This is a genomic window from Pseudoduganella sp. HUAS MS19, assembly GCF_053615455.1.
Window position 1 is genome coordinate 284,106 of sequence record NZ_CM132133.1, and the last position, 109,799, is coordinate 393,904.

114 protein-coding genes and 2 riboswitches (2 of these 116 cut by a window edge) are annotated in these 109,799 nt (G+C 61.6%); of the genes, 75 read left to right on the forward strand and 39 right to left on the reverse strand.

The features are described 5' to 3' along the window. Positions 1-189 carry the beginning of a PaaI family thioesterase gene (locus ACWBU6_RS01275; protein WP_452647087.1) on the reverse strand. The gene continues 228 nt to the left of window position 1, outside the view, so the window shows 189 of its 417 coding nt (coding positions 1-189); the start codon lies at positions 187-189; the stop codon falls past the left edge of the window. A 152-nt stretch (positions 190-341) separates the two neighbouring features. Between ACWBU6_RS01275 and ACWBU6_RS01280 the strand changes: the two genes are divergently transcribed. After that, positions 342-599, forward strand: a complete 258-nt coding sequence (locus tag ACWBU6_RS01280) for a DUF6966 domain-containing protein (protein WP_452647088.1) — start codon at positions 342-344, stop codon at positions 597-599. Here the strand turns inward: ACWBU6_RS01280 and ACWBU6_RS01285 are convergent. Next, positions 596-1,258 carry a uracil-DNA glycosylase gene (locus ACWBU6_RS01285; RefSeq protein ID WP_452647089.1) on the reverse strand — a complete coding sequence of 221 codons (663 nt, stop codon included), beginning with the start codon at positions 1,256-1,258 and terminating at the stop codon, positions 596-598. The two genes, ACWBU6_RS01280 and ACWBU6_RS01285, sit on opposite strands and share 4 nt — an antisense overlap. A 41-nt stretch (positions 1,259-1,299) precedes the next feature. On the opposite strand from ACWBU6_RS01285, the gene ACWBU6_RS01290 reads away from it, so the two are divergent. Continuing rightward, complete coding sequence (locus ACWBU6_RS01290) at positions 1,300-2,112, forward strand: CHAD domain-containing protein (protein WP_452647090.1); 813 nt, start codon at positions 1,300-1,302, stop codon at positions 2,110-2,112. Here ACWBU6_RS01290 and ACWBU6_RS01295 read toward each other — a convergent pair. The 4 genes from ACWBU6_RS01295 to yfcF all read right to left on the reverse strand — a co-directional run bounded on the left by ACWBU6_RS01295 (position 2,109) and on the right by yfcF (position 5,072). After that, on the reverse strand, positions 2,109-2,660 hold the full coding sequence (locus ACWBU6_RS01295) for a YdeI/OmpD-associated family protein (RefSeq protein ID WP_452647091.1): 552 nt from the start codon (positions 2,658-2,660) through the stop codon (positions 2,109-2,111). The genes ACWBU6_RS01290 and ACWBU6_RS01295 overlap by 4 nt on opposite strands. 58 nt (positions 2,661-2,718) lie before the next feature. After that, complete coding sequence (gene lipA, locus ACWBU6_RS01300; RefSeq protein ID WP_130316564.1) at positions 2,719-3,675, reverse strand: lipoyl synthase; 957 nt, start codon at positions 3,673-3,675, stop codon at positions 2,719-2,721. Positions 3,676-3,687: 12 nt separating this feature from the next. After that, positions 3,688-4,356 (reverse strand): lipoyl(octanoyl) transferase LipB, encoded by a 669-nt coding sequence (gene lipB / locus ACWBU6_RS01305; protein WP_452647092.1) that lies wholly within the window; start codon positions 4,354-4,356, stop codon positions 3,688-3,690. Positions 4,357-4,442: 86 nt separating this feature from the next. After that, complete coding sequence (gene yfcF, locus ACWBU6_RS01310; protein WP_452647093.1) at positions 4,443-5,072, reverse strand: glutathione transferase; 630 nt, start codon at positions 5,070-5,072, stop codon at positions 4,443-4,445. A gap of 105 nt (positions 5,073-5,177) precedes the next feature. Between yfcF and gcvA the strand changes: the two genes are divergently transcribed. After that, a complete protein-coding gene (gcvA, locus tag ACWBU6_RS01315) occupies positions 5,178-6,071 on the forward strand; it encodes a transcriptional regulator GcvA (protein ID WP_452647094.1) in 894 nt (297 codons plus the stop codon). Here the strand turns inward: gcvA and ACWBU6_RS01320 are convergent. From ACWBU6_RS01320 to ACWBU6_RS01335, 4 genes are all read right to left on the reverse strand, one after another. Beyond that, complete coding sequence (locus ACWBU6_RS01320) at positions 6,055-6,330, reverse strand: HP0495 family protein (RefSeq protein ID WP_452649640.1); 276 nt, start codon at positions 6,328-6,330, stop codon at positions 6,055-6,057. The genes gcvA and ACWBU6_RS01320 overlap by 17 nt on opposite strands. Before the next feature lie 118 nt (positions 6,331-6,448). After that, complete coding sequence (locus ACWBU6_RS01325) at positions 6,449-7,222, reverse strand: hypothetical protein (protein WP_452647095.1); 774 nt, start codon at positions 7,220-7,222, stop codon at positions 6,449-6,451. 40 nt (positions 7,223-7,262) lie between these two features. Next, positions 7,263-8,054 (reverse strand): DUF2491 family protein, encoded by a 792-nt coding sequence (locus tag ACWBU6_RS01330; RefSeq protein ID WP_452647096.1) that lies wholly within the window; start codon positions 8,052-8,054, stop codon positions 7,263-7,265. 4 nt (positions 8,055-8,058) lie between these two features. Then, a complete protein-coding gene (locus ACWBU6_RS01335) occupies positions 8,059-8,403 on the reverse strand; it encodes a hypothetical protein (RefSeq protein ID WP_452647097.1) in 345 nt (114 codons plus the stop codon). A 90-nt stretch (positions 8,404-8,493) separates the two neighbouring features. Here ACWBU6_RS01335 and ACWBU6_RS01340 point away from each other — a divergent pair, with 90 nt between their 5' ends. Together ACWBU6_RS01340 and ACWBU6_RS01345 are read left to right on the forward strand one after the other, a co-directional pair. Then, complete coding sequence (locus tag ACWBU6_RS01340) at positions 8,494-8,631, forward strand: hypothetical protein (protein WP_452647098.1); 138 nt, start codon at positions 8,494-8,496, stop codon at positions 8,629-8,631. Positions 8,632-8,704: 73 nt separating this feature from the next. Continuing rightward, entirely contained in the window at positions 8,705-9,193 is a 489-nt protein-coding gene (locus ACWBU6_RS01345; RefSeq protein ID WP_452647099.1) for a phage regulatory CII family protein, read from the forward strand. Positions 9,194-9,237: 44 nt separating this feature from the next. Here the strand turns inward: ACWBU6_RS01345 and ACWBU6_RS01350 are convergent, their stop codons facing one another. The 3 genes from ACWBU6_RS01350 to ACWBU6_RS01360 form a co-directional block, all read right to left on the reverse strand. Further along, a complete protein-coding gene (locus ACWBU6_RS01350) occupies positions 9,238-11,079 on the reverse strand; it encodes a DUF6600 domain-containing protein (protein ID WP_452647100.1) in 1,842 nt (613 codons plus the stop codon). Positions 11,080-11,168: 89 nt separating this feature from the next. After that, complete coding sequence (locus ACWBU6_RS01355; RefSeq protein ID WP_452647101.1) at positions 11,169-11,360, reverse strand: DUF1653 domain-containing protein; 192 nt, start codon at positions 11,358-11,360, stop codon at positions 11,169-11,171. After that, complete coding sequence (locus tag ACWBU6_RS01360) at positions 11,357-11,998, reverse strand: LysE family transporter (RefSeq protein WP_452647102.1); 642 nt, start codon at positions 11,996-11,998, stop codon at positions 11,357-11,359. The genes ACWBU6_RS01355 and ACWBU6_RS01360 overlap by 4 nt, the downstream gene beginning before the upstream one ends. Positions 11,999-12,105: 107 nt before the next feature. Here ACWBU6_RS01360 and ACWBU6_RS01365 point away from each other — a divergent pair, with 107 nt between their 5' ends. The 13 genes from ACWBU6_RS01365 to ACWBU6_RS01425 all read left to right on the forward strand — a co-directional run bounded on the left by ACWBU6_RS01365 (position 12,106) and on the right by ACWBU6_RS01425 (position 25,327). Continuing rightward, a complete protein-coding gene (locus ACWBU6_RS01365) occupies positions 12,106-13,035 on the forward strand; it encodes a DUF808 domain-containing protein (protein WP_452647103.1) in 930 nt (309 codons plus the stop codon). Between the two features lie 44 nt (positions 13,036-13,079). Then, positions 13,080-13,487 carry an inner membrane protein YiaA gene (yiaA, locus tag ACWBU6_RS01370; RefSeq protein ID WP_452647104.1) on the forward strand — a complete coding sequence of 136 codons (408 nt, stop codon included), beginning with the start codon at positions 13,080-13,082 and terminating at the stop codon, positions 13,485-13,487. Positions 13,488-13,597: 110 nt separating this feature from the next. Further along, the gene (locus tag ACWBU6_RS01375) at positions 13,598-15,250 is read left to right on the forward strand and encodes a methyl-accepting chemotaxis protein (protein ID WP_452647105.1); all 1,653 of its coding nucleotides are present in this window, start codon (positions 13,598-13,600) and stop codon (positions 15,248-15,250) included. A 17-nt stretch (positions 15,251-15,267) separates the two neighbouring features. Continuing rightward, the gene (gene hemN / locus ACWBU6_RS01380) at positions 15,268-16,698 is read left to right on the forward strand and encodes an oxygen-independent coproporphyrinogen III oxidase (protein ID WP_452647106.1); all 1,431 of its coding nucleotides are present in this window, start codon (positions 15,268-15,270) and stop codon (positions 16,696-16,698) included. 7 nt (positions 16,699-16,705) lie between these two features. Then, positions 16,706-17,545: a sulfite exporter TauE/SafE family protein gene (locus ACWBU6_RS01385; protein ID WP_452647107.1), complete on the forward strand. Its 840-nt coding sequence runs from the start codon at positions 16,706-16,708 to the stop codon at positions 17,543-17,545. After that, on the forward strand, positions 17,542-20,031 hold the full coding sequence (locus ACWBU6_RS01390; RefSeq protein ID WP_452647108.1) for a heavy metal translocating P-type ATPase: 2,490 nt from the start codon (positions 17,542-17,544) through the stop codon (positions 20,029-20,031). Before ACWBU6_RS01385 ends, ACWBU6_RS01390 begins: the two co-directional genes overlap by 4 nt. 4 nt (positions 20,032-20,035) lie before the next feature. After that, entirely contained in the window at positions 20,036-20,182 is a 147-nt protein-coding gene (ccoS, locus tag ACWBU6_RS01395; protein ID WP_452647109.1) for a cbb3-type cytochrome oxidase assembly protein CcoS, read from the forward strand. 78 nt (positions 20,183-20,260) lie between these two features. After that, positions 20,261-21,685, forward strand: a complete 1,425-nt coding sequence (ccoN, locus tag ACWBU6_RS01400; protein WP_452647110.1) for a cytochrome-c oxidase, cbb3-type subunit I — start codon at positions 20,261-20,263, stop codon at positions 21,683-21,685. A gap of 21 nt (positions 21,686-21,706) precedes the next feature. Next, the gene (gene ccoO / locus ACWBU6_RS01405; RefSeq protein ID WP_452649641.1) at positions 21,707-22,321 is read left to right on the forward strand and encodes a cytochrome-c oxidase, cbb3-type subunit II; all 615 of its coding nucleotides are present in this window, start codon (positions 21,707-21,709) and stop codon (positions 22,319-22,321) included. 1 nt (position 22,322) lies between these two features. Further along, positions 22,323-22,469 (forward strand): cbb3-type cytochrome oxidase subunit 3, encoded by a 147-nt coding sequence (locus tag ACWBU6_RS01410; RefSeq protein ID WP_452647111.1) that lies wholly within the window; start codon positions 22,323-22,325, stop codon positions 22,467-22,469. Continuing rightward, positions 22,462-23,394: a cytochrome-c oxidase, cbb3-type subunit III gene (gene ccoP, locus ACWBU6_RS01415; RefSeq protein ID WP_452647112.1), complete on the forward strand. Its 933-nt coding sequence runs from the start codon at positions 22,462-22,464 to the stop codon at positions 23,392-23,394. Before ACWBU6_RS01410 ends, ccoP begins: the two co-directional genes overlap by 8 nt. A gap of 15 nt (positions 23,395-23,409) precedes the next feature. Beyond that, on the forward strand, positions 23,410-24,777 hold the full coding sequence (gene ccoG / locus ACWBU6_RS01420) for a cytochrome c oxidase accessory protein CcoG (protein ID WP_452647113.1): 1,368 nt from the start codon (positions 23,410-23,412) through the stop codon (positions 24,775-24,777). Positions 24,778-24,787: 10 nt separating this feature from the next. Continuing rightward, positions 24,788-25,327: a FixH family protein gene (locus ACWBU6_RS01425; protein WP_452647114.1), complete on the forward strand. Its 540-nt coding sequence runs from the start codon at positions 24,788-24,790 to the stop codon at positions 25,325-25,327. On the opposite strand, the gene ACWBU6_RS01430 is transcribed toward ACWBU6_RS01425, so the two are convergent. Further along, complete coding sequence (locus ACWBU6_RS01430; RefSeq protein ID WP_452647115.1) at positions 25,324-25,842, reverse strand: RNA polymerase sigma factor; 519 nt, start codon at positions 25,840-25,842, stop codon at positions 25,324-25,326. The two genes, ACWBU6_RS01425 and ACWBU6_RS01430, sit on opposite strands and share 4 nt — an antisense overlap. Continuing rightward, entirely contained in the window at positions 25,843-26,052 is a 210-nt protein-coding gene (locus ACWBU6_RS01435) for a YgaP family membrane protein (protein WP_452647116.1), read from the reverse strand. 126 nt (positions 26,053-26,178) lie between these two features. On the opposite strand from ACWBU6_RS01435, the gene ACWBU6_RS01440 reads away from it, so the two are divergent. Next, positions 26,179-29,295 carry a response regulator gene (locus tag ACWBU6_RS01440; RefSeq protein ID WP_452647117.1) on the forward strand — a complete coding sequence of 1,039 codons (3,117 nt, stop codon included), beginning with the start codon at positions 26,179-26,181 and terminating at the stop codon, positions 29,293-29,295. Here ACWBU6_RS01440 and ACWBU6_RS01445 read toward each other — a convergent pair. Then, a complete protein-coding gene (locus ACWBU6_RS01445) occupies positions 29,292-29,762 on the reverse strand; it encodes a hypothetical protein (RefSeq protein WP_452647118.1) in 471 nt (156 codons plus the stop codon). The two genes, ACWBU6_RS01440 and ACWBU6_RS01445, sit on opposite strands and share 4 nt — an antisense overlap. A 48-nt stretch (positions 29,763-29,810) precedes the next feature. On the opposite strand from ACWBU6_RS01445, the gene ACWBU6_RS01450 reads away from it, so the two are divergent. Continuing rightward, positions 29,811-31,166 carry an SDR family oxidoreductase gene (locus ACWBU6_RS01450; RefSeq protein WP_452647119.1) on the forward strand — a complete coding sequence of 452 codons (1,356 nt, stop codon included), beginning with the start codon at positions 29,811-29,813 and terminating at the stop codon, positions 31,164-31,166. Further along, entirely contained in the window at positions 31,154-31,624 is a 471-nt protein-coding gene (locus ACWBU6_RS01455; RefSeq protein ID WP_452647120.1) for a DUF2269 family protein, read from the forward strand. Before ACWBU6_RS01450 ends, ACWBU6_RS01455 begins: the two co-directional genes overlap by 13 nt. Here ACWBU6_RS01455 and ACWBU6_RS01460 read toward each other — a convergent pair. Next, positions 31,591-32,196 carry a YdeI/OmpD-associated family protein gene (locus ACWBU6_RS01460; RefSeq protein ID WP_452647121.1) on the reverse strand — a complete coding sequence of 202 codons (606 nt, stop codon included), beginning with the start codon at positions 32,194-32,196 and terminating at the stop codon, positions 31,591-31,593. The two genes, ACWBU6_RS01455 and ACWBU6_RS01460, sit on opposite strands and share 34 nt — an antisense overlap. Continuing rightward, positions 32,193-33,071 carry a LysR family transcriptional regulator gene (locus ACWBU6_RS01465; protein ID WP_452647122.1) on the reverse strand — a complete coding sequence of 293 codons (879 nt, stop codon included), beginning with the start codon at positions 33,069-33,071 and terminating at the stop codon, positions 32,193-32,195. The genes ACWBU6_RS01460 and ACWBU6_RS01465 overlap by 4 nt, the downstream gene beginning before the upstream one ends. A 79-nt stretch (positions 33,072-33,150) precedes the next feature. Between ACWBU6_RS01465 and ACWBU6_RS01470 the strand changes: the two genes are divergently transcribed. Then, positions 33,151-34,023 (forward strand): DMT family transporter, encoded by an 873-nt coding sequence (locus ACWBU6_RS01470; RefSeq protein ID WP_452647123.1) that lies wholly within the window; start codon positions 33,151-33,153, stop codon positions 34,021-34,023. Here the strand turns inward: ACWBU6_RS01470 and ACWBU6_RS01475 are convergent. Both ACWBU6_RS01475 and ACWBU6_RS01480 read right to left on the reverse strand, forming a co-directional pair. Further along, positions 34,020-34,637 carry a nitroreductase family protein gene (locus tag ACWBU6_RS01475; RefSeq protein WP_452647124.1) on the reverse strand — a complete coding sequence of 206 codons (618 nt, stop codon included), beginning with the start codon at positions 34,635-34,637 and terminating at the stop codon, positions 34,020-34,022. The genes ACWBU6_RS01470 and ACWBU6_RS01475 overlap by 4 nt on opposite strands. Before the next feature lies 1 nt (position 34,638). Beyond that, a complete protein-coding gene (locus ACWBU6_RS01480) occupies positions 34,639-35,502 on the reverse strand; it encodes an EamA family transporter (RefSeq protein WP_452647125.1) in 864 nt (287 codons plus the stop codon). Positions 35,503-35,651: 149 nt separating this feature from the next. On the opposite strand from ACWBU6_RS01480, the gene ACWBU6_RS01485 reads away from it, so the two are divergent. Next, positions 35,652-36,107, forward strand: a complete 456-nt coding sequence (locus ACWBU6_RS01485) for a MarR family winged helix-turn-helix transcriptional regulator (RefSeq protein ID WP_452649642.1) — start codon at positions 35,652-35,654, stop codon at positions 36,105-36,107. Here ACWBU6_RS01485 and ACWBU6_RS01490 read toward each other — a convergent pair. Further along, positions 36,079-36,516 (reverse strand): nuclear transport factor 2 family protein, encoded by a 438-nt coding sequence (locus ACWBU6_RS01490; protein WP_452647126.1) that lies wholly within the window; start codon positions 36,514-36,516, stop codon positions 36,079-36,081. The genes ACWBU6_RS01485 and ACWBU6_RS01490 overlap by 29 nt on opposite strands. Positions 36,517-36,527: 11 nt before the next feature. Further along, positions 36,528-38,549, reverse strand: coding sequence for an oxidoreductase (locus ACWBU6_RS01495; protein ID WP_452647127.1), 2,022 nt, complete (start codon positions 38,547-38,549; stop codon positions 36,528-36,530). Between the two features lie 138 nt (positions 38,550-38,687). On the opposite strand from ACWBU6_RS01495, the gene ACWBU6_RS01500 reads away from it, so the two are divergent. The 6 genes from ACWBU6_RS01500 (at position 38,688) to ACWBU6_RS01525 (ending at position 47,191) form a co-directional block, all read left to right on the forward strand. Then, positions 38,688-39,215 carry a PadR family transcriptional regulator gene (locus ACWBU6_RS01500; protein WP_452647128.1) on the forward strand — a complete coding sequence of 176 codons (528 nt, stop codon included), beginning with the start codon at positions 38,688-38,690 and terminating at the stop codon, positions 39,213-39,215. A gap of 65 nt (positions 39,216-39,280) precedes the next feature. Next, positions 39,281-39,988 carry a substrate-binding periplasmic protein gene (locus tag ACWBU6_RS01505; RefSeq protein ID WP_452647129.1) on the forward strand — a complete coding sequence of 236 codons (708 nt, stop codon included), beginning with the start codon at positions 39,281-39,283 and terminating at the stop codon, positions 39,986-39,988. A 231-nt stretch (positions 39,989-40,219) separates the two neighbouring features. Then, positions 40,220-42,112, forward strand: coding sequence for a glycosyl hydrolase family 18 protein (locus ACWBU6_RS01510; protein ID WP_452647130.1), 1,893 nt, complete (start codon positions 40,220-40,222; stop codon positions 42,110-42,112). 61 nt (positions 42,113-42,173) lie between these two features. Beyond that, positions 42,174-43,190 carry a cupin-like domain-containing protein gene (locus ACWBU6_RS01515; RefSeq protein WP_452647131.1) on the forward strand — a complete coding sequence of 339 codons (1,017 nt, stop codon included), beginning with the start codon at positions 42,174-42,176 and terminating at the stop codon, positions 43,188-43,190. A gap of 14 nt (positions 43,191-43,204) precedes the next feature. Then, complete coding sequence (locus ACWBU6_RS01520) at positions 43,205-45,766, forward strand: chitinase C-terminal domain-containing protein (RefSeq protein WP_452647132.1); 2,562 nt, start codon at positions 43,205-43,207, stop codon at positions 45,764-45,766. A gap of 15 nt (positions 45,767-45,781) precedes the next feature. Beyond that, on the forward strand, positions 45,782-47,191 hold the full coding sequence (locus ACWBU6_RS01525; RefSeq protein ID WP_452647133.1) for a glycoside hydrolase family 19 protein: 1,410 nt from the start codon (positions 45,782-45,784) through the stop codon (positions 47,189-47,191). A gap of 6 nt (positions 47,192-47,197) precedes the next feature. Here ACWBU6_RS01525 and ACWBU6_RS01530 read toward each other — a convergent pair whose 3' ends face one another. The 5 genes from ACWBU6_RS01530 to ACWBU6_RS01550 form a co-directional block, all read right to left on the reverse strand. Continuing rightward, entirely contained in the window at positions 47,198-48,919 is a 1,722-nt protein-coding gene (locus ACWBU6_RS01530; protein ID WP_452647134.1) for a vWA domain-containing protein, read from the reverse strand. An 82-nt stretch (positions 48,920-49,001) separates the two neighbouring features. Continuing rightward, positions 49,002-49,457 (reverse strand): Ohr family peroxiredoxin, encoded by a 456-nt coding sequence (locus tag ACWBU6_RS01535; protein ID WP_452647135.1) that lies wholly within the window; start codon positions 49,455-49,457, stop codon positions 49,002-49,004. Positions 49,458-49,626: 169 nt separating this feature from the next. Then, a complete protein-coding gene (locus ACWBU6_RS01540; RefSeq protein WP_452647136.1) occupies positions 49,627-50,085 on the reverse strand; it encodes a MarR family winged helix-turn-helix transcriptional regulator in 459 nt (152 codons plus the stop codon). A 68-nt stretch (positions 50,086-50,153) separates the two neighbouring features. Continuing rightward, positions 50,154-51,536, reverse strand: coding sequence for a DUF1501 domain-containing protein (locus ACWBU6_RS01545; protein ID WP_452647137.1), 1,383 nt, complete (start codon positions 51,534-51,536; stop codon positions 50,154-50,156). 11 nt (positions 51,537-51,547) lie between these two features. Next, positions 51,548-53,194 carry a DUF1800 domain-containing protein gene (locus tag ACWBU6_RS01550; protein ID WP_452647138.1) on the reverse strand — a complete coding sequence of 549 codons (1,647 nt, stop codon included), beginning with the start codon at positions 53,192-53,194 and terminating at the stop codon, positions 51,548-51,550. Between the two features lie 174 nt (positions 53,195-53,368). After that, positions 53,369-53,572: riboswitch (cobalamin riboswitch) on the forward strand. Positions 53,573-53,696: 124 nt separating this feature from the next. On the opposite strand from ACWBU6_RS01550, the gene ACWBU6_RS01555 reads away from it, so the two are divergent. The 16 genes from ACWBU6_RS01555 to ACWBU6_RS01630 all read left to right on the forward strand — a co-directional run bounded on the left by ACWBU6_RS01555 (position 53,697) and on the right by ACWBU6_RS01630 (position 67,495). Further along, the gene (locus tag ACWBU6_RS01555; RefSeq protein WP_452647139.1) at positions 53,697-54,377 is read left to right on the forward strand and encodes an energy-coupling factor ABC transporter permease; all 681 of its coding nucleotides are present in this window, start codon (positions 53,697-53,699) and stop codon (positions 54,375-54,377) included. Further along, positions 54,374-54,721 (forward strand): energy-coupling factor ABC transporter substrate-binding protein, encoded by a 348-nt coding sequence (locus tag ACWBU6_RS01560; protein WP_452647140.1) that lies wholly within the window; start codon positions 54,374-54,376, stop codon positions 54,719-54,721. Before ACWBU6_RS01555 ends, ACWBU6_RS01560 begins: the two co-directional genes overlap by 4 nt. Next, positions 54,711-55,445 (forward strand): cobalt ECF transporter T component CbiQ, encoded by a 735-nt coding sequence (gene cbiQ / locus ACWBU6_RS01565; RefSeq protein WP_452647141.1) that lies wholly within the window; start codon positions 54,711-54,713, stop codon positions 55,443-55,445. The genes ACWBU6_RS01560 and cbiQ overlap by 11 nt, the downstream gene beginning before the upstream one ends. Beyond that, positions 55,442-56,302 (forward strand): energy-coupling factor ABC transporter ATP-binding protein, encoded by an 861-nt coding sequence (locus ACWBU6_RS01570; RefSeq protein WP_452647142.1) that lies wholly within the window; start codon positions 55,442-55,444, stop codon positions 56,300-56,302. The genes cbiQ and ACWBU6_RS01570 overlap by 4 nt, the downstream gene beginning before the upstream one ends. Continuing rightward, on the forward strand, positions 56,299-57,090 hold the full coding sequence (gene cobM, locus ACWBU6_RS01575; protein ID WP_452647143.1) for a precorrin-4 C(11)-methyltransferase: 792 nt from the start codon (positions 56,299-56,301) through the stop codon (positions 57,088-57,090). The genes ACWBU6_RS01570 and cobM overlap by 4 nt, the downstream gene beginning before the upstream one ends. Continuing rightward, a complete protein-coding gene (locus ACWBU6_RS01580) occupies positions 57,087-58,001 on the forward strand; it encodes a sirohydrochlorin chelatase (protein WP_452647144.1) in 915 nt (304 codons plus the stop codon). Before cobM ends, ACWBU6_RS01580 begins: the two co-directional genes overlap by 4 nt. Next, on the forward strand, positions 57,998-58,678 hold the full coding sequence (locus tag ACWBU6_RS01585) for a precorrin-8X methylmutase (RefSeq protein ID WP_452647145.1): 681 nt from the start codon (positions 57,998-58,000) through the stop codon (positions 58,676-58,678). The genes ACWBU6_RS01580 and ACWBU6_RS01585 overlap by 4 nt, the downstream gene beginning before the upstream one ends. Next, positions 58,675-59,886, forward strand: a complete 1,212-nt coding sequence (locus ACWBU6_RS01590; protein WP_452647146.1) for a cobalt-precorrin-5B (C(1))-methyltransferase — start codon at positions 58,675-58,677, stop codon at positions 59,884-59,886. Before ACWBU6_RS01585 ends, ACWBU6_RS01590 begins: the two co-directional genes overlap by 4 nt. Positions 59,887-59,890: 4 nt before the next feature. Further along, complete coding sequence (gene cbiE, locus ACWBU6_RS01595; RefSeq protein WP_452647147.1) at positions 59,891-61,207, forward strand: precorrin-6y C5,15-methyltransferase (decarboxylating) subunit CbiE; 1,317 nt, start codon at positions 59,891-59,893, stop codon at positions 61,205-61,207. Continuing rightward, entirely contained in the window at positions 61,183-61,995 is an 813-nt protein-coding gene (gene cobI / locus ACWBU6_RS01600; RefSeq protein WP_452647148.1) for a precorrin-2 C(20)-methyltransferase, read from the forward strand. The genes cbiE and cobI overlap by 25 nt, the downstream gene beginning before the upstream one ends. Continuing rightward, complete coding sequence (locus tag ACWBU6_RS01605; RefSeq protein WP_452647149.1) at positions 61,992-62,756, forward strand: cobalamin biosynthesis central domain-containing protein; 765 nt, start codon at positions 61,992-61,994, stop codon at positions 62,754-62,756. The genes cobI and ACWBU6_RS01605 overlap by 4 nt, the downstream gene beginning before the upstream one ends. Further along, positions 62,753-63,157 carry a cobalamin biosynthesis protein gene (locus tag ACWBU6_RS01610; RefSeq protein WP_452647150.1) on the forward strand — a complete coding sequence of 135 codons (405 nt, stop codon included), beginning with the start codon at positions 62,753-62,755 and terminating at the stop codon, positions 63,155-63,157. The genes ACWBU6_RS01605 and ACWBU6_RS01610 overlap by 4 nt, the downstream gene beginning before the upstream one ends. Then, positions 63,154-64,155 (forward strand): precorrin-3B C(17)-methyltransferase, encoded by a 1,002-nt coding sequence (cobJ, locus tag ACWBU6_RS01615; protein ID WP_452647151.1) that lies wholly within the window; start codon positions 63,154-63,156, stop codon positions 64,153-64,155. The genes ACWBU6_RS01610 and cobJ overlap by 4 nt, the downstream gene beginning before the upstream one ends. Next, positions 64,152-64,484: a (2Fe-2S) ferredoxin domain-containing protein gene (locus ACWBU6_RS01620; protein ID WP_452647152.1), complete on the forward strand. Its 333-nt coding sequence runs from the start codon at positions 64,152-64,154 to the stop codon at positions 64,482-64,484. The genes cobJ and ACWBU6_RS01620 overlap by 4 nt, the downstream gene beginning before the upstream one ends. A gap of 8 nt (positions 64,485-64,492) precedes the next feature. Next, on the forward strand, positions 64,493-65,146 hold the full coding sequence (gene bluB, locus ACWBU6_RS01625) for a 5,6-dimethylbenzimidazole synthase (protein WP_452647153.1): 654 nt from the start codon (positions 64,493-64,495) through the stop codon (positions 65,144-65,146). Between the two features lie 2 nt (positions 65,147-65,148). Next, positions 65,149-65,375: riboswitch (cobalamin riboswitch) on the forward strand. Between the two features lie 74 nt (positions 65,376-65,449). After that, positions 65,450-67,495: a TonB-dependent receptor gene (locus tag ACWBU6_RS01630; protein WP_452647154.1), complete on the forward strand. Its 2,046-nt coding sequence runs from the start codon at positions 65,450-65,452 to the stop codon at positions 67,493-67,495. On the opposite strand, the gene ACWBU6_RS01635 is transcribed toward ACWBU6_RS01630, so the two are convergent. Continuing rightward, positions 67,444-68,121 (reverse strand): TetR family transcriptional regulator, encoded by a 678-nt coding sequence (locus ACWBU6_RS01635; RefSeq protein WP_452647155.1) that lies wholly within the window; start codon positions 68,119-68,121, stop codon positions 67,444-67,446. The genes ACWBU6_RS01630 and ACWBU6_RS01635 overlap by 52 nt on opposite strands. Before the next feature lie 79 nt (positions 68,122-68,200). Here ACWBU6_RS01635 and ACWBU6_RS01640 point away from each other — a divergent pair, with 79 nt between their 5' ends. The 6 genes from ACWBU6_RS01640 (at position 68,201) to ACWBU6_RS01665 (ending at position 74,091) form a co-directional block, all read left to right on the forward strand. Next, positions 68,201-68,866, forward strand: coding sequence for an O-methyltransferase (locus ACWBU6_RS01640; RefSeq protein WP_452647156.1), 666 nt, complete (start codon positions 68,201-68,203; stop codon positions 68,864-68,866). A gap of 219 nt (positions 68,867-69,085) precedes the next feature. Then, positions 69,086-69,871 (forward strand): hypothetical protein, encoded by a 786-nt coding sequence (locus ACWBU6_RS01645; protein WP_452647157.1) that lies wholly within the window; start codon positions 69,086-69,088, stop codon positions 69,869-69,871. Between the two features lie 35 nt (positions 69,872-69,906). Beyond that, positions 69,907-70,455, forward strand: a complete 549-nt coding sequence (locus ACWBU6_RS01650; RefSeq protein WP_452647158.1) for a hypothetical protein — start codon at positions 69,907-69,909, stop codon at positions 70,453-70,455. Positions 70,456-70,536: 81 nt separating this feature from the next. After that, complete coding sequence (locus ACWBU6_RS01655) at positions 70,537-71,463, forward strand: ADP-ribosylglycohydrolase family protein (RefSeq protein ID WP_452647159.1); 927 nt, start codon at positions 70,537-70,539, stop codon at positions 71,461-71,463. 62 nt (positions 71,464-71,525) lie between these two features. Then, entirely contained in the window at positions 71,526-72,533 is a 1,008-nt protein-coding gene (locus ACWBU6_RS01660) for a PIN domain-containing protein (protein ID WP_452647160.1), read from the forward strand. 308 nt (positions 72,534-72,841) lie between these two features. After that, positions 72,842-74,091 (forward strand): IS3 family transposase gene (locus ACWBU6_RS01665; RefSeq protein ID WP_452646006.1). Its coding sequence is split into 2 segments (ribosomal slippage): positions 72,842-73,127 and positions 73,127-74,091, totalling 1,251 coding nucleotides; the frame shifts between segments, so codons are not numbered across the junction. 36 nt (positions 74,092-74,127) lie between these two features. Here the strand turns inward: ACWBU6_RS01665 and ACWBU6_RS01670 are convergent. The 4 genes from ACWBU6_RS01670 to glmS form a co-directional block, all read right to left on the reverse strand. Beyond that, positions 74,128-74,496 (reverse strand): hypothetical protein, encoded by a 369-nt coding sequence (locus ACWBU6_RS01670; RefSeq protein ID WP_452647161.1) that lies wholly within the window; start codon positions 74,494-74,496, stop codon positions 74,128-74,130. Positions 74,497-74,692: 196 nt separating this feature from the next. Then, positions 74,693-75,780 (reverse strand): IS3 family transposase gene (locus ACWBU6_RS01675; RefSeq protein ID WP_452644703.1). Its coding sequence is split into 2 segments (ribosomal slippage): positions 74,693-75,528 and positions 75,528-75,780, totalling 1,089 coding nucleotides; the frame shifts between segments, so codons are not numbered across the junction. 130 nt (positions 75,781-75,910) lie between these two features. Beyond that, on the reverse strand, positions 75,911-76,348 hold the full coding sequence (locus tag ACWBU6_RS01680) for an energy transducer TonB (RefSeq protein WP_452649510.1): 438 nt from the start codon (positions 76,346-76,348) through the stop codon (positions 75,911-75,913). 395 nt (positions 76,349-76,743) lie between these two features. After that, a complete protein-coding gene (glmS, locus tag ACWBU6_RS01685; protein WP_452647162.1) occupies positions 76,744-78,573 on the reverse strand; it encodes a glutamine--fructose-6-phosphate transaminase (isomerizing) in 1,830 nt (609 codons plus the stop codon). 129 nt (positions 78,574-78,702) lie between these two features. Between glmS and ACWBU6_RS01690 the strand changes: the two genes are divergently transcribed. Then, positions 78,703-79,161: an Lrp/AsnC family transcriptional regulator gene (locus ACWBU6_RS01690; protein WP_452647163.1), complete on the forward strand. Its 459-nt coding sequence runs from the start codon at positions 78,703-78,705 to the stop codon at positions 79,159-79,161. A gap of 328 nt (positions 79,162-79,489) precedes the next feature. Beyond that, a complete protein-coding gene (locus ACWBU6_RS01695) occupies positions 79,490-80,086 on the forward strand; it encodes an acyl carrier protein phosphodiesterase (RefSeq protein ID WP_452647164.1) in 597 nt (198 codons plus the stop codon). Here ACWBU6_RS01695 and glmU read toward each other — a convergent pair. Beyond that, entirely contained in the window at positions 80,083-81,462 is a 1,380-nt protein-coding gene (gene glmU, locus ACWBU6_RS01700) for a bifunctional UDP-N-acetylglucosamine diphosphorylase/glucosamine-1-phosphate N-acetyltransferase GlmU (protein ID WP_452647165.1), read from the reverse strand. The genes ACWBU6_RS01695 and glmU overlap by 4 nt on opposite strands. Positions 81,463-81,491: 29 nt before the next feature. Between glmU and ACWBU6_RS01705 the strand changes: the two genes are divergently transcribed. The 5 genes from ACWBU6_RS01705 to ACWBU6_RS01725 are packed head-to-tail and all read left to right on the forward strand — an operon-like array spanning position 81,492 to position 84,456. Next, entirely contained in the window at positions 81,492-82,358 is an 867-nt protein-coding gene (locus tag ACWBU6_RS01705; protein WP_452647166.1) for a DUF6279 family lipoprotein, read from the forward strand. A 27-nt stretch (positions 82,359-82,385) separates the two neighbouring features. Beyond that, complete coding sequence (gene rsmD / locus ACWBU6_RS01710) at positions 82,386-82,979, forward strand: 16S rRNA (guanine(966)-N(2))-methyltransferase RsmD (protein ID WP_452647167.1); 594 nt, start codon at positions 82,386-82,388, stop codon at positions 82,977-82,979. 36 nt (positions 82,980-83,015) lie between these two features. After that, a complete protein-coding gene (coaD, locus tag ACWBU6_RS01715; RefSeq protein WP_057262219.1) occupies positions 83,016-83,507 on the forward strand; it encodes a pantetheine-phosphate adenylyltransferase in 492 nt (163 codons plus the stop codon). 12 nt (positions 83,508-83,519) lie between these two features. Then, positions 83,520-83,774, forward strand: coding sequence for a YfhL family 4Fe-4S dicluster ferredoxin (locus tag ACWBU6_RS01720; protein ID WP_452647168.1), 255 nt, complete (start codon positions 83,520-83,522; stop codon positions 83,772-83,774). A gap of 58 nt (positions 83,775-83,832) precedes the next feature. After that, positions 83,833-84,456, forward strand: a complete 624-nt coding sequence (locus ACWBU6_RS01725; protein WP_452647169.1) for a chalcone isomerase family protein — start codon at positions 83,833-83,835, stop codon at positions 84,454-84,456. Positions 84,457-84,475: 19 nt separating this feature from the next. On the opposite strand, the gene ACWBU6_RS01730 is transcribed toward ACWBU6_RS01725, so the two are convergent. Then, entirely contained in the window at positions 84,476-84,739 is a 264-nt protein-coding gene (locus ACWBU6_RS01730; protein WP_229207329.1) for a hypothetical protein, read from the reverse strand. A 102-nt stretch (positions 84,740-84,841) separates the two neighbouring features. On the opposite strand from ACWBU6_RS01730, the gene ACWBU6_RS01735 reads away from it, so the two are divergent. Then, entirely contained in the window at positions 84,842-85,810 is a 969-nt protein-coding gene (locus ACWBU6_RS01735; protein ID WP_452647170.1) for a LysR family transcriptional regulator, read from the forward strand. Between the two features lie 56 nt (positions 85,811-85,866). Here ACWBU6_RS01735 and ACWBU6_RS01740 read toward each other — a convergent pair whose 3' ends face one another. Next, positions 85,867-86,640, reverse strand: a complete 774-nt coding sequence (locus tag ACWBU6_RS01740) for an REP-associated tyrosine transposase (protein ID WP_452647171.1) — start codon at positions 86,638-86,640, stop codon at positions 85,867-85,869. Positions 86,641-86,751: 111 nt separating this feature from the next. Beyond that, on the reverse strand, positions 86,752-90,381 hold the full coding sequence (gene putA, locus ACWBU6_RS01745) for a trifunctional transcriptional regulator/proline dehydrogenase/L-glutamate gamma-semialdehyde dehydrogenase (protein WP_452647172.1): 3,630 nt from the start codon (positions 90,379-90,381) through the stop codon (positions 86,752-86,754). A 212-nt stretch (positions 90,382-90,593) separates the two neighbouring features. Here putA and ACWBU6_RS01750 point away from each other — a divergent pair, with 212 nt between their 5' ends. Next, positions 90,594-91,049 (forward strand): Lrp/AsnC ligand binding domain-containing protein, encoded by a 456-nt coding sequence (locus ACWBU6_RS01750; protein WP_028103394.1) that lies wholly within the window; start codon positions 90,594-90,596, stop codon positions 91,047-91,049. Here the strand turns inward: ACWBU6_RS01750 and ACWBU6_RS01755 are convergent. After that, on the reverse strand, positions 91,042-91,746 hold the full coding sequence (locus ACWBU6_RS01755) for a 5'-methylthioadenosine/adenosylhomocysteine nucleosidase (protein WP_452647173.1): 705 nt from the start codon (positions 91,744-91,746) through the stop codon (positions 91,042-91,044). The two genes, ACWBU6_RS01750 and ACWBU6_RS01755, sit on opposite strands and share 8 nt — an antisense overlap. A 223-nt stretch (positions 91,747-91,969) precedes the next feature. Further along, complete coding sequence (locus ACWBU6_RS01760) at positions 91,970-94,945, reverse strand: bifunctional diguanylate cyclase/phosphodiesterase (protein WP_452647174.1); 2,976 nt, start codon at positions 94,943-94,945, stop codon at positions 91,970-91,972. Positions 94,946-95,252: 307 nt separating this feature from the next. Here ACWBU6_RS01760 and ACWBU6_RS01765 point away from each other — a divergent pair, with 307 nt between their 5' ends. Genes ACWBU6_RS01765 through ACWBU6_RS01790 form a run of 6 tightly spaced genes read left to right on the forward strand, consistent with a single transcriptional unit; the run spans position 95,253 to position 101,415 of the window. After that, positions 95,253-96,854, forward strand: coding sequence for a GMC family oxidoreductase (locus ACWBU6_RS01765; protein WP_452649511.1), 1,602 nt, complete (start codon positions 95,253-95,255; stop codon positions 96,852-96,854). An 18-nt stretch (positions 96,855-96,872) separates the two neighbouring features. Then, positions 96,873-97,634 carry an ABC transporter ATP-binding protein gene (locus tag ACWBU6_RS01770; RefSeq protein ID WP_452647175.1) on the forward strand — a complete coding sequence of 254 codons (762 nt, stop codon included), beginning with the start codon at positions 96,873-96,875 and terminating at the stop codon, positions 97,632-97,634. Next, a complete protein-coding gene (locus ACWBU6_RS01775) occupies positions 97,631-98,335 on the forward strand; it encodes an ABC transporter ATP-binding protein (RefSeq protein ID WP_452647176.1) in 705 nt (234 codons plus the stop codon). Before ACWBU6_RS01770 ends, ACWBU6_RS01775 begins: the two co-directional genes overlap by 4 nt. Positions 98,336-98,362: 27 nt before the next feature. Beyond that, entirely contained in the window at positions 98,363-99,559 is a 1,197-nt protein-coding gene (locus ACWBU6_RS01780) for an ABC transporter substrate-binding protein (RefSeq protein ID WP_452647177.1), read from the forward strand. A 5-nt stretch (positions 99,560-99,564) separates the two neighbouring features. Further along, on the forward strand, positions 99,565-100,449 hold the full coding sequence (locus ACWBU6_RS01785; RefSeq protein WP_452647178.1) for a branched-chain amino acid ABC transporter permease: 885 nt from the start codon (positions 99,565-99,567) through the stop codon (positions 100,447-100,449). After that, positions 100,450-101,415: a branched-chain amino acid ABC transporter permease gene (locus tag ACWBU6_RS01790; protein WP_452647179.1), complete on the forward strand. Its 966-nt coding sequence runs from the start codon at positions 100,450-100,452 to the stop codon at positions 101,413-101,415. A 43-nt stretch (positions 101,416-101,458) separates the two neighbouring features. Here ACWBU6_RS01790 and ACWBU6_RS01795 read toward each other — a convergent pair whose 3' ends face one another. Beyond that, positions 101,459-102,232, reverse strand: coding sequence for an REP-associated tyrosine transposase (locus ACWBU6_RS01795; protein ID WP_452647180.1), 774 nt, complete (start codon positions 102,230-102,232; stop codon positions 101,459-101,461). A 255-nt stretch (positions 102,233-102,487) separates the two neighbouring features. On the opposite strand from ACWBU6_RS01795, the gene ACWBU6_RS01800 reads away from it, so the two are divergent. The 9 genes from ACWBU6_RS01800 to ACWBU6_RS01840 all read left to right on the forward strand — a co-directional run. Beyond that, positions 102,488-103,249 carry a TSUP family transporter gene (locus ACWBU6_RS01800; RefSeq protein WP_452647181.1) on the forward strand — a complete coding sequence of 254 codons (762 nt, stop codon included), beginning with the start codon at positions 102,488-102,490 and terminating at the stop codon, positions 103,247-103,249. 158 nt (positions 103,250-103,407) lie between these two features. Then, on the forward strand, positions 103,408-105,336 hold the full coding sequence (mnmG, locus tag ACWBU6_RS01805; protein WP_452647182.1) for a tRNA uridine-5-carboxymethylaminomethyl(34) synthesis enzyme MnmG: 1,929 nt from the start codon (positions 103,408-103,410) through the stop codon (positions 105,334-105,336). Further along, entirely contained in the window at positions 105,336-105,980 is a 645-nt protein-coding gene (rsmG, locus tag ACWBU6_RS01810) for a 16S rRNA (guanine(527)-N(7))-methyltransferase RsmG (protein ID WP_452647183.1), read from the forward strand. Before mnmG ends, rsmG begins: the two co-directional genes overlap by 1 nt. Positions 105,981-106,078: 98 nt before the next feature. Further along, positions 106,079-106,849 (forward strand): ParA family protein, encoded by a 771-nt coding sequence (locus tag ACWBU6_RS01815; protein WP_452647184.1) that lies wholly within the window; start codon positions 106,079-106,081, stop codon positions 106,847-106,849. A gap of 15 nt (positions 106,850-106,864) precedes the next feature. After that, positions 106,865-107,752 (forward strand): ParB/RepB/Spo0J family partition protein, encoded by an 888-nt coding sequence (locus tag ACWBU6_RS01820; protein WP_452647185.1) that lies wholly within the window; start codon positions 106,865-106,867, stop codon positions 107,750-107,752. A gap of 235 nt (positions 107,753-107,987) precedes the next feature. Continuing rightward, on the forward strand, positions 107,988-108,356 hold the full coding sequence (locus ACWBU6_RS01825) for an ATP synthase subunit I (protein WP_452647186.1): 369 nt from the start codon (positions 107,988-107,990) through the stop codon (positions 108,354-108,356). Positions 108,357-108,376: 20 nt separating this feature from the next. Next, complete coding sequence (gene atpB, locus ACWBU6_RS01830) at positions 108,377-109,183, forward strand: F0F1 ATP synthase subunit A (RefSeq protein WP_452647187.1); 807 nt, start codon at positions 108,377-108,379, stop codon at positions 109,181-109,183. Positions 109,184-109,255: 72 nt separating this feature from the next. Next, positions 109,256-109,537: a F0F1 ATP synthase subunit C gene (gene atpE, locus ACWBU6_RS01835; RefSeq protein ID WP_130316276.1), complete on the forward strand. Its 282-nt coding sequence runs from the start codon at positions 109,256-109,258 to the stop codon at positions 109,535-109,537. A 40-nt stretch (positions 109,538-109,577) separates the two neighbouring features. Continuing rightward, positions 109,578-109,799, forward strand: the beginning of a protein-coding gene (locus ACWBU6_RS01840) for a F0F1 ATP synthase subunit B (RefSeq protein WP_452647188.1). Its footprint extends 249 nt past the window's final position; only the first 222 of its 471 coding nucleotides appear in the window; its start codon is at positions 109,578-109,580; the stop codon falls past the right edge of the window.

Consider the following 109,799-nt stretch of genomic DNA (forward strand, 5'->3'; position numbering starts at 1 on the left):
GCCGCAAGCCGTGTCGGCCAGGGTGACGACCGTGCCGGCATGCAGGTAGCCGTTGGGGGCCAGGTGGTGCTGGGCGATGTCGATTTCGGCCTGCAATTCGCCTTCCGCAGCGCCGGTGACGCGCACGCCAAGGTGGCCGGTCAGGTTGTTGTGAGTGAGCTGGTTGAGTTTTTCGAGGTCGAATTTCATCGGGCAAGTCTCCGTTTGCAGATCAAGAATCATATCAGCCGGAAACAGGGTATGCTTACGCATGCGCGACCTGCCCCACAAGGGCCCGGTCTGCAGGCAAGACCAGAAGCTCAAAAGGTGGATTCAACCGATTAACTTACGGAGAATGACCTATGAACGAACGAGAGCAACTGTCTGCCATCGTGCAGCGCATGGAGGTAAAACTGGCGCAAGGCCACCAGGACGATTGGGCTCGCCTGCTGCATCGTGCACGCACCTTGAGCGCCTTCGATTGCTCGGCCGCCAAGGGCGAAATCCTGCACTACTTCGGTGGCGCCGGCTCCATCAGCGATCTGCAGATCGATGAAGAATTCAGCGGCCTGCGCACCCAGCTCTACACGCTCTGCTACGGCAAGCGCACCACGCATTAAGCCCAATTGATGGGCACTTTGCCCTGCTGCGCCAGGTAGGCGTTGGCGCGCGAGAACGGGCGGCTGCCGAAGAAGCCTTTATGCGCCGAGAACGGCGACGGGTGGGGCGAGGTGATGACCATGTGCTTGCGCGGGTCGATCAGGGCGCGCTTGGCAATGGCGTAGCTGCCCCACAGGATGAAGACCAGCCCTTCGCGGCCGGTCGACAGGCGCCTGATCGCGCTGTCGGTGAAGTTCTCCCAGCCCTTGCCGGCATGCGAGCCGGCTTCGCGGGCGCGCACCGTCAACACGCTGTTCAACAGGAATACGCCCTGGCCGGCCCAGTCGGACAAGTCGGTGCGCTGGCGTGCCACGCCCAGGTCGGTTTGCAACTCCTGGAAGATGTTCTGCAGGCTAGGCTGCGGGCGGTTGCCTTCCGGGACCGAGAAGCAGAAGCCCATGGCGGCGCCGGGCGTGTGGTAAGGATCCTGGCCGAGGATCACGATTTTCACGTCGTCGAAGGGCGTCAGGTCGAAGGCGCGGAAGATATTGCGGCCGGCGGGGAAGCATTGGCGCTCGGCGTATTCCGCCCGCACGAAGCTGGTCAGCGATTGCCAGTAAGGCTGCGCAAATTCCTCTTCCAGTTGGGCTTTCCAGGATGGCTCGATTCGGACGGTCATGTCGAAATCTTATCATTTCATAAGCGGCTTATACTGGCCTGATGAACATCCGTCGCAAGGCCAGGTTCGGCGAAGCATTCGAGGCGATCGTCCTCGATTGCCTCAGGCAGGTGCGCGGCAATCTGGCCGGCGTGATGGCGGGCGATATCGAAAGCCTGCACCGGATGCGGGTCGGCGTGCGGCGTTTGCGCGCGCTGCTGTCGGGCGTCGAAGGCTGGCATGCCATGCCGGAAGGGACAGCGGGCAAGCTGCGCTGGCTGGGACAGGAGCTGGGCCGCGCCCGCAACTGGGATGTCTTCCTGGAGTCGACCTTGCCGGCCCTGGGCGGGGCGTCGACGCCGGTCGAGGCGATGGCGCGGGAGATGGCTGCCCAGGAACATGCGCACATCCGCCATAGCCTTGAGGGATCGCGCTTTCGCGCGCTGATGGAGGAACTGGCATTGTGGCGCGGCGAGCGCCTGTGGCGAGATCCGGCGCGCATCCAGCCCTGGGACAAGGACGCGCGCCGGGTGGCTCGAGTGCTGGTACGGCATGCGCGCGAACGCGTCGCGAAACGTGTGCGCCAGCTGGACGTACGGCGCCCATCGAGCCTGCACCGGCTGCGCATCGCGGTGAAGAAGGAGCGCTATTTGCGCGAATTTTTCGGGGTGGCGGCACGTGCGAAGGTTCTGTCCGACGCGCAGGAGCTGCTGGGCAGGCTGAATGACAGCCGCATTGCGCGCGAGTTGCTGCCGTCCTTAGGGGACCGCCTGCCCGCGCACACGGCGGAGCTGTCGTACATGGAAGGCCTGCTGGCCGGGCGGCAGGAGCATGCCCTGCCGGAAGCGGTCCGCTTCGCCCGGCGCAAACTCTAGTCGTCCAGGCCCTTGCCGGCCAGAATCTGCGGCATGCATTTCTCAACGCGCGATTCGCGGGTCTTGGACTGCTTGGCGGAGGAGAAGTGCAGCAGGTAGCCGCGCTGGCGTCCCGGGGTCAGGGCGTAGAATGCTTCCGCAAGCGCGGGATGTTCGTCGAGCTTTTGCAGGAATTCGACGGCCATCGGGAAATCTTCGGTCTTGCGGAACTCGACCCTGGCGCCCGACTTTTCCAGCTCGATGGCTTCCTCGATGTAGGACTTGATGACTTTCGCCTGCCGCTTGATTTCGGCCAGGCCAGTGAAGCGGAGCTGGCGCCCGGCTTGCACGTTGGCGGTTTGCTGCACCAGGATGTTTTCCGGGTCCTGCATCAGGGAACCCTTGAAGAACAAGAGCGCGCAGTATTCCTTGAAGCCGTGGATCAGGACGATGTTCTGATCATTGTAGGTAAAGCACGCGCAACCCCATTTCGTCTCCTCGGTCAGATGCGTGGAGAGAACGATCTTGCGCAGTGCTTCGAATTCCTCATGCCATTGATGCTCAGCCATTCCTGCCTCCTGTTGTTATTAGGTCGGCAATATACTACTTCAGAATGGCTGGTTTGGCTCAGGCCTGTTCCAGTACGTTATGCGCCTGCACGTCGGCGTGGTAGGAGGAACGCACCATGGCGCCAACCGCGGCGTGGGCGAAGCCCATTTCGTAGGCCTTTTCCTCGAACATCTTGAACACGTCGGGGTGCACGTAACGGCGCACCGGCAGGTGGCTGTTGGACGGCGCCAGGTACTGGCCGATGGTCAGCATGTCGATGTCGTGCGCACGCATGTCGCGCATCACTTCCAGGATTTCTTCGTCGGTCTCGCCCAGGCCGACCATCAGGCCGGACTTGGTCTTGACGTGCGGGTAGCGTGCCTTGAAGTCTTTCAACAAGGTCAGCGAGTGCTGGTAGTCGGCGCCTGGACGGGCTTCCTTGTACAGGCGAGGCACGGTTTCCAGGTTGTGGTTCATGACGTCCGGCAGGCCGCCGGCGAAGATGTCCAGCGCCTTTTCCAGGCGGCCGCGGAAGTCGGGCACCAGCACTTCAACCTGGGTCTTGGGCGACAGTTCCTTGGTCTTGGTGATGCACTCGACGAAGTGGCCGGCGCCGCCGTCGCGCAGGTCGTCGCGGTCCACCGAGGTGATCACCACGTAGGACAGGCGCAGCTTGGCAATGGTGTTGGCCAGGTTTTGCGGTTCGTTCACGTCCAGCGGGTCGGGACGTCCGTGGCCCACGTCGCAGAACGGGCAGCGGCGGGTGCACTTGTCACCCATGATCATGAAGGTAGCAGTACCCTTGCCGAAGCATTCGCCGATATTCGGGCAGCTTGCTTCTTCGCACACGGTCACCAGCTTGTTCTCGCGCAGGATGTCCTTGATCTCGTAGAAGCGGGAAGAGGCCGATGCCGCCTTCACGCGGATCCATTCCGGCTTCTTCAGGCGTTCGGCCTGTTCGATCGGGATGATCTTGATCGGGATGCGGGAGGTCTTGTCGGCGCCTTTTTGCTTGTCGCTTGGGTTGTAAGTCATAGCTGCTTGCTTTCAGGTTAATTCGGGTTCGGCCACCTGCAGCTGGCGAACCAGCTCATCGGCCAGGGCCTGCTGGACATCGGCCAGCGGGACATCCACGCCCATCGAACGCATGTCGATGGTTTCCAGGCCTGCGTAACCGCAGGGATTGATCCAGGTGAAAGGGGCCAGGTCCATGCCCACGTTCAGCGATACGCCGTGGTAGGTGCAGCCGTTGCCGCGCACCTTCAGGCCGAGGGCGGCGATCTTGGCGCCTTTTTTCGGGCCGTTTGCGATATAGATGCCGGGCGCACCTTCGATGCGCTCACCGGCGAGATTATACGCGGCCAGCACATTGATGATCGCTTCTTCGATCTTGTTGACGAACTGGCGGGCGTACAGCTTGCCGCCCTTCTTGTTGCGGCGCAGGTCCATCATCAGGTAGATCACGACCTGGCCGGGACCGTGGAAGGTCACTTCGCCGCCGCGGTCGGTCTGCACCGTGGGGATCGACATGGCGCCGGCCAGCAGGTGGCCGCGGTCGGCGCCCAGGCCCAGCGTATAGACGGGCGGGTGCTCGACGATCCACAGTTCGTCGGGCGTATCTTCCTGGCGCGCGTCGGTAAAGGCGCGCATCGCTGCGAAAGTTGGCTCGTATTCGGCTTGGCCGAGATGGCGGATCACCGCCGGCTGGATAGGCATAGGGATACAGGTCGGGAAAAGCCCCGCCATTATACCGGGCCAGCCCTTGCGCTGCTTAATGACTAAGCAGTTTTATGCCGATTTCCTTATGCTGGCATCAGGTTGATGTTCTTTAGCCAATCTTGCAGGGACTCCCGCTGCCATTGGTGCGCCACGTAATCCTTGAGCTTTTGCGGCACCGGATCGCCGTTCATCACCAGGCGGCTCAGCATGATGGCGAGGTCGGTATCGGCGATGCACCAGCGGCCAAACAGGCAGGGGCCGTCGATCACGCGTTCGGCCAGGTGCACCAGCTTATCCGCCGCCGCCTGGGCGGCGGGGGACAGCGGCTGTTCGGCGCGGCGGTAGAACACCGTGTAGGTGCTGCGTTCTTCCCTCAGTGCGCCCAGGTCGCTGCGCACCCACGCCTGGATCTGGCGGGCGACAGCGCGTTTCTGCGGCAGCACCGGGTACAGGGCACGGTGCTCGGGGGCTGGAAACATCTCGTCCAGGTATTCGGTAATGGCGCTGGACTCGGTCAGCATGAACTCGTTGTGCACCAGGCAGGGCACGCGGCCGGTCAGGGCCTTGCCGGTATAGGACAGTTCCTTATTCTTGCCCGCTTCCAGGTCCACGGTCTCCATCTCGAAATCCAGGCCTTTTTCGCGCAGCGCGACAAAGGCGGAAATGGCGTAGGGGCTGGTGAACTGGCTGTCCACATACAGTTTCAGGCTCATGGCAGAGGCTCCGGCTTGGTTATGTTTATTCACATGGTATGCCTTGCTTCACGCTTGCCAAAACGATATATTTTCTACGGCCTTGCTAATTTTCCTCACATCGATATGCGTTCGCCGAATTTGTCCGCCCTGCGCGCCTTCGAGGCGGCGGTACGCCACGAGAACTTCTCGCGGGCGGCGGCCGAGCTTTGCCTGACGCATGGCGCGATCAGCCACCAGGTGCGCGGGCTGGAGGAGGAACTGGGCGTGCAGTTATTCGTCCGTAACGGGCGCCAGGTGACGGCGACGCCGGAGGCGCGGCGCTATGCGGCCACGGTGGCGCGCTGCCTGACCGAGCTGGCGGATGGCGCGGCCGAGCTGCGGCCGCCGGAGGGCGTGCAGCGCCTGAGCGTGACGGCGATTCCTTCGTTTGCGGCGCGTTGGCTGGCGCCCCGGCTGGGGCAATTCATCGAGCAGCATCCAACCATCGAGGTGATCCTGCAGGCCAGCGGCGCATTGCAGGACCTGGTGCGGGAGGGCATCGATGTCGGCATCCGCTTCGGGCGCGGCAAGTATCCGGGGTTGGATGTCGAGCGGCTGATCGGGGAGATCTACTACCCTGCAGTAAGTCCTCGCTATCGCGGTGGACAGCTGCCGGCTTGCCCACAGGACTTGGCGAAGGCAACCTTGCTGCGCTCAAACGAACCCTGGGCGCCGTGGTTCCGGGTGGCCGGGCTGGACTTGCCGGAGCCATCCGGCGGCGTGATGTTCGAGGACTTGTCGATGCTGATCCGCTCCGCCGTCGACGGCGACGGGGTGGCGCTGGTGCGCCATGTGGTGGCGATGCAGGAAATTGCGTCGGGACAACTGGTGCGGCTCTTCGATATCGCCTCGCCATGCCCGGATGATTACTACCTGGTCAGTCCGCCCGCCGCCCTGCAGAAACCGCAGGTGCGGGCGTTCCGCGCGTGGCTGAAGGCGGAAATCGCCCGCAGCCAGCTCCTTAAAGCACCATCTTGACCATCGGGTGGCCGGACAGGGCGCGATAGATATTGTCGAGCTGCTCGCGGCTGGTGGCGCGCACGGTGCAGGTCAGGCTGGTGTAATTGCCCTTTGCCGACGGACGCGATTCCATTTTTCCTTCGTGGAAAGTCGGGTCGTGCGCGACCACCACTTCAATGATCGTGAGGGCGAAGGCATCGTGCGTAGCGCCCATCACCTTGATCGGGAAGTCGCTCGGGTACTCGATGAGGGACTCTTCAGGCGGGATGGGATTCATCATGATTTTTCCAATCTGGTAACAACAAAAAAAAAGACCCGGCGCGGTGCGAGTGCGCCGGGTTCCATTTTACATCCTTACCTATGTGGCCCCTGCGGGCCATATTTCAAGCGGGGGCTCAGGCCGCTGCGGCAGGCGCCTTGTGCGACAGGCGCTGCAGGCGTTCCAGGGCTGATTCGCTGCCATTCGCCGGGCCGGCGACCGATTTGCGGATTGCTTCGATTTCGGCGGCCTGGTCGTAAGGGCGCTGGCCGATGTCGGAGACGATCTTCATGCCTTCGGCTTCGTTGCTGATCTGCTGGGCGCGCCTGGTCAGCGCGTTCAGGGCGCTGGTGTTGCCGCGCATGCCCGACAGGCTGGCAAGCTGGCTCTGGCGCTCGGCGCGCACTTCCTGCAATTCGCGCCGGGCCTTGGCCTGGGCCAGCGCTTGCATCGCTTTTTTGGCTGCGGCGTCGAAGTCGGCCAGTTGCTGCGACAGGGCATCGACGATCTTCTGCAGTTCATCCATATAGGCCTGGGCATCGGCCTCTTCCTGGATTTCCTGCGGCAGGCGGCCCTTATTGGCTTCCAGCTCGTCGCAGAACAGGTTGATCGTCGCTTCGGAGATCTGGCCGGCGGCCAGGCGTTCGGCCAGGGTGCCGCTGGCTTTCTCATCGGTTTCGATCAGCTTGCGCAGGCGGACCACGTCGTCCCGTTCCTTGTTGAAGGCGGCGCGCGCCTGGGCCAGCTTCTGGGCGGCGCTGCGCAGGGTATCGGCCAGGCGGTCGCGGTCGGCCTCGGTCGCCGTTTCCGGGTCAAAACTGGCGATCGCTTCCGACACGCGGTCGCCCAGGGCGCCAAAGTGTTTGGAAATCAGCCGTGCAGTCAGGGCCCAGCCATTCGCGTTGCTCATTTTTTGCATCCTTTCTTTAAGTTCGATAGGCGGCGGTCATTTACTGGATGACCAGCCGTTCCTGCTCCACCGGAATTCCCACCACGAAGTCGACGTGAATTCCGCGTTTGCTTGCATCGCCGTTCACGCTCTGGAGGATCTCCGTCGTGACCAGCAGGTATTCCTTGCTCCCATCGCCCAGTTGGCGGGCGTAGGGCATGAAGTACAGCTCCTGCTTCAGGCCCTGCATGCCGCTGGCTTCGTCGATGCGGGTTTCGGTGCCCCTGAAGGGCGGGACGAAACCTGCATCGGGGGCGCCGGCATCGCGTTCGAAGTCCAGCGCTTGCCGGTCGCCGAAGGCGGTTGCCAGCACTGCGCCGTCGGCCCCGCTTTCCTCAAGCTGGCTGCGCCACAGGCTGAAATGCAGGTCGCCCAGGCCGCAGCCATCGGCGCCGGTAAAGGCGTCCTGGTCTGCCGCAGTGGTGGGGATGAAACGCACCAGCTGGGTGCAGTACAGGATCTCTTGCACCGCGCCGTGTTCATCCACATAGAGCTGGAGGAACTTCTCGCGCCCGTCTTCATCGCCCTTGGCCAGGTAATAGCGATACAGGCGGCCAGCCAGCGCCAGCTGGAACTGGGAAATGGCGAGGATCCGCTTGTCGTCCGCCTCCGGCAGCGCGACCAGGGAACCGCTGGCGCTGGCGCGCAGCAGGGGCGAAGCCTGCAGGTTCACCACGCTGCCGACCCGGGCTGCCAGGGGCAGGCCGCGGTCTTCCGGCTGCGGCGCGGCGCGGTCGGTTCCGCGGCGCCTGGCACCACTGCGCAAGTAGTCGATGGCGTCTTTCCAGCCCATCTTCTTAGTTCCTTTCAAAAGAGTAGTTAGCGTTCTTTTTCACATCCTGTGCCCCGGCCATCAGGCGGAAGGCCCTCCAGGCCAGCCAGACCAGGCCGCCGATCAGCAGCGCTAGCGCCAGCTTGGCCAGGGTGCTCGACTCCTGGGCAGCAGGCCTGGCGGCCGGGGCTTGCATTTGCGGCTGGCGGGCCAGCGCCACGACGGCACCTGCGATGTCGCTTGCTCCGGCTGCGTTTGCCATGGCGCCGGTGTTGCCGCTGGCATCAGCGTGGGCCGTTGCTGCCGGCACCGGTGCCGGCTGGGCCGCAGGGGCCGGTGCTGCGTGGCCGCTTGCGGCGCGGCCCAGCATGAAGCCGCCGATGCCCCACAGCCAACCATTGCTGCTGTCGCGGACGACTACCGGGGCAGGCGCGCTGGTCGAGCTGCGACTGGGGGCGCCGTGCTGGGCATAACCGCCATCGCTGCCGCTGCGGCCGCCGGGGCATCGGCCGTGCTGGCGACTACAATTGCCGCCACGATTGCCATGACGGCCGCGAAGCGAGTGCGCTGGGACATGAATTTCACCGTTGTCAGGTAGTTAAACTTTCGATGAAAATCAGAATATCTTTCAAACAATCCGACTGCATCGGTAAAAAGAGGCCCGCTTCACCATGACGAAGAAATACCTGGACATGAACCAGCACGACGCGCTCTACAAGGTGGCGCGCACCTACCCCGGCGGTATCGAGGCCATTGCGCAGCAAATGGGCATTTCCGCCAATGTGCTGCGCAACAAGCTGTCGCCGACCATCGCCTCGCATTACCCTTCCTTCGAGGAGGTTTCCACCATCGTGGACTTGTGCCACAAGGCCGGCGTGCATGAAGCCATGCTGCCGCTGCATGCGCTGCTGACGCGGCATGGCATGGCCGCCTTCATCGTCCCGATCCCGGATGAGGTGAGCAGCGACGACTTGTCGCAGACCGTGTGCAAGGTGATGGCCCAGGTGGGCGCGGTAGCGGAGGCGGTGTCGGCGGCCCTGCTCGATGGCAAGGTGACCGAGGCGGAAGCCGATTTGATCGAGCGCGAATTCCACGGCGCGCTGTCGGCGCTGGGCGAGTGGCGTGAGCGCATTCGCCAGCGCGCCAAGAACGGGAAATAAAAAAGCCAGCCTTCTCAGGGGCTGGCTTAGTGGAGTTCGCTGCCTTAGCGGCGGTTTCCTTCGTTGTCCTGGCGCTCTTGCAGGCGCTCGCGCGCTTCACGCCGCTGCTGCTGGTGCTGTTGCTGCGGTTGGGAATGCTGAGGCTGCATTTGCAGTTGCGGCTGGGCCTGTTGCGGCGGTGGCGACATTTGCGCCGGACGGGCCGGCGCCATCTGCACCTGCGGCATTTCGCGGCGGCCGCGGTCCTCGCGCTCGCCCCCGCCGAAGCGCGGCTCGTGGCGCGGCTGTTCCATGCGCTGCGGTGGCTGCTGCATTTGCGGCGGGGCCACTTGCAGCTGTGGCGGCTGCTGAGTCGCGGTGACGATGCCTGGGCGGCGCGGCTCGTCGCGCATCGTGCGGCCGCGCCAGCTGTCACGCTCGTCGTTGTCGGTCCGTGTCCAGTGCCCGCGTGGCGGCTGTGGCTGCGACGTGATCTGCTGGGGTTGCTGCGGCTGGGTCTGCAGCAACGGCTGGCGTGGCTGCTCCTGGCGGTCCGTGTTGCGGTCGCGGTTGAAGCGGTCGTAGCGATCACGGTTAAAGCGGCCGTCACGGTTCTGCTGCCACTCCTGGCGCTGGGGCGGACGCTGCAGGCTGGACGACAGCACGGGCGGCGCGGTCATGACCGGCACATTGCGTACATCCTGCGGCGTGACGCGCGCGCCGTTGTGCACCGGAATATGGCGGCCGCGGCCCCAGTGGTCGCTCGGCAGGGCGGTCACGCCGTCGCGGCGGCCATCGTGGTCGCGGTCGCGGTAACGCTCATGCCAGCGTTCGTTGGTGCGATGATGCCAGATCAGGCGGCGCTCGAAATCCGACGACACGCGGTAGGCCGGCACATAGCGGTCGCGCGGGCTCAGCGGATACCAGCCCACGGCCGGCCCCGCGTGGCCGGCACCGAAGCTCACGCTCCAGTTGCTGCCGCCGACCCAGCCCACCAGCGCCGGCGACCACACCGGACGGCCAACCACGCGGCCCGGCGTCCAGCACCAGCGCCCGCTCACGACGACCCAGCGGCCGTAGTGGAACGGTGCATAGCCCCAGGGCGAATTGTCGACCCAGGTCCAGCCCCAGGGCGCGATCCAGACCCAGCGGCCGTCGCGGTAAGGGGCCCAGCCGGCCGGCACCGCGCGCGGGAACCAGACGGTGCCGTACTCGCGGTCCTCGACCCAGTTGCCGTAATTGTCCAGGTCCTCGTAGCCGGTCATGTCGGACGGCACATAACGCGACGCGACCACACCTTCGTCGCGGCGGTCGCGGCTGGCGACCCAGTTGTCGAAATCATCACGCCTGGCCAGCGCGGTAAAGATGTCGTCGCCCCGCACTTCCACGCGTTTGCCGGCACGCGCTGTCAGCATGGTGCCGGCGCCTTCCACACGCACATTGCCGGCAGCGACATTGACCACCGTGGTCTCGGGGGCGCGCTCGGTGTCGATGCGGAAGGAACCCGGTTCGGTCAGCGTAACGCGCGCTTGCGGCGTGAGGAATGCGAATCCGTTGAGCGTGCCCGGATCGCGCACGCGCACGGCGGCGGTACCGTAATTCAGGCGCAGCACCAGGCGGTCATCATCGAGTTCCTGCACTTCCAGGTCGGAATCGCCGTCCAGGCGCACGGCAGCGGAGCCGACACGGAATTCGGCGCGGGCGCCGGGGGCAGTGGTCAGGTGGTTTTCGCTGGTGACCGGCCAGTTCATCAGGTTGCCGGATTCTTCCTCGCCATTGACAAGCATGGTGACCCGGCCTTCGGTGACGGTAACCCGTCCCACCCGGGCGGGTGGATCGGCCATGGCGACCGAGGTCGCGGCGACCAGGGCTGCCAGCATCAGGAACTGCACGATCTTGCGGCTCATTTCTATCTCTCCAAGAGAACGTTCTGGGGCGTTTTTGTTTTTATATAACGCCTGAACCCCTTTGGCGAGGACGCAAGTTACAAATAATTTCAAATGGGGGTGAAACGCTGCACCTTTTTGCCATCGACTTCGATGATTTCGAAGAACACTTCGCGCGGGCGGCACCAGATCGAGCCGTTGGCGGCCTTGTACACAATCATCGTGCTGAGGTCGGATTCCAGCGTGGCTTCGCACACCAGCTCGTAAATGCCGCCTTTGTAATGCCGGAAGCGGGTCGTCATGCCTGCGCCCCGCCACGCTTGACGAAGAACAGGGCGCCGCCCATAAACATCAGAAGACCGCCGAATACGCGATTTTGCATCTTGATGGCAGAAGATTCACGGAAAAAGCGCTGCATCGACGAGGCCAGGAAGGCGTAGCTGTGCATCACCACCAGGTCGATCACGAACATCGTGGCGGCCAGGATGGCCAGCTGCGGCACGACCGGTGCATCCTGGTTGATGAACTGCGGCAGCACGGCCACCATGAAGATGATGCCTTTCGGGTTGGTGGCATTGGTCAGGAAGCCGGTCATGAAGCGCTTGCGGAAAGAGGGCAGCGCGGCCTGCGCAGCCTGGATGCCTTCGCCGGTGGCGATCCGGGCCCGCCACTGGCTGATACCCAGCCAGATCAGGTAGAGGGCGCCGACGGTCTTCACCACGCTGAAGGCGAATTCCGAGGCGAGCAGCAGGGAACCGACACCTGCGCCGGCAATCGCCAGCACCAGCAGCAAACCCAGTTGCAAGCCGAGGATGGTGGCAGAGGTGCGCTTCACGCCGTAGGACAAGCCATGCGACATCGACAGCACTGCGCCCGAGCCGGGCGACACGGCAATGATGCAGGCCGCGATGACAAAGGTGATCCAGGTGGTGAAAATCATGGCCGATTACCGACGAATAAAGCGTTCATTGTAGCGTTGTAAGTGGCCGCTCGCAGCGCCGGCGTGTTAGATTGTCGTTCCTGTAATTTTTCTTTGGAGTTATACGAATGGCCGGTTCCAGCCTGCTTGCATTGATCGACGATATTGCCACCATCCTGGATGACGTGGCTGCCATGAGCAAGGTGGCAGTCAAGAAAACCGCGGGTGTGCTGGGCGACGACCTGGCGCTGAACGCGCAACAGGTCGCCGGCGTGCAAGCCGACCGTGAACTGCCTGTTGTCTGGGCAGTAGCGAAGGGTTCGATGATCAACAAGGCGATCCTGGTGCCTGCTGCGCTGGCAATCAGCTATTTCGCGCCGTGGGCAATCACGCCGCTGCTGATGCTGGGCGGCGCCTACCTGTGCTTCGAGGGCTTCGAGAAGATCGCCCACAAGCTGTTGCACTCGAAAGCGGAAGACGAGCAGCACCATCAGGAATTGCTTGAGGCGAACCAGAGTGTTGATGTTGTGGCAATGGAAAAGGAAAAGATCAAGGGCGCCGTGCGTACCGACTTCATCCTGTCGGCCGAAATCATCGTGATCGCCCTCGGCACCGTGGCTACCGCGACCTTCATGCAGCAGGTAACTGTGCTGGTCGGCATCGCCGCCGTGATGACGGTGGGCGTTTACGGCCTGGTGGCCGGCATCGTGAAGATGGACGATGCCGGCCTCTACCTGACCAAGCGCGCCGGCGCCGGCGTCCAGGCCCTGGGCCGTGTCTTGCTGAGCGCAGCGCCCAAGCTCATGAAATTCCTGTCGGTGGCCGGTACGGTGGCCATGTTCATGGTCGGCGGCGGCATCCTGACCCACGGCATCCCGGGCGCACATGATGTGATCCACCACGCGGCTGAAGCGGCCGGCTCGGTAGGCGGCGTCGGTCCCCTGCTGGCTGCCGTGACCCCGTCCGTGCTGGACGCCATTGGCGGCGTGATCGCCGGCGGCATCGTGCTGGCCATCGTGACCGTCGTCGGCAAACTGTTGAGCGCGCTCAAGCGCTAAGCAGCAGCCTGGCCGCACACTGTCATTTTCAACAAGGAGACCTCATGTCGACCCATAACCGCCCCTCCGGCGCCTTTGTCGGCGCTTCCTGGACCGCCCTGCTGCTGGGCGCCGGCGCCTTCCTCACCGGCCTGTGGAATGCACAAATGCCGCTGAACGAGAAGGGCTATTACCTGACCCTGCTGCTATACGGCTTGTTCGCGGCCGTATCGCTGCAAAAGTCGGTGCGCGACAAGGTCGAAGGAATCCGCGTGACGAATATGTACTTCGGCCTGTGCTGGATCTCGACGGCGTCCGCCATCTTGCTGCTGACGGTTGGCCTGTGGAATGCCACGCTGGCGCCCAGCGAAAAAGGCTTTTATGGCATGGCTTTCGCCTTGAGCCTGTTCGCTGCGGTCGCGGTACAGAAGAACGTGCGTGACAGCGCGGTCCCCCCCGAGAAAGTGGCCTGACCGGTCAACCCGGCCAGATTTGATCTACATCATTAAAAAAGCGCGCCTAAGTCCCTAGACTTATCCCTGTGATCTTGCGTTATGGCAAGAAAATCAACAGGGGGCGCGCGATGCGTAAGAATTTACCGGTAAGCAATCAGGAAGTTGAGCTGGACGAAGACCAGGCGATCGTCTCCAAGACTGACCTGGAAGGCAATATCGTCTACGTAAATCCTTACTTCGAGCATATCAGCGGCTTCTCCGCCGCCGAGCTGATTGGCCAGCCGCAAAACATCATCCGCCACCCGGACATGCCGCCGGAAGCGTTTGCCGACCTGTGGCAAACGATACGCGCCGGCATCCCGTGGACCGGCCTGGTGAAGAACCGCTGCAAGAATGGCGACTTCTACTGGGTCAAGGCGAACATCACGCCGATCAAGGAAAACGGCCGCACCACCGGCTACATGTCGGTGCGCACCAAGGCCGGGCGTCGCCAGATCGCTGCAGCAACCGAGGCGTACCGCAAGATCAGTGCCGGCGCCCGCAATATCCGCATCAAGAATGGGCAGATCGTGCGCCTGGGCCTGTCGAACGTGGCGGCGCGCCTGGGCCATGTGTCACTGGCCATGCGCATCTGGCTGGCCACCAGCGTGGTCAATGTGCTGCAGATCGCCGTCTGCCTCGCCGCGCTGTTTGCCGACGGCAGCAGCGAGCTGACGCGCTGGGGCATCTTCGGCGCCACCGCCTTCGGGTTCCTGATCAACGTCTTCCTCTGGTACACGCTGCGCACCGGCATGCTGCAGCCGCTGGGGCGCGCCCTCGATGGCGCCCGCCTGATCGCGGCCGGCGACCTGACCGGCTCCTTCGATACCGACAGCACCGACGAAGTGGGCCAGCTGCTGCGCGCCTTGCAGCAGATGAACAACAACCTGATCGCCACCATCCGCGATGTGCGCTTCAATATCGACGCCATGGCGGTAGCGACCCAGGAGATTGCCGCCGGCAATGCCGACCTGGCCGGCCGTACCGAATCGCAGGCAGCCAGCCTGGAGAAGACCGCCTCCAGTATCGAGGAATTCTCTTCGACAGTGAAGGCGAATGCAGAAAACTCGATGGAAGCGAACGAGCTGGCGGTCAGCGCGTCCGAGGTGGCGGTGCAGGGCGGCGAGATCGTGTCGGAAGTGATCGCGACGATGGACGAGATCAACGCTTCGTCCAAACGCGTGGTCGACATCATCGGCCTGATCGAAGGCATCGCTTTCCAGACCAATATCCTGGCGCTGAATGCCGCTGTCGAAGCAGCGCGCGCCGGTGAGCAGGGCCGTGGCTTCGCCGTGGTGGCGGGCGAGGTGCGCAGCCTGGCGCAGCGCTCTTCCGCGGCAGCCAAGGACATCAAGCACCTGATCGAAATCTCGGTGGCCAAAGTCAGCACCGGCATGGAGCGTGCGCAGCGCGCCGGCGCCACCATGGAGCAGGTGGTGAATTCGGTCAAGCAGGTCACCACCATCATGCACGAAATCTCCACTGCATCGCGCGAACAGAGCATCGGCGTGGACCAGGTCAACCAGGCCGTCAACCACATGGACCAGGTGACGCAGCAAAACGCCGGCCTGGTCGAGGAAGCTGCCGCCGCCGCGCTCAGCCTGGCCGACGAAGCCGGCCACCTGCGCGACGCTTTCAGCCTGTTCAAGTTTGAACGCACCCGCCACGCGCGCCTGGCGGCTGTCAGTCCGGCACGCGGCGCGCAGCAAACCCGCCAGGCGCCTAAACGCCTCGCAGCCTGATACCGAACGAGAAAATCATGAACAACTTCGCAGAACCATCCGTACAGTTTGATGCAGAGCTGATCAGCCGCATGAGCACTTCCGGCCCGCGCTACACCTCGTACCCGACGGCCGACCGCTTCAAGCCGGACTTCGGCTACTCCAGCTTCCTCGAGGCACAAGCGAACCTGCGCATGCGCGGCGCGCGTGCACCGCTGTCGCTGTATGTGCATATCCCGTTCTGCAACGTAGTCTGCTACTACTGCGCCTGCAACAAGGTGGTGACCAAGGACCGCAGCAAGGCAGTGACCTACCTCGGCTACCTGAAGCAGGAAATCGATATGCAGGGCAAGCTGTTCGCCGGCATGAACCGCGTGGAGCAGCTCCATTTCGGCGGCGGCACCCCGACCTACCTGAGCGACGAGCAGATGGGCGAGCTGCTGGCCCACATGCGCAAGCATTTCGCGTTCGCCCCGGATGAGGAGGGCGAGTACTCGATCGAGATCGATCCGCGCACCGTCGACGCGGAGCGCATTCATACCCTGCGCAAGCAGGGCTTCAACCGCGTCAGCATGGGTGTGCAGGACTTCGATCCGGAAGTGCAGAAGGCCGTCAACCGCATCCAGCCTGCTGAAGAGACGCTGGCCGTGATCCAGGCTGCGCGCGATGCCGGCTTCCGTTCGATCAGCGTCGACCTGATTTATGGCCTGCCGAAACAAAGCATGACGACCATGCAGGCCACCATGGACAAGGTGATCGAAGCCAACCCTGACCGTATTGCGCTGTACAACTACGCGCACATGCCGCACCTGTTCAAGCCGCAGCGCCGCATCGCGGAAGACGAACTGCCAACGCCGGCCGTGAAACTGGACATGCTTGCCCTGTGCATCGACCGCCTGACCAAGGCCGGCTACGTCTACATCGGCATGGACCATTTCGCCAAGCCGGATGACGACCTGGCGGTGGCGCAGCGCCAGGGCCGCCTGCACCGCAACTTCCAGGGCTACTCGACCCACGCCGAAACCGACCTGGTGGCGCTGGGCGTGTCGGCCATCAGCTCGGTGAACGGCACCTACAGCCAGAACGAGAAGACCCTGGACGGATACTATGCGCGCCTGGACGAGGGCCGCCTGCCGGTCGCACGCGGCTACGCAATGGACAACGACGACCTGCTGCGCCGCATGGTGATCCAGAACCTGATGTGCAACTTCGAGCTGTCGATTTCCGCGCTGGAACTGGGTTATCCGATCCGCTTCAAGCAGTACTTCGCCAAGGAACTGGAGAAGCTGCGCGAGTTCGAGCGCGACGGCTTGCTGGCAATCGAGGACGACTGGATCTCGGTCACGCCGAAGGGCCGCCTGCTGATCCGCAATATCTGCATGGTCTTCGACCGCCACCTGGCTGCCGACCGTGCCGCCGGAACGGCGCCGGGCCAGGTACATACGTTGCGCTTCTCGCGCACCATTTGAGGAGGCCATGAACCTGCTCCCCATCCTGATTGCCGGCCTTGCCGGCAGCGTGCATTGCGCCGGCATGTGCGGCGGCATCGTCAGCGCGTTCAGCGTTGGCGGGCCTTGCGCCGTGCCGGCACGCACGCGCGTGATCCCGATCGCGCGCGCCGGCACGGGAGAGGGGGTACCCGCAGCAGCAGGCGCTGGGGCAGGTGGCGTACCTGCCGCTGGCGCTTCCGCAATGACCGCATGGGCCGGCGCCAACGCCGCCGCGCTCGGCTACGTGCTGGCCTATAACACCGGCCGCATTGGCAGCTATATGCTGGCCGGCGCGGCCGCGGGCGGTATCGCCGGCAGCATCGCCGGCCTGGCATCGATGGCGTCGGCGCAAGCGGTTGCCTACTGGATGGCCAACCTGATGCTGGTCGCCATAGGCCTTTACCTGATGGACGCGTGGCGCGGGCTGGCCCGCCTGGAAGCGGCAGGCGGCATGCTGTGGCGCCGTGTGCAGCCGCTGGTCAAGCTGCTGCTTCCCATGGATACGCCTTTGAAGGCGCTTGCACTCGGCGGCCTGTGGGGCTGGGTACCGTGCGGCATGGTCTACAGCATGCTGCTGGCCGCCATGCTGTCCGGCTCCGCGCTGGACGGCGCGCTGGTGATGGGCGCCTTCGGCCTGGGTACGCTGCCGATGCTGCTGGCGATGGGCATGGCGGGCGCCAGGCTGCGCCAATACCTTCAGAAGCGCGCGGTGCGCATCGCCTGCGGCTTGCTGGTGCTGGCTTTCGGCGTGCTGGGACTGGCCCGCGCGGCCGGCGGCGGCCGGCATGCATGGTTCGATGCGCTTTGCCTGGCGGTGCAGCCATGATGATGAATGAGATTGCCGCCTGCTTCCATTGCGGCCAGCCGGTTGCGGCAAGCGCCAACTGGCATGTGAACATTGAAGGCGTGGAACGCGCGATGTGCTGTCCTGGCTGCGCCGCCGTCGCGCAGACCATTGTCGATATCGGCCAGACGAGCTATTACCGCGAGCGGACCGGCTTCGCTGCGCCGGCCGGGAAACCGGATGGCGCCGACGAGGCGGGTGACGCGGCAGGCACGGCGGTCCTGCTACCGGCCGCATTGGCGCTGCCTGAAGACGATCCGAACATCGTCGACGACGGCGATGCGCGTGAGACCACCCTGCTGGTGGAAGGCATCCGCTGCGCGGCCTGCGTATGGCTGATCGAGCACCGCCTGCGCCAGGTCGACGGCGTCCAGCAGGCCAACCTCAACGTTGCCACGGAAAAGCTGTTCATCCGCTGGCACAGGGGCAAAACCACGGCTGCTGCGCTGTTGGAAGCGGTGCGCAGCATCGGCTACAACGCCTGGCCCTATGACACCACCCGCCACGACGCACAGCTGCAGAAGGCCAGCCGTACGCTGGGCCGCCAGCTCTTCGTGGCGGGCCTGTCGATGATGCAGGTGATGATGTACGTGGCTCCCGAATACATGGCCGGCGATGACGGTACGCTTGACGCCGGCATGGCAAGCCTGATGCGCTGGGCCAGCCTGATGCTGACGCTGCCCGCCATTGCCTACTCCGCCCAGCCCTTCCTGAAAGGCGCCTGGGCCAGCCTGAAAGCCCGCGTGCCGGGCATGGACGTGCCGGTGGCGCTGGGCATCATGGCGGCCTTCATCGGCAGCGCGGTATCGACTTTCCGCGGCTCGGGCGAGGTGTATTACGACTCGGTCACCATGTTCATTTTCCTGCTGCTGGCCAGCCGCTACCTGGAAATGGTGGCGCGCCGCAAAGCGGCCAGCGCCCTGGCGCGCCTGCGCCATGCGGTGCCGGAGATGGCGCAGCGGCTGGCCGCATGGCCAGACCTGCGCGAAGCCACCACCGTCCCCGCCAATGCGCTTGCCGCCGGTGACCATATCATCGTCAGGGGCGGCGAGGCCGTGGCTGCCGATTGCGTCGTGGTGGAAGGCAGCACGGCCGTCGACCTGTCGCTGCTGACGGGCGAGAGCGCCCCGCAGCGCAAGGCTGTCGGCGATGCCGTTCCCGGCGGCGCAGTCAATGCGGGCAGCCCGGTGGTGCTGCGCGTGGAAAAGACCGCGCGGGAAAGCACACTGGCCGGCTTGCTCAAGCTGATCGAACGCGCCGGCGGCGCCAAGCCGCGGATCGCGCAATGGGCCGACCGCACTGCGTCCTGGTTCGTGGCGGCGCTGCTGCTGTTTGCGGCAGCCAGCTTTGGCTTCTGGACCTGGCACGACGCCGCGCGTGCATGGCCGGTAGCGATTGCGGTGCTGGTAGTGTCCTGCCCCTGCGCCTTGTCGCTGGCCACGCCGTCGGCACTGGCTGCGGCGACCGACCGCTTGCTCGGCAAAGGAGCGCTGATCGTGCAACCGCATGTCCTGGAAACCCTGCATAGAGCCACGCATATCGTGTTCGACAAGACCGGCACGCTGACCGAAGGGCGGCCAACCGTGCAGAACGTCGACGCGATCGATGGGGCAAGGATGATTGGCATCCTGCGGGTGGCCGCCGCACTCGAAGCCGGCAGTGCGCACCCGATCGCGCGGGCCATCAGCAGTGCCGCTGACGCTCATGGCGCGGGCGCGGCAGGCGCCTCGGGCTTGCAGGAGCTGGCCGGCCAGGGCATGGAAGGCATGGTCAACGGTGTCCGCTATCGCCTCGGCACCGCGGCCTATGTAGCCGGCATCGCCGGCAGCCCGGCAGCGTCAACGGGCCTGGCGCCGTTCGCCGGCGCAGGCGACGCGGCGCCAATGACGGCCGTGTGGCTGGGCATGCAAGGCCGTTGGCTGGGGCGCTTCCTGGTCGCGGATGCGCTGCGGCCGGATGCACGCCGGACGGTCGAATACTTCCAGCGGCTCGGCAAGGAAGTCGTGCTGCTGAGCGGCGACCAGCAGGCGCTGGCCGCAAGCGTCGCGCGCCAGCTGGGCATCAAGGAAGCTATCGGCGACTGCCTGCCGGACGAAAAGCTGGCGTATGTGCAGGCGCTGCAGGCGCGCGGCGGCGTGGTGGCAATGGTCGGCGACGGCATCAACGATGCCGCAGTCCTGCGCGCAGCCGATGTCTCTTTCGCAATGGGCGGCGGCGCGACCCTGGCGCAGGTACATGCCGACTGCGTGCTGCTCGATGCCCGCCTGCCGCTGCTGGCGGAAACGGCCGGCAGCGCCGGCAAAACCATGCGCGTGATCCGCCAGAACCTGGCCTGGGCCACGCTGTACAACATAGTTGCCATTCCGGCAGCAGCCTTCGGTTTGCTGAACCCATGGCTGTCCGGCGTGGGCATGGCGGCCAGCTCCGCCTTCGTCGTTCTCAATGCGCTCCGTTTGCGCAGGGGTTAGAAAAATGGAATCGCTGTACCTTCTCATACCCGTCAGCGTCGGCCTGGTGTTCGGCGCGCTGTGGCTGTTTTTCAAGGCCTCGGACGATGGCCAGTTTGACGATCTTGTAGGCCCTGCAATGCGGGTTTTACAGGACAATGACCGGATTTGATCCACGTCATGTTTTTTTGAAGTGCTCCTCGGTAACCTTTGACATATCTCATCAAAGTGTCTGCCTGGAGAATTCAAAGTGGATCAATCACTGGACTACAACTACAAGGTCGTGAAGCAATTCGCGATCGCCACCATACTGTGGGGCGTTGTAGGCATGCTGGTCGGCGTCATCATCGCCGCCCAGCTTGCCTGGCCCGCCCTCAACCTGGACATTCCCTGGCTGACCTATGGCCGCCTGCGTCCCCTGCACACCAATGCAGTGATTTTCGCCTTCGGCATCAGCGGCCTGTTCGCCACGTCCTACTACGTGGTCCAGCGCACCTGCCAGGTCCGCCTGTTCTCCGACAAGCTGGCGGCCTTCACCTTCTGGGGCTGGCAAGCCGTGATCCTGGCTGCCGTGGTCACCCTGCCGATGGGTTTCACGCGCGGCAAGGAATACGCTGAGCTGGAATGGCCGATCTCGATCCTGATCGCCCTGGTCTGGGTGAGCTACGCGGTAGTCTTCTTCGGCACCATCATCAAGCGCAAGGTCAAGCACATCTACGTCGCCAACTGGTTTTTCGGCGGCTACATCCTGGCGGTGACCCTGCTGCACGTGGTGAACTCGATGTCCATGCCTGCCTCGCTGTTCAAGTCCTATTCCATGTACACCGGCGTGCAGGATGCCATGATCCAGTGGTGGTACGGCCACAATGCGGTCGGCTTCATCCTGACCGCCGGCTACCTGGGCATGGTGTACTACTTCATCCCGAAACAGGCCGAACGTCCCGTGTACTCCTACAAGCTGTCCATCGTGCACTTCTGGGCGCTGATCTTCACCTATATGTGGGCCGGCCCGCACCACCTGCACTACACCGCGCTGCCCGACTGGGCGCAGTCGCTGGGCATGGTGTTCTCCCTGATCCTGCTGGCGCCAAGCTGGGGCGGCATGATCAACGGCATCATGACCCTCTCCGGCGCATGGCACAAGCTGCGCACCGATCCGATCCTGAAGCTGATGATCGTGTCCCTGTCCTTCTACGGCATGGCCACCTTCGAAGGCCCGATGATGTCGATCAAGACCGTCAACGCGCTGTCGCACTACACCGACTGGGGTATCGCCCACGTTCACGGCGGCGCGCTGGGCTGGGTCGGCTTCATCACCATGGGCTCGATCTATTACCTGATCCCGCGCCTGGCCGGCCAGGACAAGATGTACTCGACCAAACTGATCGACGTGCACTTCTGGGTCGCCACCATCGGCGTCGTGCTGTACATCGCCGCCCTGTGGATCGCCGGCGTGATGCAAGGCCTGATGTGGCGCGCAGTCAACGCCGACGGCACCCTGACCTACACCTTCGTGGAAAGCGTCAAGGCCAGCTACCCGTACTACGTTGTGCGCGTGGTCGGCGGCCTGCTGTACCTGGCCGGCATGTGCGTCATGGCCTACAACGCCTGGATGACCTTGAAAGGCCGCGAAACCCCGCGTGCGCGCATCCCTGAAATGAGCCTCGCGGCGTAACGGAGCATATCGGAGCAAATGATGAAATTTTCCCATGAATGGATTGAGAAGAATCCCTGGCTGCTGATCGTCCTGGTGACGCTGGTGGTCTCGGTGGGTGGCGCAGTGGAGATCATTCCGCTGTTCTTCCAGAAGTCGACCACCGAGCCGGTGGCGGGCCTGAAGCCTTACTCCGCGCTGCGCCTGACCGGCCGCGACATCTATGTGCGCGAAGGGTGCTACACCTGCCACTCGCAGATGGTGCGCCCGTTCCGCGCCGAGACCGAGCGTTACGGCCATTACTCGGTGGCGGGCGAGTTCGTCTATGACCGCCCATTCCAGTGGGGCTCCAAGCGCACCGGTCCCGACCTGGCGCGCGTGGGCGGGCGCTACTCCGACGAGTGGCACCGCACCCACCTGAACAACCCGCGCGACGTGGTGCCGGAATCGAACATGCCCAACTACCCGTGGCTGGCCAAGACCAAGCTGAAGCCGGAGGAAGTGGTGCCGAAGATGCGCGCGCTCAAACGCATGGGCGATCCGTACACGGAAGAGGAAATCGCCGCCGCGCCGGCCGAACTGGCCAACAAGACGGAAGAGGATGCACTGGTGGCTTACCTGCAAGGCCTGGGCACCCTGATCAAGACGAGGAACTGAAATGGAAAACTTTTTTGGCAATGCGAGCAATGTGATGACGGTGGTTTCCTTCATCACCTTCCTCGGCATCGTATGGTGGGCCCAGCGCGGCAACTGGGAGGAGGCGGCCAAGCTGCCTTTCGCGGACGAGGAGAAGGACCATGGCTGATTTCACCAGCGAATTCTGGAACCTGTACGTCGTCGTCCTGACCGTCATCGGCATCGTCGGCTGCGGCGTGCTGCTGTGGTCGCAGTCGTCCGTCAAGGGTTCAGCCCTCAAATCGGTGGACGGCAAGGTCGGTACCACCGGCCATATCTGGGATGAGGACCTGACCGAGCTGAATACGCCGATGCCGCGCTGGTGGATGTGGCTGTTCTACCTGACGATCGCCTTCGCCATCGGCTATCTGTGGCTGTACCCGGGCCTGGGCAGCTACCAGGGCTCGCTGGGCTGGACTTCGGCCAAGGAGCACAAGGAGGAACTGGCCAAGGCCGAGAAGGACTACGGTCCGCTGTTCGACAAGTACAAGGGCCAGGACCTGAAAGCCGTAGCGGCAGACCCGCAGGCGCATGCCATCGGCGAACGCCTGTTCCTGACCTACTGCGCGCAGTGCCACGGTTCCGATGCGCGCGGCAACAAGGGCTACCCGAACCTGGCCGACAAGGACTGGCTGCACGGCGGCGATCCCGACACCATCAAGCTGACCATCATGAAAGGCCGCCACGGCGTGATGCCTGCAATGGGTGCAGCTGTGGGTTCGGAGAAGGATATCGAGAACGTGGCGCAGTACGTCCTGAGCCTGTCGGACAGCACGCACGACCCGATCAAGTCGGTCATGGGCAAGTCGAAGTTCAGCGCCTGCATGGCCTGTCACGGCGCCGGCGGCAAAGGCAACCCGATGCTGGGGGCGCCTAACCTGAGCGACAAGACCTGGCTGTACGGCGGCAGCGCCGAGAGCATCATGGAAACCATCCGCAAGGGGCGCAACAACACCATGCCGGCCTTTGAAGACTTCCTCGGCGAAGGCAAAGTGCATGTGCTGTCCGCCTACGTGTGGGGCCTGTCCAACCCTCCAGTCACAGCGATGAAGTAGCAGTAAGGTAGTCTTATGAACGCCCCCGCACCACAAGTCATCAAGATGTACGCCAAGCGCGAGGACATTTTCCCGCGCGAGGTGAAAGGCCATTACCAGAAGCTGCGCTGGATCTGCCTGGTCCTGACGCAACTGGTCTTCTATGGAGCGCCCTGGCTGCAATGGAACGGCCGCCAGGCCATCCTGTTCGACCTGATGGCGCGCAAGTTCTACATCTTTGGCCTGGTCTTGTGGCCGCAGGATTTCATCTACCTGGCGGCCATGCTGATCGCCTGTGCCTGGGGCCTGTTCCTGGTCACGGCGGTCGCGGGCCGCGTATGGTGCGGCTTCTCATGCCCGCAAACGGTCTACACCGAGATGTTCCTGTGGATCGAGCGCAGGTTCGAAGGTCCGCGCAGCGCGCAGATGCGCCTTGCGAAAGAGCCGATGTCGTTCAACAAAGCCTGGCGCAAGGGCGGCAAGCATCTTGCCTGGGCGCTGCTGGCCTTGTGGACCGGTTTCACCTTTGTCAGCTATTTCTCGCCCCTGCACAATCTCGCCAGGGAAGCGCAGACGTTCAACTTCGGCCCATGGGAAACCTTCTGGGTGCTGTTCTACAGCCTTGCCACCTACGGCAATGCCGGCTGGCTGCGCGAACAGGTGTGCAAGTACATGTGCCCGTACGCCCGTTTCCAGAGCGCGATGTTCGACCGCGACACGCTGATCATCACCTACGATGAAAAGCGCGGCGAACCGCGCGGCCCGAAATCGGATGGCTCTTGCATCGACTGCTCGCTGTGCGTGCAGGTCTGCCCGACCGGCATCGATATCCGCAAGGGCCTGCAGTACGAATGCATCGGCTGCGCCGCCTGCATCGACGCCTGCGACATCGTGATGGACAAGATCGGGCAGCCACGCGGCCTGATCCGCTACAGCACCGACCGCGCCATGGCGCATGGCTTGAGCTCAAAAGAGATCCGCAAACGCGTGATGCGCCCGCGCGTGCTGTTGTACACCGGCGGCCTGTTGCTGTTCATCGTGGCGGTGTTCACCACCCTGGCATTGCGCACGCCGCTGAAGATGGACGTGATCCGCGACCGCGGCTCGATGGGGCGCGAAGTGGAGAACGGCATGATCGAGAACGTGTACCGCCTGCAGATCATGAACACCACCGAGCAAAGCCATACCTACCGCATCCGCGCCAGCGGCATCGATACGCTGCAGGTGGCCGTGCCGGACACCGTGGAAGTGGGCCCGACCGAGACCCGCGCTGTGCCGATCCGGCTGCGCGTGGATCACGGCAAGGGCGAAACCGGTTCCAACAAGATTGCGGTCGAGCTGACGGCATTGGATGATCCATCGCTGGCCGTCAAGGAAAAAGCGGTATTCATCGTGCCGCGTTAAGGAGAATGAAATGAATGCTGCCGCCGCCCCCACCGACGCTGCCCCCTGGTACGCCCACCGCTGGCCATGGCTGCTGATGCTCGGCCCTGCCGTTGTAGCGGTGGCAGGCATCGCCACCAGCTATGTCGCTTTCACCAGCCAAGATGCGCTGGTGGTAGGCGACTATTACAAGCAAGGCAAGGCGATCAACCAGGACCTGCGCCGCGACCGCGCTGCCGCCGCCCTCGGGCTGTCGATCGACCTGCGCTACGACGCGGCAGAAGGCCTGCTGCACGGCCATGTCGGCAGCGCCAAGCCGCTGGCGGACGAAACGCTGTCGGTGCGCCTGCAGCATGCGACCCAGCCCGATCGCGATATGGTCCTGATGGCCCGGCCGGGCGCGGATGGCAATTTCACCGTCGCCCTGCCGATGCTGGAGCGCTCGCGCTGGCAGGTGCTGGTCGAAGGCAAGCAGCGCGACTGGCGCCTGGAAGGCGCCTGGCAATGGCCGGCCGAGCGCGAAATAGCGATCCGCGCCGATGCAGCCGCGGCGCCCGGCGCGGCACGCTAAGCGACCAGGTATTCGCGCGCCAGCGCACGCGCCCGATGCAGGCGGCTCTTGGTGGCCGCCGTCGTCAGCCCCAGTTCCTGCGCAATCTCCGCAATGCTCAATTCCTCGAAATCGCGCAGCAATACGATTTGCAGGTAGTCGCGCGGCAGCGACTCCAGCGCCTGCACCAGTTCCGTGCGCAAGCTGGCGTCATCGTGCGCTGCCAGCCACTGCTCGGCGCGCACCTCGTCATACGGATCGTAGTTGAAGGCGCGGCGACCCAGACGCCGGCACTCGCGCTGCACCACCTTGAACAGCCAGCCGGAGAACGCCGCCAGCACCTTGAGCGAAGACAGCCGGCGCGACATCACCAGCAGCACCTCCTGCACCGCGTCGTCCACATCGCTGATCAGGCAGTTGCGCTGCGCATAGCGGCGGATATCCGGCTGGCATACCGCCAGCAGCTTGGCCAGCGCCTGCGGATCGCCGCCGTGGGCGGCCCGCAGCACCGGCTGGTGCTGTTCAAGAAGTGCCATTTACCGTTTCGCCTTATCCAGTTTGCGGCCAAGCATGGCGCAGGCCGGGCAGAAGCCAAACAGACCTGACAGCACGATGCCCGCCGCCGACAGCGCCACCACGGTGCCCCACAGGCCGCCCAGGGCCAGCACACTCCAGGCCACCACGGCCAGTCCGACAATCATGCGCAAGGCACGCTCCCAAGTTGGTACATTTTTAACATAGAACATTTTGCACTCCTTTTCGCAGTTGGAGGGAAATTCCTCACCTGCCAAGAGGAGTCGATTCGTCATTTGGATTCGCGGTTACAAAAATAAATTACACTAGCCAGCAGCCCCCTCGCCCAAAGGACGTCAATGAAGCCTCTCGGGATCAATGTGAAGGTCGCACTTGCCACCAGCATCACGTCCATCGTGATGATCGCGGTGGTAACCGTGTTGCAGGCGCAACGCCTGCGCGAAGACTTCACCAAGGTGCTCTTTGCGCAGCAGGATGCCCTGATCACCCGCACGGCCGAGGACCTGGACGACAAGCTGACCGCCCTGCTGGACGTGATCGTACAGTCGGCGCGCAAGCAGCCGCCCAGCCTGATGGACGATCCAGCCGCCCTGCGCAACTGGTACGAGGAGCGCGCCATGTTGTCGATGTTCGACGACGTCATCGTGATCGATGGCTCCGGCAACGTGGTGGCCGACGTGCCGCGCATCGAGGGCAGGGCAAAGGTTTCCGTGGCCGACCGCGAATACTTCAAGAAGGTGCTTGAAACCCGCAAGCCGATGATTGCGGGCCCGATCAGGAGCCGCGTCAGCGGCCAGCCCATCGTGCAGATGGTGGCGCCTATCCTGAATGACCGCGGCAAGGTGGTCGGCGTACTGGCCGGCGTGCTGCGGCTGTACAAGGACAATATGCTGGGCCACCTGCGCACCGCCAAAGTCGGCAAGACCGGCTACTACTTCGCCGTGACGCTGGACGAGCCGTCGATCTACGTGGTGCACCCCGACGCCAGCCGCATACTGCAGCCGCGGGCAGCCAATTCCAACCCCGCCACTACCAGCGCCATGAGGAATGGTTTCGAGGGCACGGTGCTGAGCACCAGTGCCGCCGGTGTGCCGGGCGTGAGCAGCTATCGGCGGCTGAAATCCACCGACTGGCTGCTTGCATCCATATTGCCGGTGCAAGAGGCGTACGAGCCTTTCGAAGGCGTGCAGGTACACTTGCTGGCCTGGGGCCTGGGCGCGTCCGTGATTTCCGCGCTGCTGATCGGCTGGATCACGCTGCACCTGCTGGCGCCTGTGGCCAGGCTGCGCAACGCGATCCAGGACCTGCGCGCGACGCCCGGCAAGTTCACCCCGATTCCCGTCACCCGGAAGGATGAAATCGGCGAGCTGACGGAAGCGTTCAATAGCCTGATGCAGGAACGGCAGGCGGCCGAGGCCCACTCGCAAACCCTGATGGCGGAGGCCGACCTGCGCGCCGCGGAACTGGAGCAGGAACGCGACCGCGCCGAAGCGGCCAATCGCGCCAAGAGCGATTTCGTGGCCAATATGAGCCATGAGATCCGCACGCCGATGAATGCGGTGCTGGGCATGGTGTATTTGCTGGGGAATACCTCCCTCAGCGCGCAGCAGCGCAAGTACCTGACCATGATCCGCACCTCGGGCCAGTCTTTGCTGGGCATCCTGAACGACGTACTGGATTTTTCCAAGATCGAGGCGCGCCGCATGGAACTGGCGCCGATCGACTTCGACCTGGACGAAGCGATGGCGACCCTGGCCACCACCATGACCATGAATGCAGGCGACAAGGAGCTGGAGCTTGCCATCGTGGTGGCACCGGACGTGCCAACCCTGCTGCATGGTGACGCACTGCGGCTGCAGCAGATCCTGACCAACCTGGCCAGCAATGCAATCAAGTTTACCGAGCAGGGCGAAGTGGTGGTGTCGGTGCGGACGGCAGTGCGGGTGGCCGACCGCGTGCTGCTGTGCTTTGAGGTGCGCGACACCGGCATCGGCATGACCGAGCAGCAGACCACGCAGTTGTTCAATGCCTTCTCACAGGGCGACGAAAGCATCACGCGCCGCTTTGGCGGCACCGGCCTGGGCCTGGCCATCACCCGCCGCCTGGTGGAGCTGATGGGCGGACAGGTGCAACTCCAGACCATTCCAGGCGATGGCAGCAACTTCTCCTTCGAACTGTGGTTCGGCGTGCTGCCGGAACGCGCCGAGGCCCGCCGCCTGCCGGCCATCGGCCCATTGAACGTACTGGTGGCGGACGACAACAGCACCAGCCGCACCATGATCGTCCAGTTGCTGCGTGCCTGGGGATGGGACGCGGACGAGGCCGGCTCGGGCGAAGCGGCGCTGCAACGCTTCCGCGAGCAACTGGCCGGTCCGCATCCATACGACGTGGTGCTGACCGACTGGCATATGCCGGGGTCGGACGGTTACGCCTCGGCGCGCGAGATACGGCGCGCAGCCGAAGGCCACCGCCAGCCCATCGTCGTCACCATCAATGCCTTCGCACGTGCCCAGGTCGACGACATCGCCAGCACGCCGGAAGCGGACGTGGTGCTGGTCAAGCCAATCACCGCATCCAGCCTGTTCGATGCCATGCACCAGGCGTTGGCGGCGACCGGGGGCGGCGAGGAAGTTTCGGCGTCCGCTTCCGCCCTCGGTAACCGCCTGCGCGGCGTGCATTTCCTGCTGGTGGAAGACAACCTGCTGAACCAGGCGGTGGCGCGCGGCATCCTGGAGCTTGCCGGCGCCACGCTTGACGTGGCCGGCGACGGCCAGCAGGCTGTGGATACCCTGCGCACCAGCGCCAGCCGCTATGACATCGTGCTGATGGATATGCAGATGCCGGTGCTCGATGGCTTCAGTGCCACGCGCATGATCCGCGATGAACTGCAACTGGACCTGCCGGTGATTGCGATGACCGCCGGCGTGCTTGCATCCGAACGCCATCGCTGCTCCGAGGCCGGCATCACCGACTTCATCGCCAAGCCGGTGGTCGTCGAGGAAATGATGGCGGTTATCGAGCGCAACCTGCGCAGGTCGCCGGAGCATGCGTCCGCCGTGAACGGTGCCGCCTGCGCACCCGCCGAGCAGGCGCCGTCGGAACAGGTGTTCAGCATGGACAGCCTGATGCGCGTGATGGGCAAGGACCAGAAGGGCCGGGCGGTAATGTTCAAGATGGTGCGCGGTGCACTGGAAGGCGGTCTGCAACCAATGGATGATGCCGAGGCCGCAGTGCGCGCGGGCCGGCCCGGCGAGGCGGCGCGTATCCTGCATGGTTTGCGCGGCGCCGTCGGCGTGCTGGGCGCGAAGCGGCTGGTGAAGGCCACGCTGGATGCGGAATCGGCAATCCGTGTCGGCAATCCGGACAGCCTGCCGTCCATGCTCGCTGCCGTGCGCTACGAGCTGGAGCAAGTCCTGGCGCACGGACGCCGCTGGCTGGAGCAGGAGGAGCGCTAGTTTTCGCGCCGGTTCAGGTAAGCGCCCGCGGCCAGGCCGACACCGAAGGCTGCGTACACCATCAACAGCGAGGGCCGCGACAGGCGCTCCTCGAAGCCCGGCCGCAGCCGGTGCGGCGTCAACTGGTAGTCCGTGAAGCAGGCGACCGCGGTGGCCGCTGCCGCCACGGTGGCGGTGGTTGCAGCTTCCTTCTTGTCGAGCGTATTGCAGCAGGACTTTTCAAACAGGGTTGCCCAGAACATCGAAGCCCCATGGTGTATCAGGTAGCCCACCAGCGTGTGCTTGAGCGAGGGCTGGTCGACGCGCGTCGCCTTGTCGCCCCAGAACCAGTGGCTGACGGCATTTACCCCCGCGAACATGCTGCCGGTCTCGCGCTTGCCGCAGGCCGCCAGCGCCGCCGTCGAGGCAAGGCTGGCCAATGCGCCGGGCAATACACTGTGCTTGAGCGCTCTGCTCCAAGTGTCCATGGCGGTTCTCCCTTTTCGTGTAATGTCCGATGACGGGAGGAGGAGCCAATGCGGGTGCTGCTGACCGGTGCTACTGGATTCATCGGGTCGCATGTTGCGGCGGCCTTGCTGGCGCGCGGTCATGAAGTCATTGCTGCCGGGCGGCATCCCGGCCGCGATCCTCGCATGGGCTTTGTTCCTGCCGACTTTGCCCACGATACCGAAAAAGCTGCGTGGGCGGCGCGCCTCAAGAGCATGGATGTCGTGGTGAACGCCGTCGGGATATTTCGCCCGCAGGGCGAGGCGTCGTTTGCGGCTGTGCATGATGCGGCGCCGCGCGCCTTGTTTGCGGCCTGCGCGGAAGCTGGCGTGCGGTATGTGGTGCAGGTCTCGGCCCTGGGCGCGGATGCCGGCGCACGGTCGGCGTTTCATGCAAGCAAGAAAGCGGCGGATGAGGCGCTGGCGTCCTTGCCGCTTGACGGATGCATCGTACTGCCATCGCTGGTCTATGGCGCGGATGGCGCCAGTGCCAGGATGTTTCGCATGATGGCGACCATGCCGTTTGCAGTGCAGCTGGGCAGCGCGCCGCAGATGGTGCAGCCGGTGCACATCGACGACGTCACGGCCGCCATCCTCGCCCTCGTCGAGCAAGGCGGGGCGGCGGCCAACCGGCGCACGGAAGGCAGCACTCCTGGCGAAGCGGGCGCGGACGATGGCGCGGACGGCGCTGGGGTGCGGCGTTTGGCGCTGGTTGGACCGGATGCGATGGCATTTGTGGACTATTTGCGCGCCCTGAGGGTGGCGATGGGGCTGGGCGACTGGCGCCTGCCGGTGCTGCGGCTGCCGGACGGGGTAGCACGTGGCCTGGCGCGGGCCGGTGGGATGCTGCCGGGCAGTCCGCTGGACCGCGACGCGCTGGACATGCTGGCGCGCGGAAATACCGCCGACGCCAGGCCGCTGGCCGCGCTGCTGGGTCGCCAGCCACGTGCGGTAGGCGACTTTGTCGCGCAGCCAGCGGCAACGCGCACCCAGGCACAACTCGGCTGGCTGCTCCCCTTGCTGCGCCTGAGCATCGCCGCCGTGTGGATCTGGACCGCCATCGTATCGGCCGGCCTGTACCCGGCCGCCGACAGCTACGCGCTGCTGACCCGCACCGGTGTGCCGCCGATGCTGGCCCCCCTGATGCTTTACGGCGCATGCGCACTCGACCTGGCCTTCGGCGTGGCAACGCTGGCGTGGCCGCGCAGGAGCCGCCGCTGGCTATGGCTCGCGCAGATCGCCCTGATCGCCTTTTACAGCATCGTCATTGCCTGGCGCCTGCCCGAATTCCTGCTCCACCCCTACGGCCCAATCAGCAAGAACCTGCCCATGCTGGCCGCCCTGTGGATGCTCTACGAACTGGAGAAGCCCTCATGGAATACCTGATCGTGAAATGGCTGCACATCCTCTCTTCGACCCTGCTGTTCGGCACCGGCATCGGCTCCGCCTGGTACCTGCTGTTCGCAGTGATCAGCAAGAACGTCCAGGCCATCGCCGTCGTCACCCGCATCCTGGTCATCGCCGACTGGCTGTTCACAGGCGTCACCATGATCGCCCAGCTGGTGACCGGTTTCTACCTGATCCACCTCGCCGGATATCCGCTGGAGACGCCGTGGATCAGGTGGTCCATCGTGCTGTACGTAGTTGCCCTGCTTTGCTGGCTGCCTGTCGTCTGGCTGCAGGTGAAGATGCGCGACATGGCCGCCGAATCGATGCGGCAAGCCGCACCGCTGCCGGCGCGGTTCTGGCGCTACTTCCGCGCCTGGGTAGTGCTTGGGATTCCGGCATTTTTCGCCTTCATCGCCGTGTTCTACTTGATGGTCGTGAAACCGGCCTGGGGATGAATCACCTCGCCCCGCTCCAGCATGGCGACGAAGTCGCTGATCCGCCTGGCCCGCGTCTCCGCGCGCTTTGCCTGGTGCGTGCGGAACAGGATCGCATAGCGGTTCTGCGAGCTGAGGGCGGCGAAGTTGGCGCGCCCCTTTGCGCTTGCATCCAGCGCCGCCTGCAAGTCGGGCGGCACTTCCGCTGCGCTCCACGAGTCATACGCCGCCTGCCAGCGGCCATCCAGCTTCGCCCGTTCAACCTCGGCCAGGCCGGCTGGCTGCATCAGCCCCTTCCCGACCAGCACAGCCACCTTGTCCCGGTTGATCTTCGACCAGATGCTGCGCTTTGCGCGCGGAGTGAATTTTTGCAGCCAGTATTGCTCGTCGATGCTCTTCTTCTGCCCGTCGATCCAGCCGAAACACAGCGCCGCATCGAGCGCTTCCGGGTACTGCACCGACGTTTCAGGCGCATCCTTCTTGGCGATCTTCATCCACACGCCGGGCGAGCTGGCGTGCTGCTTCTGCAGCCAGCTCCACCATGCCTTGCCCGTAGCGAACAGGCGCTGTTCCAGTTCAGGTTTACCGCTCATAGCTTGACCTTTCGTGCGACTTCGACAAATGCCTTTGCTGCGGGCGAGGCCTGGGCCAGGTTGCGCAGCGCCAGCCCGACCCGGCGCCGCACCGGCGGCGAGAACGGCCGCACGGCGATATTCGGGTGGGACGCCGCCAGGTCGACCGGCAGCGCCAGTTCCGCCATGCCGGACACGCCATCGCCACGCCCCACCATACCCAGCACCGTCAGCACCTGCGACATGCGGTAGCGCACTTGCGGGCACAGGCCCTGTGCCGCAAACAGCGGTTCGATCAGGGTGGAGCAGCCGGCATCGGGCATGATAAAGGGCTCGTTCGCCAGGTCGTGCGCGCTGACGGACTTCCGGGAGGCCAGCTTATGGCCGGCAGGCAGCAGCGCCACCATCTGGTCTTCCACCAGATCCACGGTGTCAAAGCGGTCGTCGGGCTGCTGGATAAAGCCGATATCGACACGGCGGTCGAGAATCCATTGCAGGGTGTCGTCATCGGTGCCCTCGTCGATGCGCACTTCGATGCCGGGGTAGCGCTGCTGGAAAACGTCGAGGATGGCGGGGATCAGCTTGAGCGATGAGGTGGGGCCGAAGGAACCGATGCGCAGCAGCCCTTGATTCAGGCCGCTGGCCGCAGCCACTTCCTGCCGCATCGATTCCGCCAGGCCCAGGATTTCCCGCGCCCGCACCAGCAGGCGCTGGCCCAGCTCCGTCACGTCCGCGCTTGCGCCCTGGCGCTCGATCAACTGCACGCCCAGCTCCTGCTCCAGCGACTTGATGGCGTGGGAGATGGCGGACTGGCTCACGCCCAGCCGCATGGCGGCGGCGGTGAACCCGCGCAATTCGGCCACCAGGGCAAATATTTCGAGCTGCGTGAATGTCATGAGCTTTTCCTCATTTCTCTATGAGTAAGGATTAGCATTAATGTATAACCTCCTTCACTGACACGCAAGGCCCATTGCCATGATCTACCTGAAACTGATCGCCTGCACCCTGATCTGGGGCGGCACCTTCATCGCCGGCCATATTGTCTCGAATGCACTGCCGCCGCTGACGGCAGCCTCCATCCGTTTCTCGATTGCGGCCGCGCTGCTGCTGCTGCTGGCCTGGAAGCGCGAAGGCGGCCTGCCGAAACTCTCGATGCAGCAGCTGGGGGCTACGGCGGCCCTGGGCCTGACCGGTATTTTGCTGTACAACTTCTGCTTCTTCTCCGCGCTGGGCAAGCTGGAAGCCAGCCGCTCGGCACTGTTCATCGCGATGAACCCGATCGTGACCGCGCTGGCCGCGGCAGCCGTGCTGCGCGAACGCCTGAACTGGCAGAAATGGGCCGGTATCGGCATCGCCTTCGTCGGCGCCGCCGTGCTGATTACGCGCGGCGAGCCGATGGCTGCGCTGCAGGACATCAGCCAGTCGATCGGCGTTGGCGAGCTGATGATGCTTGGCGCCGCCTCGTGCTGGGCGGCGTACACCCTGGTCGGCCGCTCGGCGCTGAAAGGCCTGTCGCCGATCGCCGCCACCACGTACGCCTCGCTGTGGGGCCTGGGATTTCTGCTGATTACCGCTTCGCGCGAACTGCCGGACGTGGCCTGGGCCTCGCTGGGCTGGCAGGTCTGGGCTTCTGTCACCTACCTGGGCGCCTTCGGCACCGTAGTGGCTTTCGTGTGGTGGTACGAGGGCGTGAAAGTCCTTGGCCCGGCACGCACGGCGGTATTCAACAACCTGGTGCCGGTGTTCGGGGTATCGCTCGCTGCGCTGATGCTGGGCGAGCAGGTGATGGCTTCGATGATTGCCGGCGGCCTGCTGGTAGCCACCGGCGTGACCATCACCAACCGTTAAGCGTAGCGCAGCACGTCGGTCAGCGGGCGGCGCGGCTTTTGGGGCCAGTTGCCCTGGGCCGCGTGGCCGACGGCCACCAGCATTACCGGTACTTCATTGGCGCCCAGGCCGAAGGCGGCGTGCACGGCTTGCGCATCGAAGCCGGTCATGGCGCAGCTGGACAGGCCCATGCCTTCGGCGGCGAGGATCATGGTCATCGCCGCCAAGGAGGCGGAACGCAGGGCTTCGTCGCGCTGGGCGCGCTCATCGCCATCCATCGAGCCCTGCGCCATGCGGGTCCAACTGTCGACGACGGGCTGGATAAGTATGCCTTTATCCACAGCCGGTTTCAGCGCGGCGGCTACCTGGTCCTGCGCCTTGAGGGTGCCGCTGATGATGAAGGTGACCGGCGCATCCACAACTTTCTGCTGGCCGAAGGACAGTTCGCGCAATTTTTCCCGCGCTTGCTGCGAACGCACGGCGACGAACTGCCAGTTCTGCACGTTGTAGGCGGAAGGCGCCAGCGTTGCCAGGCGCGCCAGCTCCGCCACCTGCTCGTCGCTGACCGGCGCCGACGGATCGAAATAGTTGGCGGAAACGCGGGATTCGATCAGGTCCTTGATTGGCTTATCCATTTTATTTGGCCTCCTGCAGCTTGAGTTGAAGGGTCAGTACGCTGCCCAGCACCACCGCCAGGCCGATCATTGCGGTGCCGCCGAGCTTCTGGCCGAGCAGGATCCAGCCCAGGACCACCGCAGTCGCGGGGCTCAGCAAGCCAAGCGAGGACACGGCGACCGGCGACAGGCGGCTCAGGCCACGGAACCAGAGCAGGTAAGCCACCAGCGCGCCCACGAACGTCAGGTAGGCATAGCCCAGCAGTTCGCTGGCAGCCAGCGAGGCGGGCAGCGGCGGGTCGGCCAGCAGCGCCAACGGCGCGAGCATCAGGCCGCCGAGCAGCAGCTGCCAGCCGGCCAGTTCGACCACGGGCAGCTCCGTTTTCCAGCGGCGCGCCAGCCAGGTGCCGACGGCCATGCTCAGGGCGCCGGCCAGGGCCGCGCTGACCCCCAGGGCATCCCAGCGGGCGGACGGCGACAGCAGCAGGGCGGCCATGCCCGCTACGCCCACCGCCGCCGCGCCCAGCGCGGCCCACTGCGGACGGCGCCCATCCCAGCCCCAGGCCAGGCCCATGATCACGATCGGCTGGATGGCGCCCAGCACGGCGGCCAGGCCGCCCGGCAAGCGGTAAGCGGCAACGAACAGCAAGGCCTGGAAAGCGCCGATATTCAGCGCGGCCAGTACGGCGACACGCCACCACAGGTGGCGGGCCAGCATGCGGCCGGCGAACAGCACCAGCAGCAGGCCGGCCGGCAGGGCGCGTACGGCAGCGGCGGTGAAGGGGCGCCCGGCGGGCAGGACTTCGGTGGCAACGATATAGGTCGAACCCCAGATGACGGGTGCCAGCGCGGTGATCGCGGTATCGGCTAAGGGAAATTTTTTCATGGCTGCAAAATTATCTTGAAATCGAGATAAATCGAAGTATAGCCGAAATTATCTTGATTTCGAGATAAATTGTTATAATCGCCCCGATAGCTAACCTGGAGACGGCTGTGGATAAAGTGGATTTGATCCTGGAGCAATGGGCACGCGAGATGCCCGCCCTGGATGTGGGACCGATGGGCGTGATTGGGCGCCTGAACCGCTGCGCGGCCCTGATGCGGCGCCGCCTCGATGCGACGTTCGAGCAGTTCGGGCTCAGTAACTGGGAGTTCGACGTGCTGGCGACGTTGCGCCGTTCCGGCGCGCCTCACCAGCTGGCGCCAACCGCCCTGTTTTCGCAGCTGATGGTCACCTCGGGCACGATGACGCACCGCCTGCAAAGGCTGGAGGCGCAAGGCTGGGTAAGCCGCGCGCCGAATCCGGCCGATGCGCGCAGCCTGCTGGTGCAGCTCAGCCCTGCGGGGCTGGAGCTGATCGAACGCGCCGTGGCGGCGCACGTCGACAATGAGAAGAACATCATGGCCCCGTTCGGGGCCACGGAAACGACCGCGCTGGATACGCAGCTGCGCAAGCTGCTCGCTATGCTGGAGCCTGGGCAGGAGCCTTGAAGGCGTTGACCTGGGCGCCAATCCGCGCGCCCATTGCCTCACCCAGCGCTTGCAGGCCGCTCAGCGGGCGAACCATCACCTCGAAGTCGACGATCTTGCCCGCATCGTTGAAGCGGATGAAATCGATGCCCTTGAGCTGCTTGTCCCCGACATGGGCGCTGAATTCCAGCACCACGCTCAGGCCGTCGTCAGTCGCCAGCTGGCGGTGGTAGGCGAAGTCCTCGAACACCTGGTAGGCGGTGTTCAGCACCAGCACCACCGCCTGCTGGCTCGCGTAAGGCTTGTTCGCAACCGGCGAACGGAACACCGCATCCGCATCGACGATGGAGGGCAGGGTAGACAAATCACCGCCGGCGACCATCTTGTGCCAGCGTTCGAGCGATTCCGCAACGGCCGGTTGAAGCTGCATGGGCTTACTCCTTAAATGGCGGCAGCCAGTCGGGTGCCTTGGTTGATAGCGCGTTTCGCATCCAGTTCGGCAGCAACGTCGGCGCCGCCGATCAGGTGTACTTTGCAGCCCGCATCGAGCAGGCCTTGCTGCAGTTCGCGCAGCGGCTCCTGGCCGGCGCAAACAATCACATTATCCACAGGCAGCACGTGCTGCTGGCCTTCCACGGTGACGTGCAGGCCGGCATCATCGATGCGGTCGTAGCTGACACCCGACTGCATATTGACACGCTTTGCCTTCAGGCCGGTGCGGTGGATCCAGCCGGTGGTCTTGCCCAGGCCATCGCCAACCTTGCTGGTCTTGCGCTGCAGCAGGTGAACCTGGCGCGGCGCAGCTTCCACCGCCGGGGCGCGCAGGCCGCCGCGGTCCTTGTAGCCATTGTCGATGCCCCACTCGGCGTAGAACTTCTCCGGTACCAGGCTGGCGCTCTTGCCTTCGTGAGTCAGGTATTCGGAAACGTCGAAACCGATGCCGCCGGCGCCAATTACAGCCACGTTCTTGCCGACCGGTGCGCCGTCGCGCAGCACTTGCAGGTAGCCCAGCGCCTTCGGGTGGCCGATGCCATCGATGGCCGGGGTGCGCGGGGTGACCCCGGTTGCCAGCACCACGTCGTCATAACCGCCCGCCGCCAGTCCGGCCGCGTCGACGCGGGTATTCAGGTGCAGCTTGACGCCGGTCAGCTCGATCTGGCGGCCGAAGTAGCGCAGGGTTTCGTTGAATTCTTCCTTGCCCGGCACCTTCTTCGCCACATTGAACTGGCCGCCGATTTCGCTGCCGGCGTCGAACAGGGTGACGTCATGGCCGCGCGCAGCGGCGGTGGTGGCGAAGCTCAGGCCCGCAGGTCCGGCGCCGACCACGGCAATGCGCTTGGCTTGCTGCGCCGGGGCGATCACCAGTTCGGTCTCATGGCAGGCACGCGGATTCACCAGGCAGGAAGTGATCTTGCCGGAGAAAGTGTGGTCCAGGCAGGCCTGGTTGCAGCCGATGCAGGTGTTGATTTCGTCGGCGCGGTCTTCGCGCGCTTTCTGCATGAAGAAGGCGTCGGCCAGGAAGGGGCGCGCCATCGACACCATGTTCGCCGCGCCGTCGGCCAGGATGCCTTCGGCCACTTCCGGCGTGTTGATGCGGTTGGTGGCCACCAGGGGGATGCCGACCTTGCCCATCAGGTTCTTCGTGACCCAGGCGAATCCGGCGCGCGGCACCTTGGTCGCGATGGTCGGGATGCGCGCCTCATGCCAGCCGATGCCGGTGTTGAGGATGGTGGCGCCGGCCTGTTCGACTGCCTGCGCCAGTTGCACCACTTCCTCCAGCGTGGAACCGCCTTCCACCAGGTCCAGCATGGACAGGCGGTAGATGATGATGAAGTCCTTGCCCACGCGCTCGCGCACGCGGCGCACGATTTCGACCGGGAAGCGCATGCGGTTTTCGTAGCTGCCGCCCCATTCGTCGGTACGCTGGTTGGTACGGGCCGCGATGAATTCGTTGATCAGGTAGCCTTCGGAACCCATGATCTCCACACCGTCGTAGCCGGCTTCGCGCGCCAGCACGGCGCACTGGGCGTAATCCTCGATGGTGGCCACCACTTCTTCGGTGGCCAGCTCGTGCGGGGTGAACTGGTTGATCGGCGCCTTGATTGCGCTCGGGCCCACCAGTTTCGGATGGTAGGCATAGCGCCCAAAGTGCAGGATCTGCATGGCGATCTTGCCGCCTTCCGCGTGCACGGCGGAGGTGACCTTGCGGTGCTGCGCCACTTCCTCGCTGGTGGTCAGCTTGGCGCCGGCCTTCCAGGGACGGCCCGCCTCGTTCGGGGCGATGCCGCCGGTAACGATCAGGCCCACTTCGCCGCGCGCACGCTCGGCGTAGAAGGCGGCCATGCGTTCAAAGCCGTCGGCCTCCTCTTCCAGGCCGACGTGCATGGAACCCATGATCACGCGGTTTTTCAGGGTGGTGAAGCCCAGGTCGAGCGGGGCGAGCAGGTGTGGGTAGCGGTTCATTGGCGTCCTCATTATGCAACTAGTTGCACAAATATAGCCCGGCTGGCGCGTCTATGCAACTAGTTGCAGAGACAGTGTGGCTTGTCCGCCTCTCGCTGCTCAGGCAAGATGGTGGCATCTTTTTCATTGTTTCCTGCCATGTCTTTGCCCCACGCGCTGTTGACCTCCCTGTCCGAGCGAGCCGGTTCCGGCTCGGAACTGGCCCGGCGCTTCGATAAATCGATCGGCTTTTTCTGGGCCGCCACCCACCAGCAGATTTACCGGGAACTGGCGCGCCTGGAGCAAGCCGGCTGGATCGAATCCCTGCCCGCCGAGACGGGGCGCGGCCGCAAACGCGCCTACCGCGTGCTGCCGGCCGGCACCGCGGAACTGCGGCGCTGGGTTGCCGAGGGCGAAGATCCCCGCCCCCAGCGCGACGCGCTGATGGTGCGCATCCGGGCCGAGGCAGCCATCGGTCCGGCGGGGCTGGCCGACGAAATGCGCCGCCACCTGGCGCTGCATGAGGCAAAACTGGCCTTGTACAAGAGCTTCGAGCAACGTGATATGGCCAGCGAATCGGATTCACGCGAGCGAAAGCTGCAGTACGTGCTGCTGAAGGGCGGCATCGCACAGGAGGAGCTGGCAATCAATATGGCGCGCGAAGCCCTGCGCATCCTGGAAAGCTGAGCTATCGGAACTACAGAAAGTGTAGTCAGTGATATGCTCCAGGCAGGGGATTGCCGGGAGAAGAAATGCGTCGTCGCGCAGTTTTGGGTTTCGCGCTGTCTGGCCTGCTGCCAGCCTGGGTAGCTGCGCAGGCTTTGCCCGTGATGCATGTCTCCACCCTGGTGGGTGACGATCCTGCCGCCACCATTTCGGAACTGGTGCTGCGCGAAGCCTACCGGCGCGTCGGCCGCACACTGGCGGTACACCAGTTGCCAGGCGAGCGCTCGCTGATGTACGCCAATGACGGCAAGATGGATGGCGAGCTGTATCGCAAGCTTGGCCTGGACCGCGATTACCCCAACCTCGTCATCGTTCCGGTCCCCTTGCTCACCTTTGAGCTGGTGATCTTCTCGCGCGGTACGTCCTTCATCGTCAATGGCTGGGAAAGCCTGCGGCCTTACACGCTGGGCTTTATGCGCGGGAACAAGATCGCGCAGGAGAATACCAAGGGCATGAAGGTGGAACAGGTGCCGACCATGCAGCAGGCTTTCGAGAAGATGATGATGGGGCGCACCGACCTGGTGCTGGGCCATCGGGCTTCGGGCATGGCCGTGGTGCGCGCCCAGAAACTGGAAGGGGTGACCGTGCTGGAGCCACCGCTCTCATCCTTCCCGGTCTATCACTACCTGAACAAAAAGCACGAGGCGCTGGTGCCGGAGCTGACCCGCGTTCTGAAGCAAATGCAGGCTGACCGCACCATTGAACGCATCCAGAAATCCATACCAGGCCACTGACCGGTAATACCAGTGAGTAACTTGCATGATGCCGGTATCTACCGTTTAACAGAATGTCTCATTTGAGACATCGCCCGCTCCATTCGTATTTCCCCTATTTGGACGACCTTTTTTTACGCATGCATTTTTGCAACTGGTCTTATGCTGGTGACACTAATTAAAACCACTTGACTACCAATTGTCCGAATCCCATGCTGTCCCGACAACCACAACCGAAGAAGGAGGGGGAGCATGGAACGAAAGGTTTCGAGAAGTTTGCTGGTCGCCGGTTTGACGGGCAGCATGTTGGCGGCTTGCGGTGGCGGCAGCGATAGCGGCCAGGCGACGCAACAGCCAAAGACGCTTGCGACATCTGCGGTGTCGGAATCCTGTCCGGCATGGAGCAGCAGCGCGGTCTACACCGCCGGCATGTGCGTTACCTATAACGGCACGGTATACAAGGCCAAGTGGTGGACGCAGAACAATGTGCCAGGGACCGAGCAGTACGGGCCCTGGGAGGCGCAGGCGACCACGCCGACGCCCACTCCTACGCCAACGCCGACACCAACGCCGGATTGCCCGGCATGGAGCGCCAGCGCGGTCTATACCGGCGGCATGTGCGTGACCTACAACGGCTCCGTCTACAAGGCGAAGTGGTGGACGCAGAATAATGTCCCGGGCACGGAAGCGAACGGGCCGTGGGAGCTGCAAACGACCACTCCGACGCCGACGCCGACGCCGACTCCAACGCCAACGCCTACTCCAACACCCACGCCAACGCCTACGCCAACACCAACGCCGACGCCAACCCCGACTCCTACGCCGACCCCGACTCCTACGCCGACGCCAAACGGCCGCGAGATCGGTTCCTACTTCGCGCAGTGGGGCGTATATGGCCGCGATTACGAGGTGGCGGACATTCACACCACAAAGACGCCGGTGAACGGCGTGCAGACCAGCGTGGCTGACCAGCTCACCTTCATCAACTATGCCTTCGGCAATGTGTACCAGAAGAACGGCGGCTACGAATGCGACATGGTGACGAAGGCCGAAGTCGGCAACGACAACCCTTCATCGCCGGAAGCCGGCACCGGCGGCGACTCCTACGCCGACTACCAGCGCCAGCCCCGCCGTACCGTCAACGGCCAGTCCGTACCGTGGGATGCTCCGCTGTCCGGCAACTTCCTGCAACTCAAGCTGCTCAAGCAGCAACACCCGAACCTGAGGGTCTTCATTTCGCTGGGTGGATGGTCATGGTCGAAATTCTTCTCGGCCGCAGCCAAGACCGATGCGCTGCGCAAACAGCTCGCCAAGTCCTGCGTGAAGATGTTCATTGCCGGCGACCTGCCGATCCAGGACGGACGCGGCGGTCCCGGCGCCGCCAAGGGCGTGTTCGACGGCATCGACATCGACTGGGAATACCCGGGCGGCGGCGGCCAGCCATACAACACCGTCGACACGGTCAACGACAAGCGCAACTTCACGCTCCTGATGGCGGAGTTCCGAGCCCAGCTTGATGCGCAGGGCGCGACCGATGGCAAGCGTTATGCACTGACCGCTGCTATCGGCGCCGGCGTCGACAAGATCGCCAACACGGAGCCAAGCCAGTACGCGCAGTACATGGACTGGGTCAATGTGATGACCTACGACTTCCACGGCGCGTGGGAATCGACCACCAACTTCCACTCGCCGCTGTACCGCGACCCGGCCGACCCAGCGACCGGCAACCTGGCGAAGTACAACGCCAACGACGCGATCGCCGCGCTGACCGCAGCCGGTATGCCGAAGAACAAGATCCTGCTCGGGATTCCGTTCTATGGACGCGGCTGGAAGGGTGTCACGGCGGGCCCGAACGGCAATGGCCTATACCAGGCCGCCACCGGCGGTGCCGGCGGCACTTACGAAGGCGGTATCGACGACTATAAGGTCCTGCGCAACAAGACCGGCCAGCGCTGGTACCACCCGGTGACCAAGCAGTTGTTCCTGTACACCAGCACCGGCGAGTGGTGGAGCTATGACGATCCGACCGTGATCGGCACCAAGATGCAGTATGTCCGCGACCAGGGCCTGCGCGGCGCCTTCTCGTGGGAACTGGACGGCGATGCCAGCGGTGCGCTGACCAGCGAAGTCTGGAAAGGACGTTAATCGTCCATCCCTTGCCGGCGGCGGCCCCAACGCCGCCGGCTTTTCCCATTTGGAGACGCGTATGAAACGTCGTGCGACGGTGCACTCCCTTGGCATCAGCGACGAATGGCGGCGCTGGATCGCCGAAAACCTGATGTTGGGCCATTCGCCTGCAACGCTGGCCGGCATCCTCGGCCAGTCCGGCATTCCACCGCAACTCGCGCAAGCCGAGATTACGGCTGCGATGAACAGTCCCTACCTGCACGGCGTGCAACGCCTGCATAACCGGCTGGCCAAGCGTGACTGGCTGCTTGGCATCCAGGCGCGCCTGAACCGCATGGCGCCGCAGGAGGTGCCGCGCCGCGAGCGTTTGTCGACCGAGGCCTTCCTGCACGAGCATTACCTGTGCAACCGCCCCGTCATCATCACCGGTATGCTGGACGACTGGCCGGCACGCGGGAAATGGACTTTGGATTGGCTCGCCGCGCAATTCGGCGAGCGTGAAGTGGAAGTGCAGTTCGGCCGCAATGCCGATGCCGACTATGAGATGAACAGCATCGCGCACAAGCGCCACATGCCGTTCGGCGAGTATGTGGAACGGGTGCGCAGCAGCGGCAGCACCAACGATTTCTACATGACGGCGAATAACGACGGCCGTAACCGGCAGGCGCTGGACGAGTTGTGGCAGGACATGCCGCTGTTGCCGGAATACCTGGACGGCGAACGCAAAGGCTTCTTCTGGCTTGGACCGGCGGGGACCATCACGCCTTTCCATCACGACCTGACCAACAACTTCATGATCCAGGTGATGGGGCGCAAGCGCGTGCGGCTGATCGCCCCGTGCGAAACGCCAAGGCTGCAGAACCAGCGCCATTGCTTCACTCCCGTCGATGGGCGCGACATCGATCTGCAGCGCTACCCCTCGATGGCCGGCGTGCCTGTCCTCGACGTCGAACTGGCGCCCGGGGAAATCCTGTTCCTGCCGGTCGGCTGGTGGCACTTCGTCCAGGGACTCGACATCTCACTCACCATCTCGGCGACACACTTCCGCTGGGATAACGATTTCTACAGCAGTTATCCGAATAACCACGACTTCTAATAACGGAGACATGCATGAATTTTCGACCGAATTACTTGATGCTGGCGCTGGTCGGCAGCGCCATCGCCGGTTGCGGCGGCGGCAACGACAGCGGCCAGGCTGCCGCGACGACCCGCACCCTTGCATCCGCGACGGCTTCCGAAGCCTGCCCGGCCTGGAGCGCCAGCGCGACTTATACCGCCGGCATGTGCGTGACTTACAACGGTTCCGTCTACAAGGCAAAATGGTGGACGCAGAATAATGTGCCAGGCGCCGAACAGTATGGACCCTGGGAGTTGCAGGCGACCACGCCGACGCCGACGCCCACTCCTACGCCAACCCCGACACCAACGCCGGATTGCCCGGCATGGAGCGCCAGCGCAGTCTACACCGGCGGCATGTGCGTGACCTACAACGGCTCCGTCTACAAGGCGAAGTGGTGGACACAGAATAATGTCCCGGGCACGGAAGCGAACGGCCCGTGGGAGCTGCAGACGACTACTCCAACGCCTACCCCGACTCCAACGCCGACACCCACGCCAACCCCGACACCGACTCCCACACCTACGCCAACACCTACGCCAACACCGACGCCCACGCCGACACCGACACCGACTCCAACGCCCGTGGCATGCCGCCCCGACGGCCTGACCTCGCCGGTACCGAACGTGCCATACTGCAGCGTATACGACGCCAACGGCCGCGAAAAGCTGGCAAATGGCCTGAACCGCCGCATTGTCGGCTATTTCACGAGCTGGCGCACCGGCGCCAACGGCCAGCCGTCTTACCTGGTCAACGACATTCCGTGGCAGAACATCACCCACGTCAATTATGCTTTCGCCAGCGTCGGCACGGACAACAAGGTATTGATAGGCAGTGGCGCAAACAACCCGGAGACCGGCATCACCTGGCCGAACATCCCTGCTGCGGCGATGGACCCATCCCTGCCGTACAAAGGCCACTTCAACCTGCTCGCCCAGTACAAGAGAAAGCACCCGGGGGTGAAAATCATGCTCTCGGTCGGCGGCTGGGCCGGCAGCGGCGGTTTCTACACCGCCACCACCAACCCGGACGGCAGCATCAACACGGCAGGCATCAACACCCTGGCCGATTCGATGGTCGCCTTCCTGCGCCAGTACACCTTCTTCGACGGGATGGATATCGACTACGAGCATCCCACGACCAACAACGAGGCAGGCAACCCGCTCGACTTCCCGCTCTCCAAGCCACGCCTGGCCGGCCTGATGAAGAGCTACAACGTCCTGCTGAAAACGCTGCGTGAGAAACTCGACGCCGCAGCCGTGGCGGATAACAAGTACTACCTGCTGACGATCGCCGGTTCCGCATCAGGATGGGTGCTGCGCGGCGAGGAAAACCTGTCCGGCCTGAAGTACCTCGATTACGCCAGCTTGATGAGCTACGACCTGCACGGCGGGTGGAACCAGTACGTCGGCCCCAATGCAGCCCTGTTCGACGACGGCAACGACGCCGAACTGAGAGCCGGCAACGCCTACCAGTACGGCGGCATCGGCTACCTGAACGTGGACTGGGCCTACCGCTACTATCGCGGCGCACTGCAGGCAGGGCGCATTAACATCGGCGTGCCGTATTACACGCGCGGCTGGAAAGAGGTCACCGGCGGCACCAATGGCTTGTGGGGAACCAGCCCGATTGTCAGCGACCCGGTCGTTTGCGCCGGGGTGAAGACCTGCGGCAAAGGCGCTACGGGCATCGACAACGTCTGGCATGACCTAGATACCAACGGCAAGCCGGTACCGGGCGGCGGCAACCCGCTATGGCACGCACTCAACCTGCAGAACGCCATCGTGCCATCCTACCTCGATGCCTACGGCGTGACCGAGAAGACCATCACCGGCACCTACAGCCCGCAGTACAGCGCCACGATGGCGGCACCGTGGCTGTGGAACGCAACGCGCCAGGTCTTCCTTTCCACGGAAACGGCGCAGTCCATCGCAGCCAAGACCAGCTACGTCGTGAACAACGGCATCGGCGGCATCATGATCTGGGAACTGGCCGGCGACTATGCGTGGAATGCAGCGCGCAACGGCGGGGCGGGCGAGTACTTCATGGGCTACACGCTGACCAACAATATTGCGGCAGCCTTCCGCACGGCCGCGCCATACGGTGCAACGCGCGCTGAGACAGCCATGCCAGTCAGCACTGCAAAGGTCAGCATCTCCCTCGGCGGCTGGAAGCTGGGCGACAGCAACTACCCGATCAATCCTGTGATGACGGTGACGAACAACACCGCCACCACAATTCCGGGCGGCTCGGTGGTGGAATTCGACTACCCGGTTTCGGCGCCGGCCAATATGAGCGACCAGTCGGGTTACGGCCTGACTGTCATCAAGGCTGGCTACACAGGGCCGAATAATATCGGCGGCTTCAAGGCCAGCTTCAACCGCGCCAAGTTCACGATACCGGCATGGCAATCTCTGGCGCCTGGCGCATCGGTGTCGCTGACGCTGAACTACACCTTGCCGATCAGCGGTCCTTCCGCCTACACGATTACGGTAAACGGGGTGCGCTACGCGTTGAGCGAAGAGTATCCTGACCTGCCGGTGGCGCTTCAGTAAGCGAGGGGAAACGACATGAGAACTCTCACTTATGCGGCAGTTGCTCTGGTGCTGTCCGCCTGCGGTGGCGGCGGCACGGAGGGTACGGTCCCCGCGCGCACGCTGGCGCAGGGTATCGTGGCCAATGCCACGGCATCCTGCCCGGCGTGGAGCGCGAGCCAGGTTTATACCGCAGGCATGTGCGCCATCTACCAGAGCAAGCAGTACGAGGCGAAATGGTGGACGCAGGGAAATGCGCCAAGCCAAGCCGATACCTGGGGGCCGTGGAAATACATCGGCGACGCCACCGATCCGCCCACCGATCCAGGCGACCCGCCAACGCAACCCGGCGGCGTGCCGACCAGGGCGCAGGCCGAGGCGCGCGAACTGGCGCTGACCGACAACAACTTCTTCCGCAGCGTCAAGGCGTCGATACGGACGCTCGACAACGCAACGGTGGAGGCCGTGGCGCCCGGCGCAGCCGGCAATCCGGCCAATGTTAAGCGCGTTGAACGCCTGCTATCGTCGGCGAAATGGGATTACTACTTCTCCTTGCGCGAAGCGAGCTACGAATACCGGCGCTTCCTGCAGGCGGTAGCGAAGTTCCCGGCTGTGTGCGGCGACTACAGCGACGGCCGCAATGCCGACGCCATTTGCCGCCACTCTCTGGCCACCATGTTCGCCCACTTCGCCCAGGAAACCGGCGAGCACAATGCCAGCCTGCCGTTGCCGCAATGGCGGCAAGGCCTGAAATACCTGCGCGAGCTGGGATGCACCGAAGATGGCCCGGGCTGCGGCTACAACACCGAATGCGCCGACCCGGTGTTCAACACGGTCTGGACCTGCGGGAAGAACGCGGATGGCAGCTACAAGAAGTATTTCGGACGCGGCGCGAAACAGCTCTCGTACAACTACAACTACGGGCCGTTCTCGCAGGTGATGTTCAACGGCGACCAGTCGGTGCTGCTGAAGAACCCGGACCAGGTGGCATCGACCTGGCTGAACCTGGCATCCGCTACGTTCTTCTTCGTCTACCCACAACCGCCCAAGCCATCCATGCTGCATGTGATCGACGGAAGCTGGGTTCCCAACGCCAGCGATATCGCTGCCGGCGCGGGAAACAACTTCGCCACCACGATCATGATCATCAATGCGGAATGCGGTACCGGCAGCGAGAAGCCGGCGGCGCAGAACCGCATCGATTATTACAGGCAGTTCGCCGCGGACCTTGGCTGGAATGTGGCCGGCGAGCAGCTATCGTGCGCCACGATGCAGCGCTTCGGCCCATCCAGTTCCGCTGCCTACAACATCTATTGGGAGAAGAACTGGAACAGCGGCGGCGATTACCAGTGCCAGCTTGTGAGCTACCAGACGCCGTACAACGCGCTCATCGCCGGCAATTACGTAAAGTGCGTTGAGCGCAACTGGAACGTCACGCTCAACTAGGCTGGATCAGCGTTGCGCAGTGGCGCCGACCGTACCGAGGGATTCTGCCATTCGTACCATTCTCACGAATTCGGCACGATAACCGTCACGGTCGGCGCCGCGTGCGCCTTCCGCCAGCCTGGCGATGTCGCCGTAGCTGAAGTCCGCTACCTGCTGTTCGCCGCGCAAGCGCTGGCCAAAGGCCGCCACGGCAACGGCAAAGCGCTGATCATCCGGCGCTGCGTCGAGCGAGTCGCGGGCGCTGCCGGCACGTACCGCATGCTCAACCTGCTTGCTGGCCGCCTGGCCCGGCAGCTTGTAGCGCACCTTCACGAAGCACAGCTCTTCGTTCTTGCCCGATGCCTCTGCCTTCTTCCTGCCCGGCTGCTCATAGCGCAGCGGGTCGACCAGCTTGCCAGCGTTGGCGGCTGGCGTGACTTCGTAAATGGCGGTCACGGTGTGGCCGGCGCCCATATCGCCCGCGTCCACCTTGTCGTCCTTGAAATCCTGGCGGTTCAACATGCGGGTTTCATAGCCAACCAGGCGGTAGGCTGCAACTTGCGCCGGATTGAACTCGACCTGCACCTTTACGTCGTTCGCGATCGGGAACATGGTCGAACCCAGTTCCTGCGCCAGCGCCTTGCGCGCTTCCAGCAGGGTATCGATGTAGGCGGCATTGCCATTGCCGGACTGGGTCAGGCGCTGGATCAGGGCGTCGTTCAGGTTACCCATGCCGACACCGAATACCGACAGGTAGACGCCGGATTTGCGTTTATCGACAATGAACTTTTCGAGCTGTTTGGGATCGGTGATGCCGATATTAAAGTCGCCATCGGTCGCCAGGATCACGCGGTTCACGGCTTTCGGATCGAAATTGCGCTCGGCCTGGGCATAGGCGCGCTGCAGGCCGTCGCCGCCGGCGGTGCCGCCAGCGGCGCGCAGGTTATTGATCACGTCGATGATCTTCTGCTTGTCCTTGCCGCTGGTCGGCTCGAGTGCGACAGCGGTGCCGTTGGCGTAAGTGACGATGGAGACCATATCGTCATCGCGCAACTGCTCGGCGAACAGGCGGAAGCCTTGCTGCAGCAGAGGAAGGCGGTCGCGCGGGCCCATCGAACCGGAAACGTCCACCAGCAGCACCACGTTTGCGCGAGGGCGTGCGGCCGCCTTGATGTCATACCCTTTGACGGCAATGTGGACAAGCTGGTTGCCCTGCTGCCAGGGGCTTGGCATCACCTCGGTCGTCACAGCGAACGGCTGGCTCGCACTGGCCGGGGTGGCATAGTTGTATGGGAAGTAGTTGACCATTTCCTCCACGCGCACGGCTTGCTGCGGCGGCATGCGGCCATCGGACAGGAGACGGCGCACGTAGGCGTAGGAGGCGGTGTCCACATCGACGCTGAAGGTCGAAACGGGCTGCTCGCTTACCAGGACAGACTTGTTGCCGTCCTTGTCGGGGAACTTGTCGGCCGATTCCGGCAGGCGCGCGATATGCGGCATCGGCGCCGGCATGCCGGCCGAATAGTTCATCATCGGCGCCGACTTTGCGGCCTGCTCGCGGGTCCGGCCCGCACTGGCACTGCCGCCTGCACGCATGTCGGCCGTCGGCGTTGCGGCAACCGGGGCCGGCACCGGCATCGGTGCCTCGGCTGCCTGGTAAGGCCCATGCCGCGGCGGCAGGGTGCTGCAGGCTGCAAGCGTGAGCATGCCGGCTACCGCGACCGGGGCAAATGCCATGTTCTTTTTCATAGTGGACGTCCTCTGGAGTTATTGTCTTGCTAAGATGCTCCAGAGGCACGTCCGTTGCAACAAAGGTTACATCTTGTATCCCTTATGCCGTGACGACGCTCAGCACGACGTCGATGTTGCCGCGCACCGCTTTCGAGTACGGACAGATGGCGTCGGCCAGGTGGGCCACCTCGGTCACGGCGGCGTGGTCGGCGCCAGGTGCGAACACGGTCAGGCGCGCCTGCAGGAAGTATTCACCGCGGCCCTGGCCAAGATCCACTTCGATCTCGACATGGGTGCCAGCCGGCAGCGCGACCTTCTTTTCCTTCGCCGCCAGACCGACAGCGCCCGAATAGCAAGCCGACCAAGCTCCGGCAAACAACTGTTCCGCGAGCGGGTGCGGCTGGGTCGCCTGGATATCAAGCATGCGGCCCGCCGGGTTGCCAGGCGTGGTCAGGTGGAGATCCAGCCGGCCCTCGGGATTACCGGAAAAGATGGCGGAATCGACAGGCGTGGTGCGGGTTTTGCCAGTGGCGAGGACTTTGGTGATTTTGCTCATATATAGCTCCGTAAGGTCGTTAATTTCAATCGCATACGATGCAGTCGCATGCGATGAACAGGAGTATAGCCGCAAAGCCGCTGATGTCAAGCGGATTCGATTACATCGTGTGCGATATTTATTTCGCTGGTGTGCGCTTGGCCGAAGCGGAGACCAGCCACTCCTGAAGCTATCTGTCCAGGGACTTGGCCAGGTTATTGCGCAGTTTGAGCACGGCGTCGCGCGTCTCGGCGAATTCGTCGCCCGTCAGGCCGCATGCCGCGGAGAGGTCCGCGTTGAAGGCGCGTTCGCGCAGGGCGCGGCCCTCTCCGGTCAGGTTGACCAGGACCTGGCGTTCATCGGCTGCACTGCGCTGGCGCGTAACGTAGCCCATAGCTTCGAGCTTTTTCAGGATAGGAGTTAGCGTGTTCGATTCGAGGAACAGCTTCTCGCCCAGTTCACTCACCATCTGGTCCGATTCTTCATAGAGCGCGATGATGGTGATGTACTGGGTATAGGTCAGGCCCAGCATGTCCAGGATGGGCTTGTAGGCCTTGCCGAAGGTGAGGTTGGCCGAATAGATGGCGAAGCACAGGAAATCCGCAAGTTTCAGGTCTTGCGGCTTGGGTGCCGGCTTTGCTTTGCTCATGGTAGGTAATGACGTTGGTTCAACGCCACTACTTTACCATGTGGTCCGATTCAATCGGACCGGCGGCATTACAGGAAGCCGAGATCGCGCGTGCTGTAGTTGGACAGGTTCGGCAGCAGCGTAAGCAGTTCACTGTCGCTGGCGCCCAGCCATTTGCCCATGGTGGCCGCGAACTGGTCGACCGAAGTGCTTGGCAGCAGGCGGCCCTGGCCCACGTCGTCCGGACCATTATTGGCCACGGCCGGCGCGGTGCCGTAGAAGCGCTTGCCCTTGACCGCGCCGCCCATCATGAAGTGCATGCTGCCCCAGCCATGGTCGGAACCATCGTTATTGGCCACCAGCGTGCGGCCGAAATCGGAGGCGGTGAAGGTGGTCACCTTGTCGGACACGCCCAGTTCCACCGTCGCTTGGTAGAAGGCGGACATGGCATCGCCCAGCTTGGCCATCAGGCCCGGATGGACGGTGGCCAGGTTGTCGTGGGTGTCGAAGCCGCCCATCGAAACAAAGAATACCTGGCGCTTGGCGCCCAGGCTGCCGTTGGCGGAGATCATGCGGGCGACCATTTTCAGCTGGTCGCCCAGCGAGTTCGATGCCGGGAACACCGTCTGCAGCGCGGGCGCCGTAGCCAGGGCCGAAGTCAGTGCCGCGTTGGCATCCACCGAACGGCGCGCCACGCGGTTGTATTCGTTCTCCAGCGCGTGCGTGCGCGGCTGAGTGATCAAGGTACGCAATGCCTCGGTGGCGGAGGAGGAGCCGAACAGCGGCGACTTCAGGCCATTGAACTGCATCGAGCCATTGGACGACACCTGGTATTGCACCGCCGTCTTGCCTGCCATATAGACCGCATTGCCGGAGACGTTAACACAGGTGAAAGTGGCGTTGCCGTTGCCGGACTCGAACAGGTCGCCAAGCCGGCCACCCCAGCCCGTGCGCGAGCCTTCCGGCGCGGACGATTGCCAGATCGATTGCTGGTCGTTGTGCGAGAACAGTTTTGGCGGCAGCGGCACGGATTTGGCCTGGTATTGCGCTTTGCTGGTGGGCTGGATCAGCGGGCCCACGTTCAGCATGACGCCAAGGTGGCCGGCGTTGAAGATCGGGACCAGGGGCGCCAGCGCCGGGGCGAGCGCGAACTCGCGCGCCCCGCCGGACGAGTCCTGCACCGGGACCGATGGCGCCAGCGCCGTAGCCGCCAGGGCGTCGCGGGCATAGGCAATTGTCGGGCGCAATTGCTGGTACAGCGCATAGCTGGTGCTGTCGTACGGCACAACTGTGTTGGCGTAGTCGTTGCCGCCGTACAGGAAGACGCAAACCAGCGCCTTGTAATCGCTTGCGGTGGCTGCCGCCGCCTCGGCGATCGACATCAGGTTGATTGCCCAAGGCGCCGCCACACCTGCCACGCCGAGTGCCGATGCGCGCTTGAGGAAGGCGCGGCGCGAAGCTTGATTTGTCATGGTGGGAGCCTTTATTTCTGCACAATGAATTCAGGGGATGCCATCACCAGCGTGAGCGCTGCGTACACGCGGTTGGCGCGCGCTGCGTCAGTGCCGGTCGCCATGCCGGTGACGGCGTTGCGGATCAGGGCGACGGTGTCCACACCCAGTTGGCCGGCCGCCAGAACCAGGTTGATCTCGTCGATCAGCGCCGGTACGTTGTCGGCCAGGGGGAGCAGCGTCGAATAGTCGGCCTTCACGTCGCCGATGCCTTTGCTGATAGCGGTTTGCATGTAGTTGGCATAGCCGACCACACTGGTTTCGTTCACGATCTGGAACTCCGGCGCGACCACGCCCAGCGCCGGCGGCACGTAGCCGGGACGGAAGAAGTTGAACACGCTCGGCGAGCGCAGCGGGCTTTGCCCCAGGCGGAACGCAGGTTCGCTGGTGTTGCCGATGGCCCAGGCATCGCTTGGCGAAGTAACACTGTAAGCGCGCGCCCAGGCGCTAAAGCGCAGGATCGGTTCGCGCACCTTGCCGAAACTGGACGAGGTCAGGCTCGATGCGGAACGTGCTTCCGGGTCCAGCAGGATCGCCTTGATCACTGCTTTCAGGTCGCCTTTGACGCCGCTGCCGTTGTTGTCGAAGACGGCGGCCACGCGCGCCACATAGGCTGGTGCGGGGTTGCTGGTGACCAGGCGCTGGATCAGTTGCTTCGAAACGAATGGCGCCACGTTAGGGTGCGCGAAAATCGCGTCGAGCGCCTTGTTCAGGGCCGTCGCGGCGTCGACGCCGCTGGCGATGGTGGTGCCGAGGAAGATTTTTTCGCCGGGCTCGTATTTGCTTCCGACCTGGACCATCGGCCGCTTGCGGTAGTCCGGCGTATCGTTGGTGCCGCCGGCGAGATCCGAGTCCCAGCCGGTGAAAACGCGGGCCAGGCCGGAAATGTCGGCCTGGGTGTAGGTTTCCTGCTCGGTTGCCGTGCCGTCCGGGTTCAGTTTCACCAGGCCGATGGTGAAGAGCTGCAGGATCTCGCGCGCGTAATTCTCGTCCGGCATGGAGCCGGTCTTCGGATTGGCCTTGGCGTTGCCGCGATAGGTCAGGTACTCGCCCATGGCGGTCGACAGTGTGACCTGCTGCAGCAAGGTTCGGTAATTGCCGAAGGCGTTGGCCTCGAGGAGGTCCATGTAGGCGGCGCCGGTGAAGGCGCGCCAGGCTCCGGTAAAGCCGTCCAGCGAAGCGACAACGATTTCGGACAGGGCCAGCGTCACGCGCTGGCGCAGGGTATCGGGGGACTTCAGCAGCTTGAACCAGAGCGCTGCGTCGATACCGGCCTGGTTGTTCTTGTTCTCGATGGCGTTGAAGCCCTTGGCCATCAGCCAGTCCCAGCGTGATTGCGATGCCGGCATTGCCATTTGCTCGTCCAGCCACTTGCTGTAGCCGACAGCCTGCACCTTGGCCATCTGTTCACGCGTTGCGCCCATCGACGCCTGGGCGAGGAAGCGCGCGGCCTGGGCGCTGGCAATCGATTCGCCCAAGGTCTGCGGTACCGGGGAAGTGCTGCCGCCGTCGCTTTCACTGCCTCCGCCACCGCCGCCGCAGGCGGTCAGCAGCGCCGCCGCAGCGAGCGCCGCCGGGAGCTTTGGCAGGCTCTCGTTCTGTTCGATTGTGTCGTCCATTGTTGCCCCTTGGAAATTTCCTGGAGGGAGCAGTATAGCGAGAAATGCTTGGGTAAAACCTATCGTGCGCCGGGATTGTCTGATTTCTTCAACCCTGCGGAAGCTAGTCAGGAGCGACTTTTTTTATAAAAGTTATTAGGACGGTGCGGTTTGCCACCGCCAAGTTCTTTAATGTACTATTCGGCAATTGGGTGCGCGCGTCCTGTCCTGGATGCGCGTTAAACGGGAAACCGGTGACGCTGCCATATGCAGCCATTCCGGTGCAGCCCCCGCTGCTGTAAGCCTGACGACTTCGGAAACACGCCACTGCGCTTGCGCGGGAAGGCCCGAACGAGGATGAAGGCGAGCCAGAATACCGGCCCGATACTGCCAGCACTATTCTCCGGGGTGAAGGGAAGCCGCTGTCGACCGGCTTCCTGCGTCTTGTCCGCCCGCCTTGTCGACCGTCTTTTTTGCTCTCCCCTGAAAGTGCTCCCATTGACCATTCGACGGGAGGTTTCGAATGCACATCATGGAAGGTTTCCTGCCCCCGGCGCATGCGTTGGGCTGGGCAGCCGTCTCCATTCCGTTCCTGGCCTGGGGCTTGCGCAACATGTCGCGGGACCTGCGGCTGCATCCGGAACGGCGCATGCTGCTGGGCGTGGCTGCGGCCTTTGCTTTCCTGCTGTCGGCGCTGAAGCTGCCGTCCGTGACGGGAAGCTGCTCGCATCCCACCGGCGTAGGACTGGGCGCGCTGCTGTTTGGGCCGGCTGCGATGGTACCGGTGGGCTTCATCGTGCTGCTGTTCCAGGCCTTGCTGCTGGCGCACGGCGGCGTGACGACGCTCGGCGCCAATGTGTTTTCCATGGCGGTCGTTGGGCCGTTCGTTTGCTATGGCGTGTTTCGCACGGCGGCCGCCTTGGGCCTGTCGCGTTCCATGGCAGTGTTCATGGCTGCCTGCATTGGTGACCTGGCGACCTACCTGACAACATCGGCCCAATTGGCCTGGGCCTTTCCCGATCCGGTCGGCGGCATCGGCGCTTCGTTCGCCAAGTTCGCCGGCATCTTCGGCCTGACGCAACTGCCGATCGCTATCAGCGAGGGCTTGCTGTCCGTGCTGGTGGTGAATGCAATGGCGCGCTTCAATGCGCATGAGCTGCGCACGCTCCCGGTGATGGCGCTGGCGAAAGGAAAAGCGGCATGAAGGCGAGTACCGCCTTGCTGTGGGGGACCATCGTCCTGTTGACGGTGTTGCCGCTGTGGCTTGCTGCCGTGCCGCCGGCGGAGCCGGGGGCCGCGGCGCAAGAAGCATTCGCCGGCGCGGACGCGCGCGCGCAGCAGGCAATCAGCACGATCGCACCCGCCTACCAGCCTTGGTTTGCGCCGCCGTTCGAACCTCCGAGCGGCGAGATCGCGTCGCTGCTGTTTGCGCTTCAGGCGGCGGCAGGGGCGGGCGTAATCGGTTTCTGGCTCGGCATGTCGGTTGCGCGGGAGCGCGAGCGCCGGCGCGCGCACCCAGCGTCGGGGCGGGATACTGATGCGAATTGATGGCGCGGCCTACGCCTGCCGCTGGCAGGGCGTCACGCCGGCCGCCAAGGCGCTGTTCGCGCTGGCGGGGGTGGCTGCCGCCCTGATCGCCCTTAGCCCGGGCACGCTGGCCGTGCTCGCGCTGCTGTCGACGCTCGCCACACTTGCCGGCGCGCGCGTGCCGGTGCGCAGCTATTTTGCCGTGGCGGCAGCTCCGCTCGGCTTCCTTCTATTGTCCTGTTTGACGATGTTGTTCACACCTGCTGCCGGCGGCGGCTGGCGCTGGGCGCCGGAACTGCTGCCGGCTGTCGCGCACATTGCACTGCGCTCGCTCGCCACACTGGCTGCGGTACTCGGACTGGTGCTGGCTACGCCACTGCCAGACTTGCTGTCGTTGATGCGGCGTCTGCGTATGCCCGCGTTGCTGCTGGACCTGATGGCGCTGTGCTACCGCATGCTGTTCGTCCTGCGCCAGGCATGGAGTGAAGCCGGCACTGCGCAGGCGGCGCGCCTCGGGCATCGTGGCTTGCTCCAGCGCTGGCGGTCGACAGGCTTGCTGGCCGGACAGGTGGCATTGCAGGTATGGCAGCGTGCAACGGCACTGCAAATGGCAGCCGATGCACGCGCCTTCCAGGGCGGCCTGCGTTTCCTGCCTGCGTCCTTCCCTCATGCACGGCGCCATGTCGCACTGTCGCTGGTTGCGAGCGCGCTGCTGCTGGCATTTTCCTTGCGGGACAGGCTATGACTCCCTTGATAGGACTGGAAGCAGTGGAGCATGCGTTCGCCGACGGCAATTCCGGCCTGCGCGGCTGCAACCTGACGCTGCGGCGGGGCCGCCACGCGCTGCTCGGTGCCAATGGCGCCGGCAAAACGACGCTGCTCCTGCATTTGAACGGCTTGCTGCGCCCGACCGCCGGCAACCTGCGCTGGCACGGCCAGCCCTATGACTACAGCCGTCCTGGTTTGAACGCCTTGCGAAGCCGTGTCGGCCTGGTGTTCCAGAACCCGGACCGCCAGCTGGTCTGTGCGCTGGTCGAAGAAGACGTGGCATTCGGGCCGCTCAATCTCGGACTCGACGATGCCACGGTACGCGCACGCGTGGCCGCGGCGCTCGATGCGGTGGGGCTGGCAGGCTTCGGCCGCCGGCCCGTGCACCACCTGAGCTTCGGCCAGAAGAAGCGCGCCTGCATCGCCGGCGTCCTGGCCATGGAGCCGGAAGTCCTGCTGCTGGACGAACCGATGGCGGGCCTGGACGCGCCTACGCAGGCCGAACTTGAAGCATTGCTCAACCGCCTGGCAGCACGCGGCGTCACGATCGTGCTGTCCACCCATGACGTCGACTTCGCCTATCGCTGGGCCGACGAGATTCACTTGATGGCGACAGGCCGCTGCACCGCCTCTGCTCCAGTGCAGCAGCTGGCTTTGCAGCGTGAAGCGTTACGCGCCGCAGGCCAGCGCCTGCCGCAGGCAATGGCATTGCATGCCGAACTGGCAAAGCACGGCCTGCTTGCCGCCGGCCCGGCCCTGCGCAGCGTTGACGCCGTCCTGGCGGCACTCGCTGCGCAGCCAGTCCACGAACAAACAGGAGAACTACAGACATGACAACCGGCCCTGCAGGCAAAGTCTGGTTTATCGGCGCCGGTCCCGGCGATCCCGAACTGATCACAGTAAAAGGACAAAAGCTGCTCGCGCGAGCCGGCGCCGTGCTGTTTGCCGGTTCGCTGGTCGACCGCGCCGCGACACTGTACGCGCCGCCAGGCTGCGTCATCCGCGACTCGAAGGACATGACGCTGGAAGAGATGACGGCATGGCTGATCGAACAGACGCGCGTCCACGCCACAGTGGTGCGGCTGCAGACCGGCGACCCCGGCCTGTACGGCGCCCTGATCGAGATGGCGCGCCCGCTCAGCGCCGAAGGCATTGAATGGGCCGTGGTACCAGGCGTTTCGTCGGCCATGGCATCGATGGCTGCGGCCGGCGAATCCATGACCCTGCCCGAGGTGACACAAAGCGTGATTTTCACCCGTGTTGAGGGCCGCACACCCATGCCGGAAGGGGAGGACCTGGCCAGCCTGGCTGCACACCGCACCACCTTATGCATCTTCCTGTCGATCACCCTGATGTACAAGGTCGAAACGGCGCTGCGTGCAGCCGGCTGGCCGGAAGACGCACCAATGCTGGTGGTGCACAAGGCCAGTTGGCCGGGCGAGGAAAAGATCCTGCGCGGGACGCTGGCCGACATCAAACACCGCTGCCGCGAAGCCGGCGTAGCCAGCCAGGCCATGATCGTCGCCAGCCCGACGCTGGGCGCCCTGCACTGGGAAACCCTGGTGCGCTCCAAATTGTACGACCCAACTTTTACCCACCGATTCAGAAAGGCCAGCGCATGAACCAATCCATCATGATGCCAGCGATTGCAGCAGCGAGCGATACCATCCTCGTCGTCGGCCATGGCTCCCGCGAGGAGTCCGGCAACCAGGAGATCCGTGAATTCGTCGACATGTGGCGCGCCCGCCGTCCAGGCTGGCGTATCGAGCTGTGCTTCATCGAGTTCGCGCCGCCCGAGCTGAACGCCAGCTTGCAGGCAGTGGCCGCCAGTTCGCGCCGCGTGCTGGTCGTGCCGCTGATCCTGAACGCTGCCGGCCACGTCAAGATGGAAATTCCGGAGGCGCTCGAAGGCGCGCGCATCGCCTGCCCGCAGACGGAATTCCTGCTGGCGCCGCACCTGACTGCCTGCGATCCGGTGCTGGCCATCCTCAAGCGGCGCCTGCGCAAGGCAATGGGCATGCTGGACATGCCAGATCCGACCACAACCGGCGTGGTGCTGCTGGGGCGCGGTTCCTCCGACCGCGGCGCCAACGGCGAGATGGCCAAGATGGCGCGCTGGCTGCTGGAGGAAGGCGACCACGAACTGGTGGATCTCGCTTTTACCGGCATCACCTGGCCGCGCCTGGAGAAGGTGGTACAGCGCCAGGTGACGCTGGGCATGCGGCAGGTGGTGGTGCTGCCCTACTACCTGTACACCGGCACGCTGATGCAACGCATCCACCGCCAGGTCGATCACCTGCGCAGCCAGTACCCCCAGGTGCGCTTTGCCTGCAGCGAGCATTTCGGCTTCGAGGCCGAAATCTTCGAGTTGATGGACCAGCGCGTGGAAGACTTGCGCGCAGGCGCACCCGACAGCCGCCTGCCTTGCGATGGCTGCAGCTACCGCGAGATCGCGCACGACCTGGGCCACGGGCACTCCCATTCGCACACGCACGACCATGCGCCGGCGCACGCGGAGGCGCAGCCGGCATGAGCACCGTCAATACCGTTACCGAACAACTTACCCGCGCCGGCCAAGCGATCGAGCATGACAGCTTCGCCATCATCGATGCCGAAGTGGGCGTGCACACCTATACCGAATCGCAGTGGCCGATCGTGCGGCGCATGATCCACGCGAATGCCGATTTCGATTTCAACGGCCTGACCGACTTTCACCCGGCCGCTGTGCGGGCCGGCATCGCCGCCATGCTGGCAGGCGGGACCCTCGTGGTGGCCGACGTCGAAATGATCTGTTCCGGCCTGTCGCAACCGCGTCTGGCGCACTTTGGCATGAAGACGCACCAGTTCATCAGCGATCCGGACGTCATCGATGCCGCCAAGGCGCAAGACAGCACGCGCGCCGTGCAAGCCATGCGCAAGGCGCACCGGCTGGGCCTGCTGGAAGGAGCGATCGTCGGCATCGGCAATGCGCCCACAGCGCTGATCGAGCTGGTTCGCCTTATCCGCGAAGAGGGTGTGCGCCCTGCACTGGTGGTCGGCATGCCGGTCGGTTTTGTCTCCGCCGCCGAATCCAAGGACCTGATGGCGGAGGTGGCCGAGGTGCCATGGATCGTCATTCGTGGCCGCAAAGGCGGCTCGACGCTGGTCGTCGCGGCCCTGCACGCGCTGCTGGCACTGGCGGAGGCCAGGCAGAAAGCAGGGCAGGCATGAAGGAAAAAGCTGCGGCCGAACGGGGCACGCGCACCGGCTTTACGACCGGCGCCTGTGCTGCCGCCGCTGCGCGCGCTGCGGTGCTCGGCCTGGCCACAGGGCAGGTTCCGGAAGAGATCGATAGCCTGCTGCCCAACGGCAGCCGGGTGCGTTTTGCCGTCCATGACAGGCGTTGCGACGCGCAGTCGGCCCACGCCGTGGTTGTCAAGTTCGCCGGAGACGATCCGGATTGCACTGATGGCGCACACCTGACAGTCGACCTGCGCCTGTTGCCGGGACAGGCCGGCAACGTACTGTATGTGGCTGGCGACGGCGTCGGCACCGTGACCATGCCGGGCCTTGGGCTGGAGGTAGGCGGACCGGCGATCAACCCGGTACCGCGCCGCAATATCGCCGACAACCTGCGCGAAGCCGCGCCCGGCCTGCTGCAAGAGCACGGGATCGAGGTCACCATCAGCGTGCCGGATGGGCAAGTCATGGCACGCAAGACCACCAATGCGCGCCTGGGCATCCTGGGTGGCATCAGCATCCTCGGCACCACTGGCATCGTCAGGCCGTATTCGACGGCGGCCTGGCGCGCCAGTGTGGTCCAGGGTGTGCAGGTCGCTGCGACCACGGGCCACGAGGTGGTAGCTCTGACTACCGGCGGCCGCACGGAAACCTTTGCCATTGCCGCGCTGCGCGCCGAGCGCCCCGAGCTGCCGTCGGCCTGTTTCGTCCAGATGGGCGACTTCCTGCGCTATGCGCTGGATGAAGCAGCTTCGCAGCGCATCGGGCTCGTGGTGCTGGCCGTCATGGTCGGCAAGCTGACCAAGATCGCGCAGGGCGAAACCATCACCCATGCCAACCGCAGCGAAGTCGACACCGACCTGGTGGCGGAGATTGCGCGCCGTATCGGTGCCGCCCCCGAAGACTGCGCTGCCATCGCCGCTGCGGAAACCGCACGCTTTGGCGCTGAGTTGATGGTCGAACGCGGTCTGGGCGACGCATTCCACCACGCGCTGGCGCAAGCCGCCATCGATACCCTGACCGCACCCGAGCGCTATGGCCGTGCCTTCCAGCTGCGCGTGCTGGTGTGCGACTTCAGCGGCAACCAGGTCGCCGACGTTTGGTCCGCACCCGCAGTACCGCAAGAGCGGCCTGTCGACGCACGGCGCATCGGTATTGACCACATTCTCGACGTCGACCCCGAACCAATTCCCGAATGAACCAATGAACAACTGTATAACTGATCCCAATCCCTGTCATGTGATCGGTGTGCTGGATGACGGCGCGGCCAGCCTGAATGCAACCGCGCTGGCCTGGCTGCGCAATGCCGACGTCGTGATCGGCGGCGCCCGCACGCTCGCATTGCTGAAAGCCGAGTTCAAGCCCGGCGCCATCTGCCACGACCTGACCGCGCGGCTGAAAGACGTGCCGGAATGGGTGCGGGCTGCACGGGCCGATAACCTGTGCTGCGTGGTACTGGCGACCGGCGACCCGTTGTGCCACGGCATCGCACCTTATCTCGCGCAACACCTGTGCGTGCAGGCGCTGGATATCCTGCCCAACCTGTCGACGTTGCAACTCGCTTGCGCCCGTATCGGCCTGGCCTGGCAGGATGCGCGCATCATATCGGTGCATGCGCGCGACGCCGGCGAATGGTCGCGCGGCAGCACGCCAGGTCACGGCCTGTACGCGCTGGCCCAGGCGCTGCGCCAGCATTCGCGCCTGCTGGTGCTGACCAGCCCTGACAACAGTCCTGACCGCATCGCCCGGCTGCTGATGGCGGAGGGGCTGGGCGACGATTTCCACATGGCCGTGGCGGAAAACCTGCTGCAGCCGGAAGAACGCGTGCTGGCCGAGCTCAGTCCACGCGAAGCTGCCGGCATGCGGTTCGCCGCACTCAATGTGGCGCTGCTGTGGCGCGTGACGCCAATGCCGCGACCTGTGCGCTTTGGCTTGGCCGACGCCGAGTTCACGCAGCGGCAGCCGGAGAAGGGGCTGATCACCAAGCAGGAGGTGCGCGCCGTCAGCCTGGCGCGGCTGCAATTGCGGGCCGACAGCGTAGTGTGGGATATCGGCGCCGGGTCCGGCTCGGTGGGTCTGGAAGCGGCACGCCTGTGCCCGCAGGGCCATGTTTTTGCCATTGAGAAGAACGAGGAAGACTGCGCCATCGCGGGCCGCAACCACGCAGAATTCGGCCTTGCCAACTACAGCCTGTACCACGCCAAAGCACCCGAAGGGCTGGATGCCTGGCCAGATCCGGACGCGGTCTTCATCGGCGGCTCGGGCGGCGAACTGGCCGGCTTGATTGCCGGCGTGCTGCGGCGCCTGCGCGCGAACGGCACGCTGGTGATGAATTTCGTGACGCTGGAGAACCTCGCCACCGCCACTGCGGCGCTTCAAGCGCTGGAGGGCGAAGGCGTGAGCTGGGACGTCCTGCAATTGCAGGCCGCCCGCAGCAAGCCGATCCTGCACATGCACCGCATGGCGGCGGAGAATCCGGTGTGGATTGTCTGCGCATGCCGCGTGGGAGGGCCGGCATGAGCGGCACCTTGTGGGGAATCTCCCTCGGTCCCGGCGATCCCGGCCTGATCACGCGCGCCGCCTGGGAAGCGCTGCAGCGGCGCGACGCGATCTGGGTCTACCCAGCACGCAGCGGCAAGACGCCAAGCTACGCGCTGGATATCGCGCTGCGCGCCGGCCTGCAACCGCCAGCCGGGCATGAACTGCTGCTGTTCCCCATGACGCACGACGGCGAAAAGCTCGCACGCGCCTGGCTGAAAGCCGCCCAAACCGTACTGCCCTGGCTGCGCGCCGGGCGCGACGTGTTGTTCCTGGTCGAAGGCGACGCCAGCACCTACGCCACCTTCGGCCACCTGGCGCGCACCGTGCGCACGCTGGACGAAGAAGTACCCGTCGAGATCATCGCCGGCGTGAATGCCTTTACCGCTGCCTGCGCCGAGGTGCCGGTACCCTTCGCGGAACAGGACGACACTGTCGCCATCATTCCTGCCGCCTATGGCGTAAGCGCCATCGACCGCCTCCTGCCGGATTTCGACACCCTGGTGCTGATGAAGGTGAAGCCCCTGCTCGATGAGCTGATCGACTGGCTTGAGCATAAAGGCTTGCTGGCCGGCGCCCACTTCATCGAACGGGTCGGCGCACCGGACGAGCGCCGCTTCAGCGCCAGCGAAATCCTTGCCTTGCGCGGCACCAGAGTCAGTTACCTCTCGCTGCTGATCCTCAAACACCCGCATCGCGTTCGCGGCGAACGAATCAAGGGCTGCCTCAAAAAGGCCGGCCCGCAACCAACCTCCCTGGAGACTGCATGAGCAGCTTAACAATTGTCGATACGGCCGCCCCGCGCCTTTGCCTGGTAGCCATCACGAAACATGGCGCGGCGCAGGCCGTGCGGCTGGCCGCAGACTTGCCCGGCGCAGACATCTGCACGTCCGCCAAGTTCGCAGCGCAGTTTGCCGGTGCGCCGAACAAGGTGCGCGCCTACGACGGCGCCCTGCGCGACGAGATCGGGCCGCTGTTTGAAGGCTACGACCAGATTGTCTTCTTCGTATCGCTGGGCGCCGTGGTGCGCCTGATCGCACCACACCTGCGCAGCAAGGACGAAGATCCCGGCGTGATTGTGGTGGACGACGCCGGCCAGTACGTCATCCCGGTGCTATCCGGCCACGTCGGCGGCGCCAATGAATGGAGCGAGCGCGTGGCTGACCTGCTGGGTGCGGCGCCAGTGCTGACTACCGCTTCGGACGTCGGCCGCACGATTCCCGTCGATATCCTTGGCCGCCACCTTGGCTGGCGCGTGGAAGCGCCGAAGATCAACATCACTCGGGTCTCGGCCCACGTGGTAAACGGCGAGCCGATCGCCTTCGTGCAGGAAGCGGGGAGCCCGGACTGGTGGACCCGTCCCACGCCGCTGCCGGACAACATCCACTTCTTCCAACGCTTCGACGACGTGCTTCTGGAGCGCTACACAGCATTGTTGTGGGTAACGCATGCCGAAGTACCCGAGGAGCGCTGGAACGCGTTGCGCGAACGCCTGGTTGTATACCGGCCGCCGCTGGAAGGGAAAGCGTGAGCACCTTCACTGTCGGCCTGGGCTGCGACCGGGGCGCCATGCTGCAAACGGTTCGTGACGCCGTGGCGGCTGCGCTGCGCGAAGCCGGCGCCCTGCCTGGACAGGTGATTACTGCCGCCAGCATTACCCTGAAGCGCGATGAAGCGGCATTGCTCGCCTTCGCGCAGGAAGCCGGCTGGCCGTTGCATTTTTATCCGCCGGAGCAGTTGGCCGCCGTTCCGGTCCCCAATCCCTCCGAAACGGTGCGCCGCTATACCGGCACGCCTTCGGTAAGCGAAGCGGCCGCGCTGCTCGCTGCCGGGCCAGGCACGCCAATGGCCGCACTAGTAGTCGAAAAATTCAAACTCCGGGGCGCCGACAACCGCAATGTCACCGTCTCGATCGCAAGGAAGAACCCATGAACGCTCCATTAGAACAACCTGCCGCCGCGGGCAAGATCATGCTGGTCGGGATCGGTCCCGGCAGCGTGGACCACATGACGCAGCGCGCCCGAGAGGCCATCGCCGAAGCCGACGTGGTAATCGGCTACGTCACCTATATCAAGCTGGTGGCCGACCTCATTGAAGGCAAGGAGATCATCCGCAAATCGATGACCGAGGAGCTCGATCGCGCCGTCAGCGCGCTGGAAGCGGCGCGCGCGGGCAAGAAAGTAGCGCTGATCTCCTCCGGCGACGCCGGCGTGTACGGCATGGCGGGCCCAACCTACGAGGTGCTGTTCCAATCCGGCTGGACGCCGGAAGACCCCGTGCACGTGGAAATCATTCCCGGCGCATCGGCCCTGAATAGCTGCGCCGCCCTGGTCGGCGCGCCGCTGACGCATGACTTCTGCGCAATTTCGCTCTCCGACCTGCTGACGCCCTGGCCGACCATAGCGCGCCGCCTGGATGCGGTAGCGATGGCGGACTTTGTGGTGGCCTTGTACAACCCGAAAAGCGGCCGCCGCACGCGCCAGATCCTCGAGGCCCAGCGCCTGTTCCTTCGCCATCGCCGCCCCGACACGCCGGTCGCCATCGTCAAGAGCGCCTATCGCCGCCGCGAGAATATCGTGTTCACCACGCTCGACTCCATGGCCGATGCCGATATCGGCATGCTCAGCACCGTCCTGATCGGCAACAGCAATACCTTCGTGCGCAACGGCCTGATGGTGACCCCGCGCGGCTACGCGAACAAATACGATATGGAGGAGGGCGGGGCGACCCGTGACGGCGAACGTGCAGGCCGTTCGCTGTCGACCGGCTTGCTGGGATGGCTGGATACCCTGCGTGCCGAGCGCGAAGCCGGCGCCAGCATCGACATGCTGGCAGCGCAGTACCGCTTGCCGGCTGACTACATTCAGGCCACCCTAGACGAACCATGGGAGACCGAAACAAGCAACGAAACGGAAGGGAGCGAGGCATGAGCGATACCCCGGTAAAACCTAAGATCGGCGCCTACCACCGCCACCTGCTGGTCTGCACCGGCCCGCGCTGCACCGCAGATGGCCAGTCGCAAATCCTGTTCGATAGCCTTGGCGACAAGTTCAAGGCTGCGGGCCTGAACGAGGGCGACCTACGCGTGAAGCGCAGCCGGGTAAGCTGCTTCGCCGCCTGCAAGGGCGGCCCGATCGTCTGCGTCCAGCCCGACGGCACCTGGTACTACAATGTCACTCCCGAGAATATGGACCGTATCATCGACCAGCACCTGTGCAATGGACAGGCAGTTGAGGAGATCGTGTTCCATCAACAGTGAGAGAAGAAGTGCAAAGCAGTTTTGACCAGGCAGCGATTGATGCCGTTTATCGCGTGATCGCCGAACGGCGCGACGTGCGCCATTTCGTGCAGGGTGCGGTTGATGAAGAAGTTCTCATGCGCCTGCTGGCCGCCGCCCACCAGGCGCCCAGCGTTGGCCTGATGCAGCCGTGGCGCTTCATCCGCATCCAGAGCACGGAACTGCGCGAGCAGATGTACAAACTGGTCGACGCAGAACGCCAGGCTACCGGCGCCGCCCTCGGCGATCGCAATGAAGAGTTCATGCGCCTGAAAGTCGAGGGTATCCGCGAGTGCGGCGAAGTGCTGGTGGCCGCCCTGATGGACCAGCGCGAAAAGCACATCTTCGGCCGCCGCACGCTGCCGGAGATGGACCTGGCATCGGTGGCCTGCGCCATCCAGAACATGTGGCTGGCCGCCCGCGCAGAAGGCCTGGGCATGGGCTGGGTATCGCTGTTCGACCCGGCAAAGCTTGCCGCCTTGCTGGGCATTCCGGAAGGCGGCAAGCCGGTAGCCATCATCTGCCTGGGCCACGTCGCCGGCTTCTATCCCAAGCCCATGCTGGAGCTGGAAGGATGGGCGACGCGCGGCAAACTGGCCGACCTGGTTTATACCGACAGGTGGCAGGATAACAACAGCGCATAGCGTATAATCGCCGCCGTTTGGTGCCTCGCGCGCGTTCAAGTGCGCAGTTAAACGGGAAACACATGGCCGCGCTGCTTCAGCCGGCAGGCCAGGGTGTGCTGCCCCCGCAACGGTAAGCAAGCGTCGTTCTTCAACGACAGGTCGTCTCCAACGCCACTGTGCGCAAGCATGGGAAGGCAAGACGGTCCGCCTTGCCAGCCCGGATACCGGCCAGACAGGTGGTGCGCGCATCGGCAACGATGCGCGCGCTGTTCGGTCGCGCTCACGGGGAGGTGGGCGGGATTGCCGATTCAATCATCCAACATGACTAGAAAATTGATCCCCGTGATCGCGGGGGCGTTGTGCGCTGTCGCGCAGGCACAAGAGCAGGAAACACCAGCAAGGGTGTACGTTGTTGGCCACCATTACGACAACGGCATTCGCACCTCCGACGCGGCGAGCGAAGGAACCATCACTGCAGCATTGATCGCCAACCGGCCAGCATTGCGGCCCGGCGAGATCCTGGAATTCGTTCCAGGCATGATCGTTACGCAGCATAGCGGCGACGGCAAGGCGAACCAGTACTACCTGCGCGGCTTCAACCTGGACCACGGCACGGACTTCGCCACCTTTGTCGACAGCATGCCGGTCAATATGCGCACGCATGGCCATGGCCAGGGCTATACGGACCTGAACTTCCTGATTCCCGAGTTGGTGAACAGGATCCGCTACCGCAAGGGTCCCTATTACGCGGACGAAGGCGATTTCGCATCTGCCGGGGCAGCGCATATGGGCCTGGCGGATAAGCTGAATGAAGGTTTTGCGTCGCTGACCGCCGGCGCGCATGCCTACCGCCGCGGCGTGGCCGCCAGTTCCACTGAAGTGGGTAATGGCAACCTGCTGTATGCACTGGATTTGGGCCACAACGATGGTCCCTGGCAGATGCCGGAAGCTTTCCACAAGGCGATTGGCGTGCTGCGCTACAGCTCCGGTACCAGCGCCAACCGTTTCAGCATAACCGGCATGGCATACAAGGCAGGCTGGCACGCAACCAGCCAAATTCCGCTGCGGGCAGTGCAGGACGGCCGGCTTGACGAATTCGGCGCCGCCAACCCCAGCGACGGCGGCCGTACCGCGCGCTACAGCCTTTCCACCGAGTGGCGCAAGCGCGCTGGCGACAACCTGACCGAAGCGAATGCCTACGTGGTGCGCAACGACCTTTCACTGTACAACGACGTCACTTACTTCCTCGACGATCCGGTCAATGGCGACCAGTTCCTGCAGACTGAACGCCGCAAGATGACTGGTTTCGGCCTTTCCCACACATGGTTCGGACAACTTGGCCAACGCTCGATGGAGAACAGCATCGGTGTGCAGGGCCGCTTTGACCGCATCGCGCCGCTGGGCTTGTATGCGACGACGCAGCAGCGCGTGCTGCATCCGATTGCCGAGTCGCGTGTGACCGAAGCGAGTGTGGCGGCATGGTTCCAGAACACCATCCAGTGGACGCCATGGCTGCGCTCCATCGCCGGCGTGCGCTATGACCGCTACCGCTTCGACGTCGCCAGCTCCATCGCGGAAAATTCCGGCAAAGTGAACGACAATATCGCGTCGCCCAAGCTCTCCCTGGTGCTGGGCCCATGGAACAAGACAGAGTTCTTCGTGAACTACGGCGAAGGTTTCCATAGCAACGATGCGCGCGGCACCACTGCCCGTTTATCGCCGCGCGAACGCGAGCCTGTGGATCCCGTCACGCCACTGGTGAAAACGCGCGGCGCGGAACTGGGCGCTCGCAGCGAGATCGTGCCCGGCCTGCAAAGTTCGATCGCGTTGTGGCGGCTGCGCTCCGGCTCCGAACTGGTGTTCTCCGGCGATGCGGGCGACACAGCGCCGAGCCGTGCCAGCAAGCGTTCCGGTATCGAATGGAACAACCACTATGCAGCGACCAAACATCTGCTGCTGGACTTCGACCTGGCGTATTCCCGCGCGCGCTATACCGAATTCGACCCGGCGGGAGACCGCGTCCCGGGCGCAGTGGAGAAGGTCGCCTCGTTCGGCGCCACCCTGAATGACGTCGGGCCCTGGTCCGGTGCGTTCCAGTTGCGCTATTTCGGGCCACGGCCATTGGTGGAAGATAACAGCGTTCGCTCGTCCAGCACGGCGCTCGCCTACTTGCGGACCACCTACCGCTTCGACCGCCGCTGGCAATTGACAGCCGACGTATTCAACCTGTTTGACCGCAAGGCCAGCGATGTCGATTACTACTACCCTTCCCGGCTGGCAGGCGAACCGGCTGAAGGGGTGTCCGACATCCACTTTCATCCCGGCGAACCGCGCACGCTGCGCTTGACCCTGCGCGCCGTATTCTGAGCGACCAGCCCGGCAAGATAGGCGCACAGCATATCGGCCAGGGCGCCGGCGTAAGCCGTGATCTCGTCGTCGGTCCGCGGTTTCTGCGAGAACTGCTGGCCGACGGCGCTCAGCGTATCCATCACCAGGTCGCTGGCCAATGCGCGCTCCACGCCGGTAGCATGGGGAAGCACCTCGTCAATGAAAGTGCGGAACATCTGTTCACCGGCTTCTCTGGTTTCCGCCGCCTCCGGCGCGTCGCGATAAAGCGGCGCCGCATCGTCAAGGGCCGTGCGAACCGCGGCCTCCTCACATTCCGAGCGCACAAAAGCGTGGACCAATGCGCGCAAGCGTTCCAATGGCGGCTTGCCAGTATCTTGCAGGATTTCGCACAGCATCGCCGACGTCTCCCTCCACTCGTCGCTTTGTAGGCGGAACAGGATGGACGCCTTGTTGGGGAAGTACTGGTAAATAGACCCCACACTCACGCCAGCCCGCTCCGCCACCCGCGTCGTCGTGAAACGGCGCGCCCCTTCTTTCGCCAAAACCTGAATAGCTGCCTGCAGGATCGCGCTGACGAGGTCATTCGAGCGGGCCTGTTTCGGCTTTCTTCGCGAGGAAACACGGAGGCTTTTGTTATCGGTCATGGTGGCTACTGGGAACGCGAATATGAAATGTGAAGGATTATTCATATTATTCCTGCTCTTACACAAGAAAGGAATACCCATGATTACCCTGACATCCGCACCCGTCGCTCCCCTGTTGCAGCGCCTGTTTGACGAAGCCGAGAACACGCGAGTGCCGGCCATCGCCGCCTTCGGTGCACTTCCTGAGGAGGAACGCGTGCGCATCATGAGCAGCAAGACCGGCTATCGCGACATCTATGCTGACTTGAAGGATGCTGCGATCCCGGTGTCGCGCGAGACCGGCCTGCTGCTGTACATGTTGGCCCGCAACGCCAAGGCGAACGCGATTGTCGAGTTTGGAACTTCGTTCGGCATTTCCACCTTGCACCTTGCAGCTGCCTTGCGCGACAACGGCGGCGGTTTGCTGGTCACTACGGAGTTCGAGTCATCCAAGGTAGCGCGCGCCCGCGACAATCTGGAGGCCGGTGGTTTGTTGGACCTGGTCGAGATCCGCGAGGGCGACGCGCTGGAAACCCTGCGCAGCGGTTTGCCGGAACAGATCGACATGCTGCTGCTGGATGGGGCCAAAGGGCTATACTTCGACATCTTGCGCCTGGTGGAGCACCGCCTGCGCCCCGGCGCCCTGATAATCGCTGACAATGCCGATTACTGCCCCGAGTACATCGCGCGCGTGCGCGATCCGCATGGCGGCTACCTGTCCCTTTCGCTGCCCGGCGATGTTGAATTGAGCATGAAGCGCAGCTGATCTGTTAGCAAGCGGACTTGTTTAGCAAGCTGGCTGTGAATGTTTGAAAACCTTCGACTATTCGTTGTGTGAACGATCGATCGAGCATATGTCTTCCCATATGTTAATCGGTTCGGTATATTGAAGTTTGACTGCGAATAGTCTACGGCAACTTGACCTTCACCGACGGCCTTAGCCCCATCCAGGCAATTGCGAACAGAATCAGGCACGGCGAGAGCAATGAAATTTAACCGACATGTCTCGCCTATCGAAAACGATGTCCAGGATCGGACCACGGATGCCTGGAAAGCTTTGTGCCGCTATATCGACGAACTTGAGGTGAGCGGGGCGGAGGAATTCTCACCGCTAGAGGCACTCGGCCCTGAACATTACGCCAGCATTTTCACGCTCCCGGAATCGATCGGCAAATTGAAGCGCGTGACCAAAATTCATCTTTACGGCAGTAAGCTCAAACGCCTTCCGCCGGAAATCGGTGAAATGACCGCGTTGACGCACTTCGATGTCTACACTTCGTATGGCTTACGGTGGTTTCCGTACGAACTCACACGGTGCAAGAGCCTAGTGCAAAGTCGCGTCAGCACCCGCGTCCTGTATGGCAATCACAAAAACCGTCTCCACTTCCCTTGGCTGAAGGGGAATCCGGTCCGCTATCATGGCGACACGGTCAAATGCAGTGTCTGCGGCTGCGAGATCAGCTATGACAAGACGTGGCAAATGTGGATCAGTCTGAAGGTGGGTACCGATGTGCTCCCACTTTTGGTTAATTCATGTTCCAAGCAATGCACGGAATCCCTTCCCACCCCACACCCCAACTATGTACAGCATGCCCATCGAGGAGGAACATCCGTTGAGCAACCCTCCGATTCCGATGAGATGACCGATACGGCCATGCCCCTCCGCCAGGAAAAGCCAGAAAAGGCTGCAGCCATTAGTTATGTCTCCAAGCAAAACGAATCGCAGAAGCTTCCACTACTCAAAGTGATCTGGAAGATTTGGGAAAAGTGAAACGCATTATCGGCCTCTGAACTCATATGCTAGCGATGAAGATTTCGTTCTTGGATGGCGACGTACCAGCGTTTGAAAAATCTCTTCTTGTAGGCTCGTCCGTTTCTAGCGACGCTGTGTCCGCCAGCGTCGGAATCGTGGTCGGTGGCAGAGAATTCCTACGAATCGATTTGGCGGAGACCTTCGAGTACACCTGTTTCCGAGATGTTCGAATGCTGGGAAACAAGGCGTTTATCGGCTTCGGAGAGCGTCTATTTGTGGTCGACATCACTACGGAGCACGTGGCCCTCTACAAAATGGCTGGGTATTTTGGTCATATCTTCGACGCCGAGGAACTCGAGTATGCCGGTAGCGATTTTTCTATTCTGGCGAGTTCTGCATCTGAGCTACTGGCATTCGATCATAATGGCACGCTGTTGTGGAAGACTGAGGAACTTGGGATTGATGGCGTCATCGTCCACAAGGTCTCTTCAACTGGTATCGAAGGAGATGGAGAGTGGGACCCACCGGACGGATGGGAACCTTTTGTCTTGTCGTCGCGCACAGGCGAGCGTATCAGCGGCGGCATCGAGCCCCAATGGTAAACATGATGTTTGATACTTTCGGCGGCGGTGACCGAGAGCACGGCGGGCCTCAGGCTTTAGAAGGATTGTTATGAATGACAGATGGGCACGAATTCGAGGGGTCTTTATGGATTGCTCGTCGGTGATGCACTCGGTGTACCCTATGAGTTCTCGCCACCGGCAGCGATCCCGGCACGCGATCTCATCGAAATGTCACCACCCGCCGACTTTGCGAGGGCGCACCCCGCAGTACCTGTCGGTACTTGGAGCGATGATGGAGCACAAGCGCTCGTTTTGCTGAATTCGTTGGTCGAGGATTCTTCGCTCAATCTTCAACAGTTCACTGAAGGGCTGCTCACTTGGTATCGCGCCGGCTTCATGACACCTGACAAGCAAGTTTTCGACGTTGGTATCCAAACTATGCATGCCCTCGAAAACTATGCCCGAAACGGCAATCCCCTTACATGTAGCCCTTCCGATGAATGGAACAATGGGAATGGGTCATTGATGCGCACACTTCCGTGTGCTTTCGTTTTCGCATCGAGCTCAACGGATGTTATCGCACGTGCCAGACGCCAAAGTATGCCAACGCATGCACACTTACGCTCGCAACTAGCTTGCGCGCTCTACTCGCTCATGGCATGGCGGATGGTAGATGGCGACACGCCCGTTGATGCTTTGGATTACGCACAAGATGCGCTTGAGGGAACCGTCCATCAAACCGAACGGCATGAGCTGAGCATCCTGTTGGACGGTCGCCTGGAACCATCACAGGGGTCTGGGTATGTCGTCGACAGTCTATGGTCCGCAATTCGATGCGTCCTTGCTACGTCGAACTACGAGGACTGCCTCCGGAGTGCGATTGCCCTTGGAAATGATACCGACACCACGGCCTGCATTGCGGGCGGCCTGGCTGGCATATTCTACGGCGAGCGTGGAATCCCAGATCGCTGGAGATGTGCATTGAACGGTAGGGTCATTGTCGAAGAATTGCTCAGTCGCCTCGCTAGGATCCAGGCTGAGAGCTGAGTAATCGGCGAAGTGCAGCTTGTGCTCAGCCGCTCATCACAATTTCAAACGAAGGACGTCCAATGCATCTCGTAATGCTCGATACTTGTGTCTGGCTCGACCTGGCGACTCAGAAGGCAGAACTGCCAATGCTCGCTGCAATTGAGAGCCTTGTTCGAGATGGACGCATCAAAATTTTGCTACCTGAACTAGTAAGGGTAGAGTTTGAACGCAACAAAGAGCGGGTTATCGATGCGACACGACGGCGCCTCTCAAGCGAGTTTCGAGTAGTAAAAGGTGTTATCGAATCGTTTGGCGGAGACGACAAGGGCGCCGCTCTCGAAACCTTGGACGACCTAAATCTGAGGCTGCCTATACTTTCCGAGGCCACGCACAGCACAGCGAATCGCGTTCTCGCTATATTCGAAACAGCGCTTGAGATTTCGATTTCCGATACCGCCAAGGTCAGAGCAGCGGAACGTGCAATTGCCAAGAAGGCTCCATTCCATCGACAAAAGAATAGCGTTGCCGACGCTGTGCTTGCTGAGGCATTTCACGAGTTCCGAACAGCTCAAGCAGGGGACTACGCAACCTATAGATTCGTCACCCACAATGTCACTGATTTTTCTGGCAAGGATCACAGACAGCCGCACGACGACCTCGTCGATATCTTCGACGGCAGCAACTCTTTTTACTTCAATTCGACCAGCCTCGCGATCGAAGATCTTCTCAACCTCGACGAGTTCCATTACGAGTACGGATTTGCCTGGGAGGATGAGACTCGAGGGCTACAGGAAATAATGTCCGCTTTGGACGAATTGTTCGACAAGGTTTGGTACAACCGCCACATGAACTTGATGTACGACATAGAGAACGGTAATGTGGAGATCGTTCCGGCGGGCACAAAGCGCTACGGCAATGAAGTCGTCCACGAAGATATTTTGATGGGGGCGAAAGCAGCTGCCCAAAAAGTAAGGGAAAAGTACGAGGATACGGGACCGTGGGATGATTTCGAGTGGGGAATGCTCAATGGGAAGCTTTCGGCACTGCGATGGGTCCTAGGCGATGAATGGGATATGCTAGACACCTGAGGGACAATACTTGGATTGCAAATGTTCAGCCAGCGCCGCTTTATGCAGCCAGTCCAGGTTGTCTTTGAGGATCGGACTCATCAATTGCTCGGTCACGATTTTTTTCCAATCCTCTACACCTTGATCTGCCCAAATGGCTCGCTCTAGATCAAGCTTCTCGGCAGTCCGTTGTCCCCTATTTGGATCATCGAGCTCGGCCTCATATTTGCAGGTTCTAACCGCAAGTCGCTTCTTGCCGTTCTGGACTATAGTGGACCCCGAATTTGAGACGGTGGTTTAAGCTGTCGTCTGTGAAAGGATGATAGCGCATGAGTGAAGGCAAAAAACGCAGGGTGCATACGGCGGAGTTCAAGGCCAAGGTGGGCTTGGAAGCGGTACGCGGGGTGAAGACGGTGACGGAGATCGCGCAGGAATACGGCGTGCATCCGGTGCTGGTCGGGCAGTGGAAAAAGGAAATCCTGGAAAACGCCGGGGTGCTGTTCGACGTCAAGCGCGGCCCCAAGCCGGTCGATGAAAGCAGCCCGGAGGACAAGCTGTATGGCGAGATTGGGCGGCTGAAGATGCAGGTCGATTGGCTCAAAAAAAAGCTCGGGGAATGAGCCCAGCCGAACGGGCGCAGTGGATTGATCGCGGCGATGAGGTGCCGTTGGCGATGCAGTGCGAGCTGGCAGCCGTGCCGCGCTCCACGGTCTACCGGCGACTGGAAGCGGCAGCGCGCCAGCCGTTGATAGACGAGGAAGATGGCCAGCTGCGGGCGCTGATCGACGAGGAGTACACCAATCGGCCGTTCTACGGTAGTCGGCGTATGGTGGTGTTTCTGCGCGGGCGAGGCCATTGCGTCAACCGTAAGCGCGTGCAGCGCCTGATGCGGGAGATGGGCCTGGCCGGCATGGCGCCGGGACCCAACACGAGCAAGGCGCAGCCAGGGCACAAGGTCTATCCTTACCTGCTGCGCGGTGTGGCGGTAACGCGGCCAAACCAGGTGTGGTCGACGGATCTCACCTACATCCGACTGGCGAAGGGTTTCGCCTATCTGGTGGCGATCATCGACTGGTACAGCCGCAAGGTGCTGGCCTGGCGCCTCAGCAACAGCATGGACGCCGCGTTCTGCGTGGACTGCCTGGAAGACGCTATACGTCACCATGGCAAGCCCGAGGTTTTCAATAGCGACCAAGGCTCGCAGTTCACCAGCAGCGCCTTCACCGGTGTACTCAAACGCGAAGGCGTGGCGATCAGCATGGATGGGCGCGGACGAGCTTTGGACAACATCTTCGTGGAGCGCCTGTGGCGCAACGTGAAGTACGAGGACGTGTATTTGAAGGGCTATGCCAACATGGCCGAGTTGACGGTGGGGCTGGCGCAATACTTCGCGTTCTACAACGCCGGGCGCCCACATCAGGCATTGGGCTACGAGACGCCAGATCGGGTCTACAGCGCGGGCATCGGCGGCGGTGCGATGATCGTTGACAAATTCGGCGACGCAGATCAGGGGCAGGAAGAAGTGAGCAATACGGGGCAGCGCCGGGCAGCTGCAGAAGTGGAAACGGGCACAGCTTAAATTAACCGGCTAAGTGTCTTGACTGACGGGTCCACTTTAGACCTTCAACGTAATGACAAAGTCTGATGTAAGTACGTATGGCAGCTGAGTGCCTATATACACTGGATACTGAATTCCCATGTCCGCGGCAATGTCCCTTGCCCTTGCGGTTGCGAGAAGTGGGTACTGCTCGCGAATATCGATCACCTCGTCTGAGAATTCCAGGAGGAGGAAGTAGTGATATTCCAGGTCGGATAAGAAGTGATGCGTGCGGTGAGTTTTCGTTCCTACTACTTTGCGCGAGCGCCCCTTGGATGGCACGTCTTGCACGCGGTACCATGGCATGTATGACGAGCCTTCACCTTGGCCATAGCCCTGTTTAACAAATCGGGCGATATCTCGCTCGGTTTTGAAGCGACGTCTCATGGCCATTCCTAACGACCTGGGTGACTCAACAGCACCCAGTGAACAATTTGAAAGGCGCGTATGGTAAAAGGGCTAGAGCTAGCCTAGCACTCTCCGTTAAAACATCGCACACAGCTTAACTGTGGGAGAATTGGGTTCTGCGCCAGCCAAGTCGTCTGGTAATCCCCCCATTTTTGATGCGCGCCAGAAGTAGGGGTTAGTCGGCGAGAGCGAGCTTCTGTTTTGGTGTTATCCCGCCCAGGCCCATGTTGGGGCGCTCGTGATTGTAAGTCCAGAGCCAGCCGGTGGCAAAGTCCTGGATCTCGTCGAGCGATTCAAACAGGTGCTGCGCAAGCCAGTCGTAGCGTACGGTGCGGTTATAGCGCTCGATGTAAGCGTTCTGCTGCGGCTGTCCAGGCTGGATAAACGCAATCTCAATGCCATGCTTCTTTGCCCATTGCGCCGTAACGCCGCTTATGTACTCCGGGCCGTTATCACAGCGTATCGCTCGAGGCTTGCCACGCCACTCAATGACTTGGTCCAGCGCCCGCACAACGCGTTCCGATGGCAGCGAGAAGTCCACGTCGATAGCCAGTCCTTCTCGGTTGTAATCGTCGATCACGTTGAACAATCTGATACTGCGACCGTCGGCAAGTTGGTCATGCATGAAGTCCATCGACCAGGTCTGGTTGATGGCCGTCGGCACGGACAACGGCACTGGCTTTTCCCTCATGATGCGCTGTCGTGGCTTGATGCGCAGATTCAGCTCCAGCTCGCGATAGATTCGATACACACGCTTGTGGTTCCAGCCGAAGCCCTTCACGTTGCGCAGGAACAGGAAGCACAAACCGAAGCCCCAGTTGCGCTGGTTGTTCGTCAGGCGAACCAGCCAATCGGCTATGACCTCATTCTCGGCATTGAGCTTTGCTTGATAACGGTAGCAAGTCTGGCTGATGCCGAAGGCCACACAGGCGCTCTTGACGGTCATGCGGCCGGCTTCGACGTAGTGTCGTGCCATCTCACGTCGGCGAGATGGCTTCACCACTTTTTTGCCAGCGCCTCCGCAACAATCTCCGCCTTCAGGCGCTCCTCCGCGTACATCTTCTTCAACCGACGATTTTCCTCCTCCAGCTCCTTCATTCGGGCCATCAGGGAGGCGTCCATGCCGCCGAACTTGGAACGCCATTTGTAGAACGTGGCACTGCTCATGCCATGCTCGCGGCACAGCTCAGGAACTGGGGCACCGGCCTCGGCCTGCTTCAGGATGGCGATGATCTGGCTTTCAGTAAAACGGGACGTCTTCATGCGGTAGAACCTTCAATTTCAAAGTTAGAAAATTCTACTTCCTGCGGCGATCATTTGGTGGGGGGATTACCATGCATGACAGCCTAAATTGTTTGGACATCCTAATTAACTCCCAAAGGGCTGCTTCTGGCTACAGGCCGTCCACTGAGAGCTCAGAAGTATCTTCAGCCTTTATGAATTTGAATCGGTAGAAAAATTCAAATGAAGGCTGCGTAGAAGGAGCAGTGCGATTCACACAGCCAGGAAAAGGAGCGCTTCCTCGCACTATTTTCTTTGCCGCATTGTCTAACGCCGCATTTCCGGAACTAACCTCGACACTCGAACCTTCTAGATCTCCGTTGGCACGCACCACTATTTTCATTTCGAGCTCCCCATATAGCCTGCGACCGTCAACCGATGGGAACTCAGAAGTACCGCGTCTTTCAATCGCCTTCCTCGCCGAGACATAGCAGAACGCCTCACGTACGCTTGTAGTCGCTGGCGTTATGGCAACCGGCGTGAGAGCTGCGTTCTTGGCCACATCTGCGCCAACCGCACAGTTGCCGAATGGGGTAAATACCCACAGCATTCCAATAAATATGAGCCTAAACAATGTTTCACCTTCTAGATTATATGTTTCAGTACCCTGAGTCAGTCTGCTTTTGGCCGGAATTTGCCGGTCAACTCGACTTCATGAAAGGCAGTTAGATTGTTGCAAAACGAACGAACTCACTTCGTTGCTTTGCGTATCCGCTAGCAATCTGACTAAATTCTGAATAGTAGTCGCCCAGTTTGACCCATGCATTTCCGGCAAGTGTAGCAGCCTGAGTTGCTCATGACTTCAAGCTGCGTTGGGCTCAGGTACGAAAAGGGGCGCCGAATTATCAGCGCCCCAGTTTAGTTGCCCAGCAAATTGTCAAACTTTATTATTTTTTGTCAGACTTTATTATTTTCTACACAAATCCCGCTATGGTTCTGGCCGGCTTATTCAACCGTGACTGATTTTGCCAAGTTGCGCGGCTTGTCAACGTCAGTGCCACGTGCCAGCGCCGTGTGGTACGCCAGCAGCTGCAGTGCGACAACGTGCAGGATCGGGGACAACTGGCCGTAGTGTTCCGGCAAGCGGATCACGTGCAGGCCATCGCCAGAGGTGATGCGCGAGTCGACGTCGGCGAAGACGTAGAGCTGGCCGCCGCGGGCGCGCACTTCCTGCATGTTCGACTTCAGTTTTTCCAGCAGCGCGTCGTTCGGGGCGATGGTCACGACCGGCATTTCGTCGGTCACCAGCGCCAGCGGGCCGTGTTTCAGTTCGCCGGCTGGATAGGCTTCGGCGTGAATGTACGAGATCTCTTTCAGCTTCAGCGCGCCTTCCAGGGCGATCGGGTAGTGCATGCCGCGGCCCAGGAACAGGGCGTTTTCTTTGCGCGCGAACTCTTCGGCCCAGGCGATGATCTGCGGTTCCAGCGCCAGCACGGCGGCGATGGCGGATGGCAGGTGGCGCATGGCTTTCAAGTGGGCGGATTCCTGCTCTTCGGTCAGCAAGCCGTTTACTTGTGCGAGGCTGAGGGTCAGCAGGAACAGGGCGGACAACTGGGTGGTGAAGGCTTTGGTCGATGCCACGCCAACTTCCACTCCAGCGCGCGTGATGTAGGCGAGTTTGCACTCGCGCACCATGGCGCTGGTTGCCACGTTGCAGATGGTCAGGGTGTGTTCCATGCCCAGGCTGCGCGCGTGCTTCAGGGCGGCGATGGTGTCGGCGGTTTCGCCGGACTGGGAAATGGTTACCACCAGGGTCTTAGGATTCGGCACGCTGTCGCGGTAGCGGTATTCGGAGGCGATTTCCACGCTGACCGGTACCTTGGCAATGGATTCGATCCAGTACTTGGCCGTCAGGCCAGCGTAGTAGCTGGTGCCGCAGGCGAGGATCAGCACGCGGTCGATTTCTTTGAACACTTTGTAGGCGCCATCGCCGAACAGTTCCGGCATGATGCCGGTCACGCCTTCCAGCGTATCGCCGACAACGCGTGGCTGTTCGAAGATTTCCTTTTGCATGAAATGGCGGTATGGGCCGAGTTCCGCGGCGCCGGTATGGGCGTGCACGGTCTTCACTTCGCGCTGCACTTGTTTGCCGTCGACGTCGACGATCCACACGCGGCCCAGTTGCAGGTCGACCACGTCGCCTTCTTCCAAGTAGATGATCTGGTCGGTGGTGCCGGCCAGCGCCATGGCGTCGGAGGCGACAAAGTTTTCACCCTGGCCAAGGCCGACGATCAGCGGCGACCCCTGGCGTGCTGCGACCACGCGGTGCGGCTCTTCGCGGCAGAAGACGGCAATGGCATAGGCGCCATGCAGGCGCTTGACGGCGTGCTGCACGGTGTCGAACAGGTCGCCGTTGTACATGTGGTCAACCAGGTGGGCGATCACTTCGGTGTCAGTCTGACTGGTGAAGACATAGCCCAGGGCGGTCAGTTCGGCGCGCAGTTCGTCGTGGTTCTCGATGATGCCGTTGTGGACCAGGGCGATGCGGGCGGCCGCTTCGCTTGGGGAAAAGTGCGGGTGGGCGTTATGCGAGGCTGGAGCGCCGTGGGTGGCCCAGCGGGTGTGGGCGATGCCGGTAAAGCCGTTCAGGCCACCTTCGTTAATCTGCTTTTCGAGGTCGGCGACGCGCGAGGTGCTGCGGGAGCGCTGCAGTTTGCCGTCCAGGTGCAGGGCAACGCCGCAGGAGTCGTAGCCGCGGTATTCCAGGCGCTTCAGGCCTTCAACCAGGATTGGGGTGATATTGCGCTGGGCTACAGCGCCGACGATACCGCACATACGCGACCTCATTCTTTAAAAGTTAATGAATGCATGCTAGAGCAGGTGTCGGGAAATTTGCTTTCTGATTTCTATATTCTGTGAAAGAATATTTCTCATCACATGCTATGCGAAATATTCTTTCAGATTATGGACTTTGATGAAATAGATCGTCGTATCCTCAACGCTTTGCAGAAGGATGCCTCCCAAACCAACGCCGAATTGGCTGCAGCGGTGCACGTGTCGGCGCCTACTTGCTTGCGCCGGGTCAAGCATTTGCGCGATTCAGGGGTGATTGCGCGCGAAGTGGTCCTGGTGGCCCCGGAGAAGGTGGGAGCGCACCTGACTGCGGTTGTGGAAATCTCCCTGGATGTCCAGGCCGCTGAACGCATGGCGGAGTTTGAAGCCCTGGTGGCGCCGGAGCCGGCTGTGCTGCAGTGCTACCGCGTCTCGCCCGGCCCGGATTTCGTGCTGATCGTACAGGTGGCGGATATGCAGGCCTACCATGCGCTGGCCCATCGCTTGTTCGCTGCCCAGGCAAATGTGCGCAACGTGAAAGCCTACTTCTCCACTTTCCGCAGCAAATTTGAGACCAGCATTCCCGTCTGAGGCAGTTATCCTAACTTATACCTCTTTAAGCACAGGCTTATGCACATCTTTTTCCACATTAACATCCGGAGCGGATGCAGTTATCCAGCGATCTGCACCGCTTATTCCTTCGTTTTCCGCAGGCTTTCCCACACCCTTATCCACAGCTTTGACTTATTCAAAGTTGTCCGCTGATTTTCACCAAGCTTGTCCACAGGACCAGGGCTGCAAGGCGCTGTGTGGATAATGCGGGCATACCAGTTGCACCTTATTCATAGTCTATCCCGTGGTTTTCCGGCGGAATTGCGCCTGCTTTTACACATCTTTATCCACAGCGCTAGAATGGGGCATGAACTACCTCGCCCATATCTACCTGGCGCGCCATAGCGAAGCTGCGATGGTTGGCGCCATGCTGGGCGATTTCGTCAAAGCGAACGGCGGGGATCACTATGCGCCGGAGATTGCAAACGAAATCGCGCTGCACCGCTTCATCGATTCGTTTACGGATAGCCACCCGGTCGTGACCGAGGCCAAGAGCTTGTTCACAGAGGGTCGGCGGCGCTATGCGGGCATCGTACTGGACGTGTTCTACGACCATATCCTGAGCCAGCGCTGGGACGATTATTGCGAAGAGCCACGCCAGGAGTTGATCGAGCGCTTTTATGGCGCCCTGGCGGCGCATGAGGGGCAGTTGCCGGAGCGCCTGCGCGAAATCCTGCCCAAGCTGATCAAGCAGGACTGGCTGGGTGCGTATGGGGAGTTCAGCGGGGTCGAGCTGGCGCTGACCCGCATGTCTGACAGGTTAAGCCGTAATGGCCATCTGCTGCGGGAAGGCATCGGGGAGGTGCAGCAGCACTACGAAGCGATCGCGGATGGATTCGACCGCTTCTTCCCCGAGCTGGTGAAATTTACTTACCAGCGTCGCCGCCAGTTTTCGGTTGCTTAGGTCTTCTTAACCTTCACTGGGCGCTTCCAGCCTTCGACCGTGAGCTGCTTCGGGCGGGAGATGGTCAGCTTTCCGGCTGGCGCATCCTTGGTCAGCGTGGTGCCGGCGCCAATGGTAGCGCCGGCACCTACGGTTACCGGGGCCACAAGCTGGCTGTCGCTGCCGATAAAGGCATCGTCTTCGATCACGGTACGGAACTTGTTGGCGCCATCATAGTTGCAGGTGATAGTGCCGGCGCCGATATTCACGCGCGAGCCGACGGTCGCGTCGCCCACGTAAGCCAGGTGATTGGCCTTGCTATGCGCAGCGACCTGGCTGTTCTTGATCTCGACGAAGTTACCCACATGGACATCCTCGCCCAGCTCGGTGCCTGGGCGCAGGCGTGCGTATGGGCCGATCTGGCCTTTGTCGCCAACCACGGCTTCTTCGATATGGGTGAAAGCCTTGATGTTGGCGCCGGCGCCGATACGCGCGTTGATCAGCACGCAGTTCGGGCCGATCGTCGCGCCTTCGCCGATTTCGACCTTGCCTTCGAAGACGCAGCCAACGTCGATGGTCACGTCGCGGCCGCAGGTCAGCTCACCGCGCACGTCGATGCGTGCCGGGTCGGCCAGGGTCACACCCTTATCCAGCAGGGCGTTGGCGACATTGCGCTGGTAGATGCGTTCCAGTTCGGCCAGTTGGGACTTGCTGTTCACGCCCAGCACTTCCCACGGCGCGGCAGGGTGGGCCGAGACGACTTGCACGCCTTCTTCCACGGCCATGGCAACGATATCGGTCAGGTAGTACTCGCCTTGCGCGTTTTCGTTCTTCAGCTTGCCCAGCCATTGTTTCAGCTTGGCGGTCGGGATCACCATGATGCCGGAATTGATTTCCTTGATCAGGCGCTCGGCTTCTGTGGCATCCTTCTCTTCAACGATGCGCTGGATGGCGCCGCCCACGCGGACGATGCGGCCCAGGCCGAACGGGTTGTCCTGCACCACGGTCAGGATGCCCAGCTTGTCCTTGCCGGCAGCTTCGGCCAGGCGCTTCAGCGAGGCGGCGGAAGTCAGCGGCACATCGCCGTACAGCACCAGGGTTGGCTGGTCATCGTCGAGGTGCTCCAGCCCTTGCTGGACAGCGTGGCCAGTGCCGAGCTGCGGTTCCTGCAGTGCGGCCGAGATCTCAGTGCCGGGAACAGCCTTGTGCTTGTCCAGCGAAGCCAGCACCGCTGCGCCACCGTGACCGTAAATGACGCACAATTTTGCCGGGGACAGGCTGCGCGCGGTGTCGATGACGTGGGACAACAGGGACTTGCCAGCAACGGGATGGAGTACTTTGGGCAGCGCCGACTGCATGCGCTTGCCCATGCCGGCGGCGAGAATGACGACGTTCATAGACCGTATGTTCTTGTGTGAGTTGATATATGAAAAAGTTTAACACGTGCATCGTGCTGGCTTTTGCCATTCTGCTTGCAGCGTGCAGCTCCCTGCGCCTGGCCTATAACAACGGCGACACCCTGCTGTACTGGTGGCTCGATGCCTATGTCGATTTCGACAGCGACCAGAAGGCGGAGGTCAAGCAGGATATCGACGAGTTTTTCCGCTGGCACCGCAAGACCCAGCTCCAGGACTATGTCCAGTTCCTGCAAAGGGCCCAGCGCCAGCTGCGCGGTAGTCCGACGTCGGCTGACCTGCTGGCCGACTATGTGGATATCCGCGATCGCACCGAGGCGCTGCTGCTGCGCTCTGCGCCCCATATCGCGGAACTGGCACTTTCGCTCAAGCCCGACCAGCTGGCGAGCATGGAAAAGAAATTCGCCAAGAATAACGCCAAATTCCGCAAAGAGAATATGAAGGGCGACGCGCAAGATCAAAACAAATTCCGCTACAAGAAGTCGATGGAGCAGTTCGAACTGTGGTTCGGCGGCTTCAGCGACGAACAGGAAGCCATTATCCGCAAGGCTTCCGACGCGCGACCGCTGGACAACGCCCTGTGGCTCGACGAACGCATGCGGCGCCAGCTCAAGATCATGAACCTGGCGCGCAGGATCATGAGCGAGCAACCGAGCAAGCAGGTGGCCACGCAGTGGGTGGAGGAGTTGATACGCTCGGGCTTTGACCGCTTCGGCATCTCCGAGCGTAAGGCCTTCTTCGACAACTATACCCAGGCAACGGTGGAACTTGTCCACACTGTGGTGCGCATTTCCGCGCCGGAGCAGAAAGCCCACGCGCAAAAGCGCATGGAGGGCTGGATCAAGGACCTGAATACCCTTGCGGCGCAAGTGCAATAGGCCTTGCTGCCTGGGCGGCATGAGATAATGCCGCCCATGCAAAAAAAGAAAGTCCCCAACCAGGTCCGCATCATTGGCGGCGACTGGAAGCGCACGCCATTGCCCGTACTGGAAGCACTGGGCCTGCGCCCGACGCCCGACCGCGTGCGCGAGACCGTCTTCAACTGGATCAACCATCTGCACGATGCCGCCTGGAGCGACACCCTGGTGCTGGACCTGTTTGCCGGCAGCGGCGCCCTCGGTTTCGAGGCTGCCAGCCGCGGCGCGGCCAAGGTCACCATGGTTGACGCCAATAGCGCCGTGGTGCGCCAGCTTGAAGCCAACCGTGAAAAGCTGAAGGCCACCAATATCGCCATCCAGCGCGGCGACGCCCTGGCGACGGCGCAATCGCTGGCCGGGCGCGGTGCCAAATTCGACCTGATCTTCCTCGACCCGCCTTACCAGCAAGGTCTGCTGGAGCGCTCGCTGCCGCTGTGCCGCGGGCTGCTCAAGGACGGCGGCCTGGTGTACGCCGAGGCGGAAGCACCGCTGGCCATCGATGGCTGGGAAGTGGTGCGCGCCGACAAGGCGGGCATGGTCTACTACCACCTGCTTCAGGCATTGCCTGAAAATGAGGCATAATCCTTCTTTGTCCTAAGCCAAACGCATGGAGTTGCAATGGTTGTAGCAGTTTATCCGGGTACTTTCGACCCGCTGACCCGGGGTCACGAAGACCTGGTGCGCCGCGCATCGGGCCTGTTCGACACGCTGATCGTCGGCGTGGCCGATAGCCAGAACAAGCATCCGTTCTTCACCCTAGAAGAACGGCTGGAAATTGCCAACGAAGTGCTGGGCCATTATCCAAATGTCAAAGTCGAGAGTTTTTCCGGCCTGCTGAAAGACTTTGTGCGCGAACACGATGCACGCGTGATCGTGCGCGGCCTACGCGCCGTGTCGGACTTCGAGTTTGAGTTCCAGATGGCGGGCATGAACCGCTACATGCTGCCGGATGTGGAAACGCTGTTCCTGACCCCGTCCGACCAGTACCAGTTCATCTCGGGCACCATCGTGCGCGAGATTGCCGAGCTTGGCGGTGACGTATCCAAGTTTGTTTTCCCGTCCGTCGACCGCTGGCTGCGTAAAAAAATCGCAGCGCGCAAAGGCGAATAAGAGAGTATTGCCATGGCATTAATGATTACCGACGACTGCATCAATTGCGACGTGTGCGAGCCGGAGTGCCCGAACGACGCGATCTACATGGGTCCGGAGATCTACGAAATTGATCCCAACAAGTGCACCGAGTGTGTCGGCCACTTCGACGAACCGCAGTGCCAGCAAGTCTGCCCGGTCTCTTGCATTCCATTTAATCCAGATTGGCGGGAAAGCAAGGACCAACTGTTGGCAAAATTCGAGAAATTGCAGGCTGATAAGAGCTGATGCCTCCCAAAAAGGGTAGCTCTGCGTTATATTGCTACCTGATACAAACGGAGACAAAATGAGTATTACTCGCCGTAAACTTTTACACACTGCTGCTGCCGCCGCATTCCTGGTCGCCAGCAGCCTGCCCGCCTTTGCTGCCGAAGTGGGGGGCGTCAAATTCCCAGAAAACGTCAACGTCGCCGGGCATGATCTCAAGCTGAACGGCGCCGGCGTGCGCACCAAGCTGGTGTTCAAGGTCTACGCGGTAGGCTTTTACCTGCAGGAAAAGAAGTCCACCGTGCAGGATGTGCTGGCCGTGGGCGGCCCGCGCCGCATTCGCATCGTCGCGATGCGCGACCTCACTTCGGACGACTTCGGCATGGCCTTCATGAAGGGCCTGAACGATAACGTCAGCGCGGAAGAACGCACCAAGCTGCTGCCGCAGACTAAGGCTTTTGGTGAGATTTTTGCCCAGTTCCCAGGGCTGAAGAAGGGTGACGAATTGCTCGTCGACTGGACCCCGGGCGGCGGCTCCCAGGCATTCCTGAACGGTAAGAAGGTTGGCGAATCGCTGCCGGACCAGGCGTTCTTCAACGCCATCATGCGTATCTGGATCGGCAACAAGCCGGTTGATTTAACGCTGAAACCGAAACTGCTGTCGGGCGCGGAGAAGCCAGCGCCGGTGCCGGAAACGAACTGATTGCTGCGCTGCGGAAGGCTTATGCGCGGCAGGCCATTGCTCGCAGTTCTGCGACGTGGCTCGGCGAGCCTTCCATCGAATTCAGCATACGCTTGAACATCATGGTGTCGCGCATCAGGCGGCGCTGCAAGCGTTCCTCTTTGCTCAACTTTGGCTTAACGACAAGCACTGCAGCGCGCGCGATACCACGCAGCAGCGGCTTGAACACGACAGCCAGCGCCAGCGCCAGGATCACCAGCGGCAGGTACTGTGCAAATTCGATGATGTTAATGTAAGTAGACATGGCCGTTTCTATACCTTTAGAATCTATTGGTACTATAGTGCGCCGCAACATATAACGCCAATTTCGTTTCCCCATAACAATTATTATTGGTGTGAATGACCGATGAGCTTTCTGACCCTGGACCTGAATCTGCTGCGCGTGTTCGACGCGGTAATGACTGAGCAGAACCTGACGCGCGCTGCCGGCCACCTGGCCATGACGCAGCCGGCGGTGTCGAACGCCATCAAACGCCTGCGCGAAAGCCTGGGCGACGATTTGCTGATCCGCACGGCATACGGCGTGAAGCCGACGCCGCGGGCGGAGGCGCTGTGGCCGCAGGTACGCAGCGCCCTGGCATCGCTGGAAGCTGCCGTGACGCCGGGTACGTTTGACGTCTCCAAGACCCATGCCACCTTCCGCATGGCGATGGCTGACGCCACGGCCGCGTTCTGGTTGCCGGCCCTGATGCGCTCGATCGAACGCGAGGCGCCGGGCGTGAACATCCGCATGGTTCCTTTGACAACGCGCGAACCGCGGCCGATGCTGTTGCGCGGCGATATCGACCTGGCGGTGGGCTTCTTCCCGGGCGTCGCAGCGCAGTTGATGAGCGAACCGAGCTCACCGATTCGCCACGAGCGCCTGTATTCGGGGATTTACGTCGCCGTGATGCGGCGCGGGCATCCGCTGGCCAAGCAAGACCTGACCCTGGACAATTACTGCTCAGCCAACCACCTGCTGGTCAGTTTTTCCGGCCGGGCGCATGGCCTGGTGGACGAAGCGCTGGCGCAAATCCAGCGCGAACGCCGCATCCTGCTGACGGTAAACCAGTTCTTCACCGCCGGCCGCGTCGTGGCCAATAGCGACCTGATCACGGTGCTGCCAAAGCACCTGATCGCCTCCACCGGCATGACCGACGCGCTGATCTACAAAGAGCTGCCATTCCAGCTCCCTGCCGTGCACCTCGACATGCTCTGGCACGAACGCGACGCCCGCAGCCCAGCCCACAAATGGCTGCGCAGCCACCTCGAAGGCATGAACGCCGTCGCCCAAAAAACCGCACCGGGCACCAATCCCAAGAACGACACCTACTAAGTTCACGGCCGGGCTCGTGTCACACCATGGGGTCACACCCCAAGTGTGACACGGCCTCATCCGCTGTCTGACTTAAAATGATCGATTGCCCTGGCGACGGTCCGGATTGACACGCCGAAATGCTGTGCAATTTGCTGCCGCGTATAGGCGCTGGTTCGAAACGCTCGCGCCATGGCTTCATCGCGGTTTGGGTAAAGTGCAGCGTAGGTGCTTAAGGGATGCGCAGCTTCCGATTGCGGGTTGGAGCGTTCTTTATGAAATTGCAGGGGATTAGGCAGATCGATTCCGTTCGCAACGAATTCCTTGTAGGCGGCGATTCTTTGGCTTTGGTTGCCCGATCCAAATTGGGAAAGTATCCAGTTCATTTCGAGCCATGCCGGCGCCTCATCGGGCGCGAGATAGTATCGGTGGCTGCTCCAAGACCAGTCGGCGGCGTCATTTACAAGCTTTGCCCGTACGGGATTGAGGCTGATATAGCGGGCCACCGCGAGCATCTGTTCACTCCTCGCCACATTTACTGCGTGAAAGCGGCCTTGAATGACGTGGCCGGTCAATCCGTGCCGATGGTTGAAATGCTGGCAATACAGGGCGTTGAGCTGATGCATGGCTACCGACAAGTTGGCGTGAACCGTTTCCATCAACAGGTGATAGTGGTTCGGCATCAGACAATAGGCATGTATCTTCAGCTTGTGGTTGTCCACAGTTTCGGACAACGTGTCGAGCCAGATCATGTGGTCGCGCTGGTCGTGGTAAATCGCGGCGCGACGGTTTCCACGCGAAGTTACGTGGTAGATCGCTCCAGGAAATACGACACGGGGGGCTCGGCTCATACCAGCAACGCTAGCACCTGCAAGAGCCTCACATTCTGACGAAAATCAAACAGCCGGGCCCGTGTCACACTTGGGGTGTGACCCCATGGTGTGACACGAGGTGAACCGTAGTTAGGCTTCGAGGGTCATCAGGCTGGCGTTGCCGCCGGCGGCGGTGGTGTTGACGCACAGGGCGCGTTCGGCTACCAGGCGCCACAATGGGATTTCAGCTTCTTCCGTGGTGTCGATGACCGAGACAATCGCGCCGTCGCGGGCGGCCAACTCTGGACGCAGCTTGGCGCCAAGGCTGGATTCCACCAGCGCGATCTGGAAGTCGGCCTTGGACAGGTCGGTCGCAGCTACTGTCTGGATCGCGGCTTTGACGTCGCTTGGCAGGTCTGCCGGGAGCGTGCCTTCGACTACCAGGGCGCGGTTGCCGGTCGACAGGGCGGCTGCTACCTGGTTCAGCAGTACGTCGGTGTGCGTTGCGAAGCAGGCGATATTGCCGCGTGGGACGTAAGCCAGGGTATTGCGCTCGCCGGTGGGACCTGGCAAGGCGATCAGGCTGCCTACAGGCGTGGTGCGAGCATAGCTTTCGATATGCGCTGCCAGGCGGCTCTTGTCTTGTGCCTTGGCCCATGCAGCCAGCGAGTCGATTACCGGGTTGCTTTGGCGCTCGTGGCGGTCGAGGGTGACGGCTGCGCGCTGCAGGCGCTTCAGGTACAGCGGGCCGCCAGCTTTCGGGCCGGTGCCAGACTTGCCTTCGCCGCCGAACGGCTGCACTCCAACTACCGCGCCAACGATGTTGCGATTCACGTAGATGTTGCCGACGTGCGCGCTGGAGGTGATGTAGTCGATCGTTTCGTCGATCCGGGAATGCACGCCCAGGGTCAGGCCAAAGCCGCTGCCGTTGATTTGCTCGATCACTTTCGGCAGTTCCGAGCGCTTGTAGCGGATCACATGCATCACCGGGCCAAATACTTCCTTGGTCAGTTCGGACAGGGAGCGGATTTCCAGCACGGTCGGCGGTACGAATGTGCCTGCGTCTGCCCCAGGCACTTCCAGCGAGAAGCTGGCCTTGGCCTGGGCGCGTACTTTTTCGATGTGCGACAGGAGGTTTTGCTGTGCTTCCTTGTCGATTACGGGGCCGATGTCGGTTGCCAGGCGGTCCGGCGAGCCGATACGCAGCTCCTTCATCGCGCCTTTGAGCATCTTGATGGTCTTGTCGGCGATGTCTTCTTGCAGGAACAGTACGCGCAGTGCGGAGCAACGCTGGCCGGCGCTGTCAAAGGCGGACGATATCGCGTCGCTTACGACTTGCTCCGGCAGCGAGGAGGAGTCCACGATCATGGCGTTCTGTCCGCCGGTTTCGGCGATCAGGGGGATGTCCACGTTTTCTGCGGCGGCGCGCTTGGCCAGTGTGCGGTTGATCAGTTGCGCTACTTCGGTGGAGCCGGTGAAGATCACGCCTTTGACGCGCGCGTCGTTGCACAGGCCTGCACCGACCACTTCGCCGCGGCCAGGCAGGAACTGCAGTGCTGCGCGCGGTACGCCTGCTTCGTGCAACAGTTCTACTGCGCGCTGGGCGATCAGGGGGGTTTGTTCTGCCGGTTTTGCCAGTACTACGTTGCCGGCGGCCAGCGCTGCGGCGGCCTGGCCAGTGAAGATCGCCAGCGGGAAGTTCCATGGGCTGATGCACGTTACGGGGCCTAGCGCCAGCGTGTTGGTGGAACCGCGTACCTGCACGGCGTAGTAGCGCAGGAAGTCAACTGCTTCGCGGACTTCGGCAATGGCGTTCGGCAGCGATTTGCCGGCTTCGCGCACGGCCAGTGCCATCAGCTCAAGTTTGTGGGTTTCGAACAGGTCGGCGGCGCGATCCAGGCAGGCGGCGCGTTGCGATGGCTCGGTGGTTTGCCAGTCCATGGCGAACTGGCTGGCGGCGTTCAGGGCGTTGTTGACGTCTTCGGCGGTGGCTTCGGTGACGGAGCCGACGACATCGTCCTTGCGGGCTGGGTTGACGACCGCTTGTGCAGCCTGGCCGGCACTTGCTTCCACAGCCAGCAACGGACCGCCAGTCCAGCTGCGCGGTTGTGCCAGCGCCAGCGAGACTTCGCGCAGCACGTCTTCATTGTTCAAGTCGATACCAGTGGAGTTTTTGCGCTCGGTCCCGAACATGTCGAGCGGAAGGGCGATGCCGGTGTGTGGCACGCCGTTCAGGCTGCGTGCGGCTTCGATCGGATTGGTGATTAGGGAGTCAACTGGAATGCTTTCGTCCACGATCTGGTTCACGAACGAGGAGTTGGCACCGTTCTCCAGCAGGCGGCGTACCAGATAGGCCAACAGGGTTTCGTGCGAGCCAACAGGGGCGTAGATGCGGCAGGCCTTGTCGAGGTTTTCCGCGCCGACAACCTGGTCGTACAGGGTTTCGCCCATGCCGTGCAGGCATTGGAATTCGTAGCCATTGATGCCATCGCGCTTGGCCCAGGTGTAGATGGTGGAGAGGGTTTGCGCGTTGTGGGTGGCGAATTGCGGGAAGATCATGTCGGCCGCTGCCAGCAGGCGCTGCGCGCAGGCCAGGTAGGACACGTCGGTGTAGACCTTTCGGGTGTACACCGGGTAGCCAGGCATGCCGTCAACCTGGGCGCGCTTGATTTCCGCATCCCAGTAAGCGCCTTTCACCAGTCGCACCATGAATTTGCGGCCGCTGCGCTTGGCCAGGTCGACCAGGTAGTCGATCACGAATGGGCAGCGCTTCTGGTAAGCCTGGACGACAAAGCCGATGCCGTCGAATCCTTCCAGTTCCTTATTGAAGGCCAGCGCCTCCATCAGGTCGAGCGACAGTTCCAGGCGGTCGGCTTCTTCGGCGTCGATATTCAAGCCGATGTTGTAGCCCTTGGCCAGCTTGACCAATGCAGTCAGGCGCGGCAGCAGCTCGGACATCACGCGTTCGCGCTGGGCGCGGCTATAGCGTGGGTGCAGGGCGGACAGTTTCACGGAAATGCCTGGGCCATTGCGAATGCCGCGGCCATTTGAGGCTTTGCCGATGGCGTGAATGGCCTTTTCGTACGCGGCATAGTAGTTGGCTGCGTCGGCTTCAGTCAGTGCTGCTTCGCCCAGCATATCGTAGGAGTAGCGATAGCCGCGGGATTCGTTGTCTTTGCCGTTCTTGATCGCTTCGTCGATGGTCTGGCCGGTGACGAACTGGTTGCCCAACATGCGCATTGCCAAGTCAACGCCTTTGCGGATCAAAGGCTCGCCGCCTTTGGCGATCAGGCTGGTAATGGCCGAACCCAGGCCTTCTTCGCTGGAGGAGCTGACCAGCTTGCCGGTAATCAGCAGGCCCCAGGTTGCAGCATTCACGAACAGGGATGGCGATTCGCCCAGGTGCTTGCGCCAGTCGCCTTTGGAAATCTTGTCCGCGATCAGGCGGTCGGCGGTTGCGGAGTCGGGGATGCGCAGCAAGGCTTCAGCCAGGCACATCAGGGCGACGCCTTCTTCAGACGACAGGGAGAATTGATGCATCAGCGCATCCACGCCCGAAGAACGGGTGCGTTTTTCACGAACAGCAGTCACCAGGCGCTTGGCAAGGGTTTGGGCGTCCTGCGTAGTTTCCGGCGAACCGACGTTAATTTGCGACAGAAGCCATTGCACGGCAGTTTGTTCGTCGCGGCGATACGCAGCAGTGATGGCGCTGCGCAGCGGGCTTGGATCTCGCAGGATCTCTGCTTGAAGGGCGGCGAACGGTGTGGTGTTCAGATGCATGAATGTCTCTATTGGCTAGGATTTAAAAAACCGGGGCGCTGACAAGAAAACACGCTCGGCAAACCCCGTTTGCGCGAGCGTGTTGTGCAGTGCAACTAATGATTCGATTGTACGGCGGAATCGCTCGGATTAATTCTGGTATTACTTACTACTAGCAATAGATAGTTTTTGGTGAGAGAATTTGACCGAATAAAATTAATAGTGGGGATGTAATGCTGGACAAGATCAGTAAGAAGATTCTGGCCGAGTTGCAGAACGATGGCAGGATCAGTAACGTTGAACTGGCTGCGCGAGTGAATCTCTCGCCTGCCGCGTGCCTGGAGCGAGTGCGTAAGCTGCACGAAGCTGGCTACATCATGGGTTATACGGCGCAGTTGAACCCGCAGCTACTGGATGTTTCGCTGCTAGTGTTCATCGAAGTTGTGCTGGACCGCACGACGCCGGAGGTGTTTGATGCTTTCAAGCATAGTGTGCAGCTGATTCCAGAGGTCCTGGAATGCCATATGGTGGCAGGCGGTTTTGACTACCTGGTCAAGGCTCGCGTCAAGGATATGGCAGCTTACCGCGAGTTCCTTGGCAAAACTTTGCTGCAAAAAGGTGTGCGGGAGACCCACACTTATGCGGTAATGGAAGAAGTCAAAAACACCACAAAACTGCCGATCAAGTAAAAGATTTGCAGAAGTTCTGGATGACGCCATAGGCGTAGCGAGCGGCGACGGTTTGCACGAAGTGCATGAAATCCGTCGCCGCTTCTTCATTGGCGTTGTCGGAAATTGTCCTCATGATGGCAAACGGGATTCCCAGCTCGTGACAGACCTGGGCCACTGCTGCGCCTTCCATTTCCACTGCCAATAAATCAGGCAGTGCGTCCTTCAGGGTTTCCAGATGGGCCCTATCCTTGATGAATTGATCTCCACTGCCGATCAGGCCGCGATGTACCTGTGCGTCGTTTTGCAGGAATTCTCGTGTAGCCAGGCTGAGTTTCAGGCTTAGTTCGCGATCTGTAGGCATGCGCGTGAGCCCGGTCAGCGGGATTTCAAAACGCGGGAACAACGGGCTGGCATCAAAATCGTGTTGGGCCAGGGAATCCGCGACGACCACGTCTCCAATTCTGACCCCAAGGTCTGCAGAACCGGCGACGCCGGTAAAAATTATGTGGGTAACGTTGAACTTCTCCACAAGTGTCGCAGCTGTCACTGCTGCAGCTACCTTCCCAATTCGCGATAAAACGGCCACAGAATCGATTTTCCAGAGTTTTCCAGCCGTGTACTCACGCTTACCGTGGATGAGCTTGTAGGGGCTTTCCATGGCCTCCAGTAGACCGTGTTGTTCTTCTGCTAAGGCTGAGATGATCCCGAGACGCATGCGCGAGTTGTCCTCTATTTATTTAAAGTTGTATACGAAAGGATAGTAGTAGATAGTAAACGCGACCCTGTCTGTGGATAAACCTGTTAACATCCACAGAATCAGAAGTTTACGAATTGTAGAACTGGCTGGACAAGAACTGTGTCTGAATCGGACGAGTTCTGAACAAATTTTGTGCGTGAACTCAAAAATGGCGTTTACGCACATTCGATCCTGTGGATATTCATTGCGTTATCAACAGGTGGTGCAGTTTTTCAGCAGAAATGGGCATTCCGAACAGGAATCCTTGGCCAAAATCGCAGCCTGCGGCGATCAAAATTTCCAGTTGGGCCTCGTTTTCGACCTTTTCGGCGATGACTTTGATGTCGAGCCTGTGTGCCATCATGACAATCGCTTCGCACAGGAGCTGGTTGTCGCTGAAACTGGTGTCCAGCTTGAGGAAATCGATCTTGAAACGCTTCAGGAAATTGAGGGATGAGTAGCCGTGGCCAAAATCGTCCAGGGAGATCTGCAGGCCGGCGTCCCTGAGCGATTGCACGCGCTGTACGACTTCCCTGTTTGCCTCCAACAGCAACCCTTCCGTAACTTCGATCACCATCGATCTTGGCGAGAGCGCATGTTCTCGTAACAGCTCGAGCCAATGGTCAACGCCTACCGCCTCATGGCGGAACTGCCATGCGGACTTGTTCACGCATACTTTGAAGCTATTGCCGAAACTGGCCGCCAGGGCTGCAGCTTCCTGGAACACCCATTCACCGATGGCGGCGATGATGCCTGTGTTTTCGGCAACGCCTATGAATTCTGCCGGCTTGAGCAGGCCACGCTGTGGGTGCTCCCATCGAATCAGGGCTTCGGCCATTTCAACTTTGCCCGTGGCCAGGTTGCAGATTGGCTGGAACAGCAGTCTTAGCTCATTGTTTTTCAAGGCGCTATGCAACTCGTTGGCGAGTTCGATGCGCATCTGGCTGGCTTCCTGCATGAAGGGAGCGAAGTAGTTGAAGCGGTTGCGGCCTTGCTGCTTGGCGGTGTACATCGCCTGGTCTGCGTTCTTGATCAGCACTTCGGCATCGGCGCCATCATCGGGAAACAGGGAAATGCCAATGCTGCCCGATATATGCGCGGTCTCGTGTTTGAGCTGGAAGGGCCGGGCCAGGCTATGGAGGATTTCCTGGACGATCCTGACAACGTCGCCGGGTTCTTTGAGTTCGCTGAGAATGACTGTGAATTCATCGCCTCCAAGGCGGGCCACGGTATCGGTATTCCGTACGCATTGCAGCAATCGTTCTGCCACTTGCTTTAGCAGGATGTCGCCAAAGTCGTGGCCGAGCGTATCGTTGACGGCTTTGAATCCGTCGAGGTCGATAAAGATCAGTGCCATCGGGAGCTGGTCCCGTGCTGCTTTCTTGATGTCCTGGCGCAGGCGGTCGTTGAACATGCGCCGGTTGGGCAGGCCGGTCAGGGTGTCGAAGTTGGCCTGCTTCCAGATCGCTTCTTCTGTCGCTTTTTTCTTCGTAATGTCGGTAAACAGGGCGACGTGGCGCAATGCGTTGCCCCTGTCATCGAAGACCGTGTTGAAGCGCAGTGAAACCAGGTAATGGTCACCGCTTTTATGCTGGTGCCAGATTTCGCCTTCCCAATATCCTGTATGCGTGATGGTTTGGCGCATGCGGCTGTAGAACTTGATGTCCTGGTGGCTGGAAGTCAGCTCGTAGGCCAGGTGGCCGATGACTTCGTCGGGCGCGTAGCCGCTGATTTGGGAGAATGCAGGATTCACGGAGAGGATACGGCCTTCCGCATCGGTCACCATCATCCCCTCGCTGGCATTCTCATACATCAGGGTGGCCAGTTTGCTGGACTCTTCGTGGCGCTTTCGCTCGCTGATGTCTTCCGCCATGACGAACAGGCCAATTACTCTTCCCTGTTCGTCACGGTCTGGAACGTAGGTAATGGCGTCACAGCACTCCTGGTTTTTGCGTTGCATGCCACGTTCGAAATGCACGGTTTCTCCGGCAAATGCACGTTCAAGGTGAGGTTTGGTTTCGGCGTAAAGGTGTGGCGGCAGGGCTTGCTGCAGGCTTTCACCGCTGCCGTAAATTTCGGCAAAGCGACGATTTTTGAAGGAGTAGTGTTCATTGCGGTCCATGTAGGCAATCACGATCGGCAGGTTGTCGGCGATCAGGCGCAGGCGTTGCTCGCTGCTGGCAAGTTTTTTCTCGGTTTCAACCGATGTGGCGTAGAGGGCGCGGTAGCGGCGTTCGCGTTCTTCTGCAGCGGCAAAGGTCCGCATGGCATAAAGGATCGCGGCAACAATCAGAGTGAAGATCAGGAGCAGTGCGAGGCCAGCGATCAGGAATTGCCGTTGCGAGATGAGCGCCAGGCCAACATTCGAACTGCCGACTGTAACCACCAGGGGCAGGTTTGGCAGCTTTCGGTAGCTGGCAATTCGGGACTTCTTGTCGATAGGGCTGACGGTATCGATTGTGCCGATGGGGTTGGTGCTGAAAGCCTGGTAGACGTTTGAGTCTCGAATGTCGCGGTTGAAAGTCTGGTCGAAGAGCGGAGCGCGGGCAACGATATGGCCGTTGGTGTGGAACAGAGTGATGGTGACGTCTTCGCTGAGGCGTGAGTTTTCGAAGGTCTCTGCAAGGCGGCTGGCATCAATCGGAGCCACTATCACCCCAAGGAATTTGCCGTCAGCATCTTCAATCCTGCGACTGAGGAAGAACAATCGCGATTTTGAAATGCGACCACGCGTTGGTTCTCCGACAAACAGGCCGTTTCCAGGCTTTAGCTGGGCCTGGAAATAGTCTCGGTCCGCATAGCTGATTCCCTTGACGGCGATGTCGCGCGAACTGGCGATGGCAAAGCCGTCTGGATCCAGGAAAGTTATCCAGAAATTGCTTCCAAAAGTGGCTCCCCTTGAAGAAAGCAATCCGTCAATGGTCTGTGGCGTATAAGGCGCGACTTTGATTGCATTGGCAAAACCAAGCAAGGCGATGTCGGAAAGCTGGATTGTGCTAAGCACCTGGGCTTCGATAGCCCGTGCGTAGTGTTGGGTTTGCTGGCGGATAGCTTGCTCGCGATCGCGTGCCGAAGATGCCAGTTGCCAGGCTACGACTGCCGTGGAAAGCAGGGCGAGCATCGTCATGGTGACGAGCAATCGCCTGCGAAAGCGTCGATAGGCGTCGGTGGTCGACAAGAGCCCCTCCAGGCGAATTGCATGGAACAACTTGCTCGTTCAGTATAGGTGGAGAGTTTTGTTTACGTTAGATTAGTGTGTATACAAAGTAGTAGTGGTTGTTAACAACCCTCACTTTCTGTGGATAAGTGCACCTTGCGCAGAAAAATCAGGGGTTTACGGGCTGTATAAGCTGGCGAGTAAACCTTGCGTGAGCTGCGAACTGTTTTTGGACAATTTTGGGCGGTTTTCGGGAAGTCTTGTTTACTCACAAACGGTGCCTGTGGATATTCATAGCGTTATCCACAGCTTCGGATCAGGAGAAAGCTTGGAATCTGCGGGCCAGTTTGACTACATCATCGTGGGCGCAGGGACGGCGGGCTGTGTTCTCGCAAATCGCCTGACGCAAAATTCAACAAGACAGGTTCTATTGATTGAAGCGGGAGGGAAAGACGATTATGTCTGGATCCATATCCCGGTCGGTTACCTTCATTGCATCAATAACCCGCGCACGGACTGGCTGTTTCGCACCGAACCGGACGTGGGATTGGGCGGCCGAAGCCTGATTTATCCTCGCGGGAAGGTCCTCGGGGGCAGTTCTTCGATCAATGGCATGATCTATATGCGTGGCCAGGCCAATGATTACGACAAGTGGGCCGAGATGTGCGGCGATCCGGGCTGGCGCTGGTCGGAAGTCTTGCCGCTGTTTCGCAAGAGCGAGGATCATCACGGCGGTGCCTCGGATTTCCACGGTGTCGGCGGCGAATGGCGCGTCGAAAAGCAGCGCCTGCGCTGGGATATCCTCGATGCCTTCCGCGATGCGGCGGAACAGACGGGCATTCCAAAGATCGAGGACTTCAACCGCGGCGATAATTTTGGCTGTTCGTATTTCGAGGTGAACCAGAAGCGGGGCATCCGCTGGAATACGGCGAAGGCTTTTCTTCGTGCCGCGACCGGGCGCCCCAACCTCACCTTGATGACCGGCTGTCATGTAGAAAAGCTGGTGCTGGAGGAGGGCGTCTGCAAAGGCGTAGTCTTCACCGGCGGCGGTACACGTTGGAATGCGGGGGCCAGCGAGACCTTGCTGGCGGCAGGCGCGATCGGCACGCCGCAGATTCTCCAGTTGTCCGGCATCGGGCCTGCGGAAATGCTGTCGCAGGCGGGCGTGCGGCCAGTGCACGATTTACCCGGCGTCGGCGCCAACCTGCAGGATCACCTGCAACTGCGCATGGTCTTCAAAGTGCAAGGGGCGCGTACCTTGAATACGCTGGCCGCGAGCTGGTTTGGCAAGGCGCGCATCGGCCTTGAATATGCGCTGTTCCAGAGCGGACCGATGTCGATGGCGCCGTCGCAGATGGGCGCCTTTGCCCGTTCGGGCCCGGAACAGGCGACGCCGAACCTGGAATACCACGTACAGCCGCTTTCGCTCGAGCGCTTTGGTGAACCGCTGCACAACTTCCCTGCCTTCACCGCCAGCGTTTGCAACCTGCGTCCGACTTCGCGCGGGCATGTGCGGATCGCTTGTGCCGACTCTTATGCGCCGCCGAAGATCACGCCGATGTACCTGAGCACCGACGAGGACCGGCGCGTCGCGGCGGCTGCCCTGAACCTCACGCGAAAGATTGTTTCGGCGCCTGCATTGGCGAAATACAGGCCGGAAGAATGCAGACCCGGTGTGCATTTTCGCACCGACGAGGAGTTGGCTGAGGCCGCGGGGGCGATCGGCACGACGATTTTTCACCCGGTTGGCACCTGCAAAATGGGCCGTGCAGACGACGTTTCGGCCGTGGTTGACAGCGAATTGCGGGTTCGCGGTGTGCGCGGCTTGCGCATTGCGGACGCTTCGGTCATGCCCACTATTACTTCCGGTAACACGAATTCCCCGGTAATCATGATTGCGGAAAAGGCAGCACTTTTGTGTATGATCTAGCAAAACCGGAGAGACGCAATGTCCGACTTCATCTTGGAAACAAAGAGTTTGACCAAGGAGTTCAAGGGATTCACCGCTGTCGCCAACGTGGACCTGCAGGTCCAGCGTGGGCATATCCACGCCCTGATCGGCCCGAACGGCGCCGGCAAGACGACCTGCTTTAACCTGCTGACCAAATTCCTGGTGCCTACTTCGGGTCAGATCCTCTTTAACGGCAAGGACATTACCTCGCACAAGCCGGCGCAGATTGCGCGCATGGGCGTGATCCGTTCTTTCCAGATTTCCGCTGTCTTTCCCCACCTGACGGTGCTCGAAAATGTCCGTATCGGCTTGCAGCGCAAGCTGGGTACCACCTTCCACTTCTGGCGCAGCGAACGCACGCTGGACCAGCTGAATGGTCGCGCGATGGATTTGCTTGGCGAGGTCGACCTGGCTTCGTTTGCGGACACGCTGACGGTCGATATGCCCTACGGCCGCAAGCGAGCTTTGGAAATCGCCACCACGCTGGCGATGGAACCCGAGCTGATGCTGCTGGATGAGCCGACCCAGGGTATGGGTCACGAAGATGTCCACCGTGTGACTGAATTGATCAGGAAAGTCGCCGCCGGCCGCACTATCCTGATGGTTGAACACAATATGAGCGTGGTCTCCGGCATTTGCGACCGCATCTCCGTACTGCAGCGCGGGGCGGTGCTGGCAGAAGGGCCGTATGCGGAAGTTTCGAAGAACCCGCAAGTGATGGAAGCCTATATGGGGACTGAATCCGGGGTGGTCTCATGACGGCCGCGCTGGAGATCAGCCGGCTCCAGGCCTGGTACGGCGAGTCGCACATCCTGCATGATGTGAACCTGAACGTGAACCATGGCGAAGTGGTGACGCTCCTCGGCCGCAACGGTGCGGGGCGTACCACGACACTGCGCGCGATCATGGGCCTGACGGGAACGCGCAAGGGTTCGATCCGCATCAACGGCCAGGAAGCGATTGGTTTGTCCACGCACAAAATCGCCCACCTGGGAGTCGGCTATTGTCCCGAAGAGCGCGGCATTTTTTCTTCGCTCACCGCCGAAGAGAACCTGCTGCTGCCGCCCGCATTGAAAACGGGGCAGGGCATGTCGGTCGAAGAAATCTACGAGATGTTCCCGAACCTCAAGGAGCGCCGCATGAGCCAGGGCACGCGCCTGTCCGGCGGCGAGCAGCAGATGCTGGCGGTGGCGCGCATCCTGCGCACCGGGGCGCGCTTGCTTTTGCTGGACGAGATCTCGGAAGGGCTGGCGCCTGTGATCGTGCAAGGCCTGGCGCGCATGATCCGGACGCTGAAAGCCAAGGGCTACACGATTGTGATGGTCGAACAGAACTTCCGGTTCGCGGCGCCGCTGGCGGACCGGTTTTATGTCATGGAACACGGTCGGATTGTTGAGAGTTTTGCGTCATCGGACCTGGATGCCCGCATGCCGGTATTGACCGAGCTGCTGGGCGTTTGAAACATCAAAACTGAAAACGGAGACACTATGAAACGCAACGCCATTGCATTTGCAGCAGCCCTTTGCGCCTTTAGTGGCGCACATGCCCAGATTTCCGGCGACACCATCAAGATCGGCTTCATGACCGATATGTCGGGCGTCTATTCAGACATCGACGGGCAGGGCGGCGCTGAAGCGATCAGGATGGCGATTGCCGATGCGGGAGGCGCGATCAACGGCAAGAAGATCGAGTTCGTTTTTGCTGATCACCAGAACAAGGCCGATATCGCCGCCTCCAAGGCGCGCGAATGGTTCGACCAGCAGGGCGTGGACATGTTGGTTGGCGGCACGAACTCTGGCGCCAATCTAGCGATGGCGAAAGTGGCAGCGGATAAGAAGAAGGTCTTCATGGTCGTAGGCGCCGGCTCGTCGCGCTTGACCAACGAGGAGTGCACGCCGTACACCGTGCACTATGCTTACGACACCGTGGCTTTGGCGCGCGGCACCGGCAGCGCCATGGTCAAGCAGGGCGGCAAGAACTGGTATTTCCTGACTGCCGATTACGCCTTCGGCCACTCGCTGGAAAAGGACACGAGCGACGTCGTCAACAAGTCAGGCGGCAAGGTAATGGGCAATGTGCGCCACCCCTTCCCCGGAACTGACTTTTCGTCCTTCCTGATGCAGGCTTCTTCGTCCGGCGCGCAGGTGCTCGGCCTTGCAAATGCGGGCGGAGACTTCATCAATTCGGTCAAGGCGGCCAATGAATTCGGCGTGGCGAAGAAGATGAAGATGGCCGGCCTGCTGGTATTCATCAACGACATCCATTCGCTGGGCCTGAACGCCACCGCCGGCATGTACCTGACCGACGGCTGGTATTGGGATATGAACGACGCCACGCGTGCCTGGTCCAAGCGCTACTTTGCGAAGATGAAGAAGGAGCCATCGATGCTGCAGGCGGGCGACTACTCGGCCGCCGCGCAATACCTCGCTGCGGTGAAGGCCGTAGGGACCGATAATGCCGACAAGGTGATGGCGAAGCTGAAATCCACCACCATCAAGGACGTATTCACCAGCAACGGCGTGATCCGCCCGGACGGCCGCATGGTGCACGATATGTACCTGATGGAGGTGAAGAAGCAATCGGAGTCCAAATATCCGTGGGACTACTACAAGGTCGTAGCGACCATTCCGGGTGACCAGGCGTACATGTCCAAGGCTGAGTCCAAGTGCGCCTTGTGGAAGTAGGCTAGATGGAAATCTTCGGCCGCCCGCTACCGATGATGATGTCCCAGCTTTTGCTGGGGCTCGTCAACGGCTCCTTTTACGCCATGCTGTCCCTCGGCCTTGCCGTGATTTTCGGCCTGCTGAATGTGATCAACTTCGCGCACGGCGCCATGTACATGATGGGCGCCTTCCTCGCGTGGATCGGCATGACTTATTTCGGTATGAGTTATTGGAGCATGCTGGTGCTGGCGCCGTTGATTGTCGGCGTACTTGGCGTGGTGATAGAAAGGACCATGCTGCGCCGCCTGTACAAGCTGGACCATCTTTACGGGCTGCTGCTTACGTTCGGGCTGACCCTGCTGATCGAAGGCGGTTTCCGTTCGTTTTACGGGGTCTCCGGTCAGCCGTTCGAAACGCCTGAGGTGCTGCAGGGGGCAACGGACCTCGGCTTCATGGTGATGCCGAATTACCGCGCCTGGGTGGTGCTGGCTTCTTTGGTGGTTTGCCTGGCAACCTGGTTCGTGATCGAGAAGACCAAGCTGGGTGCTTACCTGCGCGCCGGGACCGAGAATCCGAAGCTGGTGGAAGCCTTCGGCATCAACGTTCCCTTGATGGTGACGCTGACTTATGGCTTTGGCGTCGCTTTGGCGGGCTTTGCAGGCGTCCTGGCGGCCCCAATCCAGCAAGTGACACCCTTGATGGGCTCCAATCTGATTATCGTCGTATTCGCCGTTGTGGTGATCGGAGGCATGGGTTCGATTCTCGGTTCGATCGTAACTGGCCTGGCGCTCGGCGTGATCGAAGGGCTGACGAAAGTCTTCTATCCCGAATTCGCCAACACGGTTGTTTTTTTGGTGATGGTCATCATCCTATTGCTGCGCCCTGCCGGCTTGTTCGGGAAGGAACGATAAATGAACAGGAAGCTGGGCTACTCCATCGCATTCGTGCTGGCGCTGGGTGCGCCGTTCGTCGGCTACCCCGTGCTCTTGATGAAGCTCTTGTGCTTCGCACTGTTTGCCTGTGCGTTTAACCTGCTGATCGGCTTTACCGGATTGCTGTCGTTTGGCCATGCGGCTTTCTTCGGAGCGGCGGGCTACTTCGCCGGCAACGCGTTGAAGAACTGGGGGCTGCCGTTCGAACTGAGCTTGTTGGTGGGCGTGGCTGCCGGTGCCCTGATTGGACTGGTGATGGGCGGCCTGGCGATTCGCCGGCAGGGGATTTACTTCTCGATGATTACGCTGGCGCTGGCGCAGATGGTGTACTTCGCTGCGCTGCGCTTCACCGATTTTACTGGCGGCGAAGACGGTTTGCAGGGTGTCCCGCGCGGAAGGCTGCTTGGCTTGCTGGATCTGGGCAGCGACTTGGCCATGTACTACGTGGTGCTGGGGATATGCGTCGCCGGCTTTGCGCTGATTGTTCGGACGGTGCATTCGCCATTTGGCCAGGTGCTGAAAGCGATCAAGGAGAACGAGCCGCGGGCGGTTTCGCTAGGCTACGACGTGGACAAGTACAAGCTAGCGGCGTTCATACTTTCAGCTTCCCTGGCAGCCCTCGCCGGTGCGACAAAAGCGGTCGTGTTGGGTTTTGAAACCCTGACCGACGTGCACTGGGCGATGTCCGGGCTGGTGATCCTGATGACGCTGGTGGGCGGCATGGGGACGATGGTGGGCCCCATCATCGGCGCTATCCTGATCATCTCATTGGAGAACAAGCTCGGCGACTTCGGCACCATGATGGCTGGCGCCACTGGTATCGAATGGTTCTCCACGCTCGGCGAAGCTGTCAGCCTGGTGATCGGCTTTATCTTTGTTGCCTGCGTCCTGTTGTTCCGCAAAGGAATCGTTGGCGAGATCATCTCCCGCAGCTCCCACAGCTGAGCCCGTGGCAACCTTGGGGTCAGACCCTTTGGTTGTCACGATCTCAGGTATTACGCTCAGGGAAAGCGATGATGGAACGGCTGATTGTTCTTGGTGATACACCGAAAAATTCCCCGATCTGTTGGCGGGTGTAGGCCGTCGATTGGTGTGCTCGTGCGATGGCTTCGGTTCGATTTGGATATTTGTCTGCGTATTCTTGCAAGGACAGTGCATGTTCTCTTCTGGTATTAGGGATCTGGCCGTGGAACTGGATCGGATTTGGCATGCCAATGCCTGCTAGTACGAAATCTTCATATTTTGATTTGTTGCTTGCTATGCCTTTCTGTGCGAACTGGCCGAGTATCCAGTCTGTCTCCAGCCATTCCGGTGCTGATTCTGGCGTGAGGAAATATCGATGATTGCTCCAAGGCCAGTCTGATGGATTCGCGACGAGGCGCGCGCGTACTGGATTCAGGCTGACGTATCGTGAGACTGCTAGTAGCTGTAGATTGAATTCGATAAGGATTGAATGAAATCTGCCTTGGATGACGTGGCCGGAGGTCCCATGTCTCTTGTTGAAATGCTGGCAGTACCGTGCATTCAGCATTTGCATTGCTTGCGAAAGGTTGGCTTCCGGTGTCTGGATAATGATGTGGAAGTGGTTGGGCATCAAGCAGTATCCGTGGATCTTGATATGGTGCTTCTTCACGACCTGGGCCAGGATATCAAGCCAGATGAGGAAATCGCGGTGATCCAGAAAGATGTTGGCGCGACGGTTTCCCCGCGAAGTAACGTGGTAAAGGGCGCCTTGAAATTGGATGCGTGAAGGTCGGCTCATAGGATCACCTTAATCCAAGCTGCACAAATCCCTTTGATTCGGCTCATGAATATGGTTGGGCCGGTGGCAACCAAGGGGTCTGACCCCAAGGTTGCCACGGGTCTCGGCGAGGGTATCTGTACCTGGGCTTGCGGGGGCAGATTGTTTCACGTGAAACATTGCCGTGCGCAGGATTGGAAGGGCCTACACAGCCGTCGGCGCCCCATGTGATTCAGATTTACAATATTACGTTTCCGAATTAATCTGGGGCGGGTGATGGTCGAGTATGGTTTGTTGGCGGGGGCTGCATTCGCAGCAGGATTTGTGGATGCAGTGGTTGGCGGCGGCGGCCTGATCCAGATACCAGCTCTCTTCTCGGCAATGAGCGGGACTTCCCCGGCCACCCTCTTGGGGACGAATAAGGTAGCCAGTGTGTTCGGAACGGGCGCGGCGGCGGTGAATTATGCCCGGCGCACCCGGATCGCCTGGACCACTGTTGCACCGGCGGCGATTTCCGCTTTCCTGTTTGCCTTCCTCGGCGCGTATACCGTCACCAGGATCCCGCCGGACTTCCTGCGCGGTCTTTTGCCCTTTGTGTTGTTGGCGGTGGCGATTTATACCTTCTACCGGAAGGACCTTGGCAGCGTACACGCTCCGCTGCATACCGGCACCAGGGAGAGGGTGCTGGCGATACTGGTGGGGGCGGGGATCGGATTCTATGACGGCTTCTTCGGTCCGGGTACCGGCAGCTTCCTGGTCTTCCTTTTCGTGCGCAGTTTCGGTTTCGATTTCCTTGGTGCTTCCGCCGCAGCCAAGGTGGTGAATGTGGCGTGCAATGTCGCGGCCATCTTGCTGTTCGGATTCACCGGGCACGTGATTTGGTTGCTGGGGTTGATGATGGCGGTCTGTCAGGTAGTTGGTTCGGTACTTGGCACGAAGCTGGCGCTGAAGCACGGCAGCGAGTTTGTCCGTCGCCTGTTCCTGGTTGTGGTGACCCTGCTGATCATCAAAACCGGCTATGACGCATGGTTTAAGTGATAGTGTTTCACGTGAAACAATGTTGAAGAGGGCGCCAAACGGTGCCCTTTTTTGTTTCACGTGAAACATTGCCAGCAAAAAAATCCTGCCCAAAAAATTCGCACGGTCGAAAAAACTTTATAATTCAGTTCGATCCCCAGCTTTTCCCCATTTTTACCATGTTATTTCCTACTGAATTCGACGTTATCGTTGTCGGCGGTGGTCACGCCGGTACCGAGGCGGCCCTCGCTTCGGCCCGCATGGGCCAGAAGACTCTCCTGTTGACCCATAACATTGAGACCCTGGGCCAGATGTCGTGCAACCCATCCATTGGCGGCATTGGCAAAGGCCATCTCGTTAAAGAGGTCGACGCAATGGGCGGCGCCATGGCCATCGCAACCGATGAGTCGGGCATCCAGTTCCGTATCCTGAATTCGTCCAAAGGTCCCGCTGTGCGTGCGACGCGTGCCCAGGCCGACCGCATCCTGTACAAGGCCGCCATCCGCCATCGCCTGGAAAACCAGCCGAACTTGTGGCTGTTCCAGCAGGCTGTGGATGACCTGATGGTTGAAGGCGACCGTGTGGTGGGTGCGGTCACCCAGATTGGCTTGAAGTTCCTCGGCCGTGCCGTTGTGCTGACTGCCGGCACTTTCCTGGACGGTAAGATCCACGTCGGCCTGCAAAACTTCTCGGCCGGCCGCGCCGGCGATCCGCCCGCGATCTCGCTGTCGGCGCGCCTGAAAGAATTGAAGCTGCCGCAGGGCCGCCTGAAGACCGGAACCCCGCCGCGCATCGATGGCCGCAGCATCGATTTTTCGCAAATGACCGAACAGCCGGGCGACTTGGATCCGGTGCCAGTGTTCTCCGTAATGGGTAACACCTCCATGCACCCGCAGCAATTGCCGTGCTGGATCACCCACACCAACCAGAAAACCCACGACATTATCCGTGGCGGACTGGACCGCAGCCCGATGTACACCGGCGTGATCGAAGGTGTCGGCCCGCGCTATTGCCCGTCGATTGAGGACAAAATCCACCGCTTCTCGGCCAAGGAATCGCATCAGATCTTCCTGGAGCCGGAAGGCTTGACTACCCATGAGTTCTACCCGAACGGCATCTCGACCAGCCTGCCATTCGACGTGCAGATCGAGCTGGTACGTTCGATGAAGGGCCTGGAAAACGCCCACATCCTGCGTCCGGGCTACGCTATCGAGTACGACTATTTCGACCCGCGCGGCCTGAAAGCCTCGCTGGAAACCAAGGCTATCAACGGCCTGTTCTTCGCCGGCCAGATCAACGGTACCACCGGCTACGAAGAGGCGGCGGCGCAGGGGATGCTCGCGGGTATCAATGCAGCGTTGCAAACCCAGGGCAAGGAAGCCTGGACTCCGGCGCGTTCCGAAGCCTACCTTGGGGTGCTGGTCGACGACCTGGTTACTCAGGGCGTGCAGGAACCATACCGCATGTTCACCAGCCGTGCGGAGTACCGCCTGAGCTTGCGTGAAGACAACGCTGACATGCGCCTGACAGAAATCGGGCGTAAGCTGGGCGTGGTCGGCGATGCGCAGTGGGAAGCCTTCGATCGCAAACGCGAGGCAGTAGCGCAGGAACTTGAACGCCTGAAATCGACCTGGGTCAACCCGCGCATCATCGCGGCAGCCGAGTCCGAGCGTGTGATCGGCCAGGCTATCGAACGTGAATATTCGCTGGCCGACCTGCTGCGCCGTCCGGGCGTCGGCTACGAAAAGCTGATGACCATGACCGGCAATGAAGGCCAGCCGTTGGCGGGGCCGGGCGTGACCGACGAGGCTGTCATGGAACAGATCGAGATCACCCTGAAATACTCGGGCTATATCGATCGCCAGCTGCGCGAAGTGGAGCGTCACGAGCATTACGAAAACCTGAAGCTGCCGGAAGGCTTCAACTATGCCGAGATTACGGCATTGTCGATGGAAGTGCGCCAGAAGCTGCAAAAGCATCGCCCGGAAACCCTGGGCCAGGCTTCGCGCATTTCGGGAGTGACCCCGGCCGCGATCTCGCTGCTGCTGGTGCACCTGAAGAAAGCCGGCTACGGCGGTTTCGTGACGCTGAAAGATGAGGCGGCTTGATGGCGGTGTTTGATCGCGCCGCACTGGCGCACGTACTGAAGAATGGTGTCGAAAAGCTGGACCTGGGCCTGAGCGAAGCACAGCAGGAAAAACTGCTGGACTACCTGGCCCTGCTGAACAAGTGGAACAAGGTGTACAACCTGACGGCCGTGCGCGACCCGATGGAAATGATGACCCTGCACGTCCTCGACTCGCTGGCAGCAGTGCCTGCCTTCAAGGATGCCCAGAACGTGCTGGATGTCGGGGCAGGGGGCGGATTGCCGGGCGTGGTCCTGGCGATCGCAAGGCCGGACATGAAAGTGTCGATGATCGACATCGTCCACAAGAAAACCGCCTTCCTGAACCAAGTGAAAGCAGAGCTTGAATTGGGCAATGTGACGGTGTACACGAAGAAGGTGCAGGAGCTGCAGGTTAAGACACCCTACGACGTCATCACCTCGCGGGCCTTTGCGGACCTCAGCGATTTTGTGAGCTGGTCCGGGCACCTGCTGGCAGAGGGCGGGCGATTCATAGCCCTGAAAGGTACGGCGCCGGCAGAGGAGCGGGAGCGACTGCCAGACCCATGGAAAGTGAACGAGCTACAGCCTTTGCAAGTACCAGGACTGGATGCACAGCGCCACCTGGTTTTCATCGGCAGGGTGTAACTGGCTAAACAGTATAAATAATTTTAATCGTTTATACGAAACAAATAGTATAAACGGTTTATACCGAATAAACGATTTAGACCATATAAGAAAACTCGATGGCCAAAATTTTCTGTGTAGCAAATCAAAAGGGTGGCGTAGGTAAGACTACCACGACCGTGAACCTGGCCGCCGGCCTGGCCAAACTAAATCAACGAGTGTTGCTCGTTGACCTCGATCCCCAGGGTAACGCGACAATGGGCGCCGGGATCAACAAGGCAACGCTCCAAGCTTCCACTTATGAAGTCTTGCTCGGTACTGCCGATGTAGCGACGGCGCGCGTGCGTTCGGAAGCAGGGGGCTTTGATGTGCTGCCGGCCAACCGTGAGCTGGCTGGTGCTGAAGTCGAGATGGTGCAGCTCGAGAATCGCGAGCGCCGTCTGCGCGATGCGCTGGGAGCAGCAGCTAAAGACTATGACTTCATGCTGATCGATTGCCCACCGGCGTTGTCGATGCTGACCCTGAACGGTTTATGCGCGGCGCACGGCGTGATCATTCCTATGCAGTGCGAATACTACGCGCTGGAAGGCTTGTCCGATCTCGTCAATACCATCAAGAAGGTGCATGCCAACCTGAACCCGGACCTGAAGATCATCGGCCTGCTGCGCGTGATGTTCGACCCGCGCATGACGCTATCGCAGCAAGTCTCGGCCCAGCTCGAGCAGCACTTCGGCGACAAAGTATTCAAAACCATCATTCCGCGCAATGTGCGGCTGGCCGAGGCTCCATCCTACGGCATGCCGGGCGTGACCTTCGATCCAACTTCGAAGGGCGCGCAGGCATACATCGCCTTCGGCGCCGAGATGGTTAAACGTATCAAGAAAATGTAAGCGAGCTTATCCACAATGGCTACTAAAAAAATGAAAGGCCTCGGCCGCGGCCTGGACGCCCTGCTCGGCGGCGACGAAGATCCGTCCAATCCAACTTCGCATCCGACTCCTTCTGAGATGGCGGTGCAGTTCTTGCAAGCCGGTAAATACCAGCCGCGTACCCAGATGGACGAGGGTGGTTTGGCGGAGCTCGCTTCGTCGATCAAGACGCAGGGCATCATCCAGCCGCTGCTGGTTCGTCCGGTGGGGATCGACAAGGCGACCGGTCATGTCAAATATGAAATCATCGCGGGCGAGCGTCGTTTCCGTGCAGCACGACTTGCTGGTTTGGAAACTGTGCCGGTCTTGGTGAAGGATGTGGATGACACGACTGCGGCCGCCATGGCCCTGATCGAGAACATCCAGCGTGAAGACCTGAATCCTTTGGAAGAAGCGCAAGGTATTCACCGGCTAATCACCGATTTTTCGTTTACCCATGAGCAGGCGGCGCAGGCTGTCGGCCGGTCGCGTTCGGCAGTTTCCAATTTGCTGCGCTTGCTGAACCTGGCGGAGCCGGTGCAGACCATGCTGATGGCGGGGGATATTGATATGGGGCATGCCCGTGCCCTGTTGGCGGTCGACGCGGCATCGCAAATTGCTTTGGCGAATGTTGTTGTAGCGAAACGACTGTCGGTGCGTGAGACGGAAAAACTTGTCCACAACCATATGGAGGAGGCCAAGTCCAAGCCGGCTCCTCGGGCCAAGGAGAAGTCGGGCGATATCAAGCGGCTTGAGGAAGAGTTGTCAGATGCCTTGGCCACCTCGGTGGTGTTCAAGATGGGGGCTAAAGGTCGGGGTCAGATGATCATCGACTTTGCGGACCTCGATATCCTCGATGGCGTGATTGCGCGCCTGCGCGGCTAAAACCGGTAAAGCGGTGTCTGACCCGCAGGGTCAGACACCGGTCTGCGGCTGTCGCGCGTTGCGGGTCAGACAGCGGTTTACCGGTTCTGATTACCTGCGAAGTAATCGCCAAATGCCTACCTTTTCAGCAGAATAAGTTGTTGTTAGAGCGACTTTTTGCAATGCACCACGTTTGACCTTGACGACATAAACAAACTATAATCCCGTGTCTTTGGGTCTAAAGGAATGGTGGCAAGTGAGGGATTCTTCAAGAAGTATCGCCTGGCCAGTTTTCCGCGTAGTTGCCCTGCAATTAACAATCGCCGTCCTCTTTTCCGCTACCGTGGCGCTTTTCGCCGGGGTGGATAAAGGCTGGTCCGCAGCCGTGGGCGGCGGTATGGCAGTGATCGGTAGCTTTGTCTATGCGCTGATGGTGGCGCACGGCTCCGATGATGCAAAGAAAGCATTTCGTGCGCACTTCCGCGCCGAGATGCTGAAGGTATTTGTAACGGCAGTGCTGTTTATTTGCGCACTGGTGCTGTTTAAGTCAGCCGCCTGGTTATGGCTGATCCTGGGATTCGTAGTGGCAACCCTGGCTTATTGGCTGTCGCTGCTCAAGATTTAATCAATTAAAAATTCGGACCTATGACTACTGAACATGGCGGCCACGCGGCCCCGGCAAATGCCACCGAGTATATCCAACACCACCTGACCCACAACAGCACTGGTGTAACCCCAAGCGATATCAACCTGGACACCTTCTGGATCTCCCTGGTCCTGGGCTTCGTGTTCCTGGGTATCTTCTATATGGCTTCCAAGCGCGCCACCGCCGGCGTGCCAGGCAAGCTGCAAAACTTCGTTGAATGGGTCATGGAACTCGTCAACGATACGGTCAATTCCGCATTCCACGCCAAGTCCGCTGTCATCGCTCCGCTGGCCATCACCATCTTCGTATGGGTCTGGCTGATGAACGCGATGGACTTCCTGCCGGTCGACCTGCTGCCGAAGCTGCTGAGCTACGCTGGCGTCAACTATCTGCGCGTTGTGCCTACCGCTGACGTGAACCACACCTTCGGTATGTCCATCGGCGTGCTGATCTGCATCATCGGCTTCTCGATCAAGGCCAAAGGCGCTGGCGGCTGGACCAAAGAATTGTTCACCGCACCGTTCCACGCTCACGGCACCGTCGGCACCATCCTGCTGGCCCCTGTGAACTTCATCTTCCAGATGCTGGAACTGTTCGCCAAGCCGATCTCCCTGTCGCTGCGACTGTTCGGCAATATGTACGCCGGCGAACTGATCTTCATCCTGATCGCGCTGCTGCCATGGTGGGCACAGTGGCTGCTGGGCGGTCCATGGGCAATCTTCCACATTCTGATTGTTACCCTGCAAGCGTTTGTGTTTATGGCGTTGACGGTTGTGTACCTGGCCCTCGCGGTTGAGAAGCACTAATCAGCAACTTATTCGTAGTATTTGGTTTTAGTTTTTTGGTATTTTCGTTTTTTTTAAATTAGGAGAAATCTAATGCAAGCTCTGATCGCACAAGTACAAAGCATGACCGTTCTGGCCGTAGCAATCATCGTTGGCCTGGGCGCCATCGGTACCGCACTCGGCTTCGCTATCCTGGGCGGCAAGTTCCTGGAAGCTTCGGCACGTCAGCCAGAACTGATGCCACAACTGCAAACCAAACTGTTCGTTATCGCTGGTCTGCTGGACGCGATCTCCATGATCGGCGTTGGTGTTGCTCTGCTGTTCACCTTCAACAACCCATTCCTGAACGCCGTTCTGACCGCTGCTGCTCAGTAATTAACGCTCCAACCGGGGAAACTCTTTCTAGGAGCAAGGTATGAACATCAATATGTCGCTTCTCGGCCAAATGATCACCTTCGCGGTGCTCGTTTGGTTCTCGATGAAGTTCGTATTCCCGGCGCTGAATTCTGCGCTGGATGAGCGTGCCAAGCGAATCGCAGACGGTCTGGCTGCCGCCGACCAAGGTCAGGCTTCCATGCAGCGCGCTGAAAAAGCTGCTGCAGAAGCCATGACCACTGCCCGTAATGAAGCCTCGTCG

Excerpts from the sequence above, each read along its gene's own strand:
- ACWBU6_RS01280 (WP_452647088.1), top strand. The coding sequence starts at position 342 with ATGAACGAACGAGAGCAACTGTCTGCCATCGTGCAGCGCATGGAGGTA.
- ACWBU6_RS01285 (WP_452647089.1), bottom strand. The coding sequence starts at position 1,258 with ATGACCGTCCGAATCGAGCCATCCTGGAAAGCCCAACTGGAAGAGGAA.
- ACWBU6_RS01290 (WP_452647090.1), top strand. The coding sequence starts at position 1,300 with ATGAACATCCGTCGCAAGGCCAGGTTCGGCGAAGCATTCGAGGCGATC.
- ACWBU6_RS01295 (WP_452647091.1), bottom strand. The coding sequence starts at position 2,660 with ATGGCTGAGCATCAATGGCATGAGGAATTCGAAGCACTGCGCAAGATC.
- lipA (WP_130316564.1), bottom strand. The coding sequence starts at position 3,675 with ATGACTTACAACCCAAGCGACAAGCAAAAAGGCGCCGACAAGACCTCC.
- lipB (WP_452647092.1), bottom strand. The coding sequence starts at position 4,356 with ATGCCTATCCAGCCGGCGGTGATCCGCCATCTCGGCCAAGCCGAATAC.
- yfcF (WP_452647093.1), bottom strand. The coding sequence starts at position 5,072 with ATGAGCCTGAAACTGTATGTGGACAGCCAGTTCACCAGCCCCTACGCC.
- gcvA (WP_452647094.1), top strand. The coding sequence starts at position 5,178 with ATGCGTTCGCCGAATTTGTCCGCCCTGCGCGCCTTCGAGGCGGCGGTA.
- ACWBU6_RS01320 (WP_452649640.1), bottom strand. The coding sequence starts at position 6,330 with ATGAATCCCATCCCGCCTGAAGAGTCCCTCATCGAGTACCCGAGCGAC.
- ACWBU6_RS01325 (WP_452647095.1), bottom strand. The coding sequence starts at position 7,222 with ATGAGCAACGCGAATGGCTGGGCCCTGACTGCACGGCTGATTTCCAAA.
- ACWBU6_RS01330 (WP_452647096.1), bottom strand. The coding sequence starts at position 8,054 with ATGGGCTGGAAAGACGCCATCGACTACTTGCGCAGTGGTGCCAGGCGC.
- ACWBU6_RS01335 (WP_452647097.1), bottom strand. The coding sequence starts at position 8,403 with ATGCTGGGCCGCGCCGCAAGCGGCCACGCAGCACCGGCCCCTGCGGCC.
- ACWBU6_RS01345 (WP_452647099.1), top strand. The coding sequence starts at position 8,705 with ATGACGAAGAAATACCTGGACATGAACCAGCACGACGCGCTCTACAAG.
- ACWBU6_RS01350 (WP_452647100.1), bottom strand. The coding sequence starts at position 11,079 with ATGAGCCGCAAGATCGTGCAGTTCCTGATGCTGGCAGCCCTGGTCGCC.
- ACWBU6_RS01355 (WP_452647101.1), bottom strand. The coding sequence starts at position 11,360 with ATGACGACCCGCTTCCGGCATTACAAAGGCGGCATTTACGAGCTGGTG.
- ACWBU6_RS01360 (WP_452647102.1), bottom strand. The coding sequence starts at position 11,998 with ATGATTTTCACCACCTGGATCACCTTTGTCATCGCGGCCTGCATCATT.
- ACWBU6_RS01365 (WP_452647103.1), top strand. The coding sequence starts at position 12,106 with ATGGCCGGTTCCAGCCTGCTTGCATTGATCGACGATATTGCCACCATC.
- yiaA (WP_452647104.1), top strand. The coding sequence starts at position 13,080 with ATGTCGACCCATAACCGCCCCTCCGGCGCCTTTGTCGGCGCTTCCTGG.
- ACWBU6_RS01375 (WP_452647105.1), top strand. The coding sequence starts at position 13,598 with ATGCGTAAGAATTTACCGGTAAGCAATCAGGAAGTTGAGCTGGACGAA.
- hemN (WP_452647106.1), top strand. The coding sequence starts at position 15,268 with ATGAACAACTTCGCAGAACCATCCGTACAGTTTGATGCAGAGCTGATC.
- ACWBU6_RS01385 (WP_452647107.1), top strand. The coding sequence starts at position 16,706 with ATGAACCTGCTCCCCATCCTGATTGCCGGCCTTGCCGGCAGCGTGCAT.
- ACWBU6_RS01390 (WP_452647108.1), top strand. The coding sequence starts at position 17,542 with ATGATGATGAATGAGATTGCCGCCTGCTTCCATTGCGGCCAGCCGGTT.
- ccoS (WP_452647109.1), top strand. The coding sequence starts at position 20,036 with ATGGAATCGCTGTACCTTCTCATACCCGTCAGCGTCGGCCTGGTGTTC.
- ccoO (WP_452649641.1), top strand. The coding sequence starts at position 21,707 with ATGAAATTTTCCCATGAATGGATTGAGAAGAATCCCTGGCTGCTGATC.
- ACWBU6_RS01410 (WP_452647111.1), top strand. The coding sequence starts at position 22,323 with ATGGAAAACTTTTTTGGCAATGCGAGCAATGTGATGACGGTGGTTTCC.
- ccoP (WP_452647112.1), top strand. The coding sequence starts at position 22,462 with ATGGCTGATTTCACCAGCGAATTCTGGAACCTGTACGTCGTCGTCCTG.
- ccoG (WP_452647113.1), top strand. The coding sequence starts at position 23,410 with ATGAACGCCCCCGCACCACAAGTCATCAAGATGTACGCCAAGCGCGAG.
- ACWBU6_RS01425 (WP_452647114.1), top strand. The coding sequence starts at position 24,788 with ATGAATGCTGCCGCCGCCCCCACCGACGCTGCCCCCTGGTACGCCCAC.
- ACWBU6_RS01430 (WP_452647115.1), bottom strand. The coding sequence starts at position 25,842 with ATGGCACTTCTTGAACAGCACCAGCCGGTGCTGCGGGCCGCCCACGGC.
- ACWBU6_RS01435 (WP_452647116.1), bottom strand. The coding sequence starts at position 26,052 with ATGTTCTATGTTAAAAATGTACCAACTTGGGAGCGTGCCTTGCGCATG.
- ACWBU6_RS01440 (WP_452647117.1), top strand. The coding sequence starts at position 26,179 with ATGAAGCCTCTCGGGATCAATGTGAAGGTCGCACTTGCCACCAGCATC.
- ACWBU6_RS01445 (WP_452647118.1), bottom strand. The coding sequence starts at position 29,762 with ATGGACACTTGGAGCAGAGCGCTCAAGCACAGTGTATTGCCCGGCGCA.
- ACWBU6_RS01450 (WP_452647119.1), top strand. The coding sequence starts at position 29,811 with ATGCGGGTGCTGCTGACCGGTGCTACTGGATTCATCGGGTCGCATGTT.
- ACWBU6_RS01455 (WP_452647120.1), top strand. The coding sequence starts at position 31,154 with ATGGAATACCTGATCGTGAAATGGCTGCACATCCTCTCTTCGACCCTG.
- ACWBU6_RS01460 (WP_452647121.1), bottom strand. The coding sequence starts at position 32,196 with ATGAGCGGTAAACCTGAACTGGAACAGCGCCTGTTCGCTACGGGCAAG.
- ACWBU6_RS01465 (WP_452647122.1), bottom strand. The coding sequence starts at position 33,071 with ATGACATTCACGCAGCTCGAAATATTTGCCCTGGTGGCCGAATTGCGC.
- ACWBU6_RS01470 (WP_452647123.1), top strand. The coding sequence starts at position 33,151 with ATGATCTACCTGAAACTGATCGCCTGCACCCTGATCTGGGGCGGCACC.
- ACWBU6_RS01475 (WP_452647124.1), bottom strand. The coding sequence starts at position 34,637 with ATGGATAAGCCAATCAAGGACCTGATCGAATCCCGCGTTTCCGCCAAC.
- ACWBU6_RS01480 (WP_452647125.1), bottom strand. The coding sequence starts at position 35,502 with ATGAAAAAATTTCCCTTAGCCGATACCGCGATCACCGCGCTGGCACCC.
- ACWBU6_RS01485 (WP_452649642.1), top strand. The coding sequence starts at position 35,652 with ATGCCCGCCCTGGATGTGGGACCGATGGGCGTGATTGGGCGCCTGAAC.
- ACWBU6_RS01490 (WP_452647126.1), bottom strand. The coding sequence starts at position 36,516 with ATGCAGCTTCAACCGGCCGTTGCGGAATCGCTCGAACGCTGGCACAAG.
- ACWBU6_RS01495 (WP_452647127.1), bottom strand. The coding sequence starts at position 38,549 with ATGAACCGCTACCCACACCTGCTCGCCCCGCTCGACCTGGGCTTCACC.
- ACWBU6_RS01500 (WP_452647128.1), top strand. The coding sequence starts at position 38,688 with ATGTCTTTGCCCCACGCGCTGTTGACCTCCCTGTCCGAGCGAGCCGGT.
- ACWBU6_RS01505 (WP_452647129.1), top strand. The coding sequence starts at position 39,281 with ATGCGTCGTCGCGCAGTTTTGGGTTTCGCGCTGTCTGGCCTGCTGCCA.
- ACWBU6_RS01510 (WP_452647130.1), top strand. The coding sequence starts at position 40,220 with ATGGAACGAAAGGTTTCGAGAAGTTTGCTGGTCGCCGGTTTGACGGGC.
- ACWBU6_RS01515 (WP_452647131.1), top strand. The coding sequence starts at position 42,174 with ATGAAACGTCGTGCGACGGTGCACTCCCTTGGCATCAGCGACGAATGG.
- ACWBU6_RS01520 (WP_452647132.1), top strand. The coding sequence starts at position 43,205 with ATGAATTTTCGACCGAATTACTTGATGCTGGCGCTGGTCGGCAGCGCC.
- ACWBU6_RS01525 (WP_452647133.1), top strand. The coding sequence starts at position 45,782 with ATGAGAACTCTCACTTATGCGGCAGTTGCTCTGGTGCTGTCCGCCTGC.
- ACWBU6_RS01530 (WP_452647134.1), bottom strand. The coding sequence starts at position 48,919 with ATGAAAAAGAACATGGCATTTGCCCCGGTCGCGGTAGCCGGCATGCTC.
- ACWBU6_RS01535 (WP_452647135.1), bottom strand. The coding sequence starts at position 49,457 with ATGAGCAAAATCACCAAAGTCCTCGCCACTGGCAAAACCCGCACCACG.
- ACWBU6_RS01540 (WP_452647136.1), bottom strand. The coding sequence starts at position 50,085 with ATGAGCAAAGCAAAGCCGGCACCCAAGCCGCAAGACCTGAAACTTGCG.
- ACWBU6_RS01545 (WP_452647137.1), bottom strand. The coding sequence starts at position 51,536 with ATGACAAATCAAGCTTCGCGCCGCGCCTTCCTCAAGCGCGCATCGGCA.
- ACWBU6_RS01550 (WP_452647138.1), bottom strand. The coding sequence starts at position 53,194 with ATGGACGACACAATCGAACAGAACGAGAGCCTGCCAAAGCTCCCGGCG.
- ACWBU6_RS01555 (WP_452647139.1), top strand. The coding sequence starts at position 53,697 with ATGCACATCATGGAAGGTTTCCTGCCCCCGGCGCATGCGTTGGGCTGG.
- ACWBU6_RS01560 (WP_452647140.1), top strand. The coding sequence starts at position 54,374 with ATGAAGGCGAGTACCGCCTTGCTGTGGGGGACCATCGTCCTGTTGACG.
- cbiQ (WP_452647141.1), top strand. The coding sequence starts at position 54,711 with ATGCGAATTGATGGCGCGGCCTACGCCTGCCGCTGGCAGGGCGTCACG.
- ACWBU6_RS01570 (WP_452647142.1), top strand. The coding sequence starts at position 55,442 with ATGACTCCCTTGATAGGACTGGAAGCAGTGGAGCATGCGTTCGCCGAC.
- cobM (WP_452647143.1), top strand. The coding sequence starts at position 56,299 with ATGACAACCGGCCCTGCAGGCAAAGTCTGGTTTATCGGCGCCGGTCCC.
- ACWBU6_RS01580 (WP_452647144.1), top strand. The coding sequence starts at position 57,087 with ATGAACCAATCCATCATGATGCCAGCGATTGCAGCAGCGAGCGATACC.
- ACWBU6_RS01585 (WP_452647145.1), top strand. The coding sequence starts at position 57,998 with ATGAGCACCGTCAATACCGTTACCGAACAACTTACCCGCGCCGGCCAA.
- ACWBU6_RS01590 (WP_452647146.1), top strand. The coding sequence starts at position 58,675 with ATGAAGGAAAAAGCTGCGGCCGAACGGGGCACGCGCACCGGCTTTACG.
- cbiE (WP_452647147.1), top strand. The coding sequence starts at position 59,891 with ATGAACAACTGTATAACTGATCCCAATCCCTGTCATGTGATCGGTGTG.
- cobI (WP_452647148.1), top strand. The coding sequence starts at position 61,183 with ATGCCGCGTGGGAGGGCCGGCATGAGCGGCACCTTGTGGGGAATCTCC.
- ACWBU6_RS01605 (WP_452647149.1), top strand. The coding sequence starts at position 61,992 with ATGAGCAGCTTAACAATTGTCGATACGGCCGCCCCGCGCCTTTGCCTG.
- cobJ (WP_452647151.1), top strand. The coding sequence starts at position 63,154 with ATGAACGCTCCATTAGAACAACCTGCCGCCGCGGGCAAGATCATGCTG.
- ACWBU6_RS01620 (WP_452647152.1), top strand. The coding sequence starts at position 64,152 with ATGAGCGATACCCCGGTAAAACCTAAGATCGGCGCCTACCACCGCCAC.
- ACWBU6_RS01630 (WP_452647154.1), top strand. The coding sequence starts at position 65,450 with ATGACTAGAAAATTGATCCCCGTGATCGCGGGGGCGTTGTGCGCTGTC.
- ACWBU6_RS01635 (WP_452647155.1), bottom strand. The coding sequence starts at position 68,121 with ATGACCGATAACAAAAGCCTCCGTGTTTCCTCGCGAAGAAAGCCGAAA.
- ACWBU6_RS01640 (WP_452647156.1), top strand. The coding sequence starts at position 68,201 with ATGATTACCCTGACATCCGCACCCGTCGCTCCCCTGTTGCAGCGCCTG.
- ACWBU6_RS01645 (WP_452647157.1), top strand. The coding sequence starts at position 69,086 with ATGAAATTTAACCGACATGTCTCGCCTATCGAAAACGATGTCCAGGAT.
- ACWBU6_RS01650 (WP_452647158.1), top strand. The coding sequence starts at position 69,907 with ATGAAGATTTCGTTCTTGGATGGCGACGTACCAGCGTTTGAAAAATCT.
- ACWBU6_RS01655 (WP_452647159.1), top strand. The coding sequence starts at position 70,537 with ATGGGCACGAATTCGAGGGGTCTTTATGGATTGCTCGTCGGTGATGCA.
- ACWBU6_RS01660 (WP_452647160.1), top strand. The coding sequence starts at position 71,526 with ATGCATCTCGTAATGCTCGATACTTGTGTCTGGCTCGACCTGGCGACT.
- ACWBU6_RS01670 (WP_452647161.1), bottom strand. The coding sequence starts at position 74,496 with ATGAGACGTCGCTTCAAAACCGAGCGAGATATCGCCCGATTTGTTAAA.
- ACWBU6_RS01680 (WP_452649510.1), bottom strand. The coding sequence starts at position 76,348 with ATGCTGTGGGTATTTACCCCATTCGGCAACTGTGCGGTTGGCGCAGAT.
- glmS (WP_452647162.1), bottom strand. The coding sequence starts at position 78,573 with ATGTGCGGTATCGTCGGCGCTGTAGCCCAGCGCAATATCACCCCAATC.
- ACWBU6_RS01690 (WP_452647163.1), top strand. The coding sequence starts at position 78,703 with ATGGACTTTGATGAAATAGATCGTCGTATCCTCAACGCTTTGCAGAAG.
- ACWBU6_RS01695 (WP_452647164.1), top strand. The coding sequence starts at position 79,490 with ATGAACTACCTCGCCCATATCTACCTGGCGCGCCATAGCGAAGCTGCG.
- glmU (WP_452647165.1), bottom strand. The coding sequence starts at position 81,462 with ATGAACGTCGTCATTCTCGCCGCCGGCATGGGCAAGCGCATGCAGTCG.
- ACWBU6_RS01705 (WP_452647166.1), top strand. The coding sequence starts at position 81,492 with ATGAAAAAGTTTAACACGTGCATCGTGCTGGCTTTTGCCATTCTGCTT.
- rsmD (WP_452647167.1), top strand. The coding sequence starts at position 82,386 with ATGCCGCCCATGCAAAAAAAGAAAGTCCCCAACCAGGTCCGCATCATT.
- coaD (WP_057262219.1), top strand. The coding sequence starts at position 83,016 with ATGGTTGTAGCAGTTTATCCGGGTACTTTCGACCCGCTGACCCGGGGT.
- ACWBU6_RS01720 (WP_452647168.1), top strand. The coding sequence starts at position 83,520 with ATGGCATTAATGATTACCGACGACTGCATCAATTGCGACGTGTGCGAG.
- ACWBU6_RS01725 (WP_452647169.1), top strand. The coding sequence starts at position 83,833 with ATGAGTATTACTCGCCGTAAACTTTTACACACTGCTGCTGCCGCCGCA.
- ACWBU6_RS01730 (WP_229207329.1), bottom strand. The coding sequence starts at position 84,739 with ATGTCTACTTACATTAACATCATCGAATTTGCACAGTACCTGCCGCTG.
- ACWBU6_RS01735 (WP_452647170.1), top strand. The coding sequence starts at position 84,842 with ATGAGCTTTCTGACCCTGGACCTGAATCTGCTGCGCGTGTTCGACGCG.
- ACWBU6_RS01740 (WP_452647171.1), bottom strand. The coding sequence starts at position 86,640 with ATGAGCCGAGCCCCCCGTGTCGTATTTCCTGGAGCGATCTACCACGTA.
- putA (WP_452647172.1), bottom strand. The coding sequence starts at position 90,381 with ATGCATCTGAACACCACACCGTTCGCCGCCCTTCAAGCAGAGATCCTG.
- ACWBU6_RS01750 (WP_028103394.1), top strand. The coding sequence starts at position 90,594 with ATGCTGGACAAGATCAGTAAGAAGATTCTGGCCGAGTTGCAGAACGAT.
- ACWBU6_RS01755 (WP_452647173.1), bottom strand. The coding sequence starts at position 91,746 with ATGCGTCTCGGGATCATCTCAGCCTTAGCAGAAGAACAACACGGTCTA.
- ACWBU6_RS01770 (WP_452647175.1), top strand. The coding sequence starts at position 96,873 with ATGTCCGACTTCATCTTGGAAACAAAGAGTTTGACCAAGGAGTTCAAG.
- ACWBU6_RS01775 (WP_452647176.1), top strand. The coding sequence starts at position 97,631 with ATGACGGCCGCGCTGGAGATCAGCCGGCTCCAGGCCTGGTACGGCGAG.
- ACWBU6_RS01780 (WP_452647177.1), top strand. The coding sequence starts at position 98,363 with ATGAAACGCAACGCCATTGCATTTGCAGCAGCCCTTTGCGCCTTTAGT.
- ACWBU6_RS01785 (WP_452647178.1), top strand. The coding sequence starts at position 99,565 with ATGGAAATCTTCGGCCGCCCGCTACCGATGATGATGTCCCAGCTTTTG.
- ACWBU6_RS01790 (WP_452647179.1), top strand. The coding sequence starts at position 100,450 with ATGAACAGGAAGCTGGGCTACTCCATCGCATTCGTGCTGGCGCTGGGT.
- ACWBU6_RS01795 (WP_452647180.1), bottom strand. The coding sequence starts at position 102,232 with ATGAGCCGACCTTCACGCATCCAATTTCAAGGCGCCCTTTACCACGTT.
- ACWBU6_RS01800 (WP_452647181.1), top strand. The coding sequence starts at position 102,488 with ATGGTCGAGTATGGTTTGTTGGCGGGGGCTGCATTCGCAGCAGGATTT.
- mnmG (WP_452647182.1), top strand. The coding sequence starts at position 103,408 with ATGTTATTTCCTACTGAATTCGACGTTATCGTTGTCGGCGGTGGTCAC.
- rsmG (WP_452647183.1), top strand. The coding sequence starts at position 105,336 with ATGGCGGTGTTTGATCGCGCCGCACTGGCGCACGTACTGAAGAATGGT.
- ACWBU6_RS01815 (WP_452647184.1), top strand. The coding sequence starts at position 106,079 with ATGGCCAAAATTTTCTGTGTAGCAAATCAAAAGGGTGGCGTAGGTAAG.
- ACWBU6_RS01820 (WP_452647185.1), top strand. The coding sequence starts at position 106,865 with ATGGCTACTAAAAAAATGAAAGGCCTCGGCCGCGGCCTGGACGCCCTG.
- atpB (WP_452647187.1), top strand. The coding sequence starts at position 108,377 with ATGACTACTGAACATGGCGGCCACGCGGCCCCGGCAAATGCCACCGAG.
- atpE (WP_130316276.1), top strand. The coding sequence starts at position 109,256 with ATGCAAGCTCTGATCGCACAAGTACAAAGCATGACCGTTCTGGCCGTA.